Annotated in this window: 54 protein-coding genes, 1 tRNA gene and 3 rRNA genes (2 of these 58 cut by a window edge); 42 read left to right on the top strand and 16 right to left on the bottom strand. The window is 61.3% G+C overall.

Annotation, left to right across the window (positions count from 1 at the left end):
• The 9 genes from J3P94_RS26625 to pgaD form a co-directional block, all read left to right on the top strand.
• Positions 1–2,510, top strand: a 23S ribosomal RNA gene (locus tag J3P94_RS26625); it begins 382 nt to the left of the window's first position.
• 149 nt (positions 2,511–2,659) lie between these two features.
• Positions 2,660–2,775 (top strand): 5S ribosomal RNA (gene rrf, locus J3P94_RS26620).
• A 107-nt stretch (positions 2,776–2,882) separates the two neighbouring features.
• Positions 2,883–2,998: ribosomal RNA gene (rrf, locus tag J3P94_RS26615) — 5S ribosomal RNA — on the top strand.
• A gap of 182 nt (positions 2,999–3,180) precedes the next feature.
• A complete protein-coding gene (locus J3P94_RS26610) occupies positions 3,181–3,816 on the top strand; it encodes an NADH:ubiquinone oxidoreductase subunit N (protein WP_434570519.1) in 636 nt (211 codons plus the stop codon).
• A gap of 156 nt (positions 3,817–3,972) precedes the next feature.
• Positions 3,973–5,478 (top strand): YdgA family protein, encoded by a 1,506-nt coding sequence (locus tag J3P94_RS26605; protein ID WP_434570517.1) that lies wholly within the window; start codon positions 3,973–3,975, stop codon positions 5,476–5,478.
• A 244-nt stretch (positions 5,479–5,722) separates the two neighbouring features.
• Positions 5,723–8,200, top strand: a complete 2,478-nt coding sequence (gene pgaA / locus J3P94_RS26600) for a poly-beta-1,6 N-acetyl-D-glucosamine export porin PgaA (RefSeq protein WP_434570515.1) — start codon at positions 5,723–5,725, stop codon at positions 8,198–8,200.
• Positions 8,201–8,212: 12 nt separating this feature from the next.
• Positions 8,213–10,210, top strand: a complete 1,998-nt coding sequence (pgaB, locus tag J3P94_RS26595) for a poly-beta-1,6-N-acetyl-D-glucosamine N-deacetylase PgaB (protein WP_434570513.1) — start codon at positions 8,213–8,215, stop codon at positions 10,208–10,210.
• 1 nt (position 10,211) lies between these two features.
• Positions 10,212–11,567 (top strand): poly-beta-1,6-N-acetyl-D-glucosamine synthase, encoded by a 1,356-nt coding sequence (gene pgaC, locus J3P94_RS26590; RefSeq protein ID WP_305497636.1) that lies wholly within the window; start codon positions 10,212–10,214, stop codon positions 11,565–11,567.
• Complete coding sequence (gene pgaD, locus J3P94_RS26585) at positions 11,564–12,067, top strand: poly-beta-1,6-N-acetyl-D-glucosamine biosynthesis protein PgaD (protein WP_305497635.1); 504 nt, start codon at positions 11,564–11,566, stop codon at positions 12,065–12,067. The genes pgaC and pgaD overlap by 4 nt, the downstream gene beginning before the upstream one ends.
• Positions 12,068–12,195: 128 nt before the next feature.
• Here pgaD and J3P94_RS26580 read toward each other — a convergent pair whose 3' ends face one another.
• A complete protein-coding gene (locus J3P94_RS26580) occupies positions 12,196–13,728 on the bottom strand; it encodes an FAD-dependent oxidoreductase (protein ID WP_434570510.1) in 1,533 nt (510 codons plus the stop codon).
• Positions 13,729–13,867: 139 nt separating this feature from the next.
• Here J3P94_RS26580 and J3P94_RS26575 point away from each other — a divergent pair, with 139 nt between their 5' ends.
• The 7 genes from J3P94_RS26575 (at position 13,868) to J3P94_RS26545 (ending at position 19,861) form a co-directional block, all read left to right on the top strand.
• Positions 13,868–14,428: a YbhB/YbcL family Raf kinase inhibitor-like protein gene (locus tag J3P94_RS26575; protein WP_434570508.1), complete on the top strand. Its 561-nt coding sequence runs from the start codon at positions 13,868–13,870 to the stop codon at positions 14,426–14,428.
• Positions 14,429–14,515: 87 nt separating this feature from the next.
• A complete protein-coding gene (locus J3P94_RS26570; RefSeq protein WP_434570506.1) occupies positions 14,516–14,689 on the top strand; it encodes a hypothetical protein in 174 nt (57 codons plus the stop codon).
• A 38-nt stretch (positions 14,690–14,727) separates the two neighbouring features.
• Positions 14,728–16,041: an MFS transporter gene (locus J3P94_RS26565; RefSeq protein WP_434570504.1), complete on the top strand. Its 1,314-nt coding sequence runs from the start codon at positions 14,728–14,730 to the stop codon at positions 16,039–16,041.
• Between the two features lie 99 nt (positions 16,042–16,140).
• Positions 16,141–16,722, top strand: coding sequence for a hypothetical protein (locus tag J3P94_RS26560; RefSeq protein ID WP_434570503.1), 582 nt, complete (start codon positions 16,141–16,143; stop codon positions 16,720–16,722).
• 118 nt (positions 16,723–16,840) lie between these two features.
• Positions 16,841–18,508: a vWA domain-containing protein gene (locus J3P94_RS26555; protein WP_434570501.1), complete on the top strand. Its 1,668-nt coding sequence runs from the start codon at positions 16,841–16,843 to the stop codon at positions 18,506–18,508.
• 169 nt (positions 18,509–18,677) lie between these two features.
• Positions 18,678–19,250 carry an RNA polymerase sigma factor gene (locus J3P94_RS26550; RefSeq protein ID WP_305501406.1) on the top strand — a complete coding sequence of 191 codons (573 nt, stop codon included), beginning with the start codon at positions 18,678–18,680 and terminating at the stop codon, positions 19,248–19,250.
• A complete protein-coding gene (locus J3P94_RS26545; protein ID WP_434570499.1) occupies positions 19,247–19,861 on the top strand; it encodes a hypothetical protein in 615 nt (204 codons plus the stop codon). The genes J3P94_RS26550 and J3P94_RS26545 overlap by 4 nt, the downstream gene beginning before the upstream one ends.
• A 138-nt stretch (positions 19,862–19,999) precedes the next feature.
• Here J3P94_RS26545 and J3P94_RS26540 read toward each other — a convergent pair.
• A tRNA-Arg gene (locus tag J3P94_RS26540) sits at positions 20,000–20,076 on the bottom strand.
• A 350-nt stretch (positions 20,077–20,426) separates the two neighbouring features.
• On the opposite strand from J3P94_RS26540, the gene gabD reads away from it, so the two are divergent.
• The 3 genes from gabD to J3P94_RS26525 all read left to right on the top strand — a co-directional run bounded on the left by gabD (position 20,427) and on the right by J3P94_RS26525 (position 24,702).
• Entirely contained in the window at positions 20,427–21,869 is a 1,443-nt protein-coding gene (gabD, locus tag J3P94_RS26535) for an NADP-dependent succinate-semialdehyde dehydrogenase (protein WP_434570497.1), read from the top strand.
• A 175-nt stretch (positions 21,870–22,044) separates the two neighbouring features.
• Positions 22,045–23,322 carry a 4-aminobutyrate--2-oxoglutarate transaminase gene (gabT, locus tag J3P94_RS26530; RefSeq protein ID WP_434570495.1) on the top strand — a complete coding sequence of 426 codons (1,278 nt, stop codon included), beginning with the start codon at positions 22,045–22,047 and terminating at the stop codon, positions 23,320–23,322.
• A gap of 165 nt (positions 23,323–23,487) precedes the next feature.
• Positions 23,488–24,702: an HDOD domain-containing protein gene (locus J3P94_RS26525; protein ID WP_434570493.1), complete on the top strand. Its 1,215-nt coding sequence runs from the start codon at positions 23,488–23,490 to the stop codon at positions 24,700–24,702.
• Positions 24,703–24,739: 37 nt separating this feature from the next.
• On the opposite strand, the gene J3P94_RS26520 is transcribed toward J3P94_RS26525, so the two are convergent.
• Complete coding sequence (locus tag J3P94_RS26520; protein ID WP_434570491.1) at positions 24,740–25,729, bottom strand: GGDEF domain-containing protein; 990 nt, start codon at positions 25,727–25,729, stop codon at positions 24,740–24,742.
• Positions 25,730–26,027: 298 nt separating this feature from the next.
• Complete coding sequence (gene desA / locus J3P94_RS26515; RefSeq protein WP_305497624.1) at positions 26,028–27,212, bottom strand: delta-9 fatty acid desaturase DesA; 1,185 nt, start codon at positions 27,210–27,212, stop codon at positions 26,028–26,030.
• 145 nt (positions 27,213–27,357) lie between these two features.
• On the opposite strand from desA, the gene dibA reads away from it, so the two are divergent.
• The 6 genes from dibA to J3P94_RS26485 all read left to right on the top strand — a co-directional run bounded on the left by dibA (position 27,358) and on the right by J3P94_RS26485 (position 33,603).
• Positions 27,358–29,265, top strand: a complete 1,908-nt coding sequence (dibA, locus tag J3P94_RS26510; protein ID WP_434570488.1) for a phosphodiesterase DibA — start codon at positions 27,358–27,360, stop codon at positions 29,263–29,265.
• A gap of 133 nt (positions 29,266–29,398) precedes the next feature.
• Positions 29,399–29,581, top strand: a complete 183-nt coding sequence (gene oscA / locus J3P94_RS26505; RefSeq protein ID WP_003186967.1) for a sulfur starvation response protein OscA — start codon at positions 29,399–29,401, stop codon at positions 29,579–29,581.
• Positions 29,582–29,707: 126 nt separating this feature from the next.
• Complete coding sequence (locus J3P94_RS26500; protein ID WP_434570486.1) at positions 29,708–30,721, top strand: sulfate ABC transporter substrate-binding protein; 1,014 nt, start codon at positions 29,708–29,710, stop codon at positions 30,719–30,721.
• A gap of 187 nt (positions 30,722–30,908) precedes the next feature.
• Positions 30,909–31,727 (top strand): sulfate ABC transporter permease subunit CysT, encoded by an 819-nt coding sequence (gene cysT, locus J3P94_RS26495; RefSeq protein WP_013692011.1) that lies wholly within the window; start codon positions 30,909–30,911, stop codon positions 31,725–31,727.
• A 13-nt stretch (positions 31,728–31,740) separates the two neighbouring features.
• Positions 31,741–32,610: a sulfate ABC transporter permease subunit CysW gene (cysW, locus tag J3P94_RS26490; protein WP_434570484.1), complete on the top strand. Its 870-nt coding sequence runs from the start codon at positions 31,741–31,743 to the stop codon at positions 32,608–32,610.
• Positions 32,611–32,613: 3 nt separating this feature from the next.
• Entirely contained in the window at positions 32,614–33,603 is a 990-nt protein-coding gene (locus J3P94_RS26485) for a sulfate/molybdate ABC transporter ATP-binding protein (protein WP_434570482.1), read from the top strand.
• An 87-nt stretch (positions 33,604–33,690) separates the two neighbouring features.
• Here the strand turns inward: J3P94_RS26485 and J3P94_RS26480 are convergent, their stop codons facing one another.
• On the bottom strand, positions 33,691–34,215 hold the full coding sequence (locus J3P94_RS26480) for a DUF962 domain-containing protein (protein ID WP_434570480.1): 525 nt from the start codon (positions 34,213–34,215) through the stop codon (positions 33,691–33,693).
• A gap of 87 nt (positions 34,216–34,302) precedes the next feature.
• On the opposite strand from J3P94_RS26480, the gene J3P94_RS26475 reads away from it, so the two are divergent.
• The 3 genes from J3P94_RS26475 (at position 34,303) to J3P94_RS26465 (ending at position 36,582) form a co-directional block, all read left to right on the top strand.
• Positions 34,303–34,989 carry a Crp/Fnr family transcriptional regulator gene (locus J3P94_RS26475; RefSeq protein ID WP_434570478.1) on the top strand — a complete coding sequence of 229 codons (687 nt, stop codon included), beginning with the start codon at positions 34,303–34,305 and terminating at the stop codon, positions 34,987–34,989.
• Between the two features lie 113 nt (positions 34,990–35,102).
• Positions 35,103–35,351, top strand: coding sequence for a helix-turn-helix domain-containing protein (locus J3P94_RS26470; RefSeq protein ID WP_434570476.1), 249 nt, complete (start codon positions 35,103–35,105; stop codon positions 35,349–35,351).
• Entirely contained in the window at positions 35,344–36,582 is a 1,239-nt protein-coding gene (locus tag J3P94_RS26465) for a type II toxin-antitoxin system HipA family toxin (RefSeq protein WP_434570474.1), read from the top strand. The genes J3P94_RS26470 and J3P94_RS26465 overlap by 8 nt, the downstream gene beginning before the upstream one ends.
• A gap of 106 nt (positions 36,583–36,688) precedes the next feature.
• Here J3P94_RS26465 and J3P94_RS26460 read toward each other — a convergent pair whose 3' ends face one another.
• Positions 36,689–37,693 (bottom strand): AraC family transcriptional regulator, encoded by a 1,005-nt coding sequence (locus tag J3P94_RS26460; protein WP_434570471.1) that lies wholly within the window; start codon positions 37,691–37,693, stop codon positions 36,689–36,691.
• Between the two features lie 99 nt (positions 37,694–37,792).
• Between J3P94_RS26460 and J3P94_RS26455 the strand changes: the two genes are divergently transcribed.
• Entirely contained in the window at positions 37,793–38,866 is a 1,074-nt protein-coding gene (locus tag J3P94_RS26455) for a fatty acid desaturase (RefSeq protein ID WP_434570469.1), read from the top strand.
• 152 nt (positions 38,867–39,018) lie between these two features.
• Here the strand turns inward: J3P94_RS26455 and J3P94_RS26450 are convergent, their stop codons facing one another.
• From J3P94_RS26450 to J3P94_RS26440, 3 genes are all read right to left on the bottom strand, one after another.
• Positions 39,019–41,523 carry a TonB-dependent siderophore receptor gene (locus J3P94_RS26450; protein WP_434570467.1) on the bottom strand — a complete coding sequence of 835 codons (2,505 nt, stop codon included), beginning with the start codon at positions 41,521–41,523 and terminating at the stop codon, positions 39,019–39,021.
• Positions 41,524–41,610: 87 nt separating this feature from the next.
• Positions 41,611–42,591, bottom strand: coding sequence for a FecR domain-containing protein (locus J3P94_RS26445; protein WP_434570465.1), 981 nt, complete (start codon positions 42,589–42,591; stop codon positions 41,611–41,613).
• Positions 42,592–42,595: 4 nt separating this feature from the next.
• Entirely contained in the window at positions 42,596–43,096 is a 501-nt protein-coding gene (locus J3P94_RS26440; protein ID WP_434570463.1) for a sigma-70 family RNA polymerase sigma factor, read from the bottom strand.
• A 261-nt stretch (positions 43,097–43,357) separates the two neighbouring features.
• Here J3P94_RS26440 and J3P94_RS26435 point away from each other — a divergent pair, with 261 nt between their 5' ends.
• Complete coding sequence (locus tag J3P94_RS26435; protein WP_434570461.1) at positions 43,358–45,238, top strand: methyl-accepting chemotaxis protein; 1,881 nt, start codon at positions 43,358–43,360, stop codon at positions 45,236–45,238.
• Positions 45,239–45,578: 340 nt separating this feature from the next.
• Here the strand turns inward: J3P94_RS26435 and J3P94_RS26430 are convergent, their stop codons facing one another.
• The 5 genes from J3P94_RS26430 to J3P94_RS26410 form a co-directional block, all read right to left on the bottom strand.
• Entirely contained in the window at positions 45,579–46,043 is a 465-nt protein-coding gene (locus tag J3P94_RS26430) for an SRPBCC family protein (RefSeq protein ID WP_434570459.1), read from the bottom strand.
• A gap of 31 nt (positions 46,044–46,074) precedes the next feature.
• The gene (locus tag J3P94_RS26425) at positions 46,075–49,500 is read right to left on the bottom strand and encodes an amino acid adenylation domain-containing protein (RefSeq protein ID WP_434570458.1); all 3,426 of its coding nucleotides are present in this window, start codon (positions 49,498–49,500) and stop codon (positions 46,075–46,077) included.
• 10 nt (positions 49,501–49,510) lie between these two features.
• A complete protein-coding gene (locus J3P94_RS26420; protein WP_434570456.1) occupies positions 49,511–50,443 on the bottom strand; it encodes a diiron oxygenase in 933 nt (310 codons plus the stop codon).
• Positions 50,440–51,216: a DUF3050 domain-containing protein gene (locus J3P94_RS26415; RefSeq protein WP_434570454.1), complete on the bottom strand. Its 777-nt coding sequence runs from the start codon at positions 51,214–51,216 to the stop codon at positions 50,440–50,442. The genes J3P94_RS26420 and J3P94_RS26415 overlap by 4 nt, the downstream gene beginning before the upstream one ends.
• 687 nt (positions 51,217–51,903) lie before the next feature.
• Positions 51,904–52,584, bottom strand: coding sequence for a GntR family transcriptional regulator (locus tag J3P94_RS26410; RefSeq protein WP_434570452.1), 681 nt, complete (start codon positions 52,582–52,584; stop codon positions 51,904–51,906).
• 232 nt (positions 52,585–52,816) lie between these two features.
• Between J3P94_RS26410 and lapG the strand changes: the two genes are divergently transcribed.
• Both lapG and lapD read left to right on the top strand, forming a co-directional pair.
• On the top strand, positions 52,817–53,479 hold the full coding sequence (lapG, locus tag J3P94_RS26405; protein ID WP_434570450.1) for a cysteine protease LapG: 663 nt from the start codon (positions 52,817–52,819) through the stop codon (positions 53,477–53,479).
• 14 nt (positions 53,480–53,493) lie between these two features.
• Positions 53,494–55,440: a cyclic di-GMP receptor LapD gene (gene lapD / locus J3P94_RS26400; RefSeq protein ID WP_434570448.1), complete on the top strand. Its 1,947-nt coding sequence runs from the start codon at positions 53,494–53,496 to the stop codon at positions 55,438–55,440.
• A gap of 274 nt (positions 55,441–55,714) precedes the next feature.
• Here the strand turns inward: lapD and J3P94_RS26395 are convergent, their stop codons facing one another.
• Positions 55,715–56,053: a tryptophan synthase subunit beta gene (locus tag J3P94_RS26395; protein WP_305497599.1), complete on the bottom strand. Its 339-nt coding sequence runs from the start codon at positions 56,051–56,053 to the stop codon at positions 55,715–55,717.
• Between the two features lie 119 nt (positions 56,054–56,172).
• Positions 56,173–68,175 carry a retention module-containing protein gene (locus J3P94_RS26390; protein WP_434570446.1) on the bottom strand — a complete coding sequence of 4,001 codons (12,003 nt, stop codon included), beginning with the start codon at positions 68,173–68,175 and terminating at the stop codon, positions 56,173–56,175.
• Positions 68,176–68,535: 360 nt separating this feature from the next.
• Between J3P94_RS26390 and J3P94_RS26385 the strand changes: the two genes are divergently transcribed.
• The 10 genes from J3P94_RS26385 to J3P94_RS26340 all read left to right on the top strand — a co-directional run.
• A complete protein-coding gene (locus J3P94_RS26385; protein WP_434570444.1) occupies positions 68,536–69,885 on the top strand; it encodes a TolC family outer membrane protein in 1,350 nt (449 codons plus the stop codon).
• A 36-nt stretch (positions 69,886–69,921) separates the two neighbouring features.
• Positions 69,922–72,078, top strand: coding sequence for a type I secretion system permease/ATPase (locus J3P94_RS26380; RefSeq protein WP_305497596.1), 2,157 nt, complete (start codon positions 69,922–69,924; stop codon positions 72,076–72,078).
• Positions 72,068–73,435, top strand: coding sequence for an HlyD family type I secretion periplasmic adaptor subunit (locus J3P94_RS26375; protein WP_305497595.1), 1,368 nt, complete (start codon positions 72,068–72,070; stop codon positions 73,433–73,435). Before J3P94_RS26380 ends, J3P94_RS26375 begins: the two co-directional genes overlap by 11 nt.
• A gap of 322 nt (positions 73,436–73,757) precedes the next feature.
• Complete coding sequence (locus tag J3P94_RS26370; protein ID WP_434570441.1) at positions 73,758–74,660, top strand: TauD/TfdA dioxygenase family protein; 903 nt, start codon at positions 73,758–73,760, stop codon at positions 74,658–74,660.
• Positions 74,661–74,697: 37 nt separating this feature from the next.
• Positions 74,698–75,723, top strand: a complete 1,026-nt coding sequence (locus J3P94_RS26365) for an ABC transporter substrate-binding protein (RefSeq protein ID WP_434570439.1) — start codon at positions 74,698–74,700, stop codon at positions 75,721–75,723.
• 5 nt (positions 75,724–75,728) lie between these two features.
• The gene (locus J3P94_RS26360; RefSeq protein WP_434570437.1) at positions 75,729–76,589 is read left to right on the top strand and encodes an ABC transporter ATP-binding protein; all 861 of its coding nucleotides are present in this window, start codon (positions 75,729–75,731) and stop codon (positions 76,587–76,589) included.
• 12 nt (positions 76,590–76,601) lie between these two features.
• On the top strand, positions 76,602–77,468 hold the full coding sequence (locus J3P94_RS26355; protein WP_434570435.1) for an ABC transporter permease: 867 nt from the start codon (positions 76,602–76,604) through the stop codon (positions 77,466–77,468).
• Between the two features lie 1,333 nt (positions 77,469–78,801).
• Positions 78,802–79,290 (top strand): cell division protein, encoded by a 489-nt coding sequence (locus J3P94_RS26350; protein ID WP_434570433.1) that lies wholly within the window; start codon positions 78,802–78,804, stop codon positions 79,288–79,290.
• Positions 79,283–80,725, top strand: coding sequence for a TIGR01777 family oxidoreductase (locus tag J3P94_RS26345; RefSeq protein WP_434570431.1), 1,443 nt, complete (start codon positions 79,283–79,285; stop codon positions 80,723–80,725). Before J3P94_RS26350 ends, J3P94_RS26345 begins: the two co-directional genes overlap by 8 nt.
• Positions 80,726–80,734: 9 nt before the next feature.
• Positions 80,735–81,689: the start of an alpha/beta hydrolase gene (locus tag J3P94_RS26340; RefSeq protein ID WP_434570429.1), read on the top strand. 1,481 nt of this gene lie beyond the right edge of the window; the window shows 955 of its 2,436 coding nt (coding positions 1–955); it begins with the start codon at positions 80,735–80,737; the stop codon falls past the right edge of the window.

Raw genomic sequence — 81,689 nt, 5'->3', positions numbered from 1 at the left:
CTTTGTCTGAATATGGGGGGACCATCCTCCAAGGCTAAATACTACTGACTGACCGATAGTGAACTAGTACCGTGAGGGAAAGGCGAAAAGAACCCCGGAGAGGGGAGTGAAATAGATCCTGAAACCGTATGCGTACAAGCAGTGGGAGCCCACTTTGTTGGGTGACTGCGTACCTTTTGTATAATGGGTCAGCGACTTATTTTCAGTGGCGAGCTTAACCGAATAGGGGAGGCGTAGCGAAAGCGAGTCTTAATAGGGCGTCTAGTCGCTGGGAATAGACCCGAAACCGGGCGATCTATCCATGGGCAGGTTGAAGGTTAGGTAACACTGACTGGAGGACCGAACCGACTACCGTTGAAAAGTTAGCGGATGACCTGTGGATCGGAGTGAAAGGCTAATCAAGCTCGGAGATAGCTGGTTCTCCTCGAAAGCTATTTAGGTAGCGCCTCATGTATCACTGTAGGGGGTAGAGCACTGTTTCGGCTAGGGGGTCATCCCGACTTACCAAACCGATGCAAACTCCGAATACCTACAAGTGCCGAGCATGGGAGACACACGGCGGGTGCTAACGTCCGTCGTGAAAAGGGAAACAACCCAGACCGTCAGCTAAGGTCCCAAAGTTATGGTTAAGTGGGAAACGATGTGGGAAGGCTTAGACAGCTAGGAGGTTGGCTTAGAAGCAGCCACCCTTTAAAGAAAGCGTAATAGCTCACTAGTCGAGTCGGCCTGCGCGGAAGATGTAACGGGGCTCAAACCATACACCGAAGCTACGGGTATCACGCAAGTGATGCGGTAGAGGAGCGTTCTGTAAGCCTGTGAAGGTGAGTTGAGAAGCTTGCTGGAGGTATCAGAAGTGCGAATGCTGACATGAGTAACGACAATGGGTGTGAAAAACACCCACGCCGAAAGACCAAGGTTTCCTGCGCAACGTTAATCGACGCAGGGTTAGTCGGTCCCTAAGGCGAGGCTGAAAAGCGTAGTCGATGGAAAACAGGTTAATATTCCTGTACTTCTGGTTATTGCGATGGAGGGACGGAGAAGGCTAGGCCAGCTTGGCGTTGGTTGTCCAAGTTTAAGGTGGTAGGCTGAGATCTTAGGTAAATCCGGGATCTTAAGGCCGAGAGCTGATGACGAGTTACCCTTTGGGTGACGAAGTGGTTGATGCCATGCTTCCAAGAAAAGCTTCTAAGCTTCAGGTAACCAGGAACCGTACCCCAAACCGACACAGGTGGTTGGGTAGAGAATACCAAGGCGCTTGAGAGAACTCGGGTGAAGGAACTAGGCAAAATGGCACCGTAACTTCGGGAGAAGGTGCGCCGGTGAGGGTGAAGCACTTGCTGCGTAAGCCCACGCCGGTCGAAGATACCAGGCCGCTGCGACTGTTTATTAAAAACACAGCACTCTGCAAACACGAAAGTGGACGTATAGGGTGTGACGCCTGCCCGGTGCCGGAAGGTTAATTGATGGGGTTAGCTAACGCGAAGCTCTTGATCGAAGCCCCGGTAAACGGCGGCCGTAACTATAACGGTCCTAAGGTAGCGAAATTCCTTGTCGGGTAAGTTCCGACCTGCACGAATGGCGTAACGATGGCGGCGCTGTCTCCACCCGAGACTCAGTGAAATTGAAATCGCTGTGAAGATGCAGTGTATCCGCGGCTAGACGGAAAGACCCCGTGAACCTTTACTATAGCTTTGCACTGGACTTTGAATTTGCTTGTGTAGGATAGGTGGGAGGCTTTGAAGCGTGGACGCCAGTCTGCGTGGAGCCATCCTTGAAATACCACCCTGGCAACTTTGAGGTTCTAACTCAGGTCCGTTATCCGGATCGAGGACAGTGTATGGTGGGTAGTTTGACTGGGGCGGTCTCCTCCTAAAGAGTAACGGAGGAGTACGAAGGTGCGCTCAGACCGGTCGGAAATCGGTCGTAGAGTATAAAGGCAAAAGCGCGCTTGACTGCGAGACAGACACGTCGAGCAGGTACGAAAGTAGGTCTTAGTGATCCGGTGGTTCTGTATGGAAGGGCCATCGCTCAACGGATAAAAGGTACTCCGGGGATAACAGGCTGATACCGCCCAAGAGTTCATATCGACGGCGGTGTTTGGCACCTCGATGTCGGCTCATCACATCCTGGGGCTGAAGCCGGTCCCAAGGGTATGGCTGTTCGCCATTTAAAGTGGTACGCGAGCTGGGTTTAGAACGTCGTGAGACAGTTCGGTCCCTATCTGCCGTGGACGTTTGAGATTTGAGAGGGGCTGCTCCTAGTACGAGAGGACCGGAGTGGACGAACCTCTGGTGTTCCGGTTGTCACGCCAGTGGCATTGCCGGGTAGCTATGTTCGGAAAAGATAACCGCTGAAAGCATCTAAGCGGGAAACTTGCCTCAAGATGAGATCTCACTGGGACCTTGAGTCCCCTGAAGGGCCGTCGAAGACTACGACGTTGATAGGCAGGGTGTGTAAGCGCTGTGAGGCGTTGAGCTAACCTGTACTAATTGCCCGTGAGGCTTGACCATATAACACCCAAGCAATCTGTAGACTCGAAAGAGGCCAGATTGCGGTGTGTGAAGACGCAATGAACCGAAAGTTCGAGTCAAAACCCACAAACTATCGCATACCCATTCGCTGGAACGTGACCGCAAGGCACGCGCTGGCTACCGAATTTCTTGACGACCATAGAGCATTGGAACCACCTGATCCCATCCCGAACTCAGAAGTGAAACGATGCATCGCCGATGGTAGTGTGGGGTTTCCCCATGTGAGAGTAGGTCATCGTCAAGATTAAATTCCGAAACCCCTATCTGCTGACGCAGGTAGGGGTTTTGTTTTAGTAGAAGTCTTCGATTTTCACCGACACGTTGTTCCTGAACGGGTTGGTTACCGAATTTCTTGACGACCATAGAGCATCGGAACCACCTGATCCCATCCCGAACTCAGAAGTGAAACGATGCATCGCCGATGGTAGTGTGGGGTTTCCCCATGTGAGAGTAGGTCATCGTCAAGATTGAATTCCAGAACCCCTGTCTGCCAATGCAGACAGGGGTTTTGTCGTTTTCGGAGCCGATAATCGGATCGCCGTCCTAATTGACGCCACCCCCCGGCAAACCCCCAGGCCGTTGCTATGCTTTGGTTGTCGGGCGTTGGCAGCAACAGCCCGCGACGTGACTGGTCATGGGGATTCCAATAATGAAAAACCCTTATGCTCCCGGCTTCTGGTGCGCTGTCGCGGCCTTGGTGCTGCTATCGGCCACCTACTTCTATGGCGTCATGCTGACTCACCATATCGACAAGGCACTGATTTTCCTGGATAGCGCGGCTGCGCTGATCGCTGTCATTTCTGTCGCAATCGTCGCCTGGGCTTCTCTCCAAGGCCAGCGCATCAAGAAGAAGCAGCTTGTGCAAGGCAAGACACTGGTCTTGATCTGGGATACCAAGGTTGCGCTGCGCCGGGTTGAAACGGTATTCGACCGTTATTTCTGGGGCAGCTATTGGCAGCCTGGACGCACGTTTCAAGAAGTCATGGGTGAGCTCACCGGCACTCCGCTGGAGAAAAGCCTCGAGGCACTGAAAACTCAATGCGCCGCCCTGGACAAGCAAGTCGCGCAAGACGACTGGCATTGGCTCAACAATGCCCGCGAGCTGTGCGATGTGGCCAACGCGATGGCTCGGGAGCGCTATCAATTGGACTTCTACGATGGGCGTGACGATTCATCGGGTGCGGCAGTAATCAATCGAGATTTCGAAGTGTTGGTCTACACCTGGACAGCACGCCTCAAGACCTTCGATCATCAACTTGACGAGATCGAAGTCGAATATTCGTAGACCATTTCTCAAGAACACGCTTTTTCCCCTTTAAACATTGGGCTTGCTGACTTGCCTGATGCTAATCTCCCCATCACTTTTATCGCGTCGTACCACAGCCCTTTGCGGGTCAAGGAAGACGACTCTTTTCAACCATGGAACACGATCGGATCACTCATGAACAAATCAGCAAGCGTACTTCTGGGAATCGTTGTGGTTGTTGGTGCAATCAGTGCGGGTGGCGCCTGGTATACCGGCACCAAGCTTGAAGGCGTACTGCAAACCGCTATTGCCGACAGCAATAAGCAACTGCAAACGGCTTTGGCGGGTTCCAATGGCACCGCTTCGATTGAACTGGTCTCCCTGGACCGTGGCACCTTCAGCAGTACCGCCCGTTATCGTCTCAAGGGTGAAGGCGAAATGTTCGGCGGCGAGCCGGTCGAGCTGCTGTTCGTCGACAACATCGAACACGGTCCACTGCCATTCTCGCGCCTGATGACGCTCAAATGGTTGCCGGTCATGGCCATCAGCCACACCGAACTGGAGCGGACTCCGCTGACCGAAAAATGGTTCGTTGCCGCCAAGGATAAATCGCCTCTCAAAGGCGTCTTCAATCTCGGTTACGATCAATCCACCAACGGCACGTTCGAATTGCTGCCTCTGGATACCAAGCTGGATGAGCAATCCCAGCTGATCTTCTCCGGCCTGAAAATCGATGTGGCCGCCAGCGCCCAGGCTGAGAAGATCAAGGCCGACGGCTACATGGACAGCTTCAAGTTGACCACCGTCGCCGAAGATCAGACGCCGGTTCAGGTAGAGTTCAGTGGCCTGACATTGGCCAGCAACCTGACCAAGAGCACCTATGGCTACTACAAGGGCGACAACACCCTGCTGCTGAGCAACAGCAAGACCACCTTCGGCGAGCCGAAATCGGTATTGGGCCTGAAAAACTTCGAGATGAAGAACAACAGCTCCGAGAACGGCACCAGTGCTTCGGGACGCGCTGATTACAAGATCGGCGAGTTGTCGTTCAATGACAAGGTCATCGGTTCTGCACAGATGGCGGTCAGCCTGAAGAACCTGGACATCCCTGCCACCATGTCGCTGATGCAGGTCTACCAGGCCAAGCTGCAACCCTACGAAAAGGCAGCTGCCGAGGCCGCTGAAGCGGGCGAGCCGGCTCCAGAGCTGAACCTCACCGAGGCAGAAGAAGCGCAGGTCAAAGCTGACCTGGAAAAACTCCTGGCTGGCGCCCCGCAAGTGGCCCTGGAGAACCTCTCGTTCAATACCGCTAACGGCGAAAGCCGCGCGAGCCTGGTTGTCGATCTGGCCAAGCCGCAGTCCATGGACCTGCCACCCGATGAGCTGGGCCGCCAGTTGCTCGCTCTGCTGGACTTCAAGGTGAAGGTTTCCAAGCCAATGCTGGTGGATCTCCTGACCGTGCAAGCGCAGATGGAAGGCCAGACCGACGCAAAACTGATCGCCGACCAGGCGACTGCCACCAGCGATATGTTCAGCGCCATGGCGGTAGGCACGGAGCTGGCGAAGCTTGAAGGCAATGATGTGGTTACCAATCTGCACTACGCCAACAATCAGGTCGACTTCAACGGCCAGAAGATGACCGTCGAACAGTTCACCGCGTTTGTGATGAACAAGCTGGGCGGCGGTGTCGCCATTCAGTAACTGGTCCCACGCAACATCCGAAGACCGGTCCGTGCCCTGTGCACGGGCCGGTTTTTTTTGTCCGTTGAAAATGCCGCGCTGAAATCTGCATGGATTCTGAAGAATTATGGCGATCTGGAAGATGACCCGCCACGGAGTGCAAAAATAGGCCCGTTAGAGCTTGGCTGGGTTCCTTTGATCCGGCCTTCTGTTTGATGGGCAAGGGGGCACTGCGACCCGGCTGGCCATGTAAGGATGCTGACGAATGCCTGTGGGTCCTCTTATTCAACTCGGTTTGCGCCCGTTGTTTCGCGTCGCGCTGTGCAGCCAATTGTGCTGGTCGGTGGCGGCGTTTGCCGATACCGCTTATGACCAGATGGTGCTCGACGCCCGCGCGGGGCATTACACGCCCGCGTTGTCCGTATTGCGCCAGGTGCCGGTTGGCCAGGCCAGCACCGCACAGATCAGTGACCATCTGCAGATCGCCAGTTGGGCCGGTCTTGATGCCGAGGTGGTGAAAGTCTACGAAACCCAGGGCCGCTACCGCGACCTTCCAGTTCAGGCGCTGACCGCAGCTGCTCGCTCCTATCGCAACCTCAAGCGCTGGGATCCGGCGGTCGAGTTGTATCGCCGGGCGTTGGCGATAGATCCGCAGAACCCCGATCTGCAACTAGGCCTGGCCTTGACCCAGGCCGATGCCGGCAAGCCAGATGAAGCCGTCAACCGCGCCAGGGCCCTCGTTGCCGCCAAGCCAGAAGATCCGATGCGCCGGTTGGCCTTGGGTTATGCGCTGACGCGTACGGACAATCCCCACGAAGCGCTTTTCGAATACGACCAGGCGTTCACCCGTGCCGGCAGCAACAAGCCTGAAGTCGCCCGCGAGTACGTCTACGCCCTGCAACGCGCCCGTTTGCCTGAGCCGGCCCTGCGCCTGGCCCGGCTTCAGCCCGGCCTGATCGATCGTGGCGTGCAGCGCAGGCTCGAAGGCGATGTGGCGGCCGAGCGGGTGCGCCTGGCGGATATGGCCAGTCGCAGCGAAACAGAACGTTTTGTCATTGCCGATCGCGCGCTGGCGGACTACGACAAACTGCTCGCCACCTGGACTCCGGTGGCCGAGGCCCACGATGATGTCTTGCGCTGGCGGATCGACCGCATGGGCGCCCTCAACGCCCGGGCTCGCCGGGCCGAGGTGATCGCCGAGTACCAGAAGCTGGTCGCTGAAGGGGTCAGCATTCCAACCTACGCGCTGCGCTGGGTGGCGTCTTCCTATCTGGAGCAACGTGAACCGGAGATCGCCGTCGATCTGTACCGCCGCGTGCTGATTGCACCGGATGCAGATCCTGCGGACCGCTTCGAAGACAGCACTGCGCTCTACTACGCCTTGCTGGAAAGCGAAAAATCCGAGGAGGCCCGCGCACTGGCCGAAGACCTGGCGAAAGCACAGCCGGCCCGCGTGGAGCTCAAGGGGCTGCCGATCGGCAATCCCAACGACGAGTGGATGGACGCGCAGCTCCTGGCCGCTCAAGCAGGTACCTACGGCGCCGATCTGCCTACCGCCGAGGCGCGCCTGGACGCTCTGGTCTACCACGGGCCCGGCAATATCGGCTTGCGCCTGGCCCAGGCCGATTTGTACCAGGCACGTGAATGGCCGCGACGTTCGGAAAGCCTGCTCAAGGAAGTCGAGGCCACGACGCCGCGCAATCGCGACTTGGAAGTCGCCCAGGCCCGCGCCGCCATGGATCTGCAGGAATGGCGGCAAATGGATGCGCTTACCGATGACGTCGTCGCCCGCTATCCCGAGAACGCTCACGTCAAGCGCCTGCAACGCCAGCGTGACGTCCATGACATGGCTGAACTGCGCATCGAGGCCTACACCGGCAAGAGCTACGGTGGCGGCAATGGCGACGCTGGCGCGGTGACCGGCAGCCGCGATTTTGGTATCGAGACCTTGCTCTACAGCCCGCCCATCGATGAAGACTGGCGGCTGTTCGGCGGTGCCGGTTACGCAACCGGCGACTTCGAGGAAGGCACCGGCCACCATCGCTGGCAGCGTCTGGGAGTGGAGCGGCGTACCCGCGACATGACCCTGGAGGCGGAAGTCTCCAACCATTCGTATGGTTCCGGTGACAAACAGGGCGCGCGAGTAGCCGTGGCCCGGGACATCAATGATCACTGGCAGTACGGTGGCAGCCTGGATTACCTCTCGGCCAACACTCCGTTGCGGGCTCTCAACAGCGGGATTCGCGCCAATGGTGGAAGCGGTTTCGTCCGCTGGCGGGCCAATGAAAGCCGCGAGTGGCGGCTGGCTGTCAGCCCGTCCCACTTCAGCGATGGCAACAACCGCCTCGAGACCTTGCTGACCGGCCGCGAGGGCATCTACAGCGCTCCGAGGCTACAAGTGGAGCTGGGCCTGGAAGTCGGTGCCAGTCGCAACAGCGGCTCGAATGAAGTGCCGTACTTCAATCCGAAATCGGACTTCAGCGTCATGCCGACCGTGAGCGCCAATCACGTGTTGTATCGCCGCTACGAAACCACCTGGAGCCAGCAGTTCCAGGCGGGTGCCGGCACCTACAGCCAGAGTGACTACAGCACCGGTGCCATGGGGTTGCTTAGCTACGGCCAGCGTCTGCTCTGGAACGATGTGCTTGAAGCCGGGGCCGCGCTGAGCTGGCTCAACCGCCCCTACGACGGCGATCGTGAAAGCGATCTGCGCCTGCTTGTCGACCTCACCTACCGCTTCTAGAAGAGTTTGAAAATGCCTGTCATTTCGCGATTCATCCTTCTGCTGGGAGTCTTGCTGATCAGCGCTTGTGCCCAGCAAGCCCCGGCGTTTGCCCCGCCTGCGCAACGGCCGGTGATGGCCAACGATGCGCCGTGGCCGAAAAACCACGTGCTTGGTATTGCCTACCACGACGTCGAAGACCGCGACCCCGACCAAGCCTTGGTGGCCGTGCGCACCGAGCGCCTGATCGAGCAATTGGCCTGGCTGCGGGAAAACAATTATCAGCCGGTCACGATCGACCAGATCATCGCTGCCCGCAACGGCGGCCCCGAACTGCCACCGCGCGCGGTACTGCTGAGTTTCGACGACGGCTACTCAAGCTTTTACACCCGCGTCATGCCCATTCTGCGCGCCTATAACTGGCCGGCCATCCTTGCTCCGGTCGGCAGTTGGATCGACACGCCGCTGAATCAACCGGTGGATTTTGCCGGCGTGCCACGCAAGCGTTCCGAGTTCCTGACCTGGGAGCAGATTCGCGAGGTGTCGAAATCGGGCCTGGTGGAAATCGCCGCCCACACCGATGCCAATCACAAAGGCGTACTCGCCAACCCGCAAGGCAACCAGCAGCCGGCGGCGACCACGCGGCGCTACGATCCGGCTACCGGTCGCTATGAAGCGGAAGCCGATTTCCAGGCGCGTCTGCGCAAGGATGTGGCAGCCATTTCCGAGAAGATCCGCAAAGTCACCGGCTACAGTCCGCGCGTCTGGGTCTGGCCATACGGCGAGGCGGACGGCACTGCGTTGCAGGTGATTGGCAGCCAGGGCTACCAGATGGCGCTGACCCTGGAAGACGGTCTCGACAGCCTCGATAACCTGATGAGCGGCCCGCGTTTTCTGGTGGCTTCCGATCCGGACGGTGCTCACTTCGCCGAAAGCATCGTCTCGGTGCAGACCATGGACCCGATGCGGGTGGTCCACGTCGATCTGGATTACGTCTACGATCCGGACCCTGTGCAGCAGGAGGTCAACGTCGGCAAGCTGGTCCAGCGTATCTACGATCTGGGCGCGAACACCGTCTTCCTGCAAGCTTTTGCCGACCCGAAGGGCGATGGCCTGGTCCATTCGCTGTACTTCCCCAATCGGCATCTGCCGGTACGCGCCGATCTGTTCGATCGGGTCGCATGGCAATTGCGCACCCGGGCCAACGTGAAGGTGTATGCCTGGATGCCGGTGCTCAGTTTTGCCCTGGACCCGAAGTTGCCGCGTGTACAGCGCTGGGATCCTGAAACCGGCAAGATTGGCGTCGCCCCGGACCAGTACGTACGCCTGTCGCCCTTCGACCCGAACGTGCGCAAGGTCATCGGCGAAATCTACGAAGACCTGGCGCGGATGAGTTCGGTGGACGGCGTTCTGTACCATGACGACGCGGTGTTCTCCGACTTCGAGGATGCCGGCCCAGCCGCGATGAAAGTCTATGCGGCCAACGGCTTGCCGACCTCCATCGCCGCTCTGCGCGACGACCCGGCGGCCATGCAGCGCTGGACCCGTTTCAAGAGCCGCTACCTGATCGACTTCACCGCCGAACTCACGGCCAAGGTCCGGGCAATTCGTGGTCCGGAGGTGCGCACGGCGCGCAATATCTTTGCCGAGCCGATGCTCAACCCGCAGAGCGAGGCCTGGTTCGCCCAGAACCTCGATGACTTCCTCGGCGCCTACGATTGGACGGCTCCGATGGCCATGCCGTTGATGGAAAAGCAGACCCGCGAGCAATCCGGGCCCTGGCTCGAACGGCTGGTGGAAACCGTCAAGGCTCGCCCCGGTGCACTCAAGCGCACCGTATTCGAACTGCAAGCGCGCGACTGGCACAGCCAGCCGGTGGCCGACATCGAAGGCGAACAACTGGCCGACTGGATGGGGCGCCTCAAGCGCCAGGGCGTGACCAGTTTCGGCTACTACCCGGACAACTTCATCGAAGACCAGCCTGCCGTGAAAGCCGTGCGGCCTGCGCTCTCCAACAAGTGGAATCCTTGACATGCTCGACAGACTGCTCGCCGTCCTGGTGTTGGCGATCGTCCTTGGGGTGCCCCTCGGCCTGATCTTCCTGGTCACTGGGCAATTCCTGATGGACTTCGTGTTCTTCTATCCGCTGTTCATGTCCGGGCTGTGGATCGCCGGCGGCCTGTATTTCTGGCTGCACTGGGAGCGCCACTGGCCGTGGAAAGACGACACCTTGCCGCCGCCCCTGGCCGGCGAACCGCTGATCAGCATCCTGATCCCGTGCTTCAACGAAGGCGACAATGTTGCCGACACGATTCACGCAGCGCTGGGCCAGCACTATCCGAACATCGAGGTGATCGCCATCAACGACGGCTCCAAGGACAACACCGCCGAGGTGCTGGACCGACTGGCCGCCGAAGACCCGCGCTTGCGTGTGCTGCACCTGGCGGAAAACCAGGGCAAGGCCGTAGCCCTGCGCATGGGCGCCATCGCTGCACGCAGCGAATACCTGGTGTGCATTGACGGCGACGCGCTGCTGGCACCGAATACCTGCGCCTACCTGGTGGCGCCGATGCTCGACAACGCCCGCCTCGGCGCGGTGACAGGCAACCCGCGCATTCGCACCCGTTCAACATTGGTGGGTCGGGTCCAGGTCGGTGAGTTTTCCTCGATCATCGGCTTGATCAAGCGTACCCAGCGGGTCTTCGGACGGATCTTCACCGTGTCCGGCGTGATCGTCGCCTTCCGTCGCACAGCGCTGCACCGGGTCGGCTACTGGAGCCCGGACATGATCACCGAGGACATCGACATCAGCTGGAAGCTGCAACTGGACCACTGGAGCATTTTCTACGAACCCCGTGCGTTGTGCTGGATCCTCATGCCCGAAACCCTGCGCGGCCTGTGGCGGCAACGGCTGCGCTGGGCCCAGGGCGGTGCCGAAGTGCTGTTCAAGAACATCCGCGGCATCTGGCAATACCGCCACCGTTACCTGTGGCCGCTGCTGTTCGAATACTGCCTGTCCACCGGTTGGGCGTTCACCTTCCTGCTGTCGGTGATCTTCTGGGGTGCCGGCAAATTCATCGAGATGCCCGCCGCCATCGCGGTGGACCACCTCATGCCGCCGGCCTTCACCGGGCTGTTGCTGGCGGTGGTGTGCCTGATGCAGTTCGCGGTGAGCATCCTGATCGACCGTCGCTACGAAAAAGGCCTGTGGCACATCATGTTCTGGGTGGTCTGGTACCCGTTGGTGTTCTGGTTGATCAGCCTGTTCACCACCCTGGTGAGCTTCCCCAAGGTGCTGTTCGGGCAGCATCAGAAACGTGCGCGCTGGGTTAGCCCGGATCGCGGGATCAAGCCGTTCGATGACGAAGAAGAGGAAGTGATCCGATGAAAATTATCAGGACCCGGCAGCGGCCTTTTCTGGTGGTCATCGATGTGCTCTTTACCGTGCTGGCGTGGGTTGGGCTGTTGTATCTGCTGGTCAATGGGCTCTGGCCGTTGTTCGACAGCCATGCCGGGCCGCGCCTGGGTGGTTCGCTGTTCGATACCCTGGGAACCTTGCAGATCTATGGCTGGATCGCGCTGGTCAACGCAATCATCCTGATCACCTGGGCGCGTTATCAACAGCGCAAAAGCCGCAGCTTCGCCCAGCGTCGGCTGCCGAGGCCTGCGGTGGATGACCAAGGTCTGAGCGCAAGTTTCAAGCTGACTGACGAACGACTGGAAACGTTGCGCCAGCCTGGCTCCAAAATCATCCATAACAACCCCGATGGCGACATCAGCCACGTAGTGCCGCACTTCCATCTGCTGAGCCCGGACTTGCAACCGCCGCCCCTGGCACCGCTGGACCGGCCGCAGGTGATTCATCTGCCGGCTGATCATTCTGCGTAGCAACGCAAGACACCTGTGGGAGCGAGCCTGCTCGCGATAGCGGAGTACCAGGCAGCACTGATGCCGACTGATAGGACGCCATCGCGAGCAGGCTCGCTCCCACAGGTTTGTGTTGTGTCTGGAGCAAGCTACACCGAAAAATCCCGGACCAGCCGCCAGGCCTCATCCACCGGCAGCGGTTGCTTCATGCGCTGGGCCAGCGCCGCCATGGCCCGGCCTTCATCGCAGGCCACGACGGCGGCAACGAGACCGTCCTTGCCGAGCAGAGCGATGAACGGAGGATGCTCAGGCATGCCCTTGAATTGCACCTCGTCCCATTCCTCGGCATGACCGAGGTAGTCGTAGCGTTTGCCGAAGTGGTACGTCCAGAAGAACGGCACATCCAGGTAGTGTTCCTCACCGCCGAGCATGTTCGTTGCGGCGATGCGTGCCTGTTGCTGGGCCAGGCGCCAATGTTCAATGCGCCGGGGTTGGCCGTTGAGGGGAAAGGTGGCGATATCGCCAACGGCCCAGACGCCATCGGCGACGCGCATGCCGTCGTCAGCGATCAGTGATTGATCTTTTTCCCGTGGCAGATCGGCGAACGGCTCGGTCGCCGGGCGCACGCCCACACCGATGATGACCAGGTCCGCTGCGAAACGCTGACCGTTATCCAGCACCACGGCTTCAACCTTTTCCGCACCTTCGATCCGCGCCGCTTCGCCCTCGCTGTGATAGACCACACCATTGGCCCGGTGTCGGGCCAGGATCGCCTTGCCGATGCTGTCGCCAAACTGCGCGGCGAACGGGACCGGGTGGCGGGCCAGGACGGTCACGCTCAGTTCACGTTTGCGCAGGGACGAGGCGACTTCCATGGCGATGAAGCTGTCGCCGATAATCACCGCTCGCTGCCCCGGCTGGGCACGGTCGAGGATCTGCCGGGTATCGGCCAAAGAGCGCAGGGTGAACACATTGGGCAAGTCGAGGCCGGGTATGTCTGGCGTCCTGGGCACTCCACCGGTGGCGATGAGCAGTGCGTCATAGTCCAGGCGTTGACCGTCGGCGAGATGAATCTGGCGCGCGCTGATGTCGAGACCGGCCACTTCGCCGTTGCGCCTTTCGATGCGTTGCCGGGTGAAGTAGGTTTCATCGCGCAAGGCCGGCGTCTTTTCTGCGGCCATGTCACCGGCCAACACGTATTTGCTTAGTACGGTGCGGTCATAACCGGCCTCGGCTTCGCGGTCGATCATCTGGATCCGGCCACCGAAACCCTTCTCGCGCAGCGCCGCCGCGCAAGCCGTGCCGGCCGCTCCGGCGCCGACGATGACGAAGGTGCGCGGGTCATCGGCGGGAGGGATTTTTTCGGCTGGCAGTGGTTGCTCATCGACCCATACTTCATCGCCCCGCAGCTCGACGTGATAACGCTGCAGGCTGTCGAGGGCCGGCGGCTCGCACAGGGCGCCGTCTTCGGCACGGAACGCGGCCTTGTGCCACGGGCAGATCAGCCTGCCGTGACACACCGCGCCCTCGGCCAGCGGCGCCCCGGCATGCGGGCATTTGCCTTGGAAAGCTCGGACCTGTCCGCCAGCCCGCAGCAGCAGGACGGGCGTTTCGTTGAGGGTCACTTCGAGGCCGCGGTCCTCTCGCACATCAGCGAGGCGGGCGACTTGATGCATGGGCATGGTCGTTCTCCGACAGGCGTTTCCCGTTCGAGTCAGGGGAGTGCAACGAGGTTCAGCATAATTGTCACTGCAACCGGGCCGGCGCTGCGGCTATAGTTCGCAGGCCGTCCATGGCCTGAATCGAATTAAGGTGCCCGGTATGACTCGATTGACCTCCCTTTCCTCCTGGCTCGCGGCCGTCACCCTCGTGCTGTGCGCGCAAGGGGTTGTCCAGGCCGAAGAGCGTTTCACCCTGAGCATTCCCGGTGTGTCGGACGACCGCCTCTTCACTGCCGCCGCCGCGAGCGACGCGAACACCTGCGGCGGCAAGAATATTTCTCCGGCGCTGAGCTGGAACGCCGGCCCGCCTGGCACCCTCAGCTATGCCATCGTCATGCTCGATCCCGATGGCCAGCGCGGGCAGGGCGTCGACCACTGGGTCCATTACGGGATCAAGGCCAGCACCCGACAGATCCCGGCGGGCGCGGGTACCAAATCCACCCTGGAAGGCATGAGCGGCATCAACAGCAAGGACACTCACGGCTACATCGGTCCGTGCCCACCCGTTGGCGACAGCGCTCATCACTACCTGATCCAGATATTCGCCCTGGACCTGCCACCCGACGCATTGCCCGCCGGTCTCACACGCGCCCAGTTGATGGAAAAACTCAAAGGCCACGTACTGCGCAACAGCAGCGTGGTGCGCCGCTACCACCGCTGACCGGCTGGCCCAATCGTCACGTAAGTTGGCATCGAGCGCCAAAAGCGAGCACTATCGGCGCCTGTTCACTCATACCGGAGGATGGCGATGACGCAGCAAACCGACGGCATCGCCCGCCTCAAGAACTGCCCCACCAAGGGCGACGAAATACGCCGGGCCATCGCCCAGAGCCGCAAGGATTTTCTGCCCGCTGACGAGGCCGTAGACGCCGAGCCAGGCCAACCGTCGGCGCAGCCCGTGGACAAGGGTCCCGCTGCCTGATCCGACGCCTTCTTCCAACCATTTTTCCAAACATGCCTATGACTGCCACCCATCATTTGCCAGGCGCGCGGTTCAGCCGCTCCGACTACAAGACCCTGGGCCTCGCCGCCCTCGGCGGCGCGCTGGAAATCTACGACTTCATCATTTTCGTTTTTTTCGCCCTGACCCTCAGCCAACTGTTCTTCCCGCCGGAAATGCCCGAGTGGCTGCGCCTGCTACAGAGCTTCGGGATTTTTGCCACCGGCTATCTGGCGCGTCCCCTGGGCGGGATACTCATGGCGCACTTTGCCGATCGCCTGGGCCGCAAGCGTGTCTTCAGCCTGAGCATCCTGATGATGGCGTTGCCGTGTCTGCTCATTGGTGTACTGCCGACCTATGCGCAAATCGGCTATTTCGCCCCGTTGCTGTTGTTGGCGCTGCGCATCCTGCAAGGCGCGGCGGTGGGCGGGGAGGTGCCGAGTGCCTGGGTATTCGTGGCCGAACACGCGCCGTTGCGGCATCGCGGCTATGCCTTGGGCTTTCTCCAGGCGGGCTTGACCTTCGGCTACTTGCTCGGCGCCTTGACCGCCACGGCGCTGGCGCGGATCTTCACCCCGACCGAAATCCTCGACTACGCGTGGCGCTTGCCGTTCCTGCTGGGCGGGATATTCGGCGTGATCGGCGTCTGGCTGCGCCGCTGGCTGAGCGAAACGCCGATTTTCTTGGCCCTGCAAGCCAATCGCGAAGGCGCGACGGAGCTGCCGCTGCGCACGGTTTTTCGCGACCATCGGCATGCCTTGCTGCCCGCCGCCATTCTTACCTGCGTACTGACTTCCGCCGTGGTGGTCTTTGTGGTCATCACCCCCACAGTGATGCAGAAAAGCTTCGGCCTGACCCCCAGCCACACGTTTGCCCTGAGCAGCCTCGGCATCGTTTTCCTGAACATCGGCTGCGTCCTGGCCGGCCTCGTCGTCGACCGCATCGGCGCCTGGCGCACCGTCATGCTCTATAGCCTGCTGTTGCCGCTGGGCATCGCCGTGCTCTATGCCAGCCTGATCAGCGGCAGCGACTGGCTGGGCCTGGCCTACGCCGTGGCCGGCCTGGGTTGCGGCGTGGTCGGCGCGGTGCCTTCGGTGATGGTCAGCCTGTTCCCGCCGAAGATTCGCGTGTCCGGTATCTCCTTCACCTACAACATCGCTTATGCACTCTGGGCCAGCATGACGCCGTTGTTGTTGATTGCGCTGGTGCCGTGGAGCCCGTGGGTTTGCGTGGCGTATTGCGTGGTGATGGGCGCGGTGGGAGTAGGGGCGGCGGCTTATTTTCCGAGGCGGCAGGCAAAGATCCTGCGGCCCTCTCTGGCCTGTGAGTCTTGATCCTGCGCCGCGTAAAAGGAAAAACCGCTTGAGAATCCCACCGTCGTCCTTAAAATGGCGCCACCATTTTGGCATCACTTCTTTTCAGGGACGAATCTCATGCGCGTTTTTGCCACCTTCCTCGCCATCTTGCTTATGGCGGGCTGCGCGTCCAAGCCGGACTACTACATTTCTCCTGCGCCGGTGGCGATTCCCCAAACCGCCACATACTGGATCGACACGTTCAACGTAGAGGTCGCCGGCAAGAACGAACGTTTCCTGCCCGACGAAAAAGTCCGTGACAAGCTGCACACCGACCTGATCGTGCGCTTGCTCGACGGCAATCGCTACGCCTCCAGCAAGGAAAGCGCTGACTACCTGCTGGATATCAACGCCGTCTACGCCCGCCGTATCCAGGACACCCAAGGTGGTTTGATGAACAGTATCGTTGCCGACGGTACGTACCTTGCCAGTGTCGACTTCAGCTACCGGGTCCAGGTAAAGAAGGCCGGCGCCGAGGTGCTGCATTTCGCCCAGGCTCGCGAGGGGCTGATGCCGGCCGGCGCGATCGGGCAATTTCACGCCATGAAAGGCATCGCTGGAGCCCTCACGAAACGGGGCAATTCCGATGTGGAGGAGTACTACACCAGCCAGCTGAGCCGTTTCATCGCCGATGACCTGCGGGCCATTCCGTCTCGCTGATGCTATCTGCCGACGCTGACAGGACAAGTGCATGAAAAATTTTCTGGTCGTTAACCCGAACCTCTGATCTCTTGCGTCTGACCTTGCGTACGGATCATCCATTCACGAGGTTCAGCCCATGTCCCGTCCGCTTTCGTATATGCGTCCCGCCACCCAGGGCTTTGCCGTCACGCTGCTGGTGGCGTTGGCCGGTTGTGGGTTGTCTTCGTCCCGTGAGGCTGCCAAGCCGGCCGAACCGGTGGCGGCGGCGCCCATCGTCGCGCCGCAAGGGGAGATCGCCTACGTGCGCCAGACTATGGCCAAGCGCATGGCCGCGCCGGCATCAATGCCTGCGCCGATGGGCGATGTTGCCTCCAATGATTACCGCAGCGAGCCGCGCGAACAGTACGAGAAGCTGCCGGAAAATCCTGTCCACAGCGTCGCCGAGACACCGGTCTCGACCTTCAGCGTGGATGTCGATACCGGCAGCTATGCCAACGTGCGACGTTTCCTCAACCAGGGCAGCCTGCCGCCTGAGGGCGCTGTGCGGTTGGAGGAAATGATCAACTACTTTCCTTACCATTACGCGTTGCCCACCGACGGATCGCCCTTTGGCGTGACCACCGAAATCGCGCCATCGCCCTGGAACCCCCGCACCCGGTTGTTGCGTGTCGGGATCAAGGCCAGCGACCGCGCCGTCTCAGACCTGGCCCCGGCCAACCTGGTGTTTCTGGTGGATGTGTCCGGCTCGATGAACCGTCGCGAAGGCCTGCCGCTGGTCAAGAGCACGCTGAAATTGCTGGTGGACCAATTGCGCGATCAGGACCGGGTGTCCCTGGTGGTCTATGCCGGTGAATCCCGGGTCGTGCTCAAGCCCACCTCGGGTAGCGACAAGGTGAAGATCCGCAACGCCATCGATCAACTGAACGCCGGTGGATCGACCGCCGGTGCCTCGGGCATCGAACTGGCCTACCAGATGGCTCGGGAGAGCTTTATCGACAAAGGCATCAACCGCATCCTGCTGGCCACCGATGGTGACTTCAACGTCGGCATCAGTGATTTCGACAGCCTCAAGCAGATGGCCGTGGATCAGCGCAAAAGCGGCGTCTCCCTGACCACACTGGGCTTCGGTGTGGATAACTACAACGAACACCTGATGGAGCAACTGGCTGACGCCGGTGACGGTAACTACGCGTACATCGACAACCTGCTCGAAGCGCGCAAGGTCCTGGTGGACCAGCTCAGCTCCACCCTGGCGGTGGTAGCGCGAGACGTGAAGTTGCAGGTGGAGTTCAACCCCGCCCAGGTCAGCGAATATCGACTGCTGGGTTATGAGAACCGCGCATTGAAGCGTGAGGATTTCAGCAACGACAAGGTCGACGCAGGCGAGATCGGCGCTGGGCATACAGTGACCGCGCTGTATGAAATTGTCCCGAAAGGAGAGCAGGGCTGGTTGGAGCCGCTGCGTTATGGGAACGCGCCCAACTCGGACGGCAAGTCCGGCGAACTGGCGATGTTGCGCGTACGCTACAAGCCGGCGGAAGGCGGTAGCAGCCGGTTGATCGAACATCCCATTGCCGTTTCACCGCGCAATGACAAAACCAGCGACGACCTGCGCTTCTCGGCCGCCGTGGCGGCCTTCGCCCAACAGCTCAAGGGCGATGGACGCTACACTGGACAGATGACCTTGAAGGATACCGCGCAGTTGGCGCGCTCGGCGCGCGGTGACGATCCGTTCGGGCTGCGTGCCGAGTTCGTGCAACTGGTGGAGCTGGCCCAGAGCCTCGAACCTGCGGCCAAACGCTGATCCTGAGCACAATCAGGATCAGATGTGGGAGCGAGCCTGCTCGCGATGGCGGTGTATCAGTCACATCAATGCCAACTGAACCGACGTCATCGCGAGCAAGCTCGCTCCCACAGGGTTCCCATGTCGTCGCCAGGACTGTGTTGCAATGACAAAGGAGTTCGTCATCGAAATGCCCGCTGCGCTTGATTCTCCCAGCGACGAATCGCTGCTGGCCCGCTATCGCGAAGGCGACGGGGCTTGTTTCGAAGCCCTGTACGCCCGCCATCGGCAAGGGCTTTATCGTTTTCTCGTGTCCTTGAGCAACAAGGCCGAACTGGCCGAGGAAATTTTCCAGGACACCTGGCTCAGCCTGATTCGCAGCACCACCCAGCCACAAGGCCGGGCGAGTTTTCGTACATGGTTGTTCCAGATTGCCCGTAACCGCTTGATCGACCACTGGCGCAAGCACGGCGTCCACAACCCGCTGCACGACAGTTACGACGAGCAGCTTCATGTCCAGCCCGACGACACCGGCAACCCTGAGCAACAGTTGAGCCTGAGTCGCGACCAGGCTCGTCTCGACGCCGCGTTGCAGGCGTTGCCCGAGGATCAGCGGGAAGTGTTCCTGCTGCGCCTGCACGGTGATCTCGAACTGCCACAGATCGCTGCCCTGACCGGCGTTCCGCTGGAAACGGTCAAGAGCCGCTTGCGTTACGCCCAACAGAAGCTGCATCGCCTGTTGGCCGAGGAGGTACCCGCATGATCGACCCCAAACAGACGCCGGATACCATCGACGAAACGCTGGTCGAACATTTCCGCCAACACGCCAGCGGCGAGCCGCCGGCCTCCATGGACGCCTTCATCCTGGCCACCGCCCGCCGTGAAGCCCCGACGCCGGCGCCGAGCCTGTGGCAGCGCTGGCTGCAGGCTTGTCAGCGACCACGGTGGCAAATGGCGTTCGCCACGGTTGCCGGTGTGGCGCTGATGATCGGCCTGGTGCTGCGTACGCCGACCGAGGAGCAACTGGCTTCACCCGCCTCGATGGAGTTTTCCGCCGATCGGCAACAGCCTTCGGTTGCCGCTGCCCCGCCGCCAGCCATGCCCGCCCCCGCACCGATCACTCGCATGGCGCCCCAGGGCGAACTGGCCCGAGCCCCGGCCAGCCCGGTGCAGGCGTTGGCGGATAAACCTGCGGCGAAAATGAGCAAAGCCGCGCCCGCCGCAATGCCAACACTGGAGCAGGAGCTGCTGGAAGTGCTGCGATTGCGCGAGGCGGGTGACAGCAAGGCGGCTGATGAGAGGCTGCTGGCGTTGCACAAGCGCTTTCCCAAGGAAGACTTGCCGGCGCGGTTGGAAATATTGCGTAAGCGATGACCGAGCGCCCGTGGCGAGGGAGCTTGCTCCCGCTGGGCTGCGCAGCAGCCCCAAAACTACCCAGTTCAGAATCGGGTAAGGACAGCGCCACAAAAAAGCCCCAATCCGTGAGGACTGGGGCTTTTGATTTTTCATGTCTGGTGCACCAGGCGGGATTCGAACCCACGACCCCTGCCTTCGGAGGGCAGTACTCTATCCAGCTGAGCTACTGGTGCAACGCGGGCGCCATGATACTCATAAGCATGGCGGGCGTCCATGCTGCTGATTTGCCGTTTGTTTTCGCCTCGCTCGGCGGCTGTTGGCTACGCTGATCAGAAAAAACAGGCAAATGCAGCTTTTTCGTTCTTTTTTTCGAACAGGCTATTGTCCTTCAACCCCATCGGCCCTAGGATTCGTTTGAGATTTCAAACGCTCTTGTCTGGGTGCTGAACCGCACGTCTGTGCTTATGTGCGTTATTTCTGTGCTTCAGCCCGGTGGATGATTTCCCTGACGGCAGCCCATGAGGCGCCTTTCTACAACTCTAATTCGCTCCGCGTGCGCGCGGTGCTGTTAAGGAAAGCCGACATGCAGCTTAAAGACACCCAGTTGTTCCGCCAGCAAGCCTTTATCGATGGCGCTTGGGTCGATGCGGACAATGGTCAGACGATCAAGGTCACCAACCCGGCGACGGGCGAAGTATTGGGCACAGTGCCGAAGATGGGCGCTGCCGAAACCCGTCGCGCGATCGAAGCCGCCGACAAGGCGCTGCCGGCCTGGCGTGCGTTGACCGCCAAGGAACGCGCCAACAAGCTGCGTCGCTGGTATGAATTGCTGATCGAAAACCAGGACGACCTTGGTCGCCTGATGACCCTGGAGCAGGGCAAGCCGCTGGCCGAAGCCAAGGGCGAAATCGTCTATGCCGCTTCCTTTATCGAATGGTTCGCCGAAGAAGCCAAGCGCATCTACGGTGATGTGATTCCCGGCCACCAGCCGGACAAGCGCCTGATCGTGATCAAGCAGCCGATTGGCGTGACCGCCGCCATCACGCCGTGGAACTTCCCGGCCGCGATGATCACCCGCAAGGCCGGCCCGGCCCTGGCCGCCGGTTGCACCATGGTCATCAAGCCGGCTTCGCAGACGCCGTTCTCGGCCCTGGCCCTGGTAGAGCTGGCGCACCGTGCCGGCATCCCGCAAGGCGTGTTGAGCGTGGTCACTGGCAGTGCCGGCGACATCGGTGGCGAGCTGACCAGCAACCCGATCGTGCGCAAGCTGTCCTTCACCGGTTCGACCGAGATCGGTCGCCAGTTGATGGCCGAATGCGCCAAGGACATCAAGAAGGTTTCCCTGGAGCTGGGCGGCAACGCGCCCTTCATCGTGTTCGACGACGCCGACCTGGATAAGGCCGTCGAAGGTGCGATCATTTCCAAATACCGCAACAACGGCCAGACCTGCGTCTGCGCCAACCGCCTGTACGTCCAGGATTCGGTATACGACGCCTTCGCCGAAAAACTCAAGGCAGCGGTGGCCAAGCTCAAGATCGGCAACGGTCTGGAAGACGGCATCACTACCGGTCCGTTGATCGACGAAAAAGCCGTTGCCAAGGTTCAGGAACACATCGCCGATGCGGTCAGCAAAGGCGCGACCGTACTGTCCGGCGGCAAGCCGATGGAAGGCAATTTCTTCGAGCCGACCATCCTGACCAACGTGCCGAAAAATGCCGCCGTGGCGAAGGAAGAAACCTTCGGCCCATTGGCGCCGCTGTTCCGCTTCAAAGACGAAGCCGAAGTGATCGCGATGTCCAACGACACCGAGTTCGGCCTGGCTTCGTATTTTTATGCCCGCGACCTGGGCCGTGTGTTCCGTGTGGCCGAAGCCCTGGAATACGGCATGGTCGGCGTCAACACCGGTTTGATCTCCAACGAAGTCGCGCCGTTCGGCGGCATCAAGGCTTCGGGCCTGGGCCGTGAGGGCTCCAAGTACGGCATCGAGGACTACCTGGAAATCAAATACCTCTGCCTGGGTATCTGATCTGCTACAAGCGCAAAGGGCACGAGAGCGCTGTCCCTTTGCGCGTTTCACCCCGTTCTGTTTCTTGTGGCCGGAACGCTGCGGCAGTCGATCATCGCATGCTGTCGCAGTTGCCTCCCCGCCATGTATTCCTTGAGCCACGCCGACCGATGAGCGGCGAATGAGGACATTTTTAATGAGCAAGACCAACGCAGACCTGATGGCCCGCCGTACCGCCGCTGTTCCCCGCGGTGTCGGCCAGATTCACCCGATCTTTGCCGAATCGGCGAAGAACGCCACGGTTACCGATGTTGAAGGTCGTGAATTCATCGACTTCGCCGGTGGTATCGCCGTACTGAACACCGGCCACGTGCACCCGAAGATCATCGCCGCCGTTACCGAACAGCTGAACAAGCTGACCCACACTTGCTTCCAGGTCCTGGCCTACGAGCCGTACGTGGAACTGTGCGAAAAAATCAACGCCAAGGTCCCGGGTGATTTCGCCAAGAAAACCCTGCTGGTGACCACCGGTTCCGAAGCGGTGGAAAACGCCGTGAAGATCGCCCGCGCCGCCACCGGCCGTGCCGGTGTGATCGCCTTCACCGGCGCTTACCACGGTCGTACCATGATGACCCTGGGCCTGACCGGTAAGGTCGTGCCTTACTCGGCCGGCATGGGCCTGATGCCTGGCGGCATTTTCCGCGCGCTGTACCCGAACGAGCTGCATGGCGTGAGCGTCGACGACTCCATCGCCAGCATCGAACGCATCTTCAAGAACGACGCCGAGCCACGCGACATCGCCGCCATCATCATCGAGCCGGTCCAGGGCGAGGGTGGCTTCTATGTGGCGCCGAAAGCCTTCATGCAGCGCCTGCGCGCCTTATGCGACCAGCACGGCATCCTGCTGATTGCCGACGAAGTGCAGACCGGCGCCGGTCGTACCGGTACGTTCTTCGCCATGGAGCAGATGGGCGTCGCCGCCGACCTGACCACCTTTGCCAAATCCATTGCTGGCGGTTTCCCGCTCGCCGGTGTGTGCGGCAAGGCCGAATACATGGATGCCATCGCACCGGGCGGCCTCGGCGGCACCTACGCCGGCAGCCCGATTGCCTGCGCCGCTGCGCTGGCGGTGATGGACGTGTTCGAAGAAGAACACCTGCTGGATCGCTGCAAGGCCGTGGGCGAGCGCCTGGTGACTGGCCTCAAGGCTATCCAGAAGAAGTACCCTGTCATCGGTGAAGTCCGTGCCCTGGGCGCCATGATCGCCGTGGAGCTGTTTGAAGATGGCGACACCCACAAGCCGAACGCTGCCGCCGTTGCGCAAGTGGTGGCCAAGGCGCGCGACAAGGGCTTGATCCTGCTGTCCTGCGGCACCTATGGCAACGTCCTGCGCGTGCTGGTGCCGCTGACTTCGCCGGACGAGCAACTGGACAAAGGCCTGGCAATCATCGAAGAGTGTTTCTCCGAGCTTTGATATTTACGAGTTCTGATCCTTACGAGCTCTGAGCTTTGTGCTGATCCACAAAAAACCCGCTTCGGCGGGTTTTTTCATATTCGGCTACAGATCCACGGTGGTTTCGACCTGTCTGGAATGGCCGTTATTGTCTAAGGTGCATGTATTGCAAGGGAGCGATGCGGCATGACTGCTGTGGATTTACCCGCTGTACCGCGTGTGTTGATTGCCGAGGCCGATCCGGCGTCCAGAGAGCTGCTTGAACAGGTGCTGTCCGGAGTGCGTTGCGATGCGCGGATAGACACTTGTGGCGAGGGACGGCAGGCCTTGGAGCTGCTGGCGCATAATTCTTACGACCTGGTGATCGCCGATTGGGAACTGCCGGGTGTCGATGGCCTGAGCATCTTGCGCAGCTTGCGCCAACACCATCGCACGCCCATGTTGCCGTTCATCCTGGTGAGCCGGCGCAACGACAGCGCCAGCGTGCGCGAGGTCTTGCCCCTGGCGCCGACGGCCTATCTGACCAAGCCCTTGAACCGGGAAAACCTGACCCAGCGTCTGCAAGGGTTACTTCTCCATAGCGAGGACACATCCAACGCCGCGCCAATTCCAGGACCGGGCCTTACATTGGCAACGTTTCTGGAGCGTCGACGAGACATGGCCGAAGGCGCGCCGTTGATGACCGATGTGCAGGTCGCGATCAAACGCAGCCTCAATCCTGGTGGACTGGATCTGAAACTGCTGGAAGAAGAGCTCCGTACTGACCCGCAGATCACCGCCGTGCTGATTGCCGCGGCCAACAGCGCCGCGCAACATCAGGGCGGCGGTCCGGTGCAGACCGTGGCCCAGGCGCTGCATCAGCTAGGCACCGGGCAAAGCATGAACCTGATCCTGGGCTTGACCCTCAAGCGCTGTGCCCGGTTGAACGTGCCTTGGCTGGCGGACTATGCCGAACGTTATTGGGAGTTGTCGCTGCACACCGCCGAGTACGCTCGGACGATGGCGCGCATGCTTGATCTGGAACAGGAGCGCTGTTATTGCGCCGGCCTGTTGCATCGCTTGGGCGACCTGGCACTGCTGCGCTGCATGGAAGAGTGGAAGCAGGCCGGCGGCGAGTTGGACGAGCCGGAGGAAATCGGCGATTCGCTCGAACAGTTCGGCGCCGGTTTTGGCTCGGCGCTGCGTACACGCTGGCGCTTGCCGCTGGAGCTGCGCGAATTGATCGCGGCGGTCTACGGTCTCGGTGGCGGGGTTTATTCCCGCGAGGCGCTGGTGATGAACATGGCGGCGCAGATGGCGCATTTACCCGCGCACGAAGGGCTTGAAGAACTGGCCCGGGGACGCACGGCGCGCTTGCTGAAGATCGGGCTGCCAGAGTTGATGCGGTTGCGCCGCCAGTAAATTCGCCACTGATCACAGTTGATTGAGGGTGAGACACTCAAGCCGCGATGATGCGGTTCTTGCCCTGGCGCTTGGCCTCGTACATCGCCGCGTCAGCACGGGCGAACAGGTTGTCGAGGGTCTGGTCTTCGGCGCTGATCCCGGTCAGGCCCTGGCTGACGGTGATGCCGAAGTTATGCTCCCCGCAGCGAAACGCCAGGCGCTGGATTTCCCGCTGCAAGCGCTCGGCGACCTGCAATGCCATGTCCGGGGCACAGCCGGGGAAAACAGCGGCAAACTCTTCACCACCAATCCGACCGAAGAGGTCACCGCGCCTGAGCACGCTCCGCCCGCTCTCGGCGATCTTTTGCAATACCGTATCGCCTTCCTGGTGGCCGTAAGTGTCGTTGATCAGTTTGAAGTCATCGATGTCCAGCAACAGGAATGCCATCGGCGTGCCTTGCAGCCTTGCCTGCTCGAACTCCCGATGGGCGCACTCGAAGAAATGACGGCGGTTGCTGCTCTGGGTGAGCACGTCGGTGGTCGCCAGTCGCTGCAGTTCGCTTTCGAGCAGCTTCTTTTCGGTGATGTCTTCGGCGATGCCGACCACAATCACCGGTTGGCCCGGATCGGCCTGACGGTTGATGAAGCATTTGTCGCTGAGCCAGCGGATCTGGCCGTCGGCGGCGATGATGCGGTATTCCCGATCTTCCACGGCGCCTTTGACCAACACTTCGGCCAGGCTGCGCTCGGCGTAATCCAGATCATCCGGATAGATTGCGTCACGCCATTCGTTGTAGTCAGCCAGCACGAGGCCGGCCGGGCGGCCGAAAATCCGCTCGTAGGCGGGGCTGACATACAGCACTTGCCGGGTTTCCCAATTGAATGCCCAGAGCACCGCGTTGACGCTGACCAGCAACGAACTGAACAACTGCTCCCGCTCGCTCAGACGCGCCACTTCCCCTTGGGCGTGCATCAGCGCCATGAGTGTCTGGGCCGCTTCTGGCCAATGTGGCTGGGATGAATCCTGTAGGTTCTTGTCGACCATCGGCACAAATCTCAAGGAACGTGCATTGCTATGGATTTGCACGCGCTCACTCCAAAGCCCGCCAGGATGGCGAAGTGCTCTTGAGATAGGGGATTGTGGGCGAAGTTCCTTTTCAGGCGACGAAGGGCGGGAGCTTTCGTTCGAACATGTGGGATGAACTTGTGGCGAGGGAGCTTGCTCCCGCTCGGCTGCGAAGCAGGCGTGAGCCGGCGGGAACGGTGGGCCTGATGGTCCGGTTTCGGCGGGTTCTGGGGCCGCTTTGCGGCCCAGCGGGAGCAAGCTCCCTCGCCACAAGGGGTCAGGCGGTGGCCGGCCGCAAGGAATAAGTCTTGAGCTGGTCGGCAAAATCGCGCAGTGACTGGATGCCGCTGGCCTCGGCTTCGTGGACCCATTCCTTGATAGCCGCGAGCATGTCGTGGCCGTTGCTGCTGGTCTTGACCCAGATCTGCTGCAAGGCCAGGCGCTTCTCGTAGATCACCTTCAGCGCCTGGCTGTGTTCCAGCATGTTCTGGATGCGCACATGATGGCGCTCGTCCAGCAGGCTGGTTTCACGCGACAAAAGGCGTTTGGCCCGATGAAACTGATGGCGGACCGAGTGATCGACTTTTTCCAGCTCCTGCTTGACCAGGGGCGCGATGACCAGCCTGCGGTACTGGGCCATGATCTGGAAACGGTTGTTGAGGATCGCCATGGCGGTGTCCATGTCCAGGTGGCCCTTGCCTTCGACCCGGTGGGCGATCGGCGCGACCCGCTGGACCTTGGCCAGGCGCAGGAAACTGAAGACCTTGATCCAGGCCCAGCCCAGGTCGAATTCCCATTTGCGCACCGACAGCTTGGCCGAATTGGGATAGGTGTGGTGGTTGTTGTGCAGTTCTTCGCCACCAATGAGGATGCCCCAAGGCACCAGGTTGGTGGCCGCGTCACGGCATTCGAAATTGCGGTAGCCCACGGCATGCCCCAGGCCATTGACCACGCCAGCGGCCCAGACCGGGATCCACATCATCTGGATGGCCCAGATAGTGATGCCGATGGTGCCGAACAGCAGCAGGTCGATGACGCCCATGATCGCCACGCCCAGTAGGGGGAAGCGGCTGTACAGGTTGCGTTCGATCCAATCCTCGGGGCAGTTCTTGCCGTAGATGCGCAAGGTTTCCGGATTTTCCGCTTCGGCGCGGTACAACTCGGCGCCCTTGCGCAGCACGGTAGACAGGCCTTTGATCACCGGGCTGTGGGGATCGTCCTCGGTTTCGCATTTGGCGTGGTGCTTGCGGTGGATGGCGGTCCACTCGCGGGTATTCTGCGCCGTGGTCAGCCACAGCCAGAAGCGGAAGAAATGTTTGAGACCGGCGTTGAGTTCCAGGGAACGGTGAGCCGAATACCGGTGCAGGTAGACCGTGACGCTGATGATCGTCACGTGAGTCATCAGCAGGGTGACTGCCACCAGCGACCAGGCCGACAAGCCAAGAAAACCTTCGTACCACATAGGCTGTAGGGCCCTCGATAAAGATGAAAACTGCCGTTGCATTATCCCTGGCCCCGGCGATAAAACCAGTCGGCCTTTCAGATAAGAGTGGCAGAATGTTTCTTCCTCTATAATCCCCTCACATTACAGGGACATGGATGACCGCATGACCGTCTATCACCGCGCTGCCATGCGTGGGGCACTGCTTTATCTGGTGCTGTCAGTCGCCTGGCTGCAGCTGGTTGGTTATTTATTGAGCAGTTTCTTCGATCATTCGGCCGATCGGCTGCGTTGGCAACTGATCAACGGTTATGCCTGGGTACTCGTCAGTGCCGGATTGATTTTCATTGCACGGATGCGGATAGCACGCTTTTTCGAGAAAGCCGAAGGTAATGTCGACCGTGAACGGTTACGCCAGGCCGCCGCGGTGTTCGACTGCACCCGCGAAGGCGTCCTGGTCACGGACCGCCATGGTTTGATCGTGCATGTGAACCGGGCATTCATGGCAATCACCGGCTATGCCCGCGACGAAGTGTTGGGCCGGCAACCGAATCTGTTCAAGTCCGGCCGGCATGGCCCGGCTTTCTATCGAGAGATGTTTGCGGCGCTGTCCAGCCGCGGCGAATGGAGTGGCGAAATCTGGAACCGCCGCAAGAGCGGTGAAATCTACCCGCAATGGCAGACTATCCGCGCCGTCGTCGATGACTCCGGCGAAGTCAGCCAATACGTCGCGGTGTTTTCCGACATCAGTGCGATCAAGGACTCGGAGCATGAGCTGGCGCACCTGGCCCATCATGATCCGCTGACTGGCCTGCCCAATCGCCTGCTGTTTTCCGATCGCGCCGAGCAGGCGGTGGCTTCGGCGCAACTGCACAAGCGTGGGTGCGCGTTGCTGCTGCTGGACCTGGATCATTTCAAGAACATCAACGACAGCCTCGGGCACAACGTCGGTGACGAGCTGCTTAAAGGCGTTGCCGAACGCTTCCTCGGGCTGTTTGCGCCCGGTATCACCCTGGCGCGGCTAGGCGGTGACGAATTCGCGGTGCTGGTGGAAAACTGCTCGCAGCCGGGTCAGGCCGCGGCTTTGGCCCGGCGTATCCTCGATGCCTTGAAAGCACCGTTGCAGCTCGGCGAGCAATCGCTGTTTATCAACGCCAGCATCGGCATCAGCCTGTTTCCCGGTGACGCCCTCAGCGCCGGGCAACTGCTGCGCAACGCCGACTCGGCACTGTTCAAGGCCAAGAACAGCGGACGTGACGGCTACGCGTTATATACCGAGGAACTCACTGCCCATGCCCAGCAAAGGGTCGAGATCGCCTTCGAACTGCGTCGCGCGCTCCAGCAGCAGGAGCTACGGGTGCATTACCAACCGGTGCACGACCTGGCCACCAGCCGGTTGATCGGCGTCGAGGCGCTGGTGCGCTGGGAACATCCCGTGCGTGGTCTGGTTTCGCCGGCGGAGTTCATTCCCGTCGCCGAGCGCACGGGGTTGATCGCTCAGATCGATGCCTGGGTCATGGACCAGGCTTGTCGGCAAATGTGTCTTTGGCGACAGGCCGGTGTGGTTTTGTCATTCGTTGCGGTCAACGTCTCCAGCCGTTTGTTTGCTCGCCGCGAATTGTATGAGCAGGTCGCCCGCGTACTTCACGACACGGGCCTCGATCCGGCCTTCCTGGAGCTGGAGGTGACCGAAAGTGCGGTCATGGATGATCCGGAGGTGGCGCTGGAACAAATGCACCGTCTGCGGGAGTTGGGCGTGCGGTTGGCCATTGATGATTTCGGCACAGGTTATTCGTCGCTGCTGCGGCTCAAGCGTCTACCGGTGCAGAAACTCAAGATCGACCAGGGTTTTGTCGCCGGGCTGCCCTGGGATGAAGACGACGCGGCGATCGTCCGGGTAATCATCGCCCTGGCCCGCAGCATGGGCATGCAGGTGCACGCAGAAGGTATCGAGCAGCGAGAGCAGGCGGCGTTTTTGCTTGAACAGGCGTGTGAGCTGGGGCAGGGATATTGGTTTGGACGGCCGGTGGCGGCGCAGCAGCTGGATTGGGATCGGGCGCCGACGATCGCCTGATAGCGGAATTACAATTTGGTTATATAAAAATTCTTAAATAGTCTTTTTAAGAATATCTGCACTTATCTAATATTGCTCCCACGCCGCAAGCAGTGCCGCCCACTGCCAGGCATTCATTCCAAGGAGCAGCAGCATGAGCGCATCCCTACGTAGCGTTGACGGCCAGGACGAAGCAACCATCTTGCGCGAGATCCAGAGTGCATTGCGTGACCTGCGCTTTGGCGCGGTGGAGATTACCGTGCACAACGCCCAGGTGGTCCAGATCGAGCGCAAGGAAAAATTCCGCTTGCAACAACCGAGTCATAAACCGAGCTGAAGGATCACAGCCTGCGCCAGCCCCTGCCGGGGGGCTTGATGCAGGAGCTGCCGCAGGCTGCGATTCCGGTTACCGGACAAACGATTTCCAGAAGCCATAAAAACCAGAATTCCAGGAGCTTTCACCATGTCGTCGATTCGCCGTTATGCCTTGGCCGCCCTGGCCAGCGCTGTTTTTGCAAGTTCCGCGGTTGCCAAGGACTACGAGTTGCTCAACGTGTCCTACGACCCGACCCGCGAGCTGTATCAGGACTACAACGCCGAATTCGCCAGCTTCTGGAAAAAAGCCCATCCGGACGACACCGTGAAAATCCAGCAGTCCCATGGTGGTTCGGGCAAGCAAGGCCGAGCAGTAATTGACGGCCTGCGTGCCGACGTCGTGACCCTGGCCCTGGCCGGCGACATCGACGAAATCGCCAAATTGGGCAAGTCGCTGCCGGCGGACTGGCAAAAACGCCTGCCGGATGCCAGCACGCCTTACACCTCGACCATTGTGTTCCTGGTGCGCAAGGGCAATCCGAAGGGCATCAAGGACTGGGGCGACCTGATCAAGGATGACGTCTCGGTCATTACGCCAAACCCGAAGACCTCCGGCGGTGCCCGCTGGAATTTCCTCGCCGCCTGGGCCTACGGCCTGAAAGCCAACGGTGGCGACGAAGCCAAGGCCAAGGAATACGTGCAGGCGCTGTTCAAGCACGTGCCGATCCTCGACACCGGTGCCCGTGGCTCGACCATCACGTTCGTCAACAACGGTCAGGGAGACGTGTTGCTGGCCTGGGAAAACGAAGCGTTTCTGGCGCTGAAAGAGGACGGTGGCGCGGACAAGTTCGACATCGTCGTGCCGTCGCTGTCGATCCTCGCCGAACCACCGGTGGCGGTGGTGGACAAGAACGCCGAGAAAAAGGGTAATGCCGAGATCGCCGAAGCGTACCTCAAGCACCTGTACAGCCCGGCCGGCCAGGAAATCGCAGCGAAAAACTTCTATCGTCCGCGTGACAAGGACGTGGCCGCCAAATACGCCCGGCAGTTCCCGAAACTTGAGCTGGTGACCATCGACAAGGACTTCGGCGGCTGGAAAACGGCACAGCCTAAATTCTTCAACGATGGCGGTGTGTTCGACCAGATCTATCAGGCGCAGTAAGCTGCAATAGAGCGCAATTCATGTGGGAGCGAGCCTGCTCGCGAAGGCGGTTGCACAGTCAATATTCATGTTGCCTGAGACACCGCTTTCGCGAGCAGGCTCGCTCCCACAGGCTGCGCCCGCTAACAGGCTGGCTTTGCTAACGGGTCCCGATTTAACGTCGGGCCAGTTTTAACCAAGGACCTTTATGTCGCGTCGCATATCCCCCGTCATACCCGGCTTCGGGCTGACGCTGGGCTACACCCTGGTGTACCTCAGTCTGATTGTGCTCATACCCCTGGCGGCGATGTTCGTACATGCCGCCCAACTCACCTGGGAACAGTTCTGGGCGATCATTTCGGCGCCGCGGGTGCTGGCAGCCTTGAAGCTCAGTTTCGGCACCGCGCTGTACGCTGCGATCATCAATGGCGTGATTGGCACGTTGCTGGCCTGGGTGCTGGTGCGCTACACCTTCCCGGGGCGCAAGATCATCGACGCGATGATCGATTTGCCGTTCGCCTTGCCCACCGCCGTGGCCGGTATCGCCCTGACCGCGCTGTACGCGCCGACCGGTCTGGTCGGCCAGTTCGCCACCGACCTGGGTTTCAAGATTGCCTACACCCCGCTGGGCATCACCCTCGCGCTGACCTTTGTGACGCTGCCGTTCGTGGTGCGCACGGTGCAGCCGGTGCTCGCCGACATTCCCCGTGAAGTCGAAGAAGCCGCCGCGTGCCTCGGTGCCAAGCCATGGCAGGTGTTCCGCCATATCCTCGTTCCGGCATTGTTGCCGGCCTGGTTGACCGGCTTCGCCCTGGCGTTTGCCCGGGGCGTGGGCGAGTACGGTTCGGTGATTTTCATCGCCGGCAACATGCCGATGAAAACCGAGATCCTGCCGCTGCTGATCATGGTCAAGCTCGACCAATACGACTACACCGGCGCCACCTCCATCGGCGTGCTGATGCTGGTGGTTTCCTTCGTCCTGCTGCTGCTGATCAACTTGTTGCAGCGGCGCATCGAAACCCCATAAGGAGGCGCGAACCATGTCCCAATCGTCTATTGCCGCCGCCTCCACCAACGCTGCCCGCCGCGGCAGCGCGGTTTCGCGGCGCATCCTGATCGGCCTCGGCTGGCTGGTTTTTGCACTGTTTCTGCTGTTGCCGCTGTTCATCGTGGTGTCCCAAGGCCTGAAGTCGGGCCTGGGTACTTTCTTCGCGGCGATCTTCGAGCCCGATGCGTTGTCGGCGCTCAAGCTCACGGTGATTGCGGTACTGATTTCGGTGCCGTTGAACCTGGTGTTCGGCGTCAGCGCCGCATGGTGTGTGAGCAAGTATTCTTTCCGTGGCAAAAGCATGCTGGTGACGCTGATCGACTTGCCGTTCTCGGTGTCGCCGGTGATCGCTGGCCTGGTCTACGTGTTGATGTTTGGTGCCCAGGGCCTGTTCGGGCCATGGCTGTCGGATCACGACATCCAGATCGTATTCGCGCTGCCGGGCATCGTCCTGGCGACGATCTTCGTCACCGTGCCGTTCGTGGCCCGTGAACTGATCCCGCTGATGCAGGAGCAGGGCACCCAGGAAGAAGAAGCCGCGCGCCTGCTGGGCGCCAACGGCTGGCAGATGTTCTGGCATGTGACTGTGCCGAACATCAAGTGGGGTCTGATCTATGGCGTGGTGCTGTGTACCGCCCGGGCCATGGGCGAGTTCGGCGCGGTGTCGGTGGTATCCGGGCACATTCGCGGGGTCACCAACACCCTGCCGCTGCACGTCGAGATCCTCTACAACGAATACAACCATGTGGCCGCGTTCGCCGTGGCGAGCCTGTTGCTGATCCTGGCGCTCTTCATCCTGCTGCTCAAGCAGTGGAGCGAAAACCGAATCAACCGCCTGCGCGCCAGCGCCGCGGAGGAATAAGTCATGTCGATCGAAGTCCGTAACGTCAGCAAGAATTTCAACGCCTTCAAGGCCCTCGACGATATCAGCCTGGACATCCAGAGCGGCGAGCTGGTGGCGCTGCTCGGCCCGTCGGGCTGTGGCAAGACGACCCTGCTGCGGATCATCGCCGGCCTCGAGACGCCGGACCAGGGCAACATCGTGTTCCATGGTGAAGACGTATCCGGCCACGACGTGCGTGATCGCAACGTCGGTTTTGTGTTCCAGCACTACGCCCTGTTCCGCCACATGACGGTGTTCGACAACGTCGCTTTCGGCTTGCGCATGAAGCCCAAGAACCAGCGCCCGAACGAAAGCCAGATCGCGACCAAGGTTCATGAGCTGCTGAACATGGTGCAGCTCGACTGGCTCGCCGACCGTTATCCGGAGCAGTTGTCCGGCGGCCAGCGCCAGCGTATCGCCCTGGCCCGCGCCTTGGCGGTAGAACCCAAGGTGTTGCTGCTGGACGAACCGTTCGGCGCCCTCGACGCCAAGGTCCGCAAGGAATTGCGCCGCTGGCTGGCGCGGCTGCACGAGGACATCAACCTGACCTCGGTATTCGTGACCCACGACCAGGAAGAGGCCATGGAAGTCGCCGACCGGATCGTGGTGATGAATAAGGGCGTGATCGAGCAGATCGGCTCACCGGGCGATGTGTACGAGAACCCGGCCAGCGATTTTGTCTATCACTTCCTGGGCGACTCGAACCGTCTGCATCTCGGGGAGGACCGGCATGTGCTGTTCCGTCCGCATGAAGTGTCGCTGTCGCGCTCGGAACTGGAGGACCACCACCCCGCCGAAGTGCGCGACATTCGCCCGCTCGGCGCGACCACGCGGGTGACGTTGAAGGTCGAAGGCCAGAGCGAACTGATCGAGGCCGAAGTGGTGAAGGACCATGACAGCCTGGTTGGGTTGGCGAAGGGCGAGACGCTGTTCTTCAAGCCGAAGGTCTGGCAGAAGGTTTCAAACTTTTAAAAGCTTCGCGAGCAGGGCTCGCTCCCACAAGGGATTTGTGTACGACGCCAATCCAATGTGGGAGCGAGCCTGCTCGCGAAGGCGGCCTCAGGCTGCGGCCCGCTTCTGATTGACCCTTACCGGCCCGGCCTGCGCCTCGATCTGTTGTTTGAGGTCATGGCGCATGCCCAGCAGGAATCCCGCCTCGACCACGACGAACAACGGCCCGACAATCAACCCGGTCAGATCATCGACGAACGCCGGTTTGCGCCCTTCGTAATAATGGCCGACGAACTGGATCACCCAGCCCACCACAAACATGCCCAGGCCGCCGGCCAGCCATATCGCGGTGTTTTGCGCGGCGAGCACCTGGCCCAGCCAGACGGCAAGCCCCAGCAGCACGGTCATCAGCACACCCAGGCGCAATTCCAGGCGCAGGTAGAACCAGGCACTGGCCACTGCAACCAGCAGCGCGGGCGAAATCAAAATCGCGCCAACCGGCCATCCCGGCCGTGACAACAGCACGGCGACGGCAACGAAAATCAGCGGAATACCGATGAAGTGGCTGGCGATGTTGCGTGGGTCGCGGTGATAGGCCGCGTATTGACTGAGATGACCGACGAGGCTTTTCATTGTTGTTCCTCCTGAGGTGATGCCCGCATGATGCCCAGGTTCCACCAGGCGCTCTGTCAGCTAGCCGACACTTGTCCCGGAGTTTCCATGAATACTCATCCCTGGCACGCGCACTTGATGACCGGCCACTGGTACAGCCATCTGCCCGCCGAGTTACAGAATAGTCTGCTGGAGATGTCGCGGCTGCGTCGCCTGTCGCCCGGTCAGCGGTTGTTCAAGCGCGGCGATCCGCCGTGTGGCGTGTACGCGGTGCTCGAAGGGGCGGTGCGGATCGGCGCCGTCAGTGAGCAGGGCAAGGAAGCGCTGCTGAGCGTCGTGGAGCCACCCTATTGGTTCGGCGAAATCAGCCTGTTCGATGGCCAGCCACGTACCCATGACGCACAGGGGGTCGGGCAATGCACGTTGCTGCATGTACCTCAGGCCTGGCTGTTGGCTTTTCTCGAAGAACAACCGGGTTATTGGCGGCAGCTGGCCTTGTTGATGAGCCACAAGTTGCGCCTGACCTTCGTCAACCTCGAACACCTGAGCCTGATGCCTGCTCCGGCCCGCGTGGTCCATCGCTTGCTGATGATTGCCGAAGGCTACGGTGAAATCGAACCGGCACGCCGGGTTCTGCAACTGCCCCAGGACCAACTGGCATTGATGCTTTCCCTGTCGCGCCAAACCACCAACCAGATTCTCAAGGATCTGCAGGGGCAGGGCATTCTTCAGCTTGGTTACGGCGAGATCGAAATCCTCGATATCGAGGGGTTGCGGCGGCTGGCTTCTACCTGAAGCCGACCACTTCTACGGATCGTGATTGCGCTACACTCGGCTAAATTGAATTAAATATAGTGCATTTTGTTACTCTTATTATTTTTGCACTGTATACGATGCGGAGTTGGCGTATGGAAACCCTCGGTGCGTTGATCAGGCGATTGCGCAAGGAACACCGTCTTTCCCAGCAGGCATTGGCTGCGCAGTACGGCATGAGCCGCGCGACGATTTCGGGGATTGAAAACAATACTATTGCTGAAGTCGGCATTCGTAAGGTCGAAGCTATTCTCAATGGTTTCGGCTATCAGTTGACAGCGATTGCCCGTCCGGCGAAGCGCCCGACGCTCGACACACTGAAAAAGGACTCTTTCCATGACTGATGAACAAGGTCTGGACAGGTTGCAAGTCACCGTCAGCGAAGCGGCTATCGGCGTCCTCGGGCGAGGCCAACAGCGCAGCGATTCAGTGTTCACTTATGCGCCTGACGCGGATGAGGAACATTCGGTTTCGCTGACCATGCCAGCGCGTCTTGAAAGCTATAGCTGGGAGCCCGGCGTACCACCGATCTTTGAAATGAACCTGCCGGAAGGCGCCTTGCGTGACGAGCTGGTGCGCCGTTTCAGTAAAGCGGTGCGGGGCTTTGACGACTTCGCCATGCTTGCCATCGTGGGACCTCATCAGCTGGGCCGGGTGGGTATTGGTCGTTTGCATACCGAGGCCGGGCCGCCCGAAACCAGTTTGGCGGACTTGTTGGTGCATGACGGGGCCGAGGGGCTGTTCGAGGATTTGCTGGACACCTACGGGCAATATTCGGGTGTTTCTGGAGTACAACCCAAAGTGTTGGTACGCGACAGCGCATCCGCTGTTGATCGCTTGACTCATCGGGGTGCTACACATCTGGTCAAGGCGTTTCGCTCGGACGAGTTCCCCGAGTTGGCCGCCAATGAATTCTTTTGCATGCGGGCCGCGTTGCATGCGGGGCTTGAAGTGCCGGAATTCGAGTTGAGCGAGCGCGGAAAATTTTTGATCGTCAGGCGTTTTGATCTGCCACGCACTGGCGAATATCTGGGCTTTGAGGATTTTTGTGTGCTCAACGGCTCGCCATCGAAAGCCAAGTATGACGGTTCGTATGAAGGCGCGGCCCGGCAGATCAAGGCGTTTGTTTCGCCTCATATGCTCAATCAGGCGCTGGAGTCCTTGTTTAAAATCGTGGCCCTCTCGGCCGGATTGAAGAATGGTGATGCGCACCTGAAAAATTTCGGGGTGCTTTATAACCACTGTGGCGCGGATGCGTCTATCCGGCTCGCACCCGCCTACGACCTCGTCAGCACAGCGGTTTATATTCGTAACGACAACATGGCGCTCTTGTTAGGCGGTTCCAAAGCCTGGCCGAAATATAAAATGCTGATGGGGTTTGGCCGCTCGGCCTGCAATCTGACGGAGAGGCGCTGCAAGGATTTGTTGGAGCAGGTTATTCATGGGATGGACCTTGCGCTGGCCGAGATGCGTCGCTACATGGACGCTAATCAAACGTTCAGAGCAACTGGCGAAGCAATGGTCGAGGCGTGGAAGGCGGGGCTTGCACGCAGCCTCAAAGCTGACAACGACTGACCTAGCCATCGCAAACAGGCTCGCTCCCACAGGTTCTGTGGGCGCCGCAGATCAAATGTGGGAGCGAGCTTGCTCGCGATGAGGCCGGCCCAGGTACTGTAGATCCCTAACGCAAGCCATCCCGAAACTGCCCCGGCGTCATCCCGGTCCAGCGCTTGAACGCGCGGCTGAAGCTGCTGGTATCAGCAAAGCCCAGCAGATAACTGACCTCGCTCAATGAGCATTGCGGATCGCGCAGGTGTAGCAGCGCCAGGTTTTCCCGGCATTCATTGAGCAGCGCGTCGAAGCGGCAACCTTCGTCGGCCAGATGGCGCTGCAGACTGCGCAGACTCAGGTGCATGGCCTGGGCGATGCGTTCGGCGCTGGGTTCGCCTTCGGGCAGTTGTGCTTCGATGGCGGCGCGGACCTTGCGCTCCCAGGTCAACGGCTGGAGCTGGGCTAGGGTGCGCTTGAGCACGGTTTCGTTGTGTTCGGCCAGCTCCGGGTTGGCGTCGTCCAGGTGACTGTCGAAATCGGCGAGGCTGAACTCCAGGCAATCGTGTTCGGCATCGAAGTGCACCGGTGAACGGAACACTTTGTGCCAAGGGGCGGGGTCTGCCGGCTCCGGTCGCCGCAGATAAACCGCCAGCGGGGCGTAATCGCGGCCGAGGCGGTTACGACAGGTGCGCACGTAAATCGCGGCGAACGCGTCGATGGCTTCCAGGGCCGGCGCCGGACGTCCCGCCGGTACGTCGAGACTGAAGCGGTAGCGATCCTCGCCACGGCTCAGTTGCAGGGTCAGCGCATCGCTGACCACCGGGTGATAGCGCACGATCCGCTCGAACACTTCCCGCAGGCTGCCGCTGGCTACCAGGGCATAACCCAGCGCATGAAAGGTGGTGGGGCTGACAAAGCGCGACACCCGCAGGCCGATCGCCGGATCACCGCTGGCCTGCACCGCGAGCGCCCACAGGCGCGTGGTGGCCGAGAGCGGATAACGGGCGTTCGGGTCGTCCATCCATTGTGGGTCCAGGCCCGCCTCCAGGCACAAGGCATGGCTGTCCAGGCCCAGTGCATCGAGCTGTTTGCGCAGGGCGCGGGTCCAGCTGGCGAGGGAGGTTGGTTCCGTCATGGCAATTGGCGCTTGCGGTCAACAGGTTGGCGTCTGCGGCTATCACCCCGTGAGGCAAGGCCCGGCAGGATTAGCTCATCGATAACAGAGGATTAAGCCATGCACGGCACTTGCGCAAGCCCCGAGCGATTGAATGCACAGCAGCGCTCCGCCCATATTCGCCAGGTGGTCCTGGCCCGGGGCGAAGAATTGCGCGAGCGCTATCCGATCCTGCGGCATCAGGATGCGCTGGGCGCGGGCATCCTGGCGTTCGCCCTGGCGGGGATGACCGGCTCGGCGCTGCTCTACATCAACGGCTATCTGGCCGGCTGGGCGTGCCTGCTGCTCAACGCCTTTTTTGCGTCCCTGACCCACGAGCTGGAACACGACCTGATCCACAGTATGTATTTTCGCAAGCAGCGCGTGCCGCACAACCTGATGATGGGCCTGGTCTGGCTGGCGCGGCCGAGCACCATCAATCCGTGGATTCGCCGCCACCTGCACCTCAATCATCACAAGGTTTCCGGCAGCGAGGCGGACCTGGAGGAGCGCGCGATCACCAACGGCGAGCCGTGGGGATTGGCGCGCTTGCTGATGGTTGGCGACAACGTGATGTCGGCGTTCATTCGCCTGCTGCGAGCCAGGACCTGGGCGCACAAGCGCAGCATCCTCAGGCGCACGCTGAAGGTGTATTTCCCGTTGGCGCTGTTGCATTGGGGCGCGTGGTACGTGTTCCTCGGTTTCCATGGCGCCAACGCGGTTGCCGGGCTGCTCGGCACTTCCATCGACTGGTCGACCAGCACTCTGGCGACCCTGCACGTCATCGACATCGCGGCGGTGGTGATCATCGGCCCGAATGTGCTGCGCACCTTTTGCCTGCACTTCATCAGCTCGAACATGCATTACTACGGCGACATCGAGCCAGGCAACGTCATCCAGCAGACCCAGGTGTTGAACCCTTGGTGGCTGTGGCCGTTGCAGGCGTTCTGCTTCAATTTCGGCAGCAGCCACGGCATCCATCATTTCGTGGTGAAGGAGCCGTTCTACATTCGCCAGATGACGGTGCCGGTGGCGCACAAGGTGATGCGGGAGATGGGCGTACGCTTCAATGATTTCGGCACGTTTGGGCGGGCGAATCGGTTTGCAGCCGAGGAAGGGGTAGCTAGGGAAGAAGCGAAGGCGATCCAGGCTTAGGAACAAGAACATGCCTTTGTGGCGAGGGAGCTTGCTCCCGCTGGGCTGCGCAGCAGCCCCAAGATCTTGCGGTCGCTACGCACTGGAGCGCCAGCCCGGCCGAGCGGGAGCAAGCTCACTCGCCACAGAAGTGAATCAAAGCAGAAAACGGGTCAGAACTGATAACTCACCGTAGCCGCCACGTTGCGCTCCTCGCCCATGTAGCAATAGCTCAGGCTGGCGCATGACGCGATGTAGGTCTCGTTGGTGAGGTTGTTCGCGTTCAGGCGAACATCCACGCCCTTCAAGCCAACCTTGCCCAGGTCATACCCCACCGAGGCATCGAACAGCGTGTACGACGGCACCTTCATGGTGTTTTCCGCGTCGGCCCAGCTGTAGCCGACATACCGCACGCCGCCGCCCAGCCGCAGGCCATCGAGCGTGCCGCTGTCGAATTTATAGTCAGCCCACACCGATGCCATGTGGCGCGGGGCCTGGGTCGGAGAGTTGCCTTTGTTTTCGATGATGTCGGTGGGCGTGCTCAGGGTGCTGACCATCGATTTCGAGTATTCGATGTCGGTGAAGGTGTAGCTGCCCAGCACCTTGAACTGCTCGGTCAACTGCATGTGCGCTTCCAGTTCCAGGCCCTGGGAACGAACTGCGCCAACGGCGCGGTAGAAGTTTTCCTGGGGCAGCTTGGTCGCCAGGTTCTCCTGGTCGATGCGGAACAGCGAGGCAGTGTACAAGTCGTCGGTGCCCGGCGGCTGGTATTTCAGGCCCAGTTCCCACTGCTTGCCATCGGTAGGCGGTAGCGGATTGCCGGCGCTGTCGGCGTAGGAGTTGGGGTTGAACGACTCGGAGTAGCTGATGTACGGCGCCAGGCCGTTGTCGAACAGGTACAGCGCCCCGACGCGGCCGGTGAGTTTGGTGCGCTTGTCGTTGATCTCGGTGCCTTCCGGGCGCCCGAATTCGGCGATGCGGTTCTCGTCCGAGGTCTCGACCCAGTCCTGGCGCAGGCCCAGGGAGAAGCGCCACTTGTCCATTTCGATCAGGTCTTGCAGGTAGACGCCGGTCTGCTCCAGGCGCCGCAGGTAGCTGGTGGGGCTGAAGTAGCTGATCGCCGAGTTGCCATAGACCGGGTCGAAGGCGTTGATCGGCGCGAGGCTGCCGCTGGTCCAGTCGACCACGGTCTTGCGCCGCTGGTAGTCGGCGCCCATCAGCACGGTGTGTTTGGTGGCGCCGGTGAAGAATTCCGCCTGGAGCATGTTATCGACGATGAAGGCGTGGAGCTTTTCTTCAGCGCCGGTGTAATAGCGGTTCAGCTCGTTGCTGGTCGGCGTGGTCCAGTCGTAGGCATAGACCTGGTCATTGCTGACGTCCGAATCCAGGTAGCGGAAATTCTGTCGGGCGGTGAAGACGTCGTTGAAGCGGTGTTCGAACTGATAGCCGAACGACTGCTGGTCACGTTCGTAGCCGTCGACGCCAGGCTCGCCTTCGAAGAAGTTCTCCGAAATCCGCCGGCCGTTGCGCTTGTGCAAGGTGCCGTTCGCCGGCATGCCGCCGTGGTAGCCGCCGTCGGGGTCATGCTGCAGGTAGGCTTGCAACGTCAGCGAGGTGTCTTCGCTAAAGTCGATGCTCACTGTTGGCGCGAGGGCGAAGCGCTTTTCCTTGTTGTGGTCGAATTGCGTGTCGGACGTATCGGCCAGACCGACCAGGCGGTAGGCGATGCGCTTGTCGTCATCCACCGGGCCGCTGAAGTCGAAACCCATGCCGCGTTGGCCTTGGGTACCGACCGTGGCCTGGATCTGGTGATAGGCCTCGTACAGCGGTTTCTTGCTGGTGAGCGCCACCAGGCCACCCGGCGAGCTGCGGCCATAGAGCACGGAGGACGGGCCCTTGAGGATGTCGACCCGTTCGAGGAAATACGGATCGACCTGAATCGAGCTGTAGGTGCCGCTGTCACCCATCGACTTCAGACCGTCCAGGTAGATGTTGTCCACCGAGCCATCGTTGAAGCCGCGCATCGCCACGTAGTCGTAGCGGTGGGTCGCGCCATAGGGGTTGGTCAGCACGCCAGGGGTGTAGCGCATGGCCTGGGACACGGTTTGCGCGCCCTGGTCGTCCATTTGCTCGCGCGTGACCACCGATACGCTTTGCGACGTTTCCCGCAGGGCGGTACTGGTCTTGGTCGCCACCTGGCTGTGGGTGGCGTTGTAGCCTTCCATGCTGCCCAGAGCGTTACCCAGGGCGAAGCCTTTGACGTCGGTGGTCGGCAACGCCAACGTGCTTTCGGGGGCCACGGTTTGCAGCACATAGCTGCCGCTATCCTGGCTGACGGCAACCAGCCCGGAGCCGCTGAGCAACTGCTGCAGGGCCTGGTCCGCCGAATATTCGCCTTTCAGGCCCGGGGACTGGACGCCGCCGGTTTGTCCAGGGGTACTTGCCAAGGTGATACCGGCCTGGCGGGCGAACTGGTTGAGCACCTCGCTCAACGGGCCGGCGGCTATGTTGTAGCTCTGGCGGCCGGCGATCGCGCCATCCTGCGCCGCGACAGCGGACATCGGTAGGGCGCCGACACCGAGCGCGGTGCTCAACAGCGCGGCGCGGATGGCCTGGCGCAGCAGGCCGGTGGGCGAGGAACAGCCGAGGGAAGTCTTGAGAGTCACGCGCTCAGTCATTGTAGGTTTCCGTTGGAGTCGCTGGAGGCAGATAAGCGTTGCTTACTGTCCTAGCCGGACGCCCGCGCAAAACCCGCCAAAAAAAAATCAGGCCGTACGCTCCACCGTGATCCACCAGCGGGTTCGGTAGTGTATTTGCACGGGGAGCGTGTGCGGCAGGACGGCCAGCAGCTTGTCGGTGTCTGCCAGACGGAAGACCCCTGACAAGCGCAAATCGGCGATCGAGGCGGCGCATTTCAGGTAGCCCCGACGGTAACGTCCCACTTCGTTGAGGAAGTCTTCCAGGCGCATGTTGCGCGTGACGATCAAGCCGTCCGCCCAGGCGCCGGCGTCCATGTCCAGGGGGGGCGCGAGCGTCGCGGTGGATGCGCTGATCAGGTAGCTTTGGCCAGCTTCCACCTGGATCGGGGCGCCGTCGCTGCCGACATGCGAGCGGATGGCGACGTGTCCGCTGGTGACACTCAGGCGCGTGCAGTCGTTGTCCTGGCGCACGACGAAGCGGCCCTCCAGCCCCTCGAACAAGCCGTGTCGGCTTTTTACCAATAATGGGCGTCCGGGATCGCCGCCGCAGGTGAGCATGATTTCGCCGCGCGTCAACGTGATCAGGCGTTGTGAAGCCGTGAAGTCGAGGTCGGCCGCGCTGTTGGTATTGAGCTCCAGTCGCGTGCCGTCTGGCAGTTGGAAGCCACGTCGTTCGCCGGTGGCGGTCGCAAAATCGGCGCTCCACGGCTGCCAGCCCAGGTCCTTGCCCAGCCAGGCGGCGCAGCCCATCACCGCCACGCCTGACAACAGCTTCAGGGCCTGGCGCCGGCCGAGGCGCTGGGCGCTGGTCTCCAGGGTTTCGAGGGCAGTCCGGGCGCCAGGTACCGCCCGCAGGCTGGAAGTCAGTTCGCTGTGCAGCGATTGCACCCGTTGCCAAGCCAGTTCGTGGTCATGGTGAGCGATGCGCCAGGCCTCGCACTGTTGGCGCAGGGCCGGGTTGGCGGCATGATTGCGCAGGCGCAGCAACCAATGGATCGCTTGCTTGACCACCTGCTGTGATGGGCCCCGGCCAGAAGGCTGGTCCATCGGTTCAATCTTCATAGCGCAGCATATAGCAGTGATACAACGCGTCGGCAACGTAGCGTTCCACCGAGCGCAGGGAAATGCCCATCTGTTCGGCAATCTGCTTGTAGGTCAGGCCTTCGCACTGGGCCAGCAGGAACGCCTTGCGCACGTTGGGCTTGAGGCCTTCGAGCATCCGGGCGATGGCCTCCAGCAGCTCCAGGATCAATGCCTGGGCTTCGGCGCCGGGCGTTTGCGCTTCCGGCAGGTGCGCGATGGTCTCAAGGTAGGCGCGTTCGATTTCCGCTCGGCGCCAATGGTCAATCACCAAGCCCTGGGCGATGGTGCGCAGGAAGGCGCGTGGCGCCTTGAGTTCCAGGCGTTCGGTGCGTTGCAGCAGGCGCACGAAGGTGTCCTGGGCCAGGTCCGCTGCATCGGCGGCATTGCCCAATCGGTTGCGCAGCCATGTGTGGAGCCAGCCGTGATGGCTGCTGTAGAGCGCCTGTACTGCAAACTGGGGGGATGACATGAACGCGACGGCCTGGAGTCACAAATGATAATAGGTCGCATTGTCATCAGCGCGAGTCAATTTTGCAACCACCATTCATTCGCCTGCGGGCGTCACGGGACGCCGATCAAGCCGTTCCGTCGGACAATCGAACAGCGGCCTAATTTTTTGTAGGCATTGGCCGACAGAGTGATATAGGTGCACCAAAATGGAGCGGATCCAATATCGCGCCCACCGGTTACATGGCAGTTGCACTCCACTTCCTGCATAAGAAGCCCACCCATGAATCTCAAGTTCAGTCACAAAATCCTCCTGGCCGCCTCTGGTGTGGTGGTCCTGGCTTTTGCCCTGTTCACCCTCTACAACGATTACCTGCAGCGCAACACCATCGGTCGAAGCCTGGAATCGTCCATCGAGCAATCCGGCGACCTGACAGCCAGCAGCGTCCAGAACTGGATGAGCGGTCGTGTGCTGGTGTTGGAGAACCTGGCGCAGAACATCGCACACCAGGGCGCGGGGGCCGATTTGCCGGGGCTCGTCGACCAGCCGGCCTTGACCTCGAATTTCCAGTTCACCTACGTCGGCCAGAACACCGGCGTTTTCACTCAGCGGCCTGACGCCAAGATGCCCGACGGCTACGACCCGCGCCAGCGCCCTTGGTACAAGCAGGCGGTCGCCGCGGATAAAACCATGTTGACCCCGCCCTACATGGCGGCCGTCGGCGGGCTGGTGGTAACCATTGCCCTGCCGGTCAAGCACAACGGCGAACTGCTCGGTGTGGTGGGTGGCGACCTGAGCCTGGAAACCTTGGTGAAGATCATCAACTCGGTGGATTTCGGCGGCATCGGCCATGCGTTCCTGGTCAGCGGCGACGGTCAGGTGATCGTCAGCCCGGACAAAGACCATGTGATGAAAAACCTCAAGGACATCTACCCAGGCACGCCGGTGCGCATCGGCAAAGGTATCCAGGAAGTCGAGTTGAACGGGGAGGACCGCATCCTTTCGTTTACCCCGGTGGCAGGCTTGCCGAACGCCGAGTGGTATATCGGACTGTCGATCGACAAAGCCAAGGCCTACGCGCCACTGAGCCATTTCCGTACGTCTGCATTGATTGCGATGTTCGTCGCGGTGGCGGCGATTGCGTTGCTGCTGAGCCTGCTGATTCAGGTGTTGATGCGTCCGTTGACCACCATGGGCCGCGCCATGCAGGACATTGCCCAGGGCGAAGGCGACCTGACCCGCCGTCTCGTCGTGCAGGGCAAGGATGAGTTCGCTGTGCTGGGTGGCTCGTTCAACCAGTTCGTGGAGCGCATCCATGCATCGATTGCTGAAGTGTCTTCGGCCACGCGGCAGGTGCACGATTTGTCGCAGCGGGTGATGACGTCGTCCAACGCCTCGCTTGTCGGCTCGGATGAACAGAGCGCCCGCACCAACAGCGTGGCCGCCGCGATCAACCAGCTGGGCGCCGCGACCCAGGAAATCGCCCGCAATGCCGCCGATGCTTCGCAACAGGCCAGCGGCGCCAGCGAGCAGGCCGATGACGGGCGCCAGGTGGTGGAAAAAACCATCCAGGCGATGACCGCGCTGTCGCAAAAGATCAGCCTGTCGTGCACCCAGATCGAAACCCTGAACGCCAGCACCGACAACATCGGGCACATCCTCGATGTGATCAAGGGCATCTCTCAGCAAACCAACCTGCTGGCGTTGAACGCCGCCATCGAAGCGGCCCGTGCCGGTGAAGCCGGGCGTGGCTTTGCGGTGGTGGCCGATGAGGTGCGCAACCTGGCGCACCGCACGCAGGAGTCGGCCGAGGAGATCCACAAGATGATCACTTCGTTGCAGGTCGGTTCTCGTGAAGCGGTGACCACCATGAACGCCAGCCAGGCTTCCAGCGAAGAAAGCGTGGAAGTGGCCAACCAGGCCGGCCTGCGCCTGGTCAGCGTGACCCAGCGTATCGGTGAGATCGACGGCATGAACCAGTCGGTGGCCGCCGCGACCGAAGAACAGACCGCCGTGGTGGAAACCCTCAACATGGATGTCAGCCACATCAACCTGCTGAACCAGCAGAGCGTCGCCAACCTCAACGAAACGCTGAAGGATTGCGATGCCTTGTCCCAACAGGCCAACCGGTTGAAGCAACTGGTGGACAGCTTCAAGATCTGATCCAGCCGAACCAGCGCCATCGCGAGCAGGCTCGCTCCCACATTGGTCTTGGGTGTACTTGAAACCCAGGACCACCGCCGGTCTCCTGTGGAAGCGAGCTTGCTCGCGATGGCGATGCATGGTTCTCCATGGATTTCCTCGTGGCGAGGGAGCTTGCTCCCGCTGGCCTGCGAAGCGGGCCCTGGCATTTCTCCAGGCGGACCGCAGCAGCCGGTTTGGCGACTGCTGCGCAGCCGAGCGGGAGCAAGCTCCCTCGCCAGGGGGGTTTTGGGTTGTCCATGGGGGCGGTGTCCGGGCTGACGCTTTCGCGAGCAGGCTCGCTCCCACAAGGGAGTAGTGGTCAGGTGAACATCTTCACCACGTTCTCCATCGCTTCATCGGCGAACCCTTGCAGGAAATCCCTGAAGCCCGACGGGGCATGGGCGTCGGTGTGGTCGGCAATGATGGTCCAGGTGGCGCGGCAGCGGTTGTCCGCCAGGGGCTCCACGCGCATGGCCGCCCAGAGGTTGTCGATGCCCAGGGTGTTGTAGATCAGCGTCCAGGTCATGTGCATGGCCTGGTCGTCACGGCTGTTGAGTTGTTCCACCACCAGGTTCTGTCCGTCGACGAAGAATTTCTTGCGCAGGGATCTCACCCCTTCGCCTGTCATCTCGATGCGCGCAAGCGCGGGAATAAAGCGGTTGAACCCGCCAAAGTCGCCCACTACTTCCCAGACTCGCGCCGCGTCAGCGGACACTTGCACCGAGGTTTCAACGTGGCAGGCTTGAGGATTCTTGATCAGTGTGTCGGGTTGAAATGTCGTCATGGTCTTGCTCCTTGCTTTGGGGTGGGATGGTTCAGATGAAATCAATGGCCTTGAGGTAGTCCGCGCCACGGCGTAGCAGGGCCGGGGACTTTTCCGGGTAGTGCGCGCCCATCTGCCGCACGCCGGACCGGGCGTTGTCATGACGGATCAGCGAGATGTCGCCGATGTCCTCCTCGAAGCCGTTCAGATAGAAGCCCAGCACGCCGAACAACGCGTTGTCGGCATCGACCCGCGCCAATTGCCGTTGCCAGTCGGCGACGCTCACGAGGGAAAACGCCCGGCCGCTGTCACGGAACGACGCCACGTAGGCGTCCCAGCTCAGCGGTTCGGGGTTGTGCAGATTGAACACGGCCTGGTTCGGTTGGTAGCGGCTGGCGTGGAAGGCGATGAAACGGGCCAGGAAGTCCACCGGCATCAGGTCGAAGTTGAGCGACAGGGCCGGCACCTGGCCGAGCTGGATCGAGCCCTTGAGCATCAGCATCAACCGGTTCTTGTGGGGTTGGCAGACCCCCGTCTGGCTGTTGAAGCTGATGTTACCGGGGCGGAACAGGTTCACCCGCACGCCAAGGTCACGGGCCCGCTGCAGGATCCGCTCGCCGACCCATTTGGACAGGTTGTAGCCGTTCTTGATGTAGATCGGCGGTGTCTGCGCCGCTGGTTGCTCCAACACCTGGCCATCGGCGTCCAGGGCGCTGGAAGCCGAAAGCGTCGAGACGAAGTTGAAGATCTTCTTGCGCCGGCCTTCGCACAGGCGCAGGCATTCGAAGATCGGCTCGACGTTGTCCCGCGCCAGGGACTCGTAGTCGAGCACGTGGTTGACGTGGGCCGCATTGTGCACCAGCGCGCCGAAGGTGCTGTCGATGCGTTGGTAGATGTCGTCCGGCAAACCCAGTTGCGGTTGGGTGATGTCGGCGGCGTAGACGCTGACGCGACTCAGGTCCAGGTGCTCCAGGCGATTGTCCCGCAGCGCCTGGGCGAACCGCTCGGCCGCGCTTTGCCCGCCGGACTCACGCACCAGGCACGCAACCTCGGTGGCGCCCCACGCCAGCAACGCCTCGACGATGTGTACGCCGAGAAAGCTGTTGGCACCGGTCACCAACACTTTGTGCACGTCACCGCTCTGGCTGATGGGCAGTGGATCAAGGTTGAGCTCCGCCTCGGCGTCGATGAAAGCCTGCGGGCTCAGCGTTGACGTATCGCTCTGTTCGGAGTCGTCGAGCAGCTTCGCCAGGGTGATCAGCGTCGGCGCTTCGATGAAGCGATTGATCGACAGGCTACGGCCGAACGACTGGCGGATGCTCAGCAGCAATTGCGACAACAGAATCGAATGCCCACCGAGGTTGAAGAAGCTCTCGTCGGTGGTGATGTCCTCGGCCGGCAGTTCCAGCAGCTCGGCCCAAAGCGCTCGCAGCTGGTTTTCCAAGGCGTTCTGCGGCTGGCGTCCCTGGCCTCCGGCCTGGACCGGCACCGCCGAGGCAAGCAACGCCCGGCGATCAACCTTGCCGTTGCTGGTGTAAGGCAGGCTGGGCAGCTCGATGTAGGCCGTCGGGTGCATGTAGCTGGGCAACCTTTCCTGCACATGTTCGCGCAATGCCTGAAGAGCCTCGCCGGGAAGTTCTTGCACAGGGTTCACCAGGAACGCCAGGATCCGCCGTCGTTCATCCACCCCCACCGCCACCTGACGAAACAGCTGGCTGTCGCGCAGGCAATGTTCGATCTCCTCGGGCTCGACCCGAAAGCCACGGATCTTCACCTGGTTATCGCGACGTCCACACAGCTCGATCCCAGCGTCCGTCCACTGGCCGATATCACCGGTGCGATAGGCCCGCAGCGTCTGCCCGGTGGGCAGCGTCAGGTTGAGGTAGCGCTCGGCGGTCAATTCCGGGGCGTTCAGGTACCCCAGGCCGACACCCGGCCCGGCAATGTAAAGCTCACCGGGCGTGCCGTCGGGCACCGGTTGCCGTTGCTCGTCCAGAATCAGCAACCGGGCATTGGCTATGGGCCTGCCAAGGTTGCGGTTGTTGTCGCCGCTGCCGAACTGCCGCGTGGTCGCCAGCACCGTGGTTTCGGTCGGGCCATAGATATTGTGGAAGCAGCACTGTGGCGCCAGTTGCTCGATCACATACGGCTCGCAGACATCCCCTCCGGTGACCAGGTGTTCCAGCCCCAGCGGCGCGTCCAGCGGCAGTACGCTCAACAGTGCCGGTGGCAGGAAGGCGTGGCTGACGCGCTGTGCGCGAATCAACGCGACCAGTTGCTGCGGGTCGCGGCGCTGGTCTTCGCTGGGCACGACCAACAGTCCGCCCTGGATGAACGTCGGCAGGATGTCCAGCAGCGACGCGTCGAAGTTAATGGTGGAGAACTGCAGTGCGCGACTGTCGTGCTTCAACTCGACATGGTCGCAGTACCACGCGCAGAAATGGCTGAGGTTGCGCTGGCTGAGCAACACGCCTTTGGGCTGGCCGGTGGTACCGGAGGTGTAGATCGCCACGGCCGGCTCGTCGATGCCTGCCACGCGCCGGATTGTCGAGAGCGGGATGGCCGGTTTCGAAGTGGGCAGTCGATGGACGTTCAGCCTGGGTACCGCGCAATCGTCCAGATCGCTTTGCACGTCATGCAGCAGCAGATCGGCCCGGGCATTTTCCAAGATGAAGCGCCGCCGCTGCGCCGGGTGTTGCGGGTCCAGCGGCAGGTACACCGCTCCGCATCCCAGCACCGCCAGGATCGCTGCATACAGCGGCGCGGATTTGGGCAGGCACACGCCGATTATCCTCGGGCGGTCAGTCGCGCCCGGCAGGATTTCCAGCATCGATTGTTGCAACCTGAGCGTCAGGTCGCGCAAGGATCGGTAGTCGATGAGCTGACCGTCGACCCACAGGGCCGGTTGCGTCGGCTGATCAAGCATGCGTTGTTCGATGCTGTTCATCACCGGCACTTGGGCGGCGGCCAGGAGCCAGGGCACCGGGGCGCGGTTGAGGTGATGTTCGAAAGCCAGCGGCTCCAGCGCATCGAGCCCGTGCAGGAGCTCGTCTGCAACGTCGGTTTCCAGCGTCGGCCAGGTGTCGAAGCGGGTCTCGTCCCTCGAGAGCTGGCTGACCAGCCGGGCGCCGTGCTCGACCACCGCCGCCATTGCGCAGAGGCGCAATGACTGGCCGTTGCCCCGGCTTGGCGGGGCAACCACGGCCTCGGATAACAGGCGCTGTGCAGCGTCGCGGAAAACCACCACCGGTTGCGGCAATGCCTGGCCTGGCAAGGCCTGGAGCGCCACGCGCACATGAAGGCGAAAGCGCGCTTGCGTGGCACACGGCAGCGTACCGTCATCGATCGACAGGTCGACCGCGCCGTGGGCGGTTGGCGATCGAAAATCCCTGACCGAATGACCGTGAAGTTCAAGTTCCCGGGCCAGTTCGGCCATGGCCTGGCTGGTGCCGGATAGCGCAATTTCGAGGCGTTTCATCGAAAGCTCCTCATGGTGTCAGGTAGTCGGCCAGGGCATCGCGCACGCACGGTGAAGCGAGCATCGAGCTGGTGCGAAAAAAACGTGTGATGTTGCCCACCAGCGGGTGAAAGCGATTGATCGGGTACGCCAACGCACTGGCCTCATCCCGCAGCGACTGACGTACCGATTCATCGACGGGCAGATGGGTGATCAGCTCGAAATCGAACTGTTGTTGCAGGTCGCTCGCCAGGTACTCGGCAATGAAGCCGGGCATCAGTTGCGCGATGGCTTGGCGGTCTTCTTCCGGTGCGGTGCGCCAGTAAATCTGCACCAGCCGTGTCCAGAAACCGGAGTGTCGGCCCTCATCCTGCAAGTGGTCCGCCATCAGACCCTTGATCGAGGCCTTGACCGAATCATCCCGGGCAAAGGCCGCCACTTCGTTGGTCACCGTGTTCTCGGCAATGGCGATGCAGATCAGCTCCACGGCACTGAGCAAATGCTCCGGTGCGCGCGCCAGCGTGGCCGGGACCGCGCGGCTGAGTTCGATCTGGTCGGGCAGCGGGATCGGCTCGATGCCGGTCATGTCGATGGTCTGTTGCATGAAGTCCATGGCCACCAGCGCGTGATAGTCCTCATCCACCACCACAGTCATCGCGTCGTAGCGACAGGCGAACGGAAACTCGATGCCGAAGCGGTTCTTGGCGATGCGCCGTGCGGTGTGGTCCACCAGCTCAGTCTCGAAAATCACCACGTCATTGATGAATTTGTAGAGGCTCTGCACCAGGACAAAATCGCGCAACTGCGGGCAGTGGCTGAGAAAGGTCTGGCTGTGCACAAGAGGCTGACGGCTCATGGGGAAGATCAGCTTGTCGTCATCCTCGACCCGGCGCCGTGGTCGGGTACGGATGGTGGCGCGGCTTTCCCAGGTGTCGGCGAAGGACTGGTATGAAATGGCGTTCATGGCGTCACCTGCGCAACCGGCAGGGCCATGCTCTGGCGCAAGCCATCCCACAACGCCGCGCGGCTGTGGACGGCGGCGAGGGCGGCGGCAAGGACTTCGCGCTCGCGCTGGGGGTCGCCATCGATCAGCCTTGCCAGGAGTTTTTCCGCCGCCGGGCCGTGGTCTTCGGAGTCCACTTCGATATGCCGTTGCAGGTAATAACGAAACGTCGGTGCCTGGTCCAGGCCGATGCCCCAGGCATCCAGCATGCGCTGGAACATCTGCGGGATGACGCTTTCGCGACCGTGCACGAACGCGGCGGCCACGCTGTGGGCCGGGGCGTGCAAGGCAGTGTGCAAGGTCTGGCGTACGAAGCGCGCCGCGGCCGGGTCTACCTCGACGCTGTCCAGCGCGGTCTCGGGGCTGACGCCTTCCTGTTGCAGGGCAATGAATTGCTCAATGGCTCGGGTATCCGCGCCGACCTCGCGCATGGCGTCCAGGTACAGCTCGAAATGGCTGCAATAGCCCGCTCCGGGACGGTCATCGGATTCTTCCCCCAAGACGATTTCATTGATCAGCCGTGCTGCGTGCGGGTCGGCCGGAGGTAGCCACGGCAACTGGATACAGGTCAGCTCGCGCTGCAGGCGCTTGGTCAGGGACATGAAATCCCACACGGCAAAAACATGACTTTCCATAAAACGGCGCAACAGGTCGATTGAGGTTATTTCAGAAAAAACCGGGTGTTCACCAAGTTCGAGTTTCTTCAGGAATAGTTGTTCTTTGGTTGACTGCATTGGAACGTCCTCATCAATGATTTTTGTCCGGAAGTTGCTTCGCCAGTTTTTTCGGTGCGAGCGAGCACGTGAACCGGAGTCCATGTTTTCTTGATACAGATATTTTATCGTTGCTCAGGGCTGAAAGGCCCGCTGGAGGCCTGTCCGCCATGAGTTTTGGGGCCGAAGGCAACTCGACGTAAAAAAGTTAGTGCATGTAACAAAGGCTCTGCAAGTTATTTTTTATATATTTAATTTGGCGTATTTCTTGGGCGTGAAGAGGGCTGTTAAAACTTTTCATGTAAGTTTTATTGGGTCGAAGTTGCTCCTTCCGATTTATAACTATCAGAATCGAATGGTACGAGTGAATGCCTCACCCGGAGCACTTCAGAGAACGGGAATTAAGTAAGTGATGTTTTGTGGGCGGGAGACCGACCAGACTTGCGGGTCATCTCGCCGTTCGGACGACGCTCCTTGCGTGATGGCTTCGATTCGCCTGGGCCACAGCCAGGCGCTGACTTCTTCAGGTCTTTTTTGAATCGATAAACGCAAGAGTGAGCCCAAATGGATGGCAGTTCCATCGGACTGACGTCGCGATGGAACGCGGGCGCAGTCAGACCGCGCCGGGCAGGGCCATGGGGGGTGTGGGAAGGATGTGTAAGAAAGTGCTACGCCGGCCGCGTCGCCGGCGCAGAGATGGGGTTGCGCTTATTGGTTGAGGTATCGGCGCATGGTGACGGAGGCTTTTTCCAAGTGCTGCTCCAGCAAGGCGACCGCTGTGTCGACATCCTTCGCCTCCGCGGCTGTGAGCATCGCGCGGTGGTCGTCCTGGGTCAGCTTGCCCAGGCCCATCGATGACATGTGAAAACGTAGGAAACGCTCTTCCTCATTGAGCTCGTGCTCGACCAGGTCAAGCAGCTTGGCGTTGGGTGCCCTGTGGTAAAGCGACATATGAAACAGCCGATTGAGCTTGGCGATCTCGGCGTAGTCGGTTTGCGCCTCGAGTTGCTCGATGTACTGGGCGGCCATCGTCAGGTCGTTATCGTTGAGCAGCGGAACGGACAGGCGCAGGGCGAAGCTTTCCAGGACCGAACGCAAGGCATAGGTCTCGATCGCATTGCTGGTGATCAGCGGAGCCACCACGGCGCCCTTGTGCTGTACCACGTTGAGCAATGACTGCGCCTCGAGCTGGCGTAATGCCTCGCGTACCGGCATGCGGCTGACGCCGAACAGGTCGGCCAGTTCCTGTTGGCGTAGCGCGGTGCCACTGGGCAGGCGCCCATCGAGAATGGCTTCGCGCAGCGAGCTTTCGATCACGGCGCGGGCCTGGGATGCGGGAATGGGGCCGTTGACCTGGATAGTGCTTAACGGGTTGGGCTTCTTTGTCACGACAACACCCTGACTGGTAGTAACGAAATTGGATCCAAGCCAACATTAGTTACAGATTGCCAAGCCGTCAAAGTCTCGCGGCGCCGGTTCCTGAACTAAAGTTTAGACTGCTTGCGGTGATTGCATCCTGCCATTGTCTTTTGCCCGGCCAGGCTTCACCATCCAACGAATTTTCCAACGGCCCTTCTCGGACGTATTTCCCTTGGCTGCACCTTTTCCTGTCCTCAGGTCCATGCGTTGGCTGTGTTCGGCATTGTTGCTGGCCGGCCTGCTGCTGGGCGGCCTGCGGGCCGATTGGGACTTTGCGCAGATCAGCCGCCGGGCGCAAGCGTTATATGGGCCTTTGGGCGAAGGGCAGCAACGGATCGACGCGTGGCAGCAACTGTTGGCGACCCAGAAGCAGATTCCGGAACTGGAACAACTCAAGGTAGTGAACCTGTTTTTCAACAAGCAGGTGCGCTACGTCGAAGACATCGACCTGTGGCGTGAGGTTGATTACTGGGAAACCCCTATCCAGGCCTTATGGAAGGGCGCAGGTGATTGCGAGGACTACGCCATCGCCAAGTATTTCAGCCTGCGCCGGCTCGGGGTGTCCAGTGACAAGCTGCGCATCACCTACGTCAAGGCCTTGCGGCAGAACCGGGCGCACATGGTGCTGACCTACTACGCCACCCCCGATGCCATGCCCCTGGTACTCGACAGCCTGATCGACGGTATCCAGCCGGCCAGCCAGCGAACCGACCTGCTGCCGGTCTACTCTTTCAATGCCGAAGGGCTGTGGCTGCCGGGCGCCAAGGGCAACAAAAAAGTGGGTGACACCAAGCGCCTGTCCCGCTGGCAGGATGTGTTGAAAAAAATGCAGGCCGAAGGTTTTCCGGTCGAGACGACTAACTAGGAGCGCGCGCTCAGATGTCCTTGTTCAAACAGCTGTTGATCGCTATCTGTCTGTTCCTGGTGGTTGCCTTCAGCGGCAGCTTCATGGTCAGCCTGGAAAGCTCGCGGACCCAGTACGTCAATCAATTGCGCTCGCACGCGCAGGATGCGGCCACGGCGCTGGCCTTGTCGCTGACGCCGAATATCGACGACCCGGCAATGGTCGAGCTGATGGTCAGCTCGATCTTCGACAGTGGCTACTACGCGAGTATCCGCGTGGTCGACGTGAAGAACGACAGCACCATCGTCGAACGCACCGGCATTCCGGACGCCGGCAACGTGCCGCAGTGGTTCATCAAGCTCATTGGCCTGGAGCCGGCCGGCGGCGATGCGCTCGTCAGTCGGGGCTGGGAGCAGGCAGCACGGGTCGAAGTGGTCAGCCACCCTATGTTCGCCCTCGCCAAGCTGTGGCAGAGCGCGCTGGGCAGCCTGGGTTGGCTGTTGCTGTGCGGCGCTGTGAGCGCGGTGTTGGGGGCCTTGCTGCTGCGCCGTCAGCTCAAGCCACTGGATTACATGGTGCATCAGTCCCATGCCATCGCCCGTCGGGAGTTCCTCAGCTTGCCGGAGCTGCCGCGCACCCCTGAGCTTCGCCGGGTGGTGCAGGCGATGAACCAGATGGTCGAAAAGCTCAAGGCGCTGTTCCAGGAGCAGGCCGAGCGCAGCGAGAAGCTGCGGGTCGAGTCCTATCAGGACAACCTCACGGGTCTGGCCAACCGACGTTACTTTGAAATGCAGCTGCATGCCCGGGTGAGCAATCCCGAGCAGGCCAGTTCCGGTTATCTGCTGTTGTTGCGGGTCAGGGACCTGGCCGGGTTGAACCAGCGGCTGGGCGGGCAGCGCACCGATCAGTTGCTCAAGGCCGTGGGCGAGCAATTGCTGCGTGAATGCGCGCGTTATCCGGAAACCCATAACCTGGTGACGCGCATCCGCGGCGGAGAGTTCGCCGTGTTGGCGCCCGGGCTGGTGCGCGAGGAAGCCTTGCAACTGGCGCAGAATCTCGAAGGCGCGTTGGCGAGCCTGCACGCCACCGGCGCGACGGACGTTGCATCGGTGGCCTCCATCGGGCTGGCGCCATTCGTCCACGGCGACTCGCCGCAAGCGGTGCTCCAGCTCGGCGACCAGGCGCTGGCCCAGGCCGAAACCCAGGGTGAACCGGGCTGGGCCTGCCTGGATCACAGCGCGTCGGCCAGCGTTGGCGATGATCACCATGCCTGGCACAACCTGCTTGACCAGGCGCTGAGCAACCAGCGCTTCGAGCTGTATTTCCAGCCGGTGGTGGCCGCCCAGGACACCCAGGTGGTGCTGCATTACAAAGTGCTTTCGCGGCTGCTCGACGATCAGGGCCAGAGCATCCCCGCCGGGCGTTTCCTGCCATGGCTGGAGCGCTTCGGCTGGACTGCGCGCCTGGACCGCCTGATGCTCGAACAGGTGCTCAAGCAAATGGCCGGGCACGAGCAATCCCTGGCGCTCAACCTGTCCTCTGCCACGCTGGCCGACCCGCAGGCGTTGAACAAGGTCTTTGAAATCCTGCGGGCTCACGGCAATCTCGGGGCGCGCCTGACCCTGGAGATCGGTGAGGAGCAATTACCTGAGCAAGCGGTGCTGGAGCAGTTGACCCGGCAGTTGCGCGAGCTCGGTTTCTCCCTGAGCCTGCAGCGTTTCGGCGGACGGTTCAGCATGATCGGCAACTTGTCGCGGCTGGGGCTGGCGTATCTGAAAATCGACGGCAGTTATATTCGCGCCATTGACCAGGAGAGCGACAAGCGCCTGTTCATCGAAGCCATCCAGCGCGCCGCCCACAGCATCGACCTGCCGCTGATTGCCGAGCGGGTTGAGACGGAAGGCGAACTGGCAGTGATTCGCGAGATGGGGTTGTTTGGGGTGCAAGGGCAGTTGGTGGGCGAGCCTAAGCGTTGGGGATGAGTGCTGCGTTGTCTTTCAGTGAGCCTTCGCGAGCAGGCTCGCTCCCACATGGATCTGGTGACCGAACTACCTGCGGTGACACCCATCCACTGTGGGAGCGAGCCTGCTCGCGAAGGCGACAGCCCGGACACCGCACAACCCGTGGCGAGGGAGCTTGCTCCCGCTCGGCTGCGCAGCAGCCGCCAAACCGGACAACGCGATCCGCCTGGAGAAATGCAGGGGCCTGCTTCGCAGGCCAGCGGGAGCAAGCTCCCTCGCCACGGTCAGCGGTGAATCAGATCAACCCCTTCTCATCGTCATCGATCAACCGACTCAACCCGCCCAGCGCTTCCCGTGCCTGGTTGCGGTCCATCAGCTTGGCCTGGGCCGCTGGCGGCAGGTCGGTGACGCGGATGACGCCTTTGCTGGTGAGTACCTGGATCAGGTCGTCGAGTACCCGGATCATCTCCAGGTCGCTCTGCTTGAGTTGCTTGAGGCTGTTCTCTACCGCCTGGTTGGCGAACCAGTCCTGGATCTCATGGTTGTCGGCCGGCAAGGTCTCGGTGGCCTCGGCATAAGCGGCGGCTTCGACGCGCACCAGCAGGCCTTGCGCATCGCGTTGCACATAAAACATCGGGCATCCCTCATGTATGAAGCGGCGTCATGCAGGGCAGCATAGGCCAACTGTGGGGAGTATGAACACTTATCCCGTGGCGAGGGAGCAGCTCCCTCGCCACGGTGTCCGTGTCAGGTTCAGCTGTTGTTGTGATCGATCTTGATGGTCGGGTCACTGCCGGCGATGAGCGAGTTCAGGTTGATGTTCGACCAGTTGTTGCCTTCCAGCTTGATCGTCACGTCCGGCGTCGCCGCAGTGTTGGCCGCGTTGAATTGACCGGTAGTGCTGACTTGCAGGGAAGACACGCCATCGACCGTGCTGATCTTCAGGAAGTGGTCGATGGTGCTGCCGGTTTCGCCCTGCAACAGGTCCCGCAGGTCGATCCGGTCACCTTCGGCGGCCTTGAAGTCCTTGATCACGTCAGTGCCGGTGTCGCCGGATTTCCAGACGAAGGTATCGCCGCCCAGGCCACCGATGAGCGTGTCGTTGCCCTTGCCGCCGAGCAGGATGTCATTGCCCTTGCCGCCGTCGAGCAAATCGTTGCCGCCCTGGCCGAAGAGAATGTCGTTGCCGGCGCCGCCCAACAGGGTGTCGTTGCCATCGTGGGCACCGGACACACCGAACGCAGTGTAGTGCTCGGTGATGTACTGGTGCACGTTCGCAGTGGTGACCTTGCTGGCGTCCACGCCGCTTTGCTGGGCCACGAACGACTGGATCGCCTGATAACCCTCGCCGGCGACACCATTGAAGCTCACCAGGTCGCCGAACAGGATGTCGTTGCCGTCGCCGCCATTGACCGTGTCGGCACCTGGCAACGTCGCTTCGGTGTGACCGATGATCGAGTTGGCCAGGTCCTTGGGGTCGATGTTGGTTTGCGGCTTGCCATCGGAGTCGTACGGCTTGAGGTCGTCCAGGGTCACGCCGTTGTTCAGGCCGATGGCTTCAACGTTGCTCAAGCCTTTGAGCAGGGTGAAGCTGGCCGTTGAGCCGGCTGCTGCCGAGGCGTCGCCCCACCCGCCGCCGTCCAGGTAGGAGAACTCGAACGTGCCGTTGCCCTCGGCATGCACCGTGCCGACGTAACTCTCATTCCAGTTGTTCTTGCCGCTCTTGGTCGACAGGTACATGTCGCCATTTTCTTCGATGACGAATTTGTGTGTGCTGTCGATCGTCTGGGTGTAGTACTTGCCAACGGTGTAGTTGGCCGCGCTCAGGACGTCGTCGAGCTTGACGGTGCCGTACAACACTGGGTTCGTCTCTTCGCCGGACTGGTAGCGCGTCGGCTCACCGTCGGTGATGAAGTACGTCAGGTTCTTCGCACCGGTATTACTCAGGGCTTGGGTGCTGTTGAAGAAGTTTGCGGTGGTCTTGAACACGTCTTCATAGTTGGTATTACCGCCGGACACCATCGAGTCGAGCACGCTCTTGAGCAGTGTCAGCGCGTTCGGATCGTTGAGGTTGACCGCAACGTTCTTGTTGACCTGGTTGTCGAAGTCCGCCAGGAAGATGTTCACCGTCCCGGAGTTGCTGCCCAGGCTCTGCTTGAGCGTGTTGAACACCTGGGTCAGCGAGTTCTTCGCGGCTGTAACGGACGACGAACTCATGCTGCCGGAGCTGTCGACCATGAACGCGATGTTGTAGTTGACGCCCGGTACCACGGTCAGGCCGCCGATGTCGGCGATCACGATGTCGTTGCCGTCGGTACCGGTGACATTGTCGCTGCCGGAGGTGGCGGTGACAGCGTTATAGGTCGCCGGGTAAACGGTGACCGGGATTTGCGCGGTCGTCACTGCCGACCCGCCGAGGGATTCGGTGGAGGTCGACGTTACGGTCAGGTTGATCTGGCCGCTGAAGTAGGTCGGTGGCGTCAGGTTGAGGCTGCCCAGGTTCCAGCCGGTGAGCGAAGCTTCGCCGTTGGCGCCCACGGTTGCGGTGTGTCCCGCGCCATCGCTCAGCACACTGCCTTCGGGCATGCCGCCGATTTTCACGCTCAGGCTTTCGGAGCCATCGGTGTCGGTCAGGGCGGTGGTGATTTTCGACAGCTTCACGCTGCCGCCTTCGGCGCCTTCGTTGAGCTTGTAGCCGTCGTAGTAGCCTTCGCCATTGGTGCCGTGCAGGTCGGAAACGGAAACCCCGGCATTCACCAGGTCAGCCACGCCGGTATACAGCGGTACGCCTGCGCTGCTCAGGTCCACCGGCGTGCTGCCGTTGACCGACAGGTTCACGTCATAACTGCCTGGGCCGGTCTGGTTGTGGTGGTAGATGTCCAGGGTGTAGTAGCCGCTGGTGGTCGGCGTGAACGAACCGTTCAACTGGCCGCCCGCACCCCAAGTGATGGCCGCGGCGGTCTTGCCGCCGATGGTCACCAGCAAACTGTCGTCGCCGGTGCCGCTGAAGGTGTAGGTCTTGCCGGCTTCCAGGAAGATCAGGCCCGAGGTCTTCGACGCGGTGCCCGGATTCACGTTGCCGTCGTTCTGAACGTTGCTCACATTGGTGCTGCTGTTCGGCGTGCCGGCGGCGTCGATCACTGACTTGAGCGTGCCGGACGGCGCGCCATTGCCATCGGTGCCCAGGCCCGACAGGCCGGTCCAGACTTCCTTGATCAGGCCGGTAGAGGTCACGTTGTTGCCGGCGACGTTGAGGGTCGGCGCATCGGCGGTTGGCGTGATGTCGATCTTCACGGTGCCGGTGTTACCCAGGGTCTGGCCGTCGGTTGGCTGGAACTTGATCTGCGCGTAGTCAGCCTGCTTGTTGCCCACGCCGCTGCCGCCGTAGCCATCGGCCCCGGATTCGTTGGCATCGGGTGTGAAGCGCAGCTTGCCGGCGTCGATGTCGGCCTTGGTGAAGGTCTGGTTGTTGGCCACGTCCTTCCAGGTTGCGCCGTCCAGGTACTGCAACTTGCCGTCACCCGGCAGCCCGGTGATTTTCACACCCTGGCTGGTGGCGGCGCTGTCCACGTCGCTGATGCCGAACGTCGACCAGCCGAGGACCAGTGAAGTGTCTTCGGTACCGGTCACCGCGCCACCGGTGGCTACGGGTGCGTCGTTGACTCCGACCACGTTCACGGTGGTGGTGGCGGTGTTGGAGTAGCTCGTGCCGTCGGTCACTGTCACGGTGATGACGCGCGGTACGGTGCTCGGATCTTCGCTGTTGTTGATGAAGCTGATGTTCTTGATCTGCTGCATGTAGTCGGCCAACGTCGCATTGCCCGTCAGCGTCAGGACGATTTTGCCGTCGGTGCTATTGGCGTTGATGCTGATGCCGTTGACGCTATTGCCCAGGTTCAGATGATCGCCAGGCTGACGGTTGGTCAGCACGATGGTGGCGCCGGTCAGCAGGGTGCTGTCCGGGTCGGTGATTTTCAGGTCGGTGTCGCCAATCGACACGCCCGGGCCGGTGGTGCCTTCGGTAAAGGTCACTTGGTAATCGGCGCCGGTCTTGCCGCTGGAATTGTTGGCGTCCAGGTCGAGTACCGGCGGTGCATCGTTGTCGATGATCGAAGTGCTGACGCTGCCATTGGTGCCGCTGACCGCCAGGTTCTCGAAGTTGCCTCCGGTGGCCGAGTCGATCTTGACTACGAAGTTTTCGGTGCCTTCGGTGATCTTGTCGTCCAGCGTCGCCACGTTGAAAGTCGCGCTGGTGGCGTTGGCCGGGATCTTCACGGTGTAGACGCCGGTGAAGTCCGAGCCATCGGCGGCGGTACCGCTGTAGACGATCTTGACCGTTACCTCGGTTTGCGCCGGGTTCGTCAGGTTGACCGTATACGTGGCGGCCTGGCCTTCGGTGACCGAAGTGCTGCCGGTGATGCTGACGGTGGTGTTGTCAGGCGTGTCGGTCACGGCGGTCACGGCTGGCGTGGTGCTCGGCACCAGGTGCTCGAAATTACCCCCGGTGGCCGTCTTGATCGTTGCTTCGACGTTGCCGGCGTCTTTGTAGACGTCGTCCTTTGGCGCATCGACGGTTACGGTGCCGGTCTTGGCGCCGGCGGCGATGTTGATCACCGCGCCGTTGCTCAGGGTCACGGTCACTGGCGAACCAGCGGCGTTGGTGAGGGTCGCCGTATAGGTGATCTGGCCGCCCTCGGCGACCGAGTTGGTGGCGCTCAGGCTCAGGCCGGTGGTGTCCTGGACATCGGTGACGATGGTGCCGGCAGGCTTGCCGTCGATTTCGAGGTTTTCGTAGTTGCCGCCTTTGGCTTCGTCGATCTTGACGCTGAGGTTGCTGCCACCTGCCAATGCATCGTTAGGCGCGGTGAAGTTCACCGAGCCGGAGCTTGCGCCGACTGGGATGGTGATGCTTTGACCGTTGCTCAAGTTCACTACGAGCGGAGCGCCGGTGACCGGGGCGTTTACCGAGGCGGTGTAAACCACGGTGCCGCCTTCGCCAACAGTCGAAGTCGCGGTGAGCGAAACGGTGCTGGTGTTCAGAGTATCGGTGATGTCGGTCACGGCTGGCGTGGTGCTCGGCACCAGGTTTTCGAAGTTGCCACCGACAGCTTTATCGATGCTGACTTCAACTTTGCCGGCGTCTTTGTAGACGTCGTCTTTCGGCGCGTCGACGGTCACGGTGCCGGTCTTGGCACCGGCGGCGATGTTGATGACCGCGCCGTTGCTCAGGGTCACGGTCACTGGCGAACCGGCGGCGTTGGTCAAGGTCGCGGTGTAAACAATCGAACCGCCCTCGGCGACGGTGTCGGTCGCGGACAGGGTCAGATCGGTAGTGTCCTGGGTATCAGTTACTGCGGTGTCCGCAGGCTTGCCGTCGATTTCCAGGTTTTCGTAGTTGCCGCCTTTGGCGTCGTCGATCTTGACGCTCAGGTTGCTACCGCCAGCCAACGCATCATTAGGTGCGGTGAAGTTCACCGAGCCAGAGCTTGCGCCAACTGGGATGGTGATGCTTTGACCATTCGACAGCGTGACGACCAGCGGAGCGCCGGTGACTGGAGCGTTCACCGAAGCGGTGTAAACCACAGTGCCGCCTTCGCCAACCGTCGAAGTCGCGGTGAGCGACACGGTGCTGGTGTCGAGGGTATCGGTCACGTCGGTGACGACTGGTGCAGTGTTCGGCACCAGGTTCTCAAAGTTACCGCCAACTGCCGTGTCGATGCTGACTTCGACCTTGCCGGCATCCTTGTAGACATCGTCTTTCGGCGCGTCGACGGTTACGGTGCCGGTCTTGGCGCCGGCGGCGATGTTGATCACCGCGCCGTTGCTCAGGGTGATGGTGACAGGCGAGCCGGCAGCGTTAGTCAGGGTAGCGGTGTAAACAATCGAACCGCCTTCAGCGACAGTATCAGTGGCGGACAGGGTCAGACCGGTAGTGTCCTGGGTATCGGTCACTGCGGTGTCCGCAGGCTTGCCGTCGATTTCCAGATTTTCGTAGTTGCCACCCTTGGCGTCGTCGATCTTGACGCTCAGGTTGCTGCCGCCCGCCAACGCATCGTTAGGCGCGGTGAAGTTCACCGAGCCGGAGCTTGCGCCGACTGGGATGGTGATGCTTTGACCGTTGCTCAAGGTCACTACGAGCGGAGCGCCGGTGACTGGAGCGTTCACCGAAGCGGTGTAGACCACGGTGTCGCCTTCGCCAACAGTCGAAGTCGCGGTGAGCGAAACGGTGCTGGTGTTCAGAGTATCGGTGACGTCGGTCACGGCTGGCGTGGTGCTCGGCACCAGGTTTTCGAAGTTGCCACCGACAGCCTTGTCGATGCTGACTTCGACTTTGCCGGCGTCTTTGTAGACGTCATCTTTCGGTGCGTCGACAGTTACGGTCCCAGTGGTAGCACCAGCCGCGATATTGATCACGGCGCCGTTGCTCAAGGTGATGGTCACCGGCGAGCCCGCTGCGTTGCTCAGGGTCGCGGTGTAAACAATCGAACCGCCTTCAGCTACGGTGTCGGTCGCGGAAAGGGTCAAGCCCGTGGCATCAGTCGAATCGGTGACCGCGGTATCCGCAGGCTTGCCGTCGATTTCCAGATTTTCGTAATTGCCGCCCTTGGCGTCGTCGATCTTGACGCTGAGGTTGCTGCCACCCGCCAATGCATCGTTAGGTGCGGTGAAATTCACCGAGCCGGAGCTCGAACCAACCGGAATGGTGATGGACTGGCCGTTGCTCAAGGTCACTACGAGCGGAGCGCCGGTGACTGGAGCATTCACCGAAGCGGTGTAAACCACGACGCCGCCTTCGCCAACAGTCGAAGTCGCGGTGAGCGAAACGGTGCTGGTGTCGAGGGTGTCGGTGACGTCGGTCACGGCTGGAGCAGTGTTAGGCACCAGGTTTTCAAAGTTACCGCCAACTGCCGTGTCGATGCTGACTTCAACCTTGCCAGCGTCTTTGTAGACGTCATCTTTCGGCGCGTCGACAGTCACGGTGCCAGTGGTAGCGCCGGCGGCGATGTTTATGACCGCGCCGTTGCTCAGGGTAATGGTGACAGGCGAGCCGGCCGCATTGGACAGGGTCGCGGTGTAAACAATCGAGCCGCCTTCGGTAACGGTGTCGGTCGCGGACAGGGTCAGGCCCGTGGCATCAGTCGAATCGGTGACTGCGGTGTCCGCAGGCTTGCCGTCGATTTCCAGGTTTTCGTAGTTGCCGCCTTTCGCGTCGTCGATCTTGACGCTGAGGTTGCTACCGCCCGCCAACGCATCGTTAGGCGCGGTGAAGTTCACTGAGCCGGAGCTTGCGCCAACTGGGATGGTGATGGATTGGCCGTTGCTCAAGGTCACTACGAGCGGAGCGTCGGTGACCGGGGCGTTTACGGACGCGGTGTAAACCACAGTGCCGCCTTCGCCCACGGAAGGGGAAGCGGTCAAGCTGACAGTCGAAGTGTCGAGCGTATCGGTGACGTCGGTCACGGCTGGCGTGGTGCTTGGCACCAGGTTTTCAAAGTTGCCGCCGACGGCCTTGTCGATGCTGACTTCAACCTTGCCAGCGTCTTTGTAGACGTCGTCTTTCGGTGCGTCGACAGTTACGGTCCCAGTGGTAGCACCGGCCGCGATGTTGATCACCGCGCCGTTGCTCAGGGTGATGGTGACAGGCGAACCGGCGGCGTTGCTCAAGGTCGCGGTGTAAACAATCGAACCGCCTTCAGCGACAGTATCAGTCGCGGAAAGGGTCAAGCCCGTGGCATCAGTCGAATCGGTGACTGCGGTGTCCGCAGGCTTGCCGTCGATTTCCAGGTTTTCGTAGTTGCCGCCCTTAGCGTCGTCAATTTTGACGCTGAGGTTGCTGCCGCCCGCCAATGCATCGTTAGGTGCGGTGAAATTCACCGAGCCAGAGCTTGCGCCGACCGGAATGGTGATGGACTGGCCGTTGCTCAAGGTGACGACCAATGGGGCGCCGGTGACCGGAGCATTCACCGAAGCGGTGTAAACCATAGTGCCGCCTTCGCCAACCGTCGAAGTCGCGGTGAGCGACACAGTGCTAGTGTCGAGGGTGTCGGTGACGTCGGTCACCGCTGGTGCAGTGTTAGGCACCAGGTTTTCAAAGTTGCCGCCAACTGCCGTGTCGATGCTGACTTCAACCTTGCCAGCGTCTTTGTAGACGTCGTCTTTCGGTGCATCGACGGTCACGGTGCCGGTCTTGGCGCCGGCGGCGATGTTGATCACCGCGCCGTTGCTCAGGGTGATGGTGACAGGCGAACCGGCGGCGTTGGTGAGGGTCGCGGTGTAAACAATCGAACCGCCCTCGGCGACGGTGTCGGTCGCGGACAGGGTCAGGCCCGTGGCATCAGTCGAATCGGTGACTGCGGTATCCGCAGGCTTGCCGTCGATTTCCAGGTTTTCGTAGTTGCCGCCTTTCGCGTCGTCGATCTTGACGCTCAGGTTGCTACCGCCCGCCAACGCATCGTTTGGTGCGGTGAAATTCACCGAGCCAGAGCTTGCGCCGACCGGAATGGTGATGGACTGGCCGTTGCTCAAGGTGACGACCAATGGGGCGCCGGTGACCGGAGCATTCACCGAAGCGGTGTAAACCATAGTGCCGCCTTCGCCAACCGTCGAAGTCGCGGTGAGCGACACAGTGCTAATGTCGAGGGTGTCGGTGACGTCGGTCACCGCTGGTGCAGTGTTAGGCACCAGGTTTTCAAAGTTGCCGCCAACTGCCGTGTCGATGCTGACTTCAACCTTGCCAGCGTCTTTGTAGACGTCGTCTTTCGGTGCATCGACGGTCACGGTGCCAGTGGTGGCGCCGGCGGCGATGTTGATCACGGCGCCGTTGCTCAGGGTGATGGTCACCGGCGAGCCGGCAGCGTTAGTCAGGGTCGCGGTGTAAACAATCGAACCACCTTCAGCTACGGTGTCGGTCGCGGACAGCGTCAGACCGGTAGTGTCCTGGGTATCGGTCACTGCGGTGTCCGCAGGCTTGCCGTCGATTTCCAGATTTTCGTAGTTGCCGCCTTTCGCGTCGTCGATCTTGACGCTCAGGTTGCTACCGCCCGCCAACGCATCGTTTGGTGCGGTGAAATTCACCGAGCCAGAGCTTGCGCCGACCGGAATGGTGATGGACTGGCCGTTGCTCAAGGTGACGACCAATGGGGCGCCGGTGACTGGAGCGTTCACCGAAGCGGTGTAAACCACAGTGCCGCCTTCGCCAACCGTCGAAGTCGCGGTGAGCGAAACGGTGCTGGTGTCGAGGGTATCGGTCACGTCGGTGACGACTGGTGCAGTGTTAGGCACCAGGTTTTCGAAGTTGCCACCGGTAGCTTTATCGATGCTGACTTCAACTTTGCCGGCGTCTTTGTAGACGTCATCTTTCGGTGCATCGACGGTCACGGTGCCAGTGGTGGCGCCGGCCGCGATGTTGATCACCGCGCCGTTGCTCAGGGTGATGGTCACCGGCGAGCCCGCTGCGTTGGTCAGGGTCGCGGTGTAAACGATGGCCCCGCCTTCGGCTACGGTGTCGGTTGCAGACAGCGTCAGACCGGTAGTGTCTTGGGTATCAGTTACTGCAGTATCCGCAGGCTTACCGTCAATTTCCAGGTTTTCGTAGTTGCCGCCTTTCGCGTCGTCGATCTTGACGCTGAGGTTGCTACCGCCCGCCAACGCATCGTTTGGTGCGATGAAATTCACCGAGCCAGAGCTTGCGCCGACCGGAATGGTGATGGACTGGCCGTTGCTCAAGGTGACGACCAATGGGGCGCCGGTGACCGGAGCATTCACCGAAGCGGTGTAAACCACAGTGCCGCCTTCGCCCACGGAAGGGGAAGCGGTCAAGCTGACAGTCGAAGCGTCGAGCGTGTCGGTGACGTCGGTCACCGCTGGTGCAGTGTTAGGCACCAGGTTTTCGAAGTTGCCACCGGTAGCTTTATCGATGCTGACTTCAACTTTGCCGGCGTCTTTGTAGACGTCGTCTTTCGGCGCGTCGACGGTCACGGTGCCGGTCTTGGCACCGGCGGCGATGTTGATGACCGCGCCGTTGCTCAGGGTCACGGTCACTGGCGAACCGGCGGCGTTGGTCAAGGTCGCGGTGTAAACAATCGAACCGCCCTCGGCGACGGTGTCGGTCGCGGACAGGGTCAGATCGGTAGTGTCCTGGGTATCAGTTACTGCGGTGTCCGCAGGCTTGCCGTCGATTTCCAGGTTTTCGTAGTTGCCGCCTTTGGCGTCGTCGATCTTGACGCTCAGGTTGCTACCGCCAGCCAACGCATCATTAGGTGCGGTGAAGTTCACCGAGCCGGAGCTTGCGCCGACCGGAATGGTGATGGACTGGCCGTTGCTCAAGGTGACGACCAATGGGGCGCCGGTGACTGGAGCGTTCACCGAAGCGGTGTAAACCACAACGCCGCCTTCGCCAACAGTCGAAGTCGCGGTGAGCGAAACGGTGCTGGTGTCGAGGGTATCGGTCACGTCCGTCACGACTGGTGCAGTGTTAGGCACCAGGTTCTCAAAGTTACCGCCAACTGCCGTGTCGATGCTGACTTCAACCTTGCCGGCATCCTTGTAGACATCGTCTTTCGGCGCGTCGACAGTGACGGTGCCAGTGGTAGCGCCGGCGGCGATATTGATCACGGCGCCGTTGCTCAAAGTAATGGTGACAGGCGAGCCCGCTGCGTTGGTCAGGGTCGCGGTGTAAACAATCGAACCACCTTCGGCGACGGTGTCGGTTGCGGACAAGGCCAAGCCAGTAGCATCAGCCGAATCAGTGATCGTAGTAACCGCAGGCGTCGTGCTCGGTACCAGGTTTTCGAAGTTGCCGCCGGTTGCGCCGGTGATCGTGGTGCTGACGGTACTGCCGTTGTTGTAGACGTCGTTGGCCGGGGTATCCACGGCAACGGTGCCGGTGGTCTGGCCAGCGGCAATGGTAATGACCGAGCCATTGCTCAACGTCACGGTCACCGGCGTCTGAGCAGGATTTGTCAGCGTTGCGGTGTAAGTGATCTGACCGCCTTCGGTGATGGTTTCGCTGGCGCTGAGCGTCAGGCCAGTCGTATCAGCCGAGTCAGAGATCGTGGTGACCGCAGGCGTCGTGCTCGGCACCAGGTTTTCGAAGTTGCCGCCGGTTGCGCCGGTGATCGTGGTGCTGACGGTACTGCCATTGTTGTAGACGTCGTTGGCCGGGGTATCCACGGCAACGGTGCCGGTGGTCTGGCCAGCGGCAATGGTAATGACCGAGCCATTGCTCAACGTCACGGTCACCGGCGTCTGGGCCGGATTTGTCAACGTGGCGGTGTAGGTGATCTGGCCACCTTCGGTGATGGTTTCGCTGGCGCTGAGCGTCAGGCCAGTCGTATCAGCCGAGTCAGAGATCGTGGTGACCGCAGGCGTAGGGCTGGGCACCAGATTCTCGAAGTTACCGCCGGTTGCGCCAGTAATCGTAGTACTGACAGTGCTGCCATTGTTGTAGACGTCGTTAGCCGGGGTATTGACAGCCACGGTACCGGTGGTCTGGCCGGCGGCGATAGTGATCACCGAGCCATTGCTCAAGGTCACGGTCACCGGCGTCTGGGCCGGATTGGTCAACGTGGCGGTGTAGGTGATCTGGCCGCCTTCGGTGATGGTTTCGCTGGCGCTGAGCGTCAGGCCAGTCGTATCGGCCGAATCAGTGATCGTAGTAACCGCAGGCGTAGTACTCGGCACCAGATTTTCGAAGTTACCGCCAGTGGCGCCGGTAATCGTAGTGCTGACGGTGCTGCCGTTGTTATAGGCGTCGTTAGCCGGAGTATCGACAGCCACGGTACCGGTGGTTTGTCCGGCGGCGATGGTAATGACCGAGCCATTGCTCAATGTCACGGTCACCGGCGTCTGAGCCGGGTTGGTCAGCGTCGCGGTGTAGGTGATCTGGCCGCCTTCGGTGACAGTATTGCCGGCACTCAGGGTGACGGTGGTGGTGTCGACGGTATCGGTGATCTGCGTCACGGCTGGCGTGGTCGGCAGGGTCACGGCGATGCCGGTGCCGCCAGTGGTGCCGGTGACGGTCACGCTGACTTGGCTGGGGTCGTTGTAGACCGTGTCGTTCGGTGCCAGGGGCACGTTGACGCTACCGGTCAGTTGCCCGGCCGGAATCACGATCACCGCGCCGTTGGACAGGGTTACGGTCAGGTTGGTTTGCGGCGCCTGGGTCACGGTCGCGGTGTAGACCAGCACGCCCCCGGCCTCGGTCAGGGTCGGGGTGGCGCTCAAGGTCATCGTCGCATTGAGCACGGCGTTGGCGGTGGTATCGGCGTTGTCGTCGCCACCCAGGATGTTGTCATCGGTTGCCGCGGCCGCAGCGAGGCCTTCGGTCGGGAAGCCGATGGTGGGGTCGACGCTGCCGGCCGTGGCATCCAGCACGACGAAGCTATGACCGCCGCCCACGGCTCCGCCTGTACCGGCAGCGGTGGCGCCGGCCGCGGTGGCTTCCAGGGCGGTGGTCGGGTCGACACCGGCGGCGATGGCTTGCTGCAGCTCTTCTACTGAAGGCGCGGCTTGGGCAGTGGCCTGTTCGAGGTCGGTGGAAGAGTCCGGCGCGCTGGCGCTCCACTGGGTATCGCGGCCCAGGTCGAGCGTGCGGCCGTCAGCCAGTTCCAACGTGACGGCGCCGGCAGGGCCGGTGTCCAACTGGTCGCCTACGTTAAGGCGATCGCCTTCAATGAGTACGCGCCGAATGCCCTCGGGGGAAACGACGAAAACCTGACCAACAATGCTTTTGACAACGGCAATAACACTGCTCATTGAAGACTCTCCGGGTACCACGTTCAGTAGACTTCCATGGACCCGACAGCCTCGTTGGCCATAGCGGTCTGGACGTTCATGCGCACAAAGGGATAATGTTTTGACGCTGGAAATATGACGATATTTTGACAGCTAGTTCGGCTTATTTTGTTTCTGCCAAACTATTGACCTTATGCTGGCCATCCTAAACAATCGCCCCTGTAATGTCACATTGATATTTAAGCGGCGACCTGTTCTTTCGGTGCGTGTTCCTGCCCCTGTTTTGAACTTTCCGACATACGGTCATTCCGGTTGCCATCATCCGATGCAGCGACACGTTTCGCTGTGATTCAAGACAAGAGTTTCGGGAATTTTCCAACCATGCGTTCGCACCTGTTCAAGGCTTTACCCTTCGCCCTGGCCGCCAGTTTCGTACAAGCACAAACCTTGCCGCAGGCCATGCAACAAGCATTGGATGTTCATCCGGAAATTCAGGCAGGCGTGAACAGCCGCCTGGCGGCGGACTATCAGCTGAAGGCGGCCAAGGGCGGCTACCTGCCTAGAGTGGACCTCGCAGCCGGTTACGGCCGTGAAGGCACCGACAGCGTGACGACCCGTTCGGGCAGTAATAATCATTGGGAAACCCTGAACCGCAGCGAATCGAGCCTACGCCTGTCGCAAATGGTTTTTGACGGTTTTGCGACGTCCAGCGAAGTCGGGCGTCAACAAGCCAACGTCAGTGCTCGCGCCTATTCCTTGCTTGATGCCTCCGAGCGCACCGGGCTGACCGTCGCCCAGGTGTACCTGGACGTACTGACCCGCCGTGAGTTCGTGCGCCTGGCCGAGGAAAACCTCAAGAGTCACGAGCGCATCTTCGATCAGATCAAGCTGCGCACTTCCCGGGGCGTAGGCAGCGGGGCCGACCTGGACCAGGCTGAGGCGCGCATGGCCCAGGCCCGCAACAACCTGATCACCGAGCAGACCAACCTGGCCGATGCCGAGACCAACTACCTCAGCGCCGTCGGACAATTGCCTGACCAACTGGAGCGCCCCGCCGACTTTCTGGCGCTGCTGCCGGCCAACCTGACCGAAGCCCGTTCCCAGATGCTGGAAAACAGCCCGGTGCTGCGTTCGGCCGAAGCCGACATCGCCGCCGCCGAGAAGCAGTACGAGGCCGCCAAGTCGAGCTTCTACCCTCGCTTCGACGCGGAGCTGGGCCGCACCGCCGACAACGACCTGGACGGCCAGAACGGCCACAACAATGAATGGCAGGCCATGCTGCGCATGCGCTTCAACCTGTACGCCGGTGGCAGCAACAAGGCTGACCTGGAATCCAAGTCCTACCTGTCCAACCAGGCGCTGGATATCCGCAACAACGCGCTGCGCCAATTGAACGAAGAGCTGGGCCTGGCGTGGAACGCCCTGAACAACGCCAACGCCCAGGTGCCGATTGCCCAGCAGTACGTGGATCGCAGCGCCAACGTGCGCACCGCCTACCAGAAGCAATTCAGTCTCGGCGAGCGGACCCTGCTCGACTTGCTCGACAGCGAAAACGAGCTGTTCAGCGCCTCCCGCCGTCTGGCGGAAATCAAGAACGTGCAGCTGTTCAGCCAGTATCGGATCAAGGCGACCATGGGCCAGTTGCTGAAAAGCCAAGGCGTGGTCGCGCCGTTGGCATCCGTTGTGCAGAACGACGTGAAACCCAGGGTCCAGTTGCCTGGGATGAATTAAGCCATCCATCCGTTTTTCAGCGAAAGAGTGCCGAGCGTGGAATCAGAAGTCAGTCCAGTCGAACTAGTTCACGACCCGCGCACGCTGCACGATGACCCGCTGCTGGATGGTTTGCTGGCGCTCTGCATGCTGCACCAGAAACCTGCCAGTGCGGCGATGCTGACCACCGGCCTGCCGCTGCCCAAGCAACGCTTGAGCGTCGACTTATTGTCGCGCGCGGCGGCCCGTGCCGGTCTGCAAGGCCGGGTGTTGCAACGCAAGCTCGAACAGATCCCGGCCATCGCCATGCCGGCTCTGCTACTGCTGAAAGAAGGCCGCAGCGCCGTGCTGCTGGGCTGGGCCGGTGACGACCAGGCGCGCTTGCTGCTTAGCGAAAGCGATGGCGGAGAGGTCACCGTCAGCCGCGAGCTGCTGGCCGATGACTACAGCGGCAAGGTTTTCTTCGCCCAACCGCAGCATAAATTTGACGTTAACCACGGCACGCTGATCCCTCGGGCGCGTTCCTGGTTTCGCGACACTCTCAAACGCTCCCGCTGGTTGTACGCCGATGCCATCGCGGCCAGTCTGCTGATCAACATCATCGCCATGGCCGCGCCGCTGTTCGTGATGAACGTCTACGACCGCGTGGTGCCGAACCAGGCCGAATCAACCCTGTGGGTACTGGCTGTCGGCATTACCGGCGCCTACATTTTCGACTTGATCCTGAAGATGTTGCGCAGCCTGTGCCTGGACCTGGCGGGCAAGAAAACCGACCTGATCATTTCTGCGACGCTGTTCGAGCGCATCGTCGGCATGGCGATGAAATATCGCCCGGCGCGGGTCGGCAGCTTTGCCCAGAACATCCACGAATTCCAGAGCCTGCGGGACTTCCTCGCCTCGCTGACCCTGACCAGCCTGATCGACTTGCCGTTCACGCTGCTGATCTTCATGGTCATCGCGATCCTGGGCGGGCACCTGGTGTGGATTCCGGTGCTGGCGTTCCCGATCGCCTTGCTGATTGGCTATGCCTTGCAGAAGCCGTTGGTAGCGACCATGGAACGAACCATGGCCCTGGGCGCCGAGCGCCAGTCCAGCCTGATCGAAACCCTGGCCGGCCTGGATGCGGTGAAGGTCAACAACGCCGAAAGTGAACGGCAGTACCAATGGGAACAGACCATCGGCACCCTCAGCCGCCTCGAGCTGCGCGTGAAGATGCTGTCCGGCCTGGCGATGAATATCACCTTGCTGATCCAGCAACTGGCCGGGGTGATCATGATCGTCTTCGGCGTCTACCAGATCATCGCCGGCAACCTGAGCATGGGTGGGCTGATCGCCTGCTACATGCTCAGCGGCCGCGCACTGAGCCCATTGGCCTCGTTGTCGGGCCTGCTGACCCGCTATCAGCAAGCGCGGGTGACGATGACTTCCGTCGACCAGATGATGGAGCTGCCCCAGGAACGCAATTTCGACGAGCGCCCGCTCAGCCGCAAAGTCCTGCAGGGCGCCATTGAATGCCGCCAGTTGAACTTTACCTATCCGAACCAGCAGAACGCCGCGCTGAAGAACATCAACCTGGTGATCAAGCCGGGCGAAAAAATCGGCATCATCGGCCGCAGCGGTTCGGGCAAAAGCTCTCTGGCAAAATTGCTGGTGGGGCTTTACCAGCCGGATGACGGCGCGTTGCTGGTGGATGGCGTGGACATCCGCCAGATCGACGTCAGCGAGCTGCGCTACAACATCGGCTACGTGCCCCAGGACATCCAGCTGCTGTCCGGAACCCTGCGCGACAACCTCACTTCAGGTGCCCGCTACGTCGAGGATGAATTGGTGCTTCAGGCCGCGGAGCTGGCAGGCGTACACGAGTTCGCCCGCTTGCATCCGCAAGGCTATGAACTGCAAGTCGGTGAGCGCGGGCAGAACCTGTCCGGCGGCCAGCGCCAGAACGTCGCCCTGGCTCGCGCGTTGCTGCTCAATCCGCCGATCCTGCTCCTGGACGAACCTACCAGCGCGATGGACAACACCGGTGAAGAGCGCTTGAAACAGCGCCTGGCTGCTGTGGTGGAAAACAAGACCGTGTTGCTGGTGACGCACCGGGCATCCTTGCTGTCGCTGGTGGACCGCCTGCTGGTGATCGACCGTGGACAGATTCTCGCCGACGGCCCGAAAGCCGCCGTCATGGAAGCGTTGAAGAAGGGGCAGATCAGTGTTGCTTAAATCCGGTTTCAAGGGCGCTGTGGGCCGTTACTTCAAAGGTTCCGACTCGCTGCATGGCCAACCGCTGCCCGAAGTCAACAAGGCGCTGATCGAAGACGCCCCCCGCGTGGTGCGCCTGACAATCTGGGGCATCATCGGTTTTTTCGTGTTCCTGGTGCTGTGGGCCAACTTCGCCGAGATCGACGAAGTGACCAAGGGCGATGGCAAGGCGATCCCCTCGTCCAAGATTCAGAAAATCCAGAACCTGGAAGGCGGTATCGTCGCCGAACTGTTTGTAAAGGAAGGGCAGATCGTTGACGCCGGTGCGTCGTTGATTCGCCTGGACGACACGCGCTTTGTCTCCAACGTCGGCGAAACCGAGGCGGATCGCCTGTCCATGCTGTTGCGGGTCGAGCGCCTGAGTGCCGAGGTCGATGACCGACCGCTGAATTTTCCGGCCGATGTACTCAAGGCGGTGCCGGGCCAGGCTGCCAGCGAAGAATCGCTGTATATCAGCCGCCGCCAGCAGCTGCATGATGAAATCGGCGGCTTGCAGGAGCAGTTGATCCAGCGTCAGCAGGAATTGCGCGAGTTCGTCTCCAAGCAGGCGCAATACCGCTCCGGCCTGGCGCTGCAGCGCCAGGAAATCAACATGTCCGAGCCGTTGGTTGCCCAGGGCGCGGTATCGCCGGTGGAAGTGCTGCGGCTCAAGCGTGCCGAAGTCGAGACCCGCGGGCAACTGGACGCGACGACGCTGGCAATCCCTCGCGCCGAGTCGGCGATCAAGGAAGTACAGCGCAAGATCGACGAGACTCGCGGCAAGTTCCGCAGCGAGGCACTGACCCAGCTCAATGAGGCGCGCACCGACCTGAACAAGGCCCAAGCCACCGGCAAGGCCCTGGAGGACCGGGTGAGCCGTACCCTGGTAACATCGCCGGTGCGCGGCATCGTCAACAAACTGCTGGTCAACACCATCGGCGGGGTAATCCAGCCCGGCAGCGACCTGGTGGAAATCGTGCCCCTGGACGACACCATTCTGGTGGAAGCGAAAATCCGTCCCCAGGACATCGCCTTCCTGCACCCCGGCCAGGACGCCACGGTGAAATTCACCGCCTACGACTACACCATCTACGGTGGGATGAAAGCCAAGCTGGAACAGATCGGCGCCGACACCATCACTGATGAAGACAAGAAAACCACCTACTACATCATCAAGTTGCGCACCGAACGCAGCCACCTGGGCACGCCTGAAAAGCCCTTGCTGATCATTCCCGGGATGGTGGCGTCGGTAGATATCATCACCGGCAAGAAGACCGTGCTGAGCTACCTGCTCAAGCCCATCATCAAGGCCCGGGCCGAGGCGTTGCACGAGCGGTAAATTGATCGAGCTGTGACGGTGCTTTTGTGGCGAGGGAGCTTGCTCCCGCTGGGTCGCGCAGCGGCCCCAAAAAAAGCGATGAGCGCTGCGCACTCAAGCGGGAGCAAGCTCCCTCGCCACGGGTGTCGTTTCCAGGCCGTTGGTTCGGCCATATGGTTATGCGTTTTTAATATTTAAACTCACGCTCTTATATCTTTAAAGTCATCCCCCTGCGTACCTGCCGACCAATCGGCGCGCCGCACGACACAAACCGACACGGTGACCCCGTGAGTTTTTGATCGACTGCGCGCCCATTCAAGCGCGCCGTGCGTGGGAGTGATGCATGCCAGCCGTCTCTTTTTCTCCAGACTCAAATGCCGCGAACATCGCGCCGCAATCATTCGAACTACGCCCATTCAGCGGTGCCGTAGGTGCCGAGATCGTCGGGCTGGACCTGTCCCGGCCGATCAACGATCAGGATTTCGCGCGCATCCACCGCGCACACCTGGACTATCACGTCGTGGTGTTCCGCGATCAGCGCATCACCCCCGAGCAACACATCGCTTTCAGCCGCCGTTTTGGCGTGCTGCAAATCCATGTCCTCAAGCAATTCCTGCTGGCCGGGCATCCGGAAATTCTCATCGTCTCCAACATCATCGAGAACGGCCAGTCCATCGGTCTGGGAGACGCCGGCAAGTTCTGGCATTCGGACCTTTCCTATAAGGAACTGCCGAGCCTCGGCTCGATGCTCCACGCCCAGGAGCTGCCGAGCGAGGGCGGCGATACGCTGTTCGCCGACATGCACAAGGCCTGGGACGGTTTGCCCGAAACACTGCGTAAAGCGATCGAGGGCCGTTCGGCGGCGCATTCCTACACGGCGCGTTACAGCGAGACCAAATTCGAAGGCAACTGGCGCCCGACGCTGACGCCTGAACAGTTGGCTCAGGTCGCCGAAGTCGTGCATCCGATCGTCCGCACCCACCCGGAAACCGGGCGCCAGGCGCTGTTCGTCAGCGAAGGCTTCACCACCCGCATCGTCGGCCTGCCGGAGGATGAAAGCAAAGCCATCCTGGCCGAGCTGTATGCCCACAGCGTGCTGCCCCAGAACATCTATCGCCATCAATGGCAGCCCCACGACCTGGTGTTCTGGGACAACCGCTCGCTGATTCACCTCGCCGCCGGTTGCCCTAGCCATCTGCGCCGAAAGCTGTATCGCACCACTATCCAGGGCGACGCCCCTTTCTGATCGGCTGCGCAGCGCGCAAAGAGCCCGGAGAAACACCATGTCCAAACGCATTGCTTTTGCACCGCTGGCTGCGGCTATCGGCCTGGGGTTCAGCTTGCTCGCTGGCAGCCTGGTCGCGCCGGCCAGCGCCCAGGCCGAAGGTGAGATTCGCATCGCCGAGCAGTTCGGCATCGTCTACCTGCTGCTGAACGTGGTCCGTGACCAGCAATTGATCGAGAAGCACGGCAAGGAGGAGGGCATCGACATCAAGGTCGACTGGACCCAGCTGTCCGGCGGCGCGGCGGTCAACGATGCGTTGCTGTCGGGCTCCATCGACATTGCCGGGGCGGGTGTCGGGCCCTTGCTGACGGTCTGGGACCGCACCCGTGGCAAGCAGAACGTCAAGGCCGTGGCCTCCCTCGGCAACTTTCCCTATTACCTGTTGAGCAACAACCCGAACGTCAAGACCATCGCCGACTTCACCGAGAAGGACCGCATCGCGGTGCCGGCGGTGGGCGTGTCGGTGCAGTCGCGTTTCCTGCAGTACGCCGCTGCGAAGCAGTGGGGCGACAAGGAGTTCAATCGTCTCGACAAGTACACCCTGGCCGTCCCGCACCCGGACGCCACGGCCGCGTTGATTGCCGGCGGCACCGAGTTGACCGGGCACTTTTCCAACCCGCCGTTCCAGGACCAGGCCCTGCAAAATCCCAATGTCCACGTGGTACTCAATTCCTATGATGTGCTCGGGCCGAATTCGCCCACGGTGCTGTTCGCCACCGAGAAATTCCGCGATGAAAACCCAAAAACCTACAAGGCCTTCGTCGAAGCGCTGACCGAAGCGGCCGAGTTCGCCCAGAAAGACAAAGGCGCGGCGGCGGACACCTACCTGCGCGTAAGCAAGGCCAAGATCGACCGGGCGACTCTGCTGAAGATCATCGAAAACCCGCAGATCGAATTTACCGTCACGCCAAAAAACACCTACCCGCTCGCCGAATTCCTCTACCGCGTCGGCGCCATCAAGAACAAGCCGGCCTCCTGGGAAGACTACTTCTTCCAGGACGCCAAACCGCTGCAGGGGAGCTGATTGTCATGAACGTGCCATTGCCAGGCCACGCGGCCAGCAACGCCACCCGCACCGACACCGCGCTGTTGTCGGTGGATAACGTCAGCCTGGAATACCGCACCCCGCAAAGAGTGGTGCGGGCCACCCATCAGGTGAGTTTCGAGGTCGATCCGGCGGACCGCTTTGTATTGCTCGGCCCGTCCGGATGCGGCAAGTCCACGTTGCTCAAGGCCATTGGTGGTTTCATATCGCCGTGCGAAGGCGAGATTCGTCTGCAAGGCCAAGCCGTCAGCGCGCCGGGGCCGGACCGGATTGTGGTGTTCCAGGAGTTCGATCAACTGCCGCCGTGGAAAACCGTCAAGCAGAACGTGATGTTCGCGCTGCTGGCGTCGGGCACGCTCAAACGTCGCGAGGCCGAGGAGCGGGCGCTGCACTACCTCGATAAAGTCGGGTTGGCAGCGTTTGCCGATGCTTATCCGCATACCTTGTCTGGTGGAATGAAGGCACGCGTCGCGATTGCCCGAGCGCTGGCGATGCAACCGAAGATCCTGCTGATGGACGAGCCCTTTGCGGCGCTGGATGCGCTGACCCGCCGCAAGATGCAAGAGGAATTGCTGCTGCTCTGGGAGGAGGTGCGCTTCACGCTGTTGTTCGTTACCCATTCCATCGAAGAAGCGCTGGTGGTGGGCAATCGCATCCTGCTGCTGTCACCGCATCCGGGGCGGGTCCGGGCGGAAATCCACAGCCATCAATATGATTTGCACAGCCTTGGCGGCGTCGGGTTCCAGCACACGGCGCGGCGGATTCATTCGCTGCTGTTCGAACAAGGCCAGGCGCCGGATGCTGAACGCGAGCTGGGTTTTGCCGACATTCGTATCGCGTACTGAGGGGAGCCTTTCATGAGCCAGTTATCGCCTGCGCGCGAAGAATACGAAGTCGATCTGCAACCGCTGACCCACGTACCACTGGAGCGGGAATTGCCCCTGGGCCAGCGCCTTTGGCAGCAGGGTTGGTTGCGTAAATGTTTGATCCTGTTGGTGCTGGCGCTGGTGTGGGAGGGCGTGGCGCGTTACCAGAACAACGACCTGTTGCTGCCGAGCTTTTTGCAGACTGCCAGCGCGCTACATGACGGTTTGCTCAGTGGCGAGTTGCTGGGCAAGGTGTGGATTTCCCTGGTGGTGCTGCTCAAGGGTTATTTGCTCGGCATCGTCCTGGCGTTTGGCTTGACCACCCTGGCGGTGTCGACGCAGTTGGGGCGTGACCTGCTCAGCACCCTGACGTCGATGTTCAACCCGTTGCCGGCCATCGCGCTGTTGCCGTTGGCGCTGCTGTGGTTCGGCCTGGGGCAGAACAGCTTGATTTTTGTATTGGTGCATTCGGTGCTGTGGGCGCTGGCATTGAACATGTATGCGGGGTTTCTCGGCGTGTCGGAAACGCTGCGCATGGCCGGGCGCAACTACGGGCTCAAGGGCCTGCGCTTTGTGCTGTTCATCCTGATTCCGGCGGCGCTGCCGTCGATCCTCGCCGGGCTGAAAATCGGCTGGGCCTTCGCCTGGCGCACCCTGATCGCCGCCGAACTGGTATTCGGCGCCACCAGCGGCAAGGGCGGCCTGGGCTGGTACATCTTCCAGAACCGCAACGAGCTGTACACCGACAAAGTCTTTGCAGGGCTGGCGGTGGTGATCCTCATCGGGCTGCTGGTAGAGAACCTGGTATTCGACAGCCTGGAGCGGGTGACGGTGAAGCGTTGGGGGATGCAAAGGTAAGCCATTCATGAGCATCCGTGGCGAGGGGGGGTGTCTGGGCTGACGCCATCGCGAGCAAGCTCGCTCCCACAGGTTGGACGGTGTTGATCATATATTTGAATTCGACACAAAACCCTGTGGGAGCGAGCTTGCTCGCGAAGGCGGTCTTCAATTCACCACAGGCCTTTAAACCTGACGCTTGAATTCCAGCCGTTCCATTTCCCCGCCAACTGATGAAGAGTGACCTCAAGCCAATCTCTGTGGCGAGGGAGCTTGCTCCCGCTCGGCTGCGCAGCAGTCGCAAAACCAGGCGATGCGGTTTGCCTGAAAGAATGCTGGGGGCCTGCTGCGCAGGCCAGCGGGAGCAAGCTCCCTCGCCACGGGTTTTGGGTGTCTGGGAGGGCGCCATCGCGAGCAGGCTCGCTCCCACAGGTGGTTGGGGTTGTTGCAAACATCTCAGCCAGCACAGGTCCATGTGGGAGCGAGCTTGCTCGCGAAGGCGGTCTTCAATCCACCACAGGCCTTTCAACCTGACGCTTGAATTCCAGCCGATCCATTTCCTGCCAACTGATGAAGAGTGACCTCAAGCCAATCTCTGTGGCGAGGGAGCTTGCTCCCGCTCGGCTGCGCAGCAGTCGCAAAACCAGGCGATGCGGTTTGCCTGAAAGAATGCTGGGGGCCTGCTGCGCAGGCCAGCGGGAGCAAGCTCCCTCGCCACGGGTTATGGGGTGTCTGGGCTGACGCCATCGCGAGCAAGCTCGCTCCCACAGGTGGTTGGGGTTGTTGCAGATATCTCAGCCAGCACAGGTCCATGTGGGAGCGAGCCTGCTCGCGATGGTGGTCTTCAATCCACCACAGGCCTTTCAGCCTGACGCTTGAATTCCAGCCGATCCATTTCCCGCAAACTGATGAATAGTGTCCTCAAGCCGATCTCTGTGGCGAGGGAGCTTGCTCCCGCTCGGCTGCGCAGCAGTCGCAAAACCAGGCGATGCGGTTTGCCTGAAAGAATGCTGGGGGCCTGCTGCGCAGGCCAGCGGGAGCAAGCTCCCTCGCCACGGTTATGGGGTGTCTGGGCTGACGCCATCGCGAGCAGGCTCGCTCCCACAGGTGGTTGGGGTTGTTGCAGATATCTCAGCCAGCACAGGTCCAATGTGGGAGCGAGCCTGCTCGCGAAGGCGGTCTTCGATTCACCACAGGCCTTTCAACCTGACGCTTGAATTCCAGCCGATCCATCTCCCCGCCAACTGACTCCAGACAGTGGATTTTATTTATCGCTGCCCGGCTTGTTAGCCAAGTAAAGCCCCTTCCTTTTCCATTAGACTTGCCGCCTCCAAGCAAGCCTTCAGGACACGGAATGCCAGTCCCTCCCAGCCCCCTTCGCAAAGCCCTGGTCGTTTGGCTGTACGCTGCGGCCCTGATGCATCTGCTCGCCGGTCTTACGCTGACCTGGGCCGCTCACTCCGGCTTGCTCGATGATTACCTGAACACCATCGAGCAGGCGTTCTGGGGTGCGGACATCGTGCCAGTTACCGTCCGCACGCAACAGGTCTGGTGGCTGGCGCTGTTCGGCGCCACGTTGCAAAGCTATGCGTTATATATGCTCGCGCTGGTCCATCTCGGCGATCGCCTGAAAAGTGCCATGCCCTGGGGCTGGCTGATCGTCGGCATTCTGCTCTGGGCGCCTCAGGACATGCTGGTTTCCGCCCAGGCGCGGGTCTGGTCGCACCTGTGGTTCGACAGCTTTGCATTACTTGTTTTACTGCCGCCGCTGTTCTGGCTTTATCGCCATGATCGCCGCCCCGCCCTGACCGACAACACATCGAGTGAGTCGAACCATGCCTGATTTTTCGCCGCTGGACTGGGCCATTGCCCTGCTGATTGCCCAGGCCATCCTCGGTGCGCTGGATACCCTGTATCACCATGAACTCACCGTTGCCTTGCCCTATCGCCACAGTGCGCGGCTGGAACTCTCCATCCACTCCCTGCGCTCGTGTTTCTACGGGATCCTGTTCCTGGGTATCGCGCATCTGGCCTTCGAAGGGACATGGGCGATCGTCATCGCGCTGCTGTTCGCCCTGGAGATCGGCCTGACGCTGTGGGATTTCGTGGTCGAGGACCGTAGCCGCAAACTGCCGCCCATCGAGCGCATCATGCACACCGTGCTGGCGGTCAACGGTGGGGCCTTCTTCGCGCTGTACGGCGTGCAACTGGCGCAGTGGGCGAGCCTGCCGACCGGCCTGAGCACGATCGACCTGGGCTGGCGCGGCTGGCTGCTGACGTTGTTTGCCATCGGCGTCACCGCCTCGGGCATTCGCGACGGCTTGGCCGCCTTGCGCATGCAGCGCCAGGGCAAGCCGGGCAACCCGTTTGCCGGTGGTGCCTACAAGCGCGTGCTGGTCACGGGAGGCACCGGGTTTATCGGCGAGACCCTGGTCAATCAGTTGCTCGATGCCGGGCACACGGTCAGCGTGTTGGCCCGCGATCCATTGAGGGCGGCCTATCTGTTTGACGGCCGCGCCCGCTGCGTGCGTTCGCTGGGCAAGCTGGGCCATGACGAAACCTTCGATGTACTGATCAACCTGGCGGGCGCGCCGGTGGCCGGACCGCGCTGGAGTCCGAGGCGCCAGGCGCAACTCATCGCCAGCCGGGTCGATACCACCGAAGCCTTGATGACATGGTTGAAGAACGCCCGGAACAAACCGGCGTTGTGGATTCAAGCGTCGGCCATCGGTTTTTATGGCGTGCGCGACGCCAGCGAAAGCCTCGATGAAAGCGCCAGCCAGGGCGATGGTTTCATGGCCGAACTCTGTTCGCGTTGGGAAGCCTCAGCGCGGCCCGCAACCGAGTTGGGCGTGCGACAGGTGGTGATGCGCCTGGGCGTGGTGTTCGGTCCGGGCGGTGCGTTGCTGCCGTTGCTGATTCCGTTTCGCCTGGGGTTCGGTGGGCGGATGGGCGATGGTCGGCAAATCATGAGTTGGGTGCACCGCGACGACGTGATCCAGGTGATTGCCCGTGCCTTCGAAGACGAAAGCCTGAGCGGCACCTACAACCTGGTAGCGCCGGAAACGGTCAGTCAGGCTTTATTCGCCGAACGTGTCGGCCAGGCGCTCAAGCGCCCGGTGTGGTTCCACATCCCGGCCGCGCCGGTGCGCGCCCTGGCCGGCGAGATGGCCCAGCTGTTTTTCGACGGCCAGCGCGTGGTGCCCAATCGTCTCGTTCAGGCCGGGTATACGTTCCGTTACCCCACACTCGACGCTGCCCTGCGCGACCTGGCCTGAGGACTGTCCATGAGCAAGCCGAGGATGTACCTGCTGGCCGGCAACGGTAGCGCTGCCGATTGGTGGGACGACGCGTTGCCGCACTTCAAACGCTACGACGTGGTGCCGCTGGAGCTGCCCGGTTTCGGCGACAATCCTCAGGCTCCTTGTGAAGACCTGGCGGCCTACGCACAGGCGTTGCTCGCGGCAACGGTAAAGGGCAGCGCGATCATGGCGGTCGGGGTGAACGCTTTGCTGGTGCTGCACGCCTTGCAACGCCGGCCCGGGCACTTTTGCCGCAGCGTATTGCTGGCGCCGGTGGGCGCGTTCTTGTGGCAGCGACGATTGCCGGCGCTGATGTCGCCGCTGCCGATTCGCAAGACCATTCATTGGCTGCTGGCGAACAAGCCAAGGCTGTTCGCCCACAAATTCTCCCGCCAGCAATGGACGCCCGCGCAGTACCAGCGCATGGGCGCCGGCTATGCCCGCTGCCGGGCCTTTGTCCCGCATTGGGATCTGGTGCGCGCCGACACCGCGTTGCCGTTGCTGGAGTGGATCAGCGACCCGGTCGAACTGGTATGGGGCGATCAGGACAAGATGCTCGGCATCGCCCAGGCAGCGGCATGGTCAGCCATTCTCGCCCGCGCCGACTTGACCATCAGCTTGAAGCCCGGTTGGGGCCACTACCCGTGGATCGACTCACCGGCTGAATTCGCCGCCTGGCTGGAGTCCGGCGAGCGCGGGTTCGTCGCGCACACCAAAGGCGGCCGCTTGCGCCTGGCGGAGCTGGCCGGGCAGCCGGTGCCAGCGGCACTGTCACTCAGCGATTGTCATGATCCACGCTTGCCAGGATTTTTGTGCAGCCAGCCGGATGCTGCCTGGGCCGTGCGTTCCTCCAGTTACGGGGAGGATCAGGCCGATGCGGCCAATGCGGGCTTGAGCACCACCTACTTGCGCGAGCCGACACACAATGTGCCGACACGCA

Source organism: Pseudomonas sp. Z3-8 (genome assembly GCF_051131975.1).
In the GTDB taxonomy this organism is placed as follows: Bacteria; Pseudomonadota; Gammaproteobacteria; order Pseudomonadales; family Pseudomonadaceae; genus Aquipseudomonas.
The sequence above is the reverse complement of the archived record's forward strand: the minus strand, read 5'-3'. Positions and strand labels throughout refer to the sequence as shown.

Bases quoted from the DNA above. Each gene is read 5' to 3' on its own strand.
- J3P94_RS26610 (WP_434570519.1), top strand. From the start codon at position 3,181: ATGAAAAACCCTTATGCTCCCGGCTTCTGGTGCGCTGTCGCGGCCTTG.
- J3P94_RS26450 (WP_434570467.1), bottom strand. From the start codon at position 41,523: ATGACTGAGCGCGTGACTCTCAAGACTTCCCTCGGCTGTTCCTCGCCC.
- desA (WP_305497624.1), bottom strand. From the start codon at position 27,212: ATGTGGTACGAAGGTTTTCTTGGCTTGTCGGCCTGGTCGCTGGTGGCA.
- J3P94_RS26425 (WP_434570458.1), bottom strand. From the start codon at position 49,500: ATGAAACGCCTCGAAATTGCGCTATCCGGCACCAGCCAGGCCATGGCC.
- J3P94_RS26435 (WP_434570461.1), top strand. From the start codon at position 43,358: ATGAATCTCAAGTTCAGTCACAAAATCCTCCTGGCCGCCTCTGGTGTG.
- gabD (WP_434570497.1), top strand. From the start codon at position 20,427: ATGCAGCTTAAAGACACCCAGTTGTTCCGCCAGCAAGCCTTTATCGAT.
- J3P94_RS26465 (WP_434570474.1), top strand. From the start codon at position 35,344: ATGACTGATGAACAAGGTCTGGACAGGTTGCAAGTCACCGTCAGCGAA.
- cysT (WP_013692011.1), top strand. From the start codon at position 30,909: ATGTCGCGTCGCATATCCCCCGTCATACCCGGCTTCGGGCTGACGCTG.
- J3P94_RS26395 (WP_305497599.1), bottom strand. From the start codon at position 56,053: ATGTTTTATGTGCAACGCGATGCGCAAGGCCTGCTGGTGCGCGTCGAA.
- J3P94_RS26355 (WP_434570435.1), top strand. From the start codon at position 76,602: ATGAGCCAGTTATCGCCTGCGCGCGAAGAATACGAAGTCGATCTGCAA.
- J3P94_RS26525 (WP_434570493.1), top strand. From the start codon at position 23,488: ATGACTGCTGTGGATTTACCCGCTGTACCGCGTGTGTTGATTGCCGAG.
- lapG (WP_434570450.1), top strand. From the start codon at position 52,817: ATGCGTTGGCTGTGTTCGGCATTGTTGCTGGCCGGCCTGCTGCTGGGC.
- J3P94_RS26605 (WP_434570517.1), top strand. From the start codon at position 3,973: ATGAACAAATCAGCAAGCGTACTTCTGGGAATCGTTGTGGTTGTTGGT.
- pgaA (WP_434570515.1), top strand. From the start codon at position 5,723: ATGCCTGTGGGTCCTCTTATTCAACTCGGTTTGCGCCCGTTGTTTCGC.
- J3P94_RS26415 (WP_434570454.1), bottom strand. From the start codon at position 51,216: ATGCAGTCAACCAAAGAACAACTATTCCTGAAGAAACTCGAACTTGGT.
- pgaC (WP_305497636.1), top strand. From the start codon at position 10,212: ATGCTCGACAGACTGCTCGCCGTCCTGGTGTTGGCGATCGTCCTTGGG.
- J3P94_RS26390 (WP_434570446.1), bottom strand. From the start codon at position 68,175: ATGAGCAGTGTTATTGCCGTTGTCAAAAGCATTGTTGGTCAGGTTTTC.
- J3P94_RS26385 (WP_434570444.1), top strand. From the start codon at position 68,536: ATGCGTTCGCACCTGTTCAAGGCTTTACCCTTCGCCCTGGCCGCCAGT.
- J3P94_RS26370 (WP_434570441.1), top strand. From the start codon at position 73,758: ATGCCAGCCGTCTCTTTTTCTCCAGACTCAAATGCCGCGAACATCGCG.
- J3P94_RS26545 (WP_434570499.1), top strand. From the start codon at position 19,247: ATGATCGACCCCAAACAGACGCCGGATACCATCGACGAAACGCTGGTC.
- J3P94_RS26575 (WP_434570508.1), top strand. From the start codon at position 13,868: ATGACTCGATTGACCTCCCTTTCCTCCTGGCTCGCGGCCGTCACCCTC.
- J3P94_RS26345 (WP_434570431.1), top strand. From the start codon at position 79,283: ATGCCTGATTTTTCGCCGCTGGACTGGGCCATTGCCCTGCTGATTGCC.
- gabT (WP_434570495.1), top strand. From the start codon at position 22,045: ATGAGCAAGACCAACGCAGACCTGATGGCCCGCCGTACCGCCGCTGTT.
- J3P94_RS26555 (WP_434570501.1), top strand. From the start codon at position 16,841: ATGTCCCGTCCGCTTTCGTATATGCGTCCCGCCACCCAGGGCTTTGCC.
- J3P94_RS26445 (WP_434570465.1), bottom strand. From the start codon at position 42,591: ATGGACCAGCCTTCTGGCCGGGGCCCATCACAGCAGGTGGTCAAGCAA.
- pgaD (WP_305497635.1), top strand. From the start codon at position 11,564: ATGAAAATTATCAGGACCCGGCAGCGGCCTTTTCTGGTGGTCATCGAT.
- cysW (WP_434570484.1), top strand. From the start codon at position 31,741: ATGTCCCAATCGTCTATTGCCGCCGCCTCCACCAACGCTGCCCGCCGC.
- oscA (WP_003186967.1), top strand. From the start codon at position 29,399: ATGAGCGCATCCCTACGTAGCGTTGACGGCCAGGACGAAGCAACCATC.
- J3P94_RS26470 (WP_434570476.1), top strand. From the start codon at position 35,103: ATGGAAACCCTCGGTGCGTTGATCAGGCGATTGCGCAAGGAACACCGT.
- J3P94_RS26570 (WP_434570506.1), top strand. From the start codon at position 14,516: ATGACGCAGCAAACCGACGGCATCGCCCGCCTCAAGAACTGCCCCACC.
- J3P94_RS26360 (WP_434570437.1), top strand. From the start codon at position 75,729: ATGAACGTGCCATTGCCAGGCCACGCGGCCAGCAACGCCACCCGCACC.
- lapD (WP_434570448.1), top strand. From the start codon at position 53,494: ATGTCCTTGTTCAAACAGCTGTTGATCGCTATCTGTCTGTTCCTGGTG.
- J3P94_RS26365 (WP_434570439.1), top strand. From the start codon at position 74,698: ATGTCCAAACGCATTGCTTTTGCACCGCTGGCTGCGGCTATCGGCCTG.
- J3P94_RS26350 (WP_434570433.1), top strand. From the start codon at position 78,802: ATGCCAGTCCCTCCCAGCCCCCTTCGCAAAGCCCTGGTCGTTTGGCTG.
- J3P94_RS26440 (WP_434570463.1), bottom strand. From the start codon at position 43,096: ATGTCATCCCCCCAGTTTGCAGTACAGGCGCTCTACAGCAGCCATCAC.
- J3P94_RS26520 (WP_434570491.1), bottom strand. From the start codon at position 25,729: ATGGTCGACAAGAACCTACAGGATTCATCCCAGCCACATTGGCCAGAA.
- J3P94_RS26560 (WP_434570503.1), top strand. From the start codon at position 16,141: ATGCGCGTTTTTGCCACCTTCCTCGCCATCTTGCTTATGGCGGGCTGC.
- J3P94_RS26475 (WP_434570478.1), top strand. From the start codon at position 34,303: ATGAATACTCATCCCTGGCACGCGCACTTGATGACCGGCCACTGGTAC.
- pgaB (WP_434570513.1), top strand. From the start codon at position 8,213: ATGCCTGTCATTTCGCGATTCATCCTTCTGCTGGGAGTCTTGCTGATC.
- J3P94_RS26500 (WP_434570486.1), top strand. From the start codon at position 29,708: ATGTCGTCGATTCGCCGTTATGCCTTGGCCGCCCTGGCCAGCGCTGTT.
- J3P94_RS26565 (WP_434570504.1), top strand. From the start codon at position 14,728: ATGACTGCCACCCATCATTTGCCAGGCGCGCGGTTCAGCCGCTCCGAC.
- J3P94_RS26430 (WP_434570459.1), bottom strand. From the start codon at position 46,043: ATGACGACATTTCAACCCGACACACTGATCAAGAATCCTCAAGCCTGC.
- J3P94_RS26455 (WP_434570469.1), top strand. From the start codon at position 37,793: ATGCACGGCACTTGCGCAAGCCCCGAGCGATTGAATGCACAGCAGCGC.
- J3P94_RS26480 (WP_434570480.1), bottom strand. From the start codon at position 34,215: ATGAAAAGCCTCGTCGGTCATCTCAGTCAATACGCGGCCTATCACCGC.
- J3P94_RS26460 (WP_434570471.1), bottom strand. From the start codon at position 37,693: ATGACGGAACCAACCTCCCTCGCCAGCTGGACCCGCGCCCTGCGCAAA.
- dibA (WP_434570488.1), top strand. From the start codon at position 27,358: ATGACCGTCTATCACCGCGCTGCCATGCGTGGGGCACTGCTTTATCTG.
- J3P94_RS26580 (WP_434570510.1), bottom strand. From the start codon at position 13,728: ATGCCCATGCATCAAGTCGCCCGCCTCGCTGATGTGCGAGAGGACCGC.
- J3P94_RS26485 (WP_434570482.1), top strand. From the start codon at position 32,614: ATGTCGATCGAAGTCCGTAACGTCAGCAAGAATTTCAACGCCTTCAAG.
- J3P94_RS26550 (WP_305501406.1), top strand. From the start codon at position 18,678: ATGCCCGCTGCGCTTGATTCTCCCAGCGACGAATCGCTGCTGGCCCGC.
- J3P94_RS26420 (WP_434570456.1), bottom strand. From the start codon at position 50,443: ATGAACGCCATTTCATACCAGTCCTTCGCCGACACCTGGGAAAGCCGC.